The 115,343-nt window shown below is 46.9% G+C and carries 107 protein-coding genes (2 of these 107 only partly in view); 55 read left to right on the top strand and 52 right to left on the bottom strand.

The features are described 5' to 3' along the window. The 6 genes from HB364_RS05630 to HB364_RS05605 form a co-directional block, all read left to right on the top strand. A protein-coding gene (locus HB364_RS05630; protein WP_167286893.1) for a DUF3300 domain-containing protein crosses the window boundary here: on the top strand, positions 1-1,423 show its 3' portion. It extends 1,130 nt beyond the left edge of the window; 1,423 of the gene's 2,553 nt are visible here — the last part of the coding sequence; its start codon lies off the left edge, out of view; the stop codon is at positions 1,421-1,423. Between the two features lie 199 nt (positions 1,424-1,622). Then, positions 1,623-1,814 carry a YtxH domain-containing protein gene (locus tag HB364_RS05625; protein WP_167286892.1) on the top strand — a complete coding sequence of 64 codons (192 nt, stop codon included), beginning with the start codon at positions 1,623-1,625 and terminating at the stop codon, positions 1,812-1,814. A 328-nt stretch (positions 1,815-2,142) separates the two neighbouring features. Next, the gene (locus tag HB364_RS05620) at positions 2,143-2,796 is read left to right on the top strand and encodes a DsbA family protein (RefSeq protein ID WP_167286891.1); all 654 of its coding nucleotides are present in this window, start codon (positions 2,143-2,145) and stop codon (positions 2,794-2,796) included. Positions 2,797-2,807: 11 nt separating this feature from the next. Continuing rightward, positions 2,808-3,746 carry a 1-phosphofructokinase family hexose kinase gene (locus HB364_RS05615; protein WP_167286890.1) on the top strand — a complete coding sequence of 313 codons (939 nt, stop codon included), beginning with the start codon at positions 2,808-2,810 and terminating at the stop codon, positions 3,744-3,746. Positions 3,747-3,867: 121 nt separating this feature from the next. Then, on the top strand, positions 3,868-4,959 hold the full coding sequence (locus tag HB364_RS05610; RefSeq protein WP_167286889.1) for an amidohydrolase family protein: 1,092 nt from the start codon (positions 3,868-3,870) through the stop codon (positions 4,957-4,959). Between the two features lie 149 nt (positions 4,960-5,108). Next, complete coding sequence (locus HB364_RS05605; RefSeq protein WP_167286888.1) at positions 5,109-5,774, top strand: DUF1579 domain-containing protein; 666 nt, start codon at positions 5,109-5,111, stop codon at positions 5,772-5,774. A 104-nt stretch (positions 5,775-5,878) separates the two neighbouring features. Here the strand turns inward: HB364_RS05605 and HB364_RS05600 are convergent, their stop codons facing one another. Further along, positions 5,879-6,301 carry a DUF1761 domain-containing protein gene (locus tag HB364_RS05600; RefSeq protein ID WP_246228331.1) on the bottom strand — a complete coding sequence of 141 codons (423 nt, stop codon included), beginning with the start codon at positions 6,299-6,301 and terminating at the stop codon, positions 5,879-5,881. A 123-nt stretch (positions 6,302-6,424) separates the two neighbouring features. On the opposite strand from HB364_RS05600, the gene HB364_RS05595 reads away from it, so the two are divergent. Together HB364_RS05595 and HB364_RS05590 are read left to right on the top strand one after the other, a co-directional pair. Then, a complete protein-coding gene (locus tag HB364_RS05595; protein ID WP_246228329.1) occupies positions 6,425-7,471 on the top strand; it encodes a sensor histidine kinase in 1,047 nt (348 codons plus the stop codon). A gap of 1 nt (position 7,472) precedes the next feature. Then, positions 7,473-8,228: a LytR/AlgR family response regulator transcription factor gene (locus tag HB364_RS05590; protein ID WP_167286886.1), complete on the top strand. Its 756-nt coding sequence runs from the start codon at positions 7,473-7,475 to the stop codon at positions 8,226-8,228. 83 nt (positions 8,229-8,311) lie between these two features. Here the strand turns inward: HB364_RS05590 and HB364_RS05585 are convergent, their stop codons facing one another. Then, positions 8,312-8,716 (bottom strand): hypothetical protein, encoded by a 405-nt coding sequence (locus HB364_RS05585; RefSeq protein WP_167286885.1) that lies wholly within the window; start codon positions 8,714-8,716, stop codon positions 8,312-8,314. Between the two features lie 245 nt (positions 8,717-8,961). On the opposite strand from HB364_RS05585, the gene HB364_RS05580 reads away from it, so the two are divergent. Together HB364_RS05580 and HB364_RS05575 are read left to right on the top strand one after the other, a co-directional pair. Beyond that, a complete protein-coding gene (locus HB364_RS05580; protein ID WP_167286884.1) occupies positions 8,962-9,597 on the top strand; it encodes a DUF5606 family protein in 636 nt (211 codons plus the stop codon). A gap of 86 nt (positions 9,598-9,683) precedes the next feature. Continuing rightward, positions 9,684-11,408, top strand: a complete 1,725-nt coding sequence (locus tag HB364_RS05575; protein ID WP_167286883.1) for a M3 family oligoendopeptidase — start codon at positions 9,684-9,686, stop codon at positions 11,406-11,408. A gap of 287 nt (positions 11,409-11,695) precedes the next feature. Here the strand turns inward: HB364_RS05575 and HB364_RS05570 are convergent, their stop codons facing one another. Then, the gene (locus tag HB364_RS05570) at positions 11,696-12,115 is read right to left on the bottom strand and encodes a Fur family transcriptional regulator (RefSeq protein WP_167286882.1); all 420 of its coding nucleotides are present in this window, start codon (positions 12,113-12,115) and stop codon (positions 11,696-11,698) included. A gap of 29 nt (positions 12,116-12,144) precedes the next feature. After that, positions 12,145-12,795, bottom strand: coding sequence for an SCO family protein (locus HB364_RS05565; protein WP_167286881.1), 651 nt, complete (start codon positions 12,793-12,795; stop codon positions 12,145-12,147). 80 nt (positions 12,796-12,875) lie between these two features. On the opposite strand from HB364_RS05565, the gene HB364_RS05560 reads away from it, so the two are divergent. From HB364_RS05560 to HB364_RS05535, 6 genes are all read left to right on the top strand, one after another. Next, a complete protein-coding gene (locus tag HB364_RS05560) occupies positions 12,876-13,268 on the top strand; it encodes a MerC domain-containing protein (RefSeq protein ID WP_167286880.1) in 393 nt (130 codons plus the stop codon). 59 nt (positions 13,269-13,327) lie between these two features. Continuing rightward, positions 13,328-13,924 carry a NifU family protein gene (locus HB364_RS05555; protein WP_167286879.1) on the top strand — a complete coding sequence of 199 codons (597 nt, stop codon included), beginning with the start codon at positions 13,328-13,330 and terminating at the stop codon, positions 13,922-13,924. Between the two features lie 416 nt (positions 13,925-14,340). Further along, complete coding sequence (locus tag HB364_RS05550) at positions 14,341-14,868, top strand: SRPBCC family protein (RefSeq protein WP_167286878.1); 528 nt, start codon at positions 14,341-14,343, stop codon at positions 14,866-14,868. A gap of 74 nt (positions 14,869-14,942) precedes the next feature. Further along, entirely contained in the window at positions 14,943-15,584 is a 642-nt protein-coding gene (gene pnuC / locus HB364_RS05545) for a nicotinamide riboside transporter PnuC (protein ID WP_167286877.1), read from the top strand. A gap of 29 nt (positions 15,585-15,613) precedes the next feature. Then, positions 15,614-16,156 (top strand): AAA family ATPase, encoded by a 543-nt coding sequence (locus tag HB364_RS05540; protein ID WP_246228327.1) that lies wholly within the window; start codon positions 15,614-15,616, stop codon positions 16,154-16,156. A 36-nt stretch (positions 16,157-16,192) separates the two neighbouring features. Further along, positions 16,193-17,863, top strand: coding sequence for an ArnT family glycosyltransferase (locus tag HB364_RS05535; RefSeq protein WP_167286875.1), 1,671 nt, complete (start codon positions 16,193-16,195; stop codon positions 17,861-17,863). Between the two features lie 11 nt (positions 17,864-17,874). Here the strand turns inward: HB364_RS05535 and mtgA are convergent, their stop codons facing one another. From mtgA to HB364_RS05515, 4 genes are all read right to left on the bottom strand, one after another. Continuing rightward, complete coding sequence (mtgA, locus tag HB364_RS05530; RefSeq protein WP_208419860.1) at positions 17,875-18,579, bottom strand: monofunctional biosynthetic peptidoglycan transglycosylase; 705 nt, start codon at positions 18,577-18,579, stop codon at positions 17,875-17,877. Positions 18,580-18,664: 85 nt separating this feature from the next. Beyond that, positions 18,665-19,255: a hypothetical protein gene (locus HB364_RS05525; RefSeq protein WP_167286874.1), complete on the bottom strand. Its 591-nt coding sequence runs from the start codon at positions 19,253-19,255 to the stop codon at positions 18,665-18,667. 106 nt (positions 19,256-19,361) lie between these two features. After that, positions 19,362-20,000 carry a LysE family translocator gene (locus tag HB364_RS05520; RefSeq protein ID WP_167286873.1) on the bottom strand — a complete coding sequence of 213 codons (639 nt, stop codon included), beginning with the start codon at positions 19,998-20,000 and terminating at the stop codon, positions 19,362-19,364. 127 nt (positions 20,001-20,127) lie between these two features. After that, entirely contained in the window at positions 20,128-21,654 is a 1,527-nt protein-coding gene (locus HB364_RS05515) for a GH3 family domain-containing protein (RefSeq protein ID WP_167286872.1), read from the bottom strand. Between the two features lie 715 nt (positions 21,655-22,369). Between HB364_RS05515 and HB364_RS32890 the strand changes: the two genes are divergently transcribed. After that, on the top strand, positions 22,370-22,660 hold the full coding sequence (locus HB364_RS32890; RefSeq protein WP_208419859.1) for a M23 family metallopeptidase: 291 nt from the start codon (positions 22,370-22,372) through the stop codon (positions 22,658-22,660). A 324-nt stretch (positions 22,661-22,984) separates the two neighbouring features. Further along, complete coding sequence (locus tag HB364_RS05505; protein WP_167286871.1) at positions 22,985-23,794, top strand: hypothetical protein; 810 nt, start codon at positions 22,985-22,987, stop codon at positions 23,792-23,794. A gap of 66 nt (positions 23,795-23,860) precedes the next feature. Here the strand turns inward: HB364_RS05505 and HB364_RS05500 are convergent, their stop codons facing one another. The 3 genes from HB364_RS05500 to HB364_RS05490 form a co-directional block, all read right to left on the bottom strand. After that, positions 23,861-24,307 (bottom strand): kelch repeat-containing protein, encoded by a 447-nt coding sequence (locus tag HB364_RS05500; RefSeq protein WP_167286870.1) that lies wholly within the window; start codon positions 24,305-24,307, stop codon positions 23,861-23,863. A gap of 111 nt (positions 24,308-24,418) precedes the next feature. Continuing rightward, positions 24,419-24,709 carry a kelch repeat-containing protein gene (locus tag HB364_RS05495; RefSeq protein WP_167286869.1) on the bottom strand — a complete coding sequence of 97 codons (291 nt, stop codon included), beginning with the start codon at positions 24,707-24,709 and terminating at the stop codon, positions 24,419-24,421. Between the two features lie 271 nt (positions 24,710-24,980). Continuing rightward, on the bottom strand, positions 24,981-26,144 hold the full coding sequence (locus tag HB364_RS05490; RefSeq protein WP_246228420.1) for a glycosyltransferase family 2 protein: 1,164 nt from the start codon (positions 26,142-26,144) through the stop codon (positions 24,981-24,983). A 153-nt stretch (positions 26,145-26,297) separates the two neighbouring features. Here HB364_RS05490 and dnaN point away from each other — a divergent pair, with 153 nt between their 5' ends. The 10 genes from dnaN to HB364_RS05440 all read left to right on the top strand — a co-directional run bounded on the left by dnaN (position 26,298) and on the right by HB364_RS05440 (position 36,467). Then, positions 26,298-27,413, top strand: a complete 1,116-nt coding sequence (gene dnaN, locus HB364_RS05485) for a DNA polymerase III subunit beta (RefSeq protein WP_167286867.1) — start codon at positions 26,298-26,300, stop codon at positions 27,411-27,413. 114 nt (positions 27,414-27,527) lie between these two features. Beyond that, positions 27,528-27,968 (top strand): putative signal transducing protein, encoded by a 441-nt coding sequence (locus HB364_RS05480; protein WP_167286866.1) that lies wholly within the window; start codon positions 27,528-27,530, stop codon positions 27,966-27,968. A gap of 94 nt (positions 27,969-28,062) precedes the next feature. Next, positions 28,063-28,881: a sterol desaturase family protein gene (locus tag HB364_RS05475; RefSeq protein ID WP_167286865.1), complete on the top strand. Its 819-nt coding sequence runs from the start codon at positions 28,063-28,065 to the stop codon at positions 28,879-28,881. Positions 28,882-28,929: 48 nt separating this feature from the next. Further along, positions 28,930-30,012, top strand: a complete 1,083-nt coding sequence (locus HB364_RS05470) for a serine hydrolase domain-containing protein (RefSeq protein ID WP_167286864.1) — start codon at positions 28,930-28,932, stop codon at positions 30,010-30,012. A 113-nt stretch (positions 30,013-30,125) separates the two neighbouring features. Continuing rightward, positions 30,126-30,845 (top strand): 3-deoxy-manno-octulosonate cytidylyltransferase, encoded by a 720-nt coding sequence (gene kdsB, locus HB364_RS05465; protein ID WP_246228325.1) that lies wholly within the window; start codon positions 30,126-30,128, stop codon positions 30,843-30,845. 75 nt (positions 30,846-30,920) lie between these two features. Continuing rightward, positions 30,921-31,835 (top strand): ROK family protein, encoded by a 915-nt coding sequence (locus tag HB364_RS05460; RefSeq protein ID WP_167286863.1) that lies wholly within the window; start codon positions 30,921-30,923, stop codon positions 31,833-31,835. A 579-nt stretch (positions 31,836-32,414) separates the two neighbouring features. Beyond that, on the top strand, positions 32,415-33,509 hold the full coding sequence (locus HB364_RS05455) for an iron-containing alcohol dehydrogenase family protein (protein ID WP_167286862.1): 1,095 nt from the start codon (positions 32,415-32,417) through the stop codon (positions 33,507-33,509). A gap of 127 nt (positions 33,510-33,636) precedes the next feature. Continuing rightward, complete coding sequence (locus HB364_RS05450; protein WP_167286861.1) at positions 33,637-34,200, top strand: hypothetical protein; 564 nt, start codon at positions 33,637-33,639, stop codon at positions 34,198-34,200. 103 nt (positions 34,201-34,303) lie between these two features. Further along, the gene (gene corA, locus HB364_RS05445) at positions 34,304-35,401 is read left to right on the top strand and encodes a magnesium/cobalt transporter CorA (RefSeq protein WP_167286860.1); all 1,098 of its coding nucleotides are present in this window, start codon (positions 34,304-34,306) and stop codon (positions 35,399-35,401) included. A 64-nt stretch (positions 35,402-35,465) separates the two neighbouring features. Further along, positions 35,466-36,467: a sugar phosphate isomerase/epimerase family protein gene (locus tag HB364_RS05440; protein ID WP_167286859.1), complete on the top strand. Its 1,002-nt coding sequence runs from the start codon at positions 35,466-35,468 to the stop codon at positions 36,465-36,467. On the opposite strand, the gene cydB is transcribed toward HB364_RS05440, so the two are convergent. The 4 genes from cydB to HB364_RS05420 all read right to left on the bottom strand — a co-directional run bounded on the left by cydB (position 36,464) and on the right by HB364_RS05420 (position 41,774). Next, positions 36,464-37,498, bottom strand: coding sequence for a cytochrome d ubiquinol oxidase subunit II (gene cydB, locus HB364_RS05435; RefSeq protein WP_167286858.1), 1,035 nt, complete (start codon positions 37,496-37,498; stop codon positions 36,464-36,466). The genes HB364_RS05440 and cydB overlap by 4 nt on opposite strands. Before the next feature lie 13 nt (positions 37,499-37,511). Continuing rightward, entirely contained in the window at positions 37,512-38,891 is a 1,380-nt protein-coding gene (locus HB364_RS05430; protein ID WP_167286857.1) for a cytochrome ubiquinol oxidase subunit I, read from the bottom strand. Positions 38,892-38,998: 107 nt separating this feature from the next. After that, complete coding sequence (locus tag HB364_RS05425; protein ID WP_167286856.1) at positions 38,999-39,505, bottom strand: DUF2480 family protein; 507 nt, start codon at positions 39,503-39,505, stop codon at positions 38,999-39,001. Between the two features lie 139 nt (positions 39,506-39,644). Then, positions 39,645-41,774 (bottom strand): peptidylprolyl isomerase, encoded by a 2,130-nt coding sequence (locus HB364_RS05420; RefSeq protein ID WP_167286855.1) that lies wholly within the window; start codon positions 41,772-41,774, stop codon positions 39,645-39,647. 694 nt (positions 41,775-42,468) lie between these two features. On the opposite strand from HB364_RS05420, the gene nadA reads away from it, so the two are divergent. Together nadA and HB364_RS05410 are read left to right on the top strand one after the other, a co-directional pair. Further along, positions 42,469-43,479 (top strand): quinolinate synthase NadA, encoded by a 1,011-nt coding sequence (nadA, locus tag HB364_RS05415; RefSeq protein WP_167286854.1) that lies wholly within the window; start codon positions 42,469-42,471, stop codon positions 43,477-43,479. Between the two features lie 95 nt (positions 43,480-43,574). Next, complete coding sequence (locus tag HB364_RS05410; RefSeq protein ID WP_167286853.1) at positions 43,575-44,048, top strand: GAF domain-containing protein; 474 nt, start codon at positions 43,575-43,577, stop codon at positions 44,046-44,048. A 93-nt stretch (positions 44,049-44,141) separates the two neighbouring features. On the opposite strand, the gene mnmG is transcribed toward HB364_RS05410, so the two are convergent. After that, positions 44,142-46,004, bottom strand: coding sequence for a tRNA uridine-5-carboxymethylaminomethyl(34) synthesis enzyme MnmG (mnmG, locus tag HB364_RS05405; RefSeq protein WP_167286852.1), 1,863 nt, complete (start codon positions 46,002-46,004; stop codon positions 44,142-44,144). Positions 46,005-46,366: 362 nt separating this feature from the next. Then, positions 46,367-46,804: an rRNA maturation RNase YbeY gene (gene ybeY / locus HB364_RS05400; RefSeq protein WP_167286851.1), complete on the bottom strand. Its 438-nt coding sequence runs from the start codon at positions 46,802-46,804 to the stop codon at positions 46,367-46,369. A 136-nt stretch (positions 46,805-46,940) separates the two neighbouring features. Between ybeY and HB364_RS05395 the strand changes: the two genes are divergently transcribed. The 4 genes from HB364_RS05395 (at position 46,941) to HB364_RS05380 (ending at position 50,065) form a co-directional block, all read left to right on the top strand. Next, positions 46,941-47,168: a FeoA family protein gene (locus tag HB364_RS05395; RefSeq protein WP_167286850.1), complete on the top strand. Its 228-nt coding sequence runs from the start codon at positions 46,941-46,943 to the stop codon at positions 47,166-47,168. 31 nt (positions 47,169-47,199) lie between these two features. Then, positions 47,200-47,775, top strand: a complete 576-nt coding sequence (nadD, locus tag HB364_RS05390; RefSeq protein ID WP_167286849.1) for a nicotinate (nicotinamide) nucleotide adenylyltransferase — start codon at positions 47,200-47,202, stop codon at positions 47,773-47,775. Between the two features lie 64 nt (positions 47,776-47,839). Beyond that, the gene (locus HB364_RS05385; protein ID WP_167286848.1) at positions 47,840-48,745 is read left to right on the top strand and encodes a serine hydrolase; all 906 of its coding nucleotides are present in this window, start codon (positions 47,840-47,842) and stop codon (positions 48,743-48,745) included. 48 nt (positions 48,746-48,793) lie between these two features. Further along, positions 48,794-50,065 carry a chromate transporter gene (locus tag HB364_RS05380; RefSeq protein ID WP_167286847.1) on the top strand — a complete coding sequence of 424 codons (1,272 nt, stop codon included), beginning with the start codon at positions 48,794-48,796 and terminating at the stop codon, positions 50,063-50,065. A 59-nt stretch (positions 50,066-50,124) separates the two neighbouring features. Here HB364_RS05380 and HB364_RS05375 read toward each other — a convergent pair whose 3' ends face one another. The 3 genes from HB364_RS05375 to HB364_RS05365 form a co-directional block, all read right to left on the bottom strand. Next, positions 50,125-50,271, bottom strand: a complete 147-nt coding sequence (locus HB364_RS05375) for a hypothetical protein (protein WP_167286846.1) — start codon at positions 50,269-50,271, stop codon at positions 50,125-50,127. A gap of 218 nt (positions 50,272-50,489) precedes the next feature. Further along, entirely contained in the window at positions 50,490-51,122 is a 633-nt protein-coding gene (locus HB364_RS05370; RefSeq protein WP_167286845.1) for a response regulator, read from the bottom strand. Positions 51,123-51,182: 60 nt separating this feature from the next. Beyond that, the gene (locus HB364_RS05365) at positions 51,183-54,263 is read right to left on the bottom strand and encodes a ligand-binding sensor domain-containing protein (RefSeq protein ID WP_167286844.1); all 3,081 of its coding nucleotides are present in this window, start codon (positions 54,261-54,263) and stop codon (positions 51,183-51,185) included. A gap of 691 nt (positions 54,264-54,954) precedes the next feature. On the opposite strand from HB364_RS05365, the gene HB364_RS05360 reads away from it, so the two are divergent. The 3 genes from HB364_RS05360 to nagA are packed head-to-tail and all read left to right on the top strand — an operon-like array spanning position 54,955 to position 59,564. Then, positions 54,955-57,627: an MGH1-like glycoside hydrolase domain-containing protein gene (locus HB364_RS05360; protein ID WP_167286843.1), complete on the top strand. Its 2,673-nt coding sequence runs from the start codon at positions 54,955-54,957 to the stop codon at positions 57,625-57,627. 20 nt (positions 57,628-57,647) lie between these two features. Next, positions 57,648-58,457: an amidohydrolase gene (locus HB364_RS05355; RefSeq protein ID WP_167286842.1), complete on the top strand. Its 810-nt coding sequence runs from the start codon at positions 57,648-57,650 to the stop codon at positions 58,455-58,457. 9 nt (positions 58,458-58,466) lie between these two features. Beyond that, positions 58,467-59,564 carry an N-acetylglucosamine-6-phosphate deacetylase gene (gene nagA, locus HB364_RS05350; RefSeq protein WP_167286841.1) on the top strand — a complete coding sequence of 366 codons (1,098 nt, stop codon included), beginning with the start codon at positions 58,467-58,469 and terminating at the stop codon, positions 59,562-59,564. 1 nt (position 59,565) lies between these two features. Here nagA and HB364_RS05345 read toward each other — a convergent pair whose 3' ends face one another. The 3 genes from HB364_RS05345 to HB364_RS05335 are packed head-to-tail and all read right to left on the bottom strand — an operon-like array spanning position 59,566 to position 62,956. Then, complete coding sequence (locus tag HB364_RS05345) at positions 59,566-61,086, bottom strand: S41 family peptidase (protein WP_167286840.1); 1,521 nt, start codon at positions 61,084-61,086, stop codon at positions 59,566-59,568. A 16-nt stretch (positions 61,087-61,102) separates the two neighbouring features. Further along, the gene (thiL, locus tag HB364_RS05340; RefSeq protein ID WP_167286839.1) at positions 61,103-62,137 is read right to left on the bottom strand and encodes a thiamine-phosphate kinase; all 1,035 of its coding nucleotides are present in this window, start codon (positions 62,135-62,137) and stop codon (positions 61,103-61,105) included. Between the two features lie 42 nt (positions 62,138-62,179). After that, a complete protein-coding gene (locus HB364_RS05335) occupies positions 62,180-62,956 on the bottom strand; it encodes an inositol monophosphatase family protein (protein ID WP_167286838.1) in 777 nt (258 codons plus the stop codon). Positions 62,957-63,110: 154 nt separating this feature from the next. Here HB364_RS05335 and HB364_RS05330 point away from each other — a divergent pair, with 154 nt between their 5' ends. The 5 genes from HB364_RS05330 (at position 63,111) to HB364_RS05310 (ending at position 66,800) form a co-directional block, all read left to right on the top strand. Continuing rightward, a complete protein-coding gene (locus tag HB364_RS05330) occupies positions 63,111-64,418 on the top strand; it encodes a YbjN domain-containing protein (RefSeq protein ID WP_167286837.1) in 1,308 nt (435 codons plus the stop codon). A gap of 17 nt (positions 64,419-64,435) precedes the next feature. Continuing rightward, positions 64,436-65,539: a trypsin-like peptidase domain-containing protein gene (locus HB364_RS05325; RefSeq protein ID WP_167286836.1), complete on the top strand. Its 1,104-nt coding sequence runs from the start codon at positions 64,436-64,438 to the stop codon at positions 65,537-65,539. Between the two features lie 24 nt (positions 65,540-65,563). Then, on the top strand, positions 65,564-66,052 hold the full coding sequence (locus HB364_RS05320) for a regulatory protein RecX (RefSeq protein WP_167286835.1): 489 nt from the start codon (positions 65,564-65,566) through the stop codon (positions 66,050-66,052). Between the two features lie 120 nt (positions 66,053-66,172). Then, positions 66,173-66,460, top strand: coding sequence for a hypothetical protein (locus HB364_RS05315; protein WP_167286834.1), 288 nt, complete (start codon positions 66,173-66,175; stop codon positions 66,458-66,460). A 76-nt stretch (positions 66,461-66,536) separates the two neighbouring features. Next, a complete protein-coding gene (locus HB364_RS05310) occupies positions 66,537-66,800 on the top strand; it encodes a hypothetical protein (RefSeq protein ID WP_167286833.1) in 264 nt (87 codons plus the stop codon). Between the two features lie 88 nt (positions 66,801-66,888). Here the strand turns inward: HB364_RS05310 and HB364_RS05305 are convergent, their stop codons facing one another. Further along, positions 66,889-68,532: a M28 family peptidase gene (locus HB364_RS05305; RefSeq protein ID WP_167286832.1), complete on the bottom strand. Its 1,644-nt coding sequence runs from the start codon at positions 68,530-68,532 to the stop codon at positions 66,889-66,891. Positions 68,533-68,776: 244 nt separating this feature from the next. On the opposite strand from HB364_RS05305, the gene HB364_RS05300 reads away from it, so the two are divergent. Next, the gene (locus HB364_RS05300) at positions 68,777-69,031 is read left to right on the top strand and encodes a hypothetical protein (protein ID WP_167286831.1); all 255 of its coding nucleotides are present in this window, start codon (positions 68,777-68,779) and stop codon (positions 69,029-69,031) included. A 76-nt stretch (positions 69,032-69,107) separates the two neighbouring features. Here the strand turns inward: HB364_RS05300 and HB364_RS05295 are convergent, their stop codons facing one another. From HB364_RS05295 to HB364_RS05245, 11 genes are all read right to left on the bottom strand, one after another. Further along, positions 69,108-70,097: an AAA family ATPase gene (locus HB364_RS05295; RefSeq protein ID WP_167287744.1), complete on the bottom strand. Its 990-nt coding sequence runs from the start codon at positions 70,095-70,097 to the stop codon at positions 69,108-69,110. Positions 70,098-70,104: 7 nt separating this feature from the next. Continuing rightward, positions 70,105-72,102, bottom strand: a complete 1,998-nt coding sequence (locus tag HB364_RS05290; RefSeq protein ID WP_167286830.1) for a TonB-dependent receptor — start codon at positions 72,100-72,102, stop codon at positions 70,105-70,107. Between the two features lie 2 nt (positions 72,103-72,104). After that, entirely contained in the window at positions 72,105-73,328 is a 1,224-nt protein-coding gene (locus HB364_RS05285; RefSeq protein ID WP_167286829.1) for an SIR2 family protein, read from the bottom strand. Between the two features lie 46 nt (positions 73,329-73,374). Beyond that, on the bottom strand, positions 73,375-74,202 hold the full coding sequence (locus tag HB364_RS05280; protein ID WP_167286828.1) for a TIGR02452 family protein: 828 nt from the start codon (positions 74,200-74,202) through the stop codon (positions 73,375-73,377). A 26-nt stretch (positions 74,203-74,228) separates the two neighbouring features. Next, the gene (locus HB364_RS05275; RefSeq protein ID WP_167286827.1) at positions 74,229-74,777 is read right to left on the bottom strand and encodes an NADAR family protein; all 549 of its coding nucleotides are present in this window, start codon (positions 74,775-74,777) and stop codon (positions 74,229-74,231) included. Next, positions 74,774-75,238 (bottom strand): macro domain-containing protein, encoded by a 465-nt coding sequence (locus HB364_RS05270; protein ID WP_167286826.1) that lies wholly within the window; start codon positions 75,236-75,238, stop codon positions 74,774-74,776. The genes HB364_RS05275 and HB364_RS05270 overlap by 4 nt, the downstream gene beginning before the upstream one ends. A 10-nt stretch (positions 75,239-75,248) precedes the next feature. Beyond that, the gene (locus HB364_RS05265; protein ID WP_167286825.1) at positions 75,249-76,691 is read right to left on the bottom strand and encodes a nicotinate phosphoribosyltransferase; all 1,443 of its coding nucleotides are present in this window, start codon (positions 76,689-76,691) and stop codon (positions 75,249-75,251) included. 39 nt (positions 76,692-76,730) lie between these two features. Then, complete coding sequence (locus HB364_RS05260) at positions 76,731-77,648, bottom strand: NUDIX domain-containing protein (protein WP_167286824.1); 918 nt, start codon at positions 77,646-77,648, stop codon at positions 76,731-76,733. A 159-nt stretch (positions 77,649-77,807) separates the two neighbouring features. Further along, on the bottom strand, positions 77,808-78,497 hold the full coding sequence (locus tag HB364_RS05255) for an NUDIX hydrolase (RefSeq protein ID WP_167286823.1): 690 nt from the start codon (positions 78,495-78,497) through the stop codon (positions 77,808-77,810). Between the two features lie 36 nt (positions 78,498-78,533). Then, positions 78,534-79,604, bottom strand: coding sequence for a winged helix DNA-binding domain-containing protein (locus tag HB364_RS05250; RefSeq protein ID WP_167286822.1), 1,071 nt, complete (start codon positions 79,602-79,604; stop codon positions 78,534-78,536). A 10-nt stretch (positions 79,605-79,614) separates the two neighbouring features. Further along, complete coding sequence (locus tag HB364_RS05245) at positions 79,615-80,241, bottom strand: DinB family protein (protein ID WP_167286821.1); 627 nt, start codon at positions 80,239-80,241, stop codon at positions 79,615-79,617. Between the two features lie 291 nt (positions 80,242-80,532). Here HB364_RS05245 and HB364_RS05240 point away from each other — a divergent pair, with 291 nt between their 5' ends. The 5 genes from HB364_RS05240 (at position 80,533) to HB364_RS05220 (ending at position 84,205) form a co-directional block, all read left to right on the top strand. Then, complete coding sequence (locus tag HB364_RS05240) at positions 80,533-81,639, top strand: sensor histidine kinase (protein ID WP_167286820.1); 1,107 nt, start codon at positions 80,533-80,535, stop codon at positions 81,637-81,639. Between the two features lie 198 nt (positions 81,640-81,837). Next, positions 81,838-83,100, top strand: a complete 1,263-nt coding sequence (locus tag HB364_RS05235) for a hypothetical protein (protein ID WP_167286819.1) — start codon at positions 81,838-81,840, stop codon at positions 83,098-83,100. Positions 83,101-83,133: 33 nt separating this feature from the next. Next, positions 83,134-83,358 carry a CDGSH iron-sulfur domain-containing protein gene (locus HB364_RS05230; protein WP_167286818.1) on the top strand — a complete coding sequence of 75 codons (225 nt, stop codon included), beginning with the start codon at positions 83,134-83,136 and terminating at the stop codon, positions 83,356-83,358. Between the two features lie 56 nt (positions 83,359-83,414). Continuing rightward, positions 83,415-83,882: a hypothetical protein gene (locus HB364_RS05225; RefSeq protein ID WP_167286817.1), complete on the top strand. Its 468-nt coding sequence runs from the start codon at positions 83,415-83,417 to the stop codon at positions 83,880-83,882. 32 nt (positions 83,883-83,914) lie between these two features. Next, positions 83,915-84,205 (top strand): hypothetical protein, encoded by a 291-nt coding sequence (locus HB364_RS05220; protein WP_167286816.1) that lies wholly within the window; start codon positions 83,915-83,917, stop codon positions 84,203-84,205. Here HB364_RS05220 and HB364_RS05215 read toward each other — a convergent pair whose 3' ends face one another. Then, the gene (locus tag HB364_RS05215) at positions 84,206-85,819 is read right to left on the bottom strand and encodes a serine hydrolase domain-containing protein (RefSeq protein ID WP_167286815.1); all 1,614 of its coding nucleotides are present in this window, start codon (positions 85,817-85,819) and stop codon (positions 84,206-84,208) included. Between the two features lie 107 nt (positions 85,820-85,926). Between HB364_RS05215 and HB364_RS05210 the strand changes: the two genes are divergently transcribed. Continuing rightward, positions 85,927-87,684: an ABC transporter ATP-binding protein gene (locus HB364_RS05210; protein WP_167286814.1), complete on the top strand. Its 1,758-nt coding sequence runs from the start codon at positions 85,927-85,929 to the stop codon at positions 87,682-87,684. A gap of 54 nt (positions 87,685-87,738) precedes the next feature. Here the strand turns inward: HB364_RS05210 and HB364_RS05205 are convergent, their stop codons facing one another. From HB364_RS05205 to HB364_RS05190, 4 genes are all read right to left on the bottom strand, one after another. Beyond that, on the bottom strand, positions 87,739-89,100 hold the full coding sequence (locus HB364_RS05205; protein ID WP_246228322.1) for a DEAD/DEAH box helicase: 1,362 nt from the start codon (positions 89,098-89,100) through the stop codon (positions 87,739-87,741). A gap of 36 nt (positions 89,101-89,136) precedes the next feature. Then, positions 89,137-89,565 (bottom strand): hypothetical protein, encoded by a 429-nt coding sequence (locus HB364_RS05200; RefSeq protein ID WP_208419857.1) that lies wholly within the window; start codon positions 89,563-89,565, stop codon positions 89,137-89,139. A gap of 40 nt (positions 89,566-89,605) precedes the next feature. Then, positions 89,606-89,884, bottom strand: coding sequence for a hypothetical protein (locus tag HB364_RS05195; RefSeq protein WP_167286813.1), 279 nt, complete (start codon positions 89,882-89,884; stop codon positions 89,606-89,608). A 96-nt stretch (positions 89,885-89,980) separates the two neighbouring features. Beyond that, positions 89,981-90,481, bottom strand: coding sequence for an asparaginase domain-containing protein (locus HB364_RS05190; protein WP_208419856.1), 501 nt, complete (start codon positions 90,479-90,481; stop codon positions 89,981-89,983). A gap of 192 nt (positions 90,482-90,673) precedes the next feature. Between HB364_RS05190 and HB364_RS05185 the strand changes: the two genes are divergently transcribed. Next, positions 90,674-93,091 carry a mechanosensitive ion channel family protein gene (locus HB364_RS05185; RefSeq protein ID WP_167286812.1) on the top strand — a complete coding sequence of 806 codons (2,418 nt, stop codon included), beginning with the start codon at positions 90,674-90,676 and terminating at the stop codon, positions 93,089-93,091. Positions 93,092-93,352: 261 nt separating this feature from the next. Next, the gene (locus tag HB364_RS05180) at positions 93,353-93,754 is read left to right on the top strand and encodes a hypothetical protein (RefSeq protein ID WP_167286811.1); all 402 of its coding nucleotides are present in this window, start codon (positions 93,353-93,355) and stop codon (positions 93,752-93,754) included. Between the two features lie 68 nt (positions 93,755-93,822). Here HB364_RS05180 and polA read toward each other — a convergent pair whose 3' ends face one another. The 3 genes from polA to HB364_RS05165 form a co-directional block, all read right to left on the bottom strand. Beyond that, the gene (gene polA, locus HB364_RS05175; RefSeq protein ID WP_167286810.1) at positions 93,823-96,690 is read right to left on the bottom strand and encodes a DNA polymerase I; all 2,868 of its coding nucleotides are present in this window, start codon (positions 96,688-96,690) and stop codon (positions 93,823-93,825) included. A gap of 81 nt (positions 96,691-96,771) precedes the next feature. Next, positions 96,772-98,820, bottom strand: coding sequence for an excinuclease ABC subunit UvrB (gene uvrB / locus HB364_RS05170; RefSeq protein WP_167286809.1), 2,049 nt, complete (start codon positions 98,818-98,820; stop codon positions 96,772-96,774). Positions 98,821-98,862: 42 nt separating this feature from the next. After that, positions 98,863-99,324: a methylglyoxal synthase gene (locus HB364_RS05165; protein WP_167286808.1), complete on the bottom strand. Its 462-nt coding sequence runs from the start codon at positions 99,322-99,324 to the stop codon at positions 98,863-98,865. A gap of 168 nt (positions 99,325-99,492) precedes the next feature. On the opposite strand from HB364_RS05165, the gene HB364_RS05160 reads away from it, so the two are divergent. Further along, positions 99,493-100,119 carry a T9SS type A sorting domain-containing protein gene (locus tag HB364_RS05160; protein ID WP_167286807.1) on the top strand — a complete coding sequence of 209 codons (627 nt, stop codon included), beginning with the start codon at positions 99,493-99,495 and terminating at the stop codon, positions 100,117-100,119. Positions 100,120-100,618: 499 nt separating this feature from the next. On the opposite strand, the gene recA is transcribed toward HB364_RS05160, so the two are convergent. Both recA and HB364_RS05150 read right to left on the bottom strand, forming a co-directional pair. Then, positions 100,619-101,635 (bottom strand): recombinase RecA, encoded by a 1,017-nt coding sequence (recA, locus tag HB364_RS05155; RefSeq protein WP_167286806.1) that lies wholly within the window; start codon positions 101,633-101,635, stop codon positions 100,619-100,621. A 398-nt stretch (positions 101,636-102,033) separates the two neighbouring features. Next, positions 102,034-103,620 carry a M1 family metallopeptidase gene (locus HB364_RS05150; protein ID WP_167286805.1) on the bottom strand — a complete coding sequence of 529 codons (1,587 nt, stop codon included), beginning with the start codon at positions 103,618-103,620 and terminating at the stop codon, positions 102,034-102,036. Positions 103,621-103,897: 277 nt separating this feature from the next. Between HB364_RS05150 and HB364_RS05145 the strand changes: the two genes are divergently transcribed. Then, positions 103,898-104,761 carry an OmpA family protein gene (locus HB364_RS05145; protein ID WP_167286804.1) on the top strand — a complete coding sequence of 288 codons (864 nt, stop codon included), beginning with the start codon at positions 103,898-103,900 and terminating at the stop codon, positions 104,759-104,761. Between the two features lie 75 nt (positions 104,762-104,836). On the opposite strand, the gene HB364_RS05140 is transcribed toward HB364_RS05145, so the two are convergent. From HB364_RS05140 to HB364_RS05120, 5 genes are all read right to left on the bottom strand, one after another. Continuing rightward, the gene (locus tag HB364_RS05140) at positions 104,837-105,532 is read right to left on the bottom strand and encodes an alpha/beta fold hydrolase (RefSeq protein WP_167286803.1); all 696 of its coding nucleotides are present in this window, start codon (positions 105,530-105,532) and stop codon (positions 104,837-104,839) included. A gap of 322 nt (positions 105,533-105,854) precedes the next feature. Next, on the bottom strand, positions 105,855-106,004 hold the full coding sequence (locus HB364_RS05135; RefSeq protein ID WP_167286802.1) for a hypothetical protein: 150 nt from the start codon (positions 106,002-106,004) through the stop codon (positions 105,855-105,857). Between the two features lie 29 nt (positions 106,005-106,033). Continuing rightward, positions 106,034-106,903 carry a helix-turn-helix transcriptional regulator gene (locus tag HB364_RS05130; protein WP_167286801.1) on the bottom strand — a complete coding sequence of 290 codons (870 nt, stop codon included), beginning with the start codon at positions 106,901-106,903 and terminating at the stop codon, positions 106,034-106,036. Between the two features lie 89 nt (positions 106,904-106,992). Beyond that, a complete protein-coding gene (locus tag HB364_RS05125) occupies positions 106,993-107,448 on the bottom strand; it encodes a hypothetical protein (protein ID WP_167286800.1) in 456 nt (151 codons plus the stop codon). A 64-nt stretch (positions 107,449-107,512) separates the two neighbouring features. Further along, positions 107,513-109,105, bottom strand: a complete 1,593-nt coding sequence (locus tag HB364_RS05120) for a Na+/H+ antiporter (protein ID WP_167286799.1) — start codon at positions 109,103-109,105, stop codon at positions 107,513-107,515. Between the two features lie 250 nt (positions 109,106-109,355). Between HB364_RS05120 and HB364_RS05115 the strand changes: the two genes are divergently transcribed. After that, complete coding sequence (locus tag HB364_RS05115) at positions 109,356-109,823, top strand: META domain-containing protein (RefSeq protein ID WP_167286798.1); 468 nt, start codon at positions 109,356-109,358, stop codon at positions 109,821-109,823. 11 nt (positions 109,824-109,834) lie between these two features. On the opposite strand, the gene HB364_RS05110 is transcribed toward HB364_RS05115, so the two are convergent. Then, positions 109,835-112,075, bottom strand: a complete 2,241-nt coding sequence (locus HB364_RS05110) for a helix-turn-helix domain-containing protein (RefSeq protein WP_167286797.1) — start codon at positions 112,073-112,075, stop codon at positions 109,835-109,837. 293 nt (positions 112,076-112,368) lie between these two features. Between HB364_RS05110 and HB364_RS05105 the strand changes: the two genes are divergently transcribed. Continuing rightward, positions 112,369-114,777: an ATP-dependent helicase gene (locus HB364_RS05105; protein WP_167286796.1), complete on the top strand. Its 2,409-nt coding sequence runs from the start codon at positions 112,369-112,371 to the stop codon at positions 114,775-114,777. A gap of 16 nt (positions 114,778-114,793) precedes the next feature. Here HB364_RS05105 and HB364_RS05100 read toward each other — a convergent pair whose 3' ends face one another. Next, positions 114,794-115,343, bottom strand: partial view of a LytR/AlgR family response regulator transcription factor gene (locus HB364_RS05100; RefSeq protein WP_167286795.1) — the 3' portion only. Its footprint extends 185 nt past the window's final position; 550 of the gene's 735 nt are visible here — the last part of the coding sequence; its start codon lies off the right edge, out of view; the stop codon is at positions 114,794-114,796.

The raw sequence follows: 115,343 nt of genomic DNA, 5'->3' as shown, positions 1-115,343 counted from the left end.
AATATATGATGGTGACCCGCAGTTTGAAGATATTGATGGTACTGATATGGATTATGCGGTGAATACGTCTGCTTCTGTGATCCGCTGGAGAGGCCGCTATTATTCTGTAGACAACGGTATCTGGTTTGAATCCTATAGCGCTTCAGGCCCTTGGATGGTAGCTATTGTAAGACCTGCTATGGTGGCCCTGATTCCTCCCCGTTATCCTGTATACAACATGAAATATGTGTACATCTATGATGTAACACCCGATTATGTGTGGATGGGTTATACTCCCGGATACCTGAATACCTATATCTATGGACCTACTATTGTATATGGTACCGGTTATTATTACAGGCCCTGGTATGGACATTATTATTTCCCCCGTCCTTATACCTGGGGTTTCAACATACGTTACAACCCGTGGTTTGGCTGGGGCTTCGGTTTTAATTACAGCGCCGGCTGGTTCCATGCCAGCGTAGGTTTTGACAGGCCCTGGGGTTATGGCTATGGCGGCTGGTGGGGTCCACAGATTTATCGCCCCTCCTACTGTTATTCACCTTATCGCACCCACGGTGGTTATTATGGCGGTGGATACTACAGCAACGGGTACCGTAGCCGCACACAGGTAAACATTGTGCAGATCAACCGTACCAATAATATTTATAATTATCGTGGCGGCCGTGGTGTAGTAACAAGGGATAATCAGCGTATGGTGGTACCCAATAACAGGGGGGGACGTGAATTTAACAGGCAGGGTTATGCCAACAGGAATTACAACAACAGCAATGGCAACCGTAGCGGTCGCTTTGACAATAACAACGGCCGTCAGGGCAACGACATCCGCCCAGGTGCAGGCAATAATGGCAGCAGGATATACAGGCGCCCCGAAAACAGCAACCGCGATAACAACAATCGTTTTGGCAATAATAACAACAGCAACAGGCCGCGCCCCGCTGATAATAATGGCACACAGCGCCCCAACCGTGAGTATAGACCAATAGATAATAACCGCGGCGGTGATGGCAACAGAACTCCCGGCGCCATTACACAACCCCGCACCCGGGAGCGTGTAATACGGGATAATAATGGAGGTTCACGGGATGATAACCGCTGGAACAACCGGAATAATAATCCAGCACCAGTTAACCGCGAACCACGGGTAATTCAGCCGCGCAATAATAACGATAACCGTCAGTGGCAAAACAGGCCTGGAGGTGCTGAACGCCCTGGCCGTGTAATACAGCCTCAACAACCTCAACAGCGACAGGTAATGCCTGCTCCTCAACAAAGACCACCATCTCAACCGGGAAGCTTTGAACGCCGGGATAATGGTGGTGGCAACCGCGGAGGCGGCAATCCCGGAGGTAGTTCCAGGCCTTCAAGAGGTGGAAACGGTGAACATAACGGTGGTGGAGAAAGGCCTGGCAGAAGAGGATAACATAAATTTTCTTACTTCACTATATATACAGTAATCCCCGCCTGACAGGTGGGGATTATTGATTACAGGCCATATCACTAATGCGATTGGCATTAACAATTAATTTTCGATGTAGACCTGGTGAGCCATTTTGGTTTGGCACAGTGTTGGTAATTACAAAGATGAGTCATTTATTGTTAATGCTTAAAACTATACGACTATGAAAGCAAAACATATTATTGCCGGGATGATTGCCGCCGCCGCTGTAGGCGCCCTCGTGGGCACATTATTTGCACCAGATAAAGGGTCAGAGACCAGGAGAAAGATTAAAGATTCTGCTGATGATCTTGTGAATAAAGTAAAGAAGGGCCTGCGTAAAAACAGCGCCACCGGCGAAATGGAAGTAGGTTAATCAAGAGTACAATTACTCAACATATATCAGTCTTATTTATCGTACAGAGACTGTCTTATAAGTCGATAAGAGAGTTCCGGAATAGTATTTCGGACAGAGAAGAGGATTGGCCAGCGAATGCTGCCCTTCCAACCTGAAGAGACTTTTAAGACAGTTTCTTTTTTGTGCCTTGTTGTAGCAGGTATTCCACAATTAAACCCCGAAACGACCCCCCAATAAATTCTATCAGGCAATACTGTTTTTTTTAAAATTGAGTAATGCGTAAAATAAGTCAAAAGCCAGTTCTTGCCTTTAGGATGTAATTTTACCCCCTTTATTGTATAGCCAAATGATCACAATCTATTATTGTTACGATGCCTATTGCGGATGGTGTTATGGTTTCAGCCCTGTTATTAAACGTATCGCCCAGGAATATCAGGACAGGATCTTTTTTGAAGTGCTTTCCGGTGGGATGATCATCACTGATCAGCCCCGGCCTATTGGCGCTATGGCAGGTTATATACGCCAGGCTTATAAAGTGGTAGAAGAACGCACAGGCCTCCTGTTTGGGTCCGACTTTCTCTGGCATATCAACAATCCCGATGATAGCGACTGGTTTCCCAGTTCCGAAAAGCCGGCTATCGCCTTATGCGTTTTCAAAGAATACTACCCGGAAAAGCAGGTAGCCTTTGCCGCCGATCTTCAATATGCCCTGAATTATGAGGGCCGGGACCTTTGTGATGATGAAGCCTACCGGCACCTGCTCGAAAAATACCAAATCCCGGCACAGGATTTTTATGTTTCCCTGCACAGTGAACTCTATAAAGAGAAGGCCTATTATGAGTTTGCGTTGTGCAAGCAACTACAGGTAACCGGGTTTCCGGCTGTATTGCTGCAGGCATCAGAATCCAAATTCTATCTGCTGGCAAGGGGCTTTACAGACTACGAGGCCTTAAAAGCACGAATAGGCACTGTATTACAGGAGATTACACAAACTTCCTAAAATGAGTACAGATGATTGTTACGATCACGATGAACCCGGCGATTGACAAAAGCACTTCGGTAGAGAAGCTGGTACCAGAGAAAAAGCTGCGCTGCACAGCCATGATGGCGGAAGCAGGCGGAGGAGGGATCAACATCAGTAAAGCCATTAAAGAACTGGGCGGAGAATCGCTGGCCATTTTTCCCAGCGGCGGCATAAACGGAAAACTGATTGAAGATTATTTGACCGGTAAGCAGGTCGCCTATAAAACGATCCCTATTGGCCATGAAACACGCGAAAATATAATGGTACGCGAAAGCAGTACTAATGCGCAGTACCGGTTTGTGATGCCTGGGGCAGAACTTTCGCAGCGGGAAGTCAATGCCTGCTTCCATTTATTGCAGCAATTACCGGATAAGCCAACGATTATCGTCGCCAGCGGAAGCTTACCACCCGGCATACCGGAGGATTTCTTTGCTCAACTGGCGGCAACAGCCAAAAAACTGGGCGCCCGCTTTATTGCTGATACTTCGGGAAAGCCCTTATTGCTGGCGGCACAGGAAGGCGTATTTCTCTTAAAGCCCAATATGAGTGAATTGTGTAGCCTGGTAGGAAAGGACTTCCTGGAGCTGGAGGAAGTGGATGATGCAGCACGGCAAGTGATTAATAAGGGAGAATGTGAAGCGATGGTGGTTTCCATGGGGCCTGCCGGGGCCATGTGGATAACTAAGGATGGGCAGGGACAAGTTCCGGCGCCAGTGGTGAAAAAACAAAGCACGGTGGGCGCCGGTGATAGTATGGTGGCGGGAATCACCTGGATGCTGCAGCAGGGCAAGTCTTTGCAGGAGGCCGTATATTTTGGTGTTGCCTGTGGTACGGCAGCCACCATGAATGCAGGTACCCAACTGTTTAAGAAAACGGATGTGCTGCGCCTGTACGAATGGATTAAAAAACAAGTGGCCCATAAATAGCGATTAGTAAGTGGCCTGAGGTATTTGCGGAATAGAGGCAGAAATTCGTTAAAGTTTGATGACTGGTTTTCCGGTTTATATTTGTTCGCATAGATTGCCTGCCCAACTCAAAACCTTCCGCATGCAAAAATTATCCTTTTTCCTGTCTTTTATAACCATGAGTGCTGTTGCCTGTGCCCAATCGGGCCGGGGAATGGATTTTGAACAATACAATCCCATTTCTACGTTGGTGGTGCCCGAACACCCGCTTACCCGGGCCAAATTCCCTTTTATTGATGTACATAATCACCAGAACAGCCTGCGGGAGAATGATATTAACCGCCTGCTGCAGGATATGGACAAACTGAATATGAAAGTGATGGTAAACCTGAGTGGTGGTACCGGCGACCGCCTGCAGGATATGACAGGATCTGTCCGCGCTGCCGCACCCAAACGGTTTATCGTATTTGCCAATATTAACTTCTCCGGTATTGGTGAGGCGGGCTGGACAGAGAAAGCTGTAAAGCAGTTGGAGGAAGACGTACAGCATGGCGCCAATGGCCTCAAAATTTTCAAATCGCTCGGCTTTTCTGTAAAAGACAAGGAGGGAAAGCGGGTAACTGTTGATGATTCGCGGCTGGACGCCATCTGGGCGAAATGCGGTGAATTGAAAATACCTGTACTTATTCATACAGCCGATCCCAAACCTTTTTGGGATGAACAGGATGAAAAAAATGAACGCTGGCTGGAACTGGCTACCCACCCCGGCCGCAAGCGGAGTGATACCAACCCTATTTCCTGGGAAACCCTGATCGGCGAACAACACCACATGTTTAAAAAACACCCTAAAACCACTTTCATTGCTGCCCACTTCGGCTGGTACCCCAACGACCTGAACAAGCTGGGTAAGCTGATGAATGAAATGCCGAATGTGGTAGTAGAATTTGGGGCGGTCATTGCCGAACTGGGCCGTCAGCCCAAAGCTGCCCGTAAATTCTTTGAGCAATACCAGGACCGCATTTTATTTGGAAAAGATAGTTGGGTACCGGAAGAGTATGCCACTTATTTCCGGGTATTGGAAACGGAGGACGAATATTTTCCTTATCACAAAAAATACCATGCTTTCTGGCGCATGTATGGAATAGGATTACCGGATGCCATACTGAAAAAAGTGTACTATAAAAATGCCTTGCGGATCATTCCCCATATAGACAAAACACAATTCCCCGAATAATGGTCAACCATTGACCAGCCACTAAAAAATCTTTTTCCGGACCAGTAGCCGAAAGTTCATCCTGAAAATTTCCGGGATCATCGTTTTTACGTTAAACAGATGATAACGCGGGCAGGGAATTTGTTTACCTTTCTGAAAACACATTTATTATGAAACGGCTAACCGTCACTTTCTGTTCTTTGCTTGCACTGGCCATTGCCGGTTGTAATGATGCTGCTACTACCGATAGCGCTGCCAAAGGAGATTCCACTGCTGTTGCTAAAACAGATACAACAGCCTCAACGGCTGATGCGCCTACACCACCCATGGACTCAGCGGCTATGATGAAAGCCTGGAATGAATATATGACGCCGGGCGAACCGCATAAGTTATTAGCGGCCCAGAATGGAAAATGGGAAGGAAAAATAACCATGTGGATGACCCCTGATGCACCACCTACAGAAAGCAAAGGCACTGTTGTAAACCGGATGATACTGGGTGGCCGCTACCAGGAAGGAAAATTTACCGGTACTTTCAATAACATGCCCTTTGAGGGAGAGAGCATCGTCGGCTATGACAATGCCAAAAAAGTTTTTATAAGCACCTGGATCGATAACATGGGCACAGGCATCATGACAGTGGAAGGTCCCTGGGATCCAGTAACCAAAAGCATTACTTTCACTGGTGAAATGCTTGATCCTATGACTGGCAAAAAATGTAAGCTCCGTGAGATCATGACCTTTATTGATGATAAAACCCAGAAAATGGAAATGTATAATACCATGCCGGGAACAAAAGAATATAAAAGCATGGAAATCCTGTATACCAAGAAATAGTGGATAATTTTCCCGATTGAATACCGGATAAAACTGCCCGCCATGGGTTCGTTGTTCACGCAACCCATGGCGGGCAGTTGTTTTTTTTATGGCTATAAATAAACTCAGCGCCAGGCGCCAATAATTGCACCCATTAGTACAAGGGCTATTACGCAATAACCTCCATTGATAAATATGTACCGCGCCGTTTTGTGTTCAAACAATCCAACGATGGCAATGCTGCAAAAGACCCAAATGCCGGCCAGGAAGCCGGCGGTGGCGCCCCAGCTAATATTCACCACAGGAGCGCCTGGGCAGGGTTCTTTGGGTTCTGCCAGGAACATAGCAAGATTTGCTGCCATAATGAGCGAAAGAATAAAGGCCCAGCCGAATATTTTGGCTTTATTGCCACTTTGTACTTCTTCCATCGTTATTTTATTTTCTTTCATCCAGGCTTTTCCGAATAAAGCGGGAGAATACCATACCCCGCCTAACACAAAGGCGGAGATACCAGCCACCAGTACGGCCAGCCAGTTGATTGAGCTCATGTCCATTTGCTTATACTTTAAGGGTTCTAAAATTGATTATTTTTATCGAATCTATTTCACTAATTTTTCCGTGCCAACGAAAAGCGAACCGGCATGGAAAATGGGGTGACGAAACCAAACAGCATGGCGACGAAAGTTCCGGTTGCCAGCCAGGTGAATGATATCGGCTTCCGGCTGATATTAATCCCCTTCTTTGGTATTGTCATTCCCCTGATCACCGGTATGGTAGACCATAGCGCGCTCTCCAACTGGCATGTCAAGGCCAGCTATGCCTATACCATCGGCCTGTCATTTCTTATCTGGGAAGGTAATCGTTACCTGTTGTTCACCCTGCGCAGTTACTTCAACTGGTTCAACCACCCGATACGAAAACTGGCAGTGCTTATCATTGCCGTTTCTTTTTATACTATCCCGGTTAGCGTACTGCTCTTAATAGGATGGTACCACATTTTCAAAGGCGGTATGGTCAACTGGAATGTGGTTACAGAATCAAGCCTTATCATCATGGTCTGCGTGGTTTTCATTGTGCATGTATATGAAACATTCTTCCTTGTAAAAGAGTCGGAGAATGAAATGCTAAAAAATGCGCAACTGGCCAGGGCAAAAGTGGAAGCAGAACTGGAAGCCCTGAAGAACCAGATTGACCCGCATTTTATCTTTAATTCTCTCAATACCTTATCGCACCTCATAGAAGAGAAGCCGCAAAAAGCCAGGCAGTTCAATGATAACCTAGCCGATGTATACCGGTATATTTTGCAGAATAAAAGGCGGGAACTGGTACTGTTACGGGAAGAAATCCAGTTTTTGAATGATTACTTTTCCCTGCTCGTCATCCGGTTTGAAAGTGCTGTACAGTTAAACCTTTCCCTGCCGGATAACTTGATAGACCAGTTTCTTATCCCTCCTATTTCATTGCAGGTATTGGTAGAAAATGCCATCAAGCACAATGAATTTTCAGACAGTGATCCACTGATGATAGACGTCCATTTACAAAACGATGTACTGATCGTCCATAACCGGGTACACAAAAAAATGTTGCGTAAGCCTTCTTCCCGTATCGGATTGAATAACCTCGATGAACGTTATAAACTTACTACAGGTAAAGAGGTAGTGGTAAAGGCAACCGATGAAGACTTTACCGTTTCTTTGCCTGTTTTAAAAATTGCCTGATATGCACGTTTTAATCATTGAAGACGAAAAGCCCGCCGCAGAAAAACTACGAAAAGCCCTACTGGCCTGCGATCCCGCTATCCAGGTGCTGAATATATTGGGCAGTATACAACAGGCTGCCGCCTGGCTGAAAGAGCATCCTGCCCCTGCCCTCATTTTCATGGATATTGAGTTGAGTGATGGATTGTCATTCAGGATCTTTGAAAAAGTGACGGTCAATTGCCCGGTTGTTTTCACCACTGCTTATGATGAATATTGGCAGGAGGCTTTTGAACATAACAGTATTGATTATTTGTTAAAACCTATCAAACAGGTGAAGCTGGAAGCAGCCCTGAAAAAATATGAGAAGCTCAAACTGTATTTTTCAACGAACTATCAAAACCTGGTAAACTGGCAGGAAAAACCAGCGGAGACCAACCACAAAAAACGATTCCTGGTTAAGCGGGGGGCTGATTACATCAGTATCAAAACAGAAGACATTGCTTACTTCTATGCCGCCCATAAACTGGTTTGCATGGTGGATAACAAAGGGCAGAAGTTTATTCTCGATCAGTCACTGAGCGATATTGAAATGCAACTGGATACTACCCTCTTTTACCGGGTGAATCGCAAATACCTCATCAATATGAGTGCTATCAAGCGGATCAAAACTTATCCGAAAAGTAAATTATTGCTGGAGGTAGAGCCCTCTTTACAGGAAGAAATCGTGATCAGCCAGGAAAATGTCACTGCCTTCAAACAGTGGATGGGGCAATAAGGTCCCGGATCTGGCATACACGAAAAAACCCTGGCGCTAATGACACCAGGGTTATACTGTTAACAAGGAGCATCAGAACAAAATTAGTTGTTCCCGCCACCACCGCCTTGCCGGCGCTGAGGACGTAAAGAAGGCTCAATTTCGTCTTTCCATTTTTTGAACTGGGCCTCATCAAATATCTTTTTCAGCTCATCATCTCTGTCGGCCATCATTTTTTGATTCTTTTCACGCATGGCATCACGATCCATCTGGCCACCACCGGCACGCATCTCTTCAAATGCCTTGTCACGAGTCCTGAAATATTTCATGAAAGCGCTATCTGCTTTGGTAGTTTGTTCGGGCGTAAGCTTAAGGTCAACCAGCTTTTCCTTTACTGCCTTAAGTTGTTCTTCGGGGGTACGACGCTGAAAACCGCCGCCGCCTTGTGCATTGGCAGTATAAATGCCGGCAATTGCTACAGTTATTAACAGAAAGATTGCTTTTTTCATTGCAATAATTGTTTATGTGATTTAATAATTGACTGCTCTTAATTGGAAGGCAATGGGGGGTAAAAACCTGCGGCGCCGGCCAACAAAATTTATGACGGTTAACAATTGGTTCACCAGGACGGGGGTATGAGACCGGGACCCGGAATAAATGGCAAAATGGGGTTTAAATAAGCGAGGTGTAATTTTTGGAACAGGGTTTGCCGAATTCCGTTTATCTTGCATATCCTTTAAAATTTCAGCCAGATATGGAATATGGAAAAATCATAGCGGTAACAGGGTTACCGGGATTGTACGAGTTAGTAAGCAGTAAAAGCGATGGTGCTATTGTCCGTTCACTGGATGATAAATCCACCCGGTTTGTGTCCAGCCGGGTACATAATTTCTCCCATTTGGAAAGCATTGAGATATATACCGTACGCGATAATGTGAACCTGGCAGATATTTTCCAGGCTATGCAGGGCAGCTCAGAGAAATTGCCCGACGGTAAGGATAATAATGCCCTGAAAAAGTATTTTGAGAAAGTATACCCCGACCTGGATTTTGAGCGGGTGTACGCCAGTGATATGAAGAAAATGGTGAAATGGTTGGGCATTCTGGACGCTAACAACGTGGAAATCAAGCTTCGTGAGCTTACTGAAGAGCCCGCCGAAGAAGCAGTAGCCGAGGCCCAAAAGCCCGAACCAGTAGCAGAAGAGCCGGCTAAAGCGCCGGCTAAGAAAGCGGCTACCAAGGCAGCCGCTAAAAAAGAAAAGCCAGCAGAGGAAAAAGCAGAGGCAGCAGAAAAACCCAAGAAAAAAGCAGCCCCTAAGGCTAAAAAAGAGGAAGCAGACGAAGAGCCTGCCAAAAAGAAGGCTGCGCCGGCGAAAAAGGCTAAAAAATAGTTTTTATACGTATTATTATAAGCTACAACCTGCCGGTAATTGCTTTTGCAACCGGGGTTGTAGCTTTACTATTTAAACAATGAACCATGAGCTACAGTGCAGATATTAAGAAACTACCCCGGCATTTTTTACCGGCAGATTATACAGTAACAGACTGGAAAAACCTGGAACCTTATTTTAAAGAACTCCTGGAGCGTCCCATTGGCAATTACGGGGAACTGGAAAAATGGCTGCTGGACATGAGCGAGCTGGAAGCGGTGGTGAGTGAAGATGCCTGCTGGCGGCAAATAAAGATGACCTGCGATACAGAAAATAAGTCCCTCGAAGAGGCATTCGTATTTTTTGTCACCGAATTACAACCGCAGATACAGGTATATGCCGATAAGCTGAACCGGAAACTGGTGGAAAACCCTTATACAGCCCAACTGGACAAGCAAAAGTATTTCACCTACCTGCGCGGTGTGCGGAAAAGCATTGAGCTGTTCCGTGAAAAGAACATTCCCCTGCAATCGGAATTAAGCGTGCTGCAACAACAATATGGTGTGATCTCGGGTAAGATGACGGTAGAGGTGAATGGACAGGAGTATACTTTACAACAAGCCGCCAAATTACTGGAAAGTCCCGACCGCACCTTGCGTGAAACAGTGTACAGGAAAGTAAATGAAAGAAGGATACAGGATAAGGACGCTTTAAATGAATTGTACAGCAAGCTCATTGAAAAACGACACCAGGTAGCAAATAATGCCGGATTTGATAATTACCGGGATTATAAGTTCAAGGAACTGGGGCGTTTTGATTATACAAAAGAAGATTGTTACCAGTTTCATGAAGCCGTTAAACAGCATGTACTTCCGCTGGTCAATACTATTTACAAAAGGAAAAAAGAGAAACTCGGCCTTGATACCCTGAAGCCCTGGGACCTGGAAGCCCAGCCCGACGGTATTAAGCCATTAACGCCGTTCAAAACAGGAGATGAATTGCTGGAAAAAAGCATCCTTTGTTTTGAGCAAGTGCGCCCATTTTTTGCAGATTGCCTGCGAAAAATGAATGAAATGAAACGGTTCGACCTGGATAGCCGGAAGGGCAAAGCACCAGGCGGTTACAATTGCCCGCTAGCCGAAACAGGCGCTCCTTTTATATTCATGAATGCGGCAGGCCAAATGAGCGATGTTACAACAATGGTTCATGAAGGCGGGCATGCTGTCCATTCATTCCTGGCACATCCGCTGGAACTAAGTGCTTTCAAGGAATACCCGATGGAGATAGCCGAAGTGGCCAGTATGGCTATGGAATTGTTCAGCATGGATGCATGGGAAGTCTTTTTTGACAATAAGGAAGACCTATTACGGGCCAAAGAACATCAACTGGAACGTGTAATTACGATATTTCCCTGGATTGCTACGATAGATAAATTCCAACATTGGGTATATGAACATCCTGGACACACGGAAGCGGAAAGGGCTACGCGTTGGATGGAGATCCTGAACGAGTTCTCTTCGGATGTAATCGATTTCAATGGACTGGATAATTACCGCACCTATAGCTGGCAGCGGCAGTTACATTTATTTGAAGTTCCGCTGTATTATATCGAATACGGCATTGCTCAATTGGGCGCCATTGGATTATGGATGCAATTCAGAAAAAATAAAGATGCAGCGTTAGACAACTATATACGGTCTTTAAGCCTGGGCGGTACCAAAACACTCCCGGAGTTGTATAGAGCAGCGGGGCTCGAGTTTAATTTTTCGCCGGAGCGTATTAAAATTCTGATGAAGTTTGTGCAGGATGAAATGGAGGCGATAAAACGTTGACCAATAGGTGGGAGGAAAAAAATACCCAGTTAGTGGTATATGGTTTAATCGTTCTAACAATTATCTTTGTAAGGAATAGTTGTCTACGATAGTAAGATGAGCAATCATCTGAACATCATAAAAGAGCTACTAATCAGAGCCTTAACCAAAAGTCCCGGTGTTTCTACATCGGGGCTTTCTTTTTTATACCCGTATCCGGTCACTTTGATAGAGGTCAAACAATGGATCGTATTTTCTGCTAAAACAGCGCCATACAGGGAATTCACGGTACAAAAATTGATCTGTATCTATTGGCAGTCCTTACACACACCCGTTACCACCATCTGCCATTGCTCCGGCTGAAATCCCTTAGGTAATTTTACTTCAGGAACCATTACATCGTCCAGGCAGGTAGTATTTCCGCAAACGCTGCATACAAAATGTACGTGATTGTCATGGTGATGTCCGCCGGCGCAAGTGTCTTTACACATGGCATAACGCACAGAATTGTCCGCGGTCGGAATACTGTGAATGATCCCTTTTTCAAGGAACGTTTGCAGGGTACGGTACACCGTTACACGGTCAAATTTTTCACCGGTCCTTTTTTCAATATCACCATGAGCAAGCGCACCACCGTTTGTTGCCAAAAATAACTCCAGTATCTTTTTGCGGCTACCGGTGACGCTTAGCTGACTACGCTTTAAGATATGATCAATCTGTGAATCCATGGTATGTTGTTTTAGTTTTCCAGTAAAGCTTAATTTCCAAAAAGGTTATTACTAAATCGTTTTTGAGCAACCGGTTCATCCAACAATCCCCTGATATCCTTTTCCAGTTCTTTAAGCTCGTCTTTCTTTAATCCGTCATAAATTTTCCGCACCTGGCCACTTTTATCAATAAGGGCAAAGAACTGGGTATGCAGGAATTGGTCCTCTATGCTTTGCAGGTTATTCTTCGGGTCATCAAGCAAATAACTGTTACGGGCAGTGCTGTATAAGCTGTCTTTCCGGCCTGTCAAAAACCACCATTGCCGGGTATCGGCTTTGATGGAATCGGCATACACCTTAAGGCGGGCGCTGCTGTCCGTTTCGGGATCACAGGTATGGGAAACGATCACAAAACGGGGCTCATTACGGAAGGCCTCATGGATGGGTTTGAGGTTGGTATTCATAATGGGGCAGATGCTCTTACAGGTAGTAAAAAAGTACTCTGCCACATACACCTTCCCCTCCAGATCACGTTCGGAAACAGTTTTGCCATCCTGGTTAACAAATTGAAAAGGAAGCACATAACTCAAAACGGGGAGCTTTACCTTGCCATAGCCGGGAATTACGCGGGTAAGCACTACATAAAAACCAACAACGAGTAAAACGAAAAAGCCGATATAAAACAACAATTTCCTGTTCATAGCTGCAAAGTTAGGAAACTGTAAAAACATTTCGTTTGCAACTGAGTTGCATATGAAATAATTTCCCTTATCTTCGCGCCATGAATTTCAGGTTTAACTGGGATGCCTTTGGAATTGCTACTTCGGTGGCCTGCGCCATTCATTGTGCCATTCTCCCCCTTTTATTAACGAGCCTGCCGGTATTTGGCATCAATATCATTGAGAATGTGACCCTGGAATATGGAATGATTCTGTTGGCCTTTGTGATTGGTATGTACTCCTTTTGGCACGGGTACCGGAAACATCACCATAGTTTTATACCGGCCATTGTGTTTTCTATCGGCATCATTTTACTGATTGCCAAGCAAATATGGCACGACTACCAGTTCTGGCTGCTTCCTTTTGCCGTACTTTTCATTGTATCGGCCCACGTGATCAACTATCGCGCCTGCCGGGTACATGACCATGCCCATGCAGATGATTGCGATCACTAAAAAAAAGAACAATTCCTTGCTGGTGTTTGTTATTTTTGTACTATAAAATACTGGGAATTATGATTAAAACAGGCAGTCCGGTCATCAGTATCTATACAGAAATGACACCCAATCCGGAAACTATGAAGTTTGTGGCCAACAAACTATTGTATCCGGGCAAAAGCATTGATTTTCCGGACGTGGAGAGCGCGAAACCTTCACCCCTGGCTACAGAGTTGTTCGGTTTTCCTTTCATCAGGGCCGTATTCATCGCAAGCAATTTTGTGACGCTGACCAAAACAGCCGAAACAGAATGGACGGACGTAATCCCTACCATCCGCCAGTTCCTGAAAGAATACCTCGAAGAAAGCAAGGTGGTGATCAATGAGGAAGAAGTGGCCGTTATCGTACCACAGAGCAGCAATACTGTATCGGCCGACGATGACGATGTGGTAAAACGCATCAAGGAATTACTGGAAAATTACGTGAAACCAGCGGTAGAAATGGATGGCGGCGCTATCCAGTTCAAAAGCTATGATGCCGGCGTGGTAAACCTTATGTTGCAGGGTTCCTGCAGCGGCTGCCCATCATCCATGATCACGCTGAAAGCGGGCATTGAAGGGATGATGAAGCGCATGATACCCGAGGTGAAAGAAGTGGTGGCAGAAGCAGAATAAGACCGGATAAACTATTGATATCAAAACCTTCCCCTCCCAAAGGGAAGGTTTTGTGCTTTCAGGAGGTTTCTTGGGGCTGGCGGCCCTCCGGCACAATCCAACCGTTGGTTTTATCCGTATATAGCCATAGTGTCAGTTATTGATCAGGTACTGTATATACAAGCAACGGTCTGTTTTTTTCCGTGCACTATCGCCGGCCTCTCCCCGTATTAAGCGGAGGGAGGCTTTTTAATGAAGTCTCCGCCCCCTATTTCTCCTTCATTTCGTTTATTACAGGTAGTTATATATTCGCTGGTTTAGCGCACTTTTTCCACTTTCTTTCCTTTCCACTATAACTATTCCGGACAGCAACTATTTATGCCTGCGGCTTGACTTTATTGCCGGGTTGCAGTAAATTACAGGTAAACTGCTTGCTTATGCTGGCATTGTACATCATTTATTGCATCATTGGCATCATCGTAGCCTTACTGGTGATAGCGCTTTTCCTGCCTGCCAAATACAATATTGAGAAATCAATAGTCATTTTAAAACCGGTGCGTGAGGTGATGAGCAGGGTGGCAGACCTTAATTATTATGCCCGCTGGAATCCCTGGCAAATGACGGAACCCGGCAGTAAAATGGAGATCAAAGGCACGCCACATACACCGGGCCATGAGTACTGGTGGAATGGTAAAAAAATCGGTGAAGGGCGCCTTGTACTACGCGCTATTGATCACAAGCATGTTCACTTCGACCTGGAATTTATACGCCCCTGGAAAAGCTTTGCCAATGATAACTGGATGTTTGAAGAATGGGGCAATGGAGAAACAAAGGTAACCTGGCAAAATAATGGCGACCTGCCCTACCCGATGGTCAGGCTCATGGGGCCGGTTTTAAATAAAACCCTCAACAAACAGTTTGAAGAAGGGCTCCGCAACCTCAAAAAGCTGTGTGAAGGTGCCTGATTTCCCCTGGCATACATGATGGCAGTACACTGCTGCATGCATGCGCACAATGGGCTATCTTGCAGCCCGTCGCCATGAGTTTATCCGAAATCTATCAGCAGTTTCTGTATGGTATGCGCCACACCACTGTCCTTGAATACATTGCCGTATTCACAGGCATTGCAAGCGTGTGGTTTTCCCGCATTGAGCATATTTTGGTATATCCCATAGGATTGATCAGCACCATCATCTATACCTACCTGAGCCTGATGGGCCATTTACCGGGTGAGGCCAGCGTAAATGTTTACTATACGATAATGAGCATTTATGGCTGGATTCTCTGGACCAAAAAAGATGCTGCACAGCACCATGTGGTGGTTATACAACATGCCATCCGAAAAGAATGGGGCCAGCATTTCCTGTTCTTCGGGGTATGCTATATAGGTATTTTCAGTGCACTGACCTGGCTGAAGAGCATTTTCTCGCCGGAGATCATTCCCTGGGCAGATGCTTTTGCCTCTGCCACGGCCTATACAGGTATGTGGCTGATGGCAAAGAAAAAAGTAGAGAGCTGGTACTGGTGGATCGCTACCAACATTGCTTCCATTCCCCTGTATTTTATAAAAGGGTATGTATTTACCAGTGTTTTTTATTTTATCCTGCTCCTGATGGCAGGTTTTGGATGGGCCGAATGGAACAAACGGGCCCGGCAGGCAAAGCATATCCCTGCTCCGTGATTCCGCTGTATATTTGAATCCTGATGTCCATGATAAAGAAAGTGGTAGTGATAGGGCCTGAATCAACAGGCAAAAGCACCCTGTGTGAGCAACTGGCCGGTTATTATTCCACGGCCTGGGTGCCGGAGTATGCACGGGAATACCTGCTGAAAAATGGTACTAACTATACCTATGACGACCTCCTGATTATTGCACAGGGACAGGTAACATTAGAAGAAAAGCATATCTCATCTTTTGATCCGGGTCATGAAAAACATGCTGCACTGTTCGTGGATACAGACCTGTATGTAATGAAAGTATGGAGTGAGTATGTTTTTGGCAAATGCCATCCCTGGATACTGGACCAGATCGCGGAAAGACAATACCACCTGTATTTATTGTGTGATACCGACCTCCCATGGGTGAAAGACGAACTCCGTGAATATCCCGATCTCGAAAGTCGGCGGGAACTGTATTATATTTACAAAGATATACTGGTGAACCAATCCGTGCCATGGGCAAATATTTCAGGCAATTACGAACAACGACTTCAAAAGGCTGTTAAAGCTGTGGATGAAATGCTGAAACAGTGATCACTTGCTGTAGCTTTGCGCCTTCGCTTATTGGATATGCTTAGTTTTATCAGGAGAAATCATAAACTGCTATTTTATCTTGCCTGGTGCCTGTTGAACCTGATACAGGCAGCTTACACAGAGTTATTTGATGATGAAGCATACTATTGGATCTATTCCCGTTTTCCCGACTGGGGTTATTTTGATCATCCTCCCCTGGTGGCGCTGCTGATCAAAGCCGGTTATGCGCTCTTCCCCAATGAATTAGGTGTCCGTCTCTTTATTGTGCTGCTGAATACAGCTACCATTTTCATAACACAGCAACTGCTGGCTAAAAAAGATGATTACCTTTTTTATGCAATCGCCTGCTCTATTGCCGTTGTACAGATAGGCGGCATCATTGCTGTTCCCGATATTCCGCTCCTATTCTTTGTGGCCTTGTTTTTCTGGCTCTACCGGCGTTTCACAGAGCGGGTGACGATCCTGAATTCCGTATGGCTGGGCCTGAGCATTGCTTTCATGATGTACAGCAAGTACCATGGGGTACTGATCGTATTATGCACATTGGTATCAAACCCTAAATTATTTGCCCGGTATCAGACTTATATTGTAACAGCGGTGGCCTTACTCGTATTTGCGCCTCATCTTTACTGGCAGTATACACATGGGTTTCCTTCTGTTCAGTTCCATTTGTTTGAGCGAAGCGCTTCTTATTATGATACCAAGTATACCATTGAGTACCTTGTTGGTCAACTGGCATTGGCCGGGCCACTGATAGGATGGTTATTGCTGAAAGCCGCCTTTATTCATAAACCTGCCTCAGACCTTGAACGGGCATTAAAGTATACACTCATTGGGATATATGGCTTTTTTCTGATCAGTACTTTCAAAGGACGCGTGGAAGCCAACTGGACCGTTCCGGCTTTCATCGGATTAATAGTGTTGAGCCATCAAAGTGTATTGCAACAGCCCTCCTGGCGCAAATGGTTGTACAAAAGCCTTCCCGTTACCCTGGTGCTCATCCTGCTGGTGCGCATTTACATGTTCCCGGTGATCCCACGGGTAAGCTGGATCCGCAAAGATGAGTTCCATCAAAATAAAATATGGGTGGGCGAGATAAAGGAACGTGCGCAGGGCATTCCGGCAGTATTCATTGGCTCCTATCAGAAAGCTTCCAAGTATTGGTTCTATTCACAAACGCCCTCCCTGTCCATGAATGCGATTACCTACCGGAGAAACAATTTTAACTTCTGGCCACTGGAAGATTCACTTATCGGAAAACGGGTAATGGTGGTGGGTTCTTATGACAGTGTAACCAGGAATAACAGGTTTACTCAATTGATCAATTATGCCAGCCATATTTATGAGCCTTATTTTTCTTTTTCTAAAGTAGATATCCGTTGTGAAGGCAAACCCTTACTGAAAAATAAACAATTCACTGTACAGGGCATCATCAAATCGCCCGCTTTCTATCTTTCTTTTTTTCAGCAAAAGCCGTATGATACTACAGGCATACAACTGGCTTTTAAAGAGGAGAATGGAAAAGTTACCCTCATTCCTACAGGCTTCACGGTGGGGCAGATCCAACAGGCCAGCCAGCCATTCTACCTCCAGGTGCCAGTTAATCTTCCTGCCGGTAATTATACATTCCGTTTTGCCGTCAACAATTGCATACCGGGCATCCCTTCCATGAACAGTACGGGAAGCAAAGTTAAGGTGAGTGAGTAGTGGGTTGTTAGTTACTGTATCAGTCCTTGAATATCCTCATCGTCCTGCAGGTTATTCATTTGCCGCAATACCCAGGGATATTTTCCGGCTACATAACGTGAAACGGGTTTTACTGTATATTCTTTGGGATTGGGCAGGGAGGCGGCGACCATGGCAGCTTCCTGGCGAGTGAGTTTTTGGGCGGGCTTCTTAAAATAAGCCTGTGCTGCTGCTTCTATTCCAAAAACTCCTTTCCCCATTTCAGACACATTGAGATACATTTCCAGGATGCGTTTTTTACCCCATATCAGTTCAATCATGAAAGTAAAATAGACTTCGAGCCCTTTGCGAAACCAACTGCGGCCCTGCCACAAGAAAACATTTTTGGCCACCTGCTGACTGATAGTGGAAGCACCTTTAATACGGTTAGGCCGCTTTTCATTATTCTTCATTGCCTTTTCGATATGCTTCCAGTCAAACCCGTTGTGATCCGGAAACAACTGATCTTCAGAGCATATAACGGCCAGGCGTGCATAGGGCGACATGTTTTTGATAGACACATAATCCCGTTTAAGACCATTCCCACTGATGAGGCTGCCCAGTTGTGTAAGCGTAACCGGCGGATTCACCCACTTGAGCAGGAGAATATAAAACAATTGGAAAATAAAGAGGAAGATGAAGACTCGTTTCAGGATTCGCCATATACGAAGACCCAATCCCCTGGTTTTGATGGCCATGCCGGGTTAAATTGCTTGGGTGCAAGATAATAGAAAGTCGGGGAAGTCGGGAATATCAGATGAGGGAAGCCTGCCGGAACTGTTATCAGAACGCTTTCTTCAGTTCATTGACTTTAACGTATACTACTTTAAACCGCCCGCCGGCTTTGTTCCTGTTCTCTTGCATGTGTTCCCATAAATAACCGGCCACTGCTACACCCGCTGCTATACCCAGGGTTGCCAGCTTACCATCATCATTAAAAGATTCTTTACGGTATATGGTATTAACGGTTTCCAGTATAATAAATCCAACGCCTCCGATCATCATTAATTTGGGCAATGCTACCTGCACAAACCCTCTTTTACCGCCCCATTTGTATTTTTTGGTATAATTGAACCGGCTGATTTCCCGGTAATCTATTCCAATGGTGTAAACAAGCGTGTCCAGTTCAACGCCAAATTCAGTACCCATAAGCTGCCTTTCCTCCTGCCGGATATATATGGAATCATTACGGATAGCGGTAATAAACCCATTAATGTTAAATCCTCTATGGGTTTGGCCTGATATAAAAGCGCCGGGATAAAAGGTTTTAATGGTACGGTTGTTCCATTTTTTGAGTACAATAAAATCCGATTGCTGGGAAAAAGTAAGCAGTGAACAGAACAAAACCGTTATAAGGAGTATAGTTTTTTTCATGTAAGGACCAAGTTACAGCGGTAAGTGAATTAAATGAACTAAGGTTTTGTTAAGACTAACGTTAGGCGTCATTCCGGAACGTAGTTCTATACCATCAACCCCAGCCTTACATTTCCTTCGCCAAAAAAACAGTGCCATACAGGAGCGCCATGCCAAAACCAACGAGTATTACGCCCGATACTTTATTGATAACAGAAATATTGTGCAGGGTAAGCCGCTTGCGCAATTTGCCTGCCAGCAGCACCTTAAAAATATCGGCAGCAATGTTCAATGCCACGCAAACAGAGAAGATGATGACCCTTTGCTGAAAACTGAATTTGGTAGCAAGGGCTGTAGCCGTGCCCAGCCAGAAAATGAATACGCTGGGATTAAGGGTATTGATCAGGAAGCCGCTGGAAAATATTTTGATCATGTCCCTTTTACGGAAGCGCACTATTTTCCCCTCAGCATCCGTACGCAAGGTTACCTTTTTAAAAAAAAGATAAAAGATGCCCATGATCACCAGGAAAGCGCTGCCAATATAGCCGATGATAGCTTTGTACTCCAGCAGCTCACTTACCAGCGCAGAAAAGGCATTGCTGATCACCACCAGTACAATATCGCTCATCCACACCCCTGCCACGAAACTGAACCCACCGGTATGTCCGTTGTTAAGGCTTTGCTTGATCACCGTAAAAATTACCGGCCCCACTGACAAAGCAAGGATACACCCCAGCATTAATCCATTGATGATGGCTTGCCACATGCGTTAAAAGAAAGTAATGAAAATTTAAAGCGACAATTTACAAAAATCATACGTGTGAAAAAGAACAAGTTACATACTTGTGCTTTTGCCTATAAGTGTAGTGGGTGTTGACTATTTGGCCGGTTTTTTAAACAGCGCCTGTTTCCAGGAACCTGATCCAGTCCTCATACATCTTTCCCTTCATCACGCGGGGAAATTTATGTTGCCCGCCTATCTTTCCTTTCAGGCGCATAAATTCCATGAAACTGGATTCCGGGAGTATTTTGAGGTATACATCCTTGAGGGCGCTGCCCCGCTCCACGGCATAATCATCATTCAGCTCTTTGAGCTTTTCATCTATTTTCTGGCGTACTGCTTCAACATCTGCCTTATCATCACAGGCCACCCACCATTGATGGGCGAAGAAAAGGCCGTGCGGAACACCGGCTACTGTAAATTCAGGAATACAGATGTTCATTTCATCAGCCACCAGTTGTACCGCCTTATTCATATTGTCCACACTAAGGTGTTCTCCCACCAGGCTGAGGAAGTGCTTGGTGCGGCCGGTGATGATAATTTCGCAGCGTTCTTTATCCACAAAACGGACTGTATCGCCAATCAGGTAGCGCCAGGCGCCGGCAGTGGTGCTCAGCAGGATGGCATAATCCTTCCCCTCTTCCACTTCATGGATCATCAGCGCTTCGGGATCTTCCACGATATTTCCTTCACTGTCGAAGTTCTTATCATTGAAAGGCACAAACTCAAAGAAAATATGATCATTCAGGGATAAGTGCATACCCTTGGCATGCTGCCGGTTCTGGTAGGCCATAAAACCTTCAGAAGCCAGGTAGGTTTCAATATAGGTCAGTGGCCGGGCCACCAGCTTTTCAAATCCTTTTTTATAGGGCTCAAAAGATACCCCGCCATGTACAAAGAAGGCCAGGTTGGGCCACATGTCGTGGATCGTTTTGAGGTTGTACCGCTCAACGATCTTTTCCATGCACATCTGGATCCAGGCGGGAACGCCTACCACGAAGCCGATATCCCAATTGGGGGCTTCTTCCACAATAGCCTCGATTTTACTGTTCCAGTCTTTGGTGCGGGCAATCTTTTTACCTGGTTTATAGAAGGGTGAGAACCAGAAAGGTACTTTTTTGGCGGTGATACCGCTGAGGTCGCCGGCATAATAACCGGGCCCTTTCTGGAGGTCGGTACTGCCGCCCAGCATCAGCCAGCCCTTACCGATACTCTTTACAGGGATATCATGATAGGTACGGAGGGTGAGCAACTGCTTGATCATCACAATGCGGTTGCCCCGCATCAGGTCATTGGTGATGGGGATGTATTTACTGGCCGACTCGGAGGTGCCGGAGCTGAGGGCGAAGAACTTGATCTTGCCGGGCCAGCAGATGTCGGGCCTGCCTTCGAGGGTTTTATGCCACCAGGCATCGTAAATTTTATTATAGTCGTAAGTAGGTACAAGTTGCTGAAACTTTTTGCCGGCATGCTTACTGAGCAGGATCTCATCAAACCGGTAGGTTTGTCCAAATTCGGTAAAGCGGGCTTTTTTGAGCAATTTCCTCAATACCCGGATCTGTTGCCGCCGGGGAGAGCGGGCAGGCAATCGTAAAGCTTTCGCGATGGAAGGGGGTATGGAAATATCAATTAATGCCATTACATAGTAAGCCGGTTTGGTCAGGCAAATTCAAAATTAAGGGATTAGGCCGAATTGCGAGGCTAAAATGACCATTCTCAGGCCCCTGCCTGCCAAAAAGGCGGCTATACTTTAACTTTTTGTCCTATAACAAAGCAAGTTACCGGGGCGTTTAAGCCTAAAGTGTTTTGGTGAAACCCCGACTCCTGTCTTCCCTCATTTTTGTTATTTGCTTTCTCAGTCTATCATCTGCCAGGGCTCAGTTGCCTGGTCATGACAGCACCCATTTTGAATCCCTGAAGGGAATGTTAGCGCTGCCAGTAGACAGGTATACCCATCTGGTAAATTCCGATCAGGTGTTAACCGGGACCAAAAGAATGGAAATATGCATTTGTTGTGGCAGCACCCCAACCCTCACCATACAGTCGGACAGCATAATGACCGTTAAAAATGTGGTTGTTGGCGAAGTAGTTTCAATTTTTGAAATAGACAGTACCCTCGCTGTATTCACAAAACATGGAAACTATTTTTTAATCTACAATAACCTCAATGCCGTCTTTGTAAAGAAAGGAGACATTGTTAATCCCGGCCAATCTATTGGAAAAATTCTTAAGCCGTCGTATAATGGTTTGTTTGAATTGGAACTACTGATGTCTGATAATAAAGCTCGGTTAATAGATCCGTATCCCTGGTTTATCAACAGTAAATTTCTCTAATACCCGAAATAACCCCCTTTATGAAATTCAAGAGAATTATCAAATATATCTTCTTGTCTTTATTGATCATTCTGATCATCGGCTATTGCTTGCCACAGCATTTTATTAACACCTCCTCTTTTCATTTCGTAAAAGCCGGAACGGAAATTGGCACCGTGGGAACTACGGGCAATGCCGCTAGCAAACCACCTCATTTGCACTATACGGTGTCTTCCATGCTACCCCTGCCCTGGCGCATTGACGGGTCAAAACAGGGCTGGAAGAAAATGTTCTACCTGAACCCAATCACCTACCTGATAGAAACAGAATAACATTTCTCCGCTTTCCTTTCTGGCTTTAGCCGTTTCCTGGACTTTTACCTGTTTTAACCGCCTGCCGGTTAACAGAAAGCCCCTTTTTGGCTATTTCATGGTTATACCCGCTGCTGTATTAATTGTTTTCTGAAAATCTAAAGAAGGAGATACTCTGTAGATATCCCGTAGATGTCACGTTCATTATAAGGTACGGGATATCTCCGGGGCATCTAAAAGGTATGCATGGGTAGCTTAGTTTATATAAAGTGAAGGTCTTTTCTGCTGGTTAGTCGCATCCATTTGACAAACATTTTATTACTTAACCTTTGAAACCATATTATTATGGCAAAAATGATTGCTGGCCTTGGTCTGGGGATTCAAGGCTCCATTGATGACCTATCTATTTACAAAATGCGTGGGGTTGACAAGCCCATCGTACGCCGCAAGGGCGGGCCCTCCAAAGAAAAAATTATGACAGACCCGGAAATGCGACAAGTACGTAATTCCATTTCGGAGTTTGGCGGCCGCGCCAAAGCAGGGAAATACATCATGCAGGCATTGACCTTTCAAAAGCCCCTGGCCGATCACAATATTGCCGGCCCGCTGAATGCCCTGATGGTACCTGTTCAAAATATGGATCCTGTAGAAGAATGGGGAAAGCGGGATGTACGGCTGTCGGCCTATCCCCATATCTTAAACGGCTTCTCCTTAAACCGCCAAAATACTTTTGATTCAACAGTGCGATTCCCGGTGGAACATGCTCTTAGCCGGGAAACGTTGACGGCCGCGGTGCAGCTTCCCGAGCTGATGCCGGACATCAGCTTTTTTGCGCCGGAGAAATATCCCTGGTTCAGTATTATCGTAACGCTGGGTATTGTTCCCGATATCATTTTTACCGGCAGCTTGCATAAATATGAACCTACTCACCACGGTTATTTCAACTTACAACCGGGCCAGGCTGTTACAGACTGGCACCCGGTAGCACAGGGCGCTCCTGCTACCCCGTTGGAAGTAAAGCATAGTAGCCTTCCTCCGGATGAGCATTTTACCCTGGTGCTGGCCATCGGCGTGCGGTATGGAACACAGTATAATACGCATACAATCCAACAGGCAAAGTATGCAGGATGTGCGAAAGTGCTGGCGGTGGTGTGAATGAAATAAAACAGGCGATGTCTTGAGAACATCGCCTGTCTTATTGTTTATAATATTTCCCGATTATCAACGTGGTGAAAATTCCCATATCTGTGTAGGATAGACAGTCCACGTGGTAGTTCCAAGGCCGATGTAGGCTATATTATTAACTACAACGCCCATGGCTCCCTCTCTGTGCCCGCCTTCAAAATGGGTATACATCTTCCATGCGTCTGAAGCCGGATTATATTCCCAAATTTGATTTCCACCTCCCCAACCTACTCCTACATATCCTTTATTCTTAATTGCAAAACCAACAGACCCAGAGGTAGCAACAGGCATATTTTTCCGTTCAGTCCATTTATCTGTAACCGGATCGTATTCCCATAAAGCCTTGCTGGTTCCGAAGACCTGATTACCACCGGCTACATACCCCTTGCCATTAATAACAAAGCTGGTAGCAACATCAACAGGCGTTCCAGGATAATCAGCTTTTTTAGTCCATATATCTTTTACAGGATTATATTGCCACAAGTCTTTTAGGAGTTGACCATCCTTTATACCGGTGGCTAAATAACCTTTTCCATTAATAGCGAAAGGTGCTGTATAATAAATTTCTTGAACAGGGAAATCGGACTTCTGCGTCTAGGTATCTGTGGTAGGATCGTATTCCCACACGTCCTTACAATTGCAAAGTCCGGTAGCCACATATACTTTATTTCCAATCACAAAACTTCCGGAAGCCGCTCTTGGCGTGCCGGGAAAATCGGCTTTTTTAGTCCATGTTTTATTGGCAGGGTTAAATTCCCAAAGATCAGTATAAATAATATTTCCATCTCCATTCCCCAAGCCCACATAGGCTTTTGAACCAATAGAAAACCTGGTAGCATTTTGACGGCCTGTTCCGGGAAATTCGGTTGATGCTGAAGAATCCATTAGCGTTTCATTTGCTTTTTGGCAGGCAAAAAAGATGGGGAGCAGCATCATTAATAAATAAAGTAGATTTTGGGCATACGCATTGAGTTATGATTTAACTATATTTACGAATAGGGATTTCAGTTACTGAAAGACTGTATAAAAATATAGTTTTACCCCAAAAAGAAACGTTAATTCAATAAGCAAGCTGTTGGGGTTTATCAGCGTGTTGTTTAGTAAATAAGTATATGAAGGGGCTTTTTGAAGAGAGCGTATGTAGATAAATGGATTGTTAATTATCCAATATTATTATTTCGCCCAGGATGTTTTTAGAGTCGCTTCCTACTATGCTATTACTACCGGCAGCATGAATACGTATTTTTTTTTGAGCAGGATTATTTTGCATGGCGGCAATAATATCTTTAAAAGAATATTGCAGGCCTTCTGCATATATTAGTTCATCTGCGGAGTCGGGCCCGCCTTCAATGATACGTTTATTGCCAATTTTTTTTATTATATGTACAACGTTTTCCACATTACCGGTTATATAGGATGTGGGTAAAGAAGTTGCTTTCCCCTTCATTTCTTTCCTGCTCTCTGTACCTATACTTTTCAGATAGATAAATGATCTGAGCAACGCTACATAGAACCATGCGCCCGGCCCCGTAAAATGCTTTTGCACAAACTGTATCATGGCGGTATAAAATAATCGCACATACCGTACATCCCTGCGGGTACTTTCTCCCTTAAAATGGATGATGGTGGGGGTAGGCAAGTAATAGTTATGGTATCCCGACTGCTGAATCCGGTAACTGAGGTCTATGTCTTCCGCATACATGAAGAAACGTTCATCAAAACCGCCGGTTTTATCCAGTACGGCTTTCCGCACCCACATAAATGCGCCGGAAAGCACATCTACCGGATGCGTGGCGGCCGGTGACAGGTGACCCAGGTAATAGCGCGCCAATAGTTTTGAGTGGGGAAACAGCTTTGTCAGCCCACTCATTTTACAAAATGACACCCAGGGAGCAGGAAATCCCCGTTTGGATTCCGGCAGGTACCGTCCGCTGCCGTCAATCATCCGCACCCCCAGCGCACCGGCATCAGGGTGCGCTTCCATGAAAGAAAAGCACAGCCCGAAAGCATCTTCGGGCAGGATGGTATCCGGATTGAGAAAGAGGATGTATTTCCCGCGGCATTGCTGTAAGGCCTGGTTATTGGCCCTGGCGAAACCGGTATTTTCTGTATTGGCGATAAACCGTACGAAAGGGAACCGGGATTGTAAATAGTCAATACTGCCATCAGAAGAGTGGTTATCCACCACTAACACCTCTGCCTGGGCCTGGAAATCAGGCCCGGCATGGGTGCCGCTGCTTTCCATGGCTTTTTTCACGGAACAGAGGCATTGTTCCAGAAAATACTTCACGTTGTAGTTTACAATGACGACCGATAGCATCATGGCGGGACGAAAATACGGCTGAACCACGATTTTGGCCCGTAAATGTCATTTATCCCCCTCAAATTGACGGATTTGTGATTTGACTGTTTAAAAAATCCGGGCGGGCGTATTGTTCATAATTCTATATTTGCTCAAATCTTTAACCAGCTTATGAAGTTCATCGTTTCTTCTTCGGCTTTATTGAAACAGTTACAACAAATTAACGGCGTTATCAACGCCAATACGGTGCTGCCCATTTTGGAAGATTTTTTGTTCGAAATTGACAAAAACAAGCTCACCGTGGTGGCCACTGACCTGGAAACAGTGATGAAGGTGCAGATGGAGGTGGAAGCGAAAGATACCGGACGCGTTTGTATCCCGGCCAAGATCCTGACAGACTCCCTGAAGAATATCCCGGACCAGCCGCTGACATTCAATATTGACAAGAATTACAGTGTGGAAATTACCAGCGATAATGGTAAGTATAAGGTAATGGGCGAAAATCCGGACAATTTCCCCAAAGAGCCGGTAGCCGATGACACCTCTTCTTTTACACTGAGCTCTGCCGCATTGGTAACTGCCATCAATAAAACCCTGTTTGCCGTGAGCGGAGACGACCTGCGTCCGGCCATGACGGGGGTATTTTTTGAGATGGACAAGAAAGGGCTGCAATTTGTGGCTACCGATGCCCACCGCCTGGTACGCTACAAACGCAAGGATGTAAGCTGCCCCAAGAACGATTCCCTGATCGTTCCCAAGAAGCCGCTCAACCTGCTGAAAGCCGCTTTACCGGTGAATGATGATGAGCTGACAGTGAGCTACAACAGCAATCACCTGTTTGTAAAACATGGCACCACACAGATGAGCTGCCGGTTGATAGACGCCCGTTTCCCGGACTATAAAGTGGTAATTCCTGCCGACAATCCTTATAAGCTGACTATCAATAAAGCTGATTTCCAGAGCGCCTTACGCCGGGTGAGCGTGTTCAGTAACAAGAGCACAAACCAGGTGGTACTGAATATCAGCGGCAGTGAGCTGCAACTGGCGGCACAGGATGTGGATTTCTCCTTTGAGGGTAATGAGCGCATGAAATGTCAGTATGACGGGGAAGACCTGGCCATTGCTTTCAACGCCAAGTTCCTGATCGAGATGCTGAATGCTGCAGAAAGCGATGATGTGGTAGTGGAATTGTCTACCCCTACCAAGGCTGGTATTATCAAGCCCACTGAGCAGGAGGAGAATGAAGAGATGCTGATGCTGGTAATGCCCCTGATGCTGAACAGCTAATAATAGGATGGATAGACCGGGCAGTTTTGCCGGTCCCGAACAATACAAAGCCGGATGAATTATCCGGCTTTTTCTTTTACCTTTCCGTCAGTTCATCACTCAAAACGACTCATTTTGTTTATTGTACTCCGTACATACGACAATTATATTCCTGCCAATATGATGCTGCAGCGCCTGGAAGAAGAGCATATCCGCGCCTACCTGCAGGATGAGCATACCGTAACGATTGATCCCATCCTTGCCAATGCTATCGGCGGAATTAAGCTGATGGTGCACCAGGAGCAGTTGGCCAGGGCACTGGAACTGGTCAACGGATTTGAAAATGTATACAAGCAAGCCGTTGCCTGTCCAAAGTGCGGCTCCCATAATGTGCATTTTGTAACCCAGAGCAGCAATCCCATGAACTGGCTCTCCGCCATTTTTTCCTGGTTATTTGGCAACTATGCGATGTCGGTGAAGAATATCTACCACTGTTTTGACTGCGAGTTTGAATTTGAGGAAATCCCGGAGAGCAGAAAGGAAAACCCACAACCTATTGCCGGCAACCAGGAGTAAGATGGGTGAGTGGGGTTTGGCGCTCCGGCCGGCCTGGCAAACGTTCTGCTTTCTCGATTTTTAGCGTAAATTAGGTGAAACGATGTTTTTGTCTATGGAGTCATTCATGCATTTCTGGGAAAATATTGAGAGCTGGCAAAGAATGGCGATCCTGCTGGGAGGTATGGTCTTCTTCTGGGTGCTGGAAGGTTATTATCCGCTCTTCTCTTTTTCCTTTAAACGCTATAAACATGCCGGCGTTAACCTGCTATTCCTGCTCACCACCGTTATCCTGAATTTATTACTGGGCAGTATTACTGTTGCCGTATGCGACTGGGTAACACAAAAAGATATCGGGTTACTCAACTGGCTGTCGCTGCCTTTATGGGCCAATATCCTGCTGGGACTTTTCTTTATGGATTTCTTCGGACAGTACGCCCCGCATTATGCCATGCACAAGATAAAATGGATGTGGAAGTTTCACATGATCCACCACAGCGATACGAAAGTGGATGTAACCACCGGCACCCGCCACCATCCCGGCGAATGGCTGTTCCGGGAAAGCTCTACCATCATCGGTGCCCTGGTGATTGGTCTGCCCATTGGCATGTATTTCCTGTACCGCAGCGTAGCTGCCATTTTCACGCATTTTAATCATGCCAATATCCGCGTACCCCTCTGGTTTGATAAACCCATTAGCTGGATACTGGTATCGCCCAACATGCATAAGGTACACCACCATTATAAGCGGCCTTACACAGATACTAATTATGCCAATATTTTTTCTCTCTGGGATCGTATCTTTGGCACCTTCGCCTACGAAGACCCCAGGAACCTGCAGTACGGACTGGATGTACTGGACAGCAGCACGGACGAAAACGTGCCCTATCAACTCCGACTTCCTTTTGACAATACCATCAAGACAGATTACTGATATCCTGTTATCCATTGCCAGACCCCTGTTCCCATTGAACCCGTTAACATGAAAAAACTGTGTTGTCTTGTTTTATTGGTGGTTTGTTGTCTCCCGGTTTTATCGCAGACTTTTTCCCTGATGGCCGATAGCATCCGCAAGTACCGCGGTGTGCCGGGATTGGTATATGCCGTATTTGACGCCGATAAGGTAATAGATATCGGCGCCACGGGTGTGCGTGAATTCCGGAAGAAAGACAGCATCCGCATTACCGACCGCTTTTATATAGGCACCAACTCCACGGCATTTACTACTTACCTGGCTGCCAGGCTTGCAGAACAGGGCAAAATAGTGTGGAGCGCTCCCATCGTAAAAGTCCTGCCAGAAGTAAATGGCAAAACGATGAAGCTGTACCATACAGTAACTTTCCGTCAGCTACTCTCCCAAAGGGCCGGCATCAGGCCCTATACAGAACAGCATGACCTTAAAAGTTTGCCCCTGTTTACCGGCAGCAGAACAGAGCAGCGCAAGGCTTTTGCCATACAGGTGATGAAACAGCCTCCCTTACTAATTGTAGACAGCAGCCAGACTGTTTATTCTGTAGGCGGCACGGTGACCGCCGCCGCCATGATGGAAAAAGTAACCGCCAGGGCCTGGGAAGACCTGGTAACCCAATATATCGGCAAGCCCCTGAATATTGCTATTAAATTCGGACTTCCCCGGCTGACAGACAGCCTGCAACCATCCGGTCACCTGGATGTCAATGGTATGCTACAACCAGAGCGGGTAAGCCCAACGATGGCAGCTATTGTACCCGCCATTGATATTAATATTTCCCTGAAGGATTATGTGATTTTTATGCAGGATATGCTGAAAGCATTGCAGCATAAGAAATCCAATGTAAGTACTGGCGGCGCCACTCAATTGTTATCCTCCTTTCCCGGACAAAGCATGGGCTGGGAAAATGAAGTATGGAAGAACCTGCACATGCTGCATTCCCTCGGTAAAAGTGCCTCCTTCAGCAGTTATACCATGATCATTAAAGAAAAGAATATCGGCATTATTGTATTGTGCAATAGTGGTACGGTAAGCGGCAAATCGGCCGTGCTGAATTTCGGCAGGATGTTGCGCGACTATTATTGCCAACCGTGAATCGGCAATCGGCAGTTTGAGTACGTATTTTTTTTACCTCCTTCACTGGCAGCCAGGGAACTAAAGTTGTTATTTAGCTGCAACTATTATCTTTATGCTTTGAAAAGATTATTATGGCAAAAGTGATAGCAATGATACCTGCACGGTATGCGGCCACGAGGTTCCCGGCCAAGCTGATGCAGTTGCTGAAGGGTAAAACGGTTATCCGGCATACCTATGATAATACAGTAGCGACCGGTTTATTTGATGAAGTATGGGTAGTTACAGACAGTGAGGTGATTTACCAGGAGATTGTGTCGCACGGAGGAAAAGCCACCATGAGTGTGAAGGAACATGAAAGCGGCAGCGACCGGATAGCAGAGGCAGTAGCCAATATGGAGGTAGATATTGTACTAAATGTGCAGGGAGATACCCCTTTTATCAGGCAGGAACCCCTGCAACAGTTGTTACAATGTTTTAAAGACCCTTCCGTACAGGTAGCTTCTATGATGCAGGTGCTGCATGAACAGGAGCAGATTGATGATCCCAATTATGTAAAGGTGGCGGTAGACAGGCATATGAACTCCCTGATGTTCAGCCGCAGCGTAATTCCCTATCCCCGCAATAAAGAAGTACCCATTACTTATTATGAACATATCGGCGTGTACGCTTTCCGTAAACAGGCCCTGCTGAATTTTACCAACTGGCCCATAACACCGCTCGAAGCAGCCGAAAAGGTGGAATGCCTGCGTTACCTGGAATATGGTATTCCGTTGCGCATGATCGTGGTGGATTATATGGGCGTGGAAATTGATACGCCGGACGACCTGCAACGCGCTGAAAAGCTGCTCTGATTACGGTTTCGACAGGCTCAGCCCCGCTGAGTGGGGTAAACGCTGACATAAGAACACTAAAAATTTGCTTTGCCTATGAGTAGTCCTTTATGGGGTATTGACCTGGGAGGCACTAAGATAGAAGGCGTTATTTTGCCATCGCCTCATGATGCACGCCCCCTGTTGCGGAAACGCATTGATACAGAAGCCGGGAAAGGTTACCCGCATATTATCGGGCAGATCAAACGGCTGATTGATATGATGCAGCAGGAATCTGCACTTACGGCAACCCGTATAGGATTTGGAACGCCGGGCGAGCTGGACCCGCGTCTGCAAACGATGAAGAACTGCAACAGCACAGCATTGAATGGGATGCCCCTGAAGAAAGACCTGGAAGAAGCTCTGCAGGCGCCGGTTACACTGGCCAATGACGCCAATTGCTTTGCACTGGCCGAAACCCACTGGGGCGTGGTAAAACAACAGGCTCCGGAAGCACGCGTAGTATTTGGCATTATCATGGGCACCGGTGTTGGCGGTGGTATTGTGATTGATGGGCAGGTATGGAATGGCCGGCATGGCATTGCCGGAGAGTGGGGGCATAATTTCCTGGATGAAAGTGGTGGCCCCTGTTATTGCGGCAAGACAGGCTGCGTGGAAAAGGTATTATCCGGCCCCGGCCTGCAGGCCTGGTATACTCATCTTACCGGTCAATCCCTTACCCTGAAAGAGATTGTTACAGCCTATAAAGCAGGCACGGATCCTGCTGCTGCGCAAACAATGGAAAGGCTCTCGCATTTCTTTGGCAAAGCTGTTTCGGTAGTGACCAACCTGCTCGACCCGGATGTTATCGTGGTTGGCGGCGGCGTAGGCAATATTGATGTGATCTATTCGACGGGCGTTGAATCATTGAAAAAACACATATTTAATAATGGTGTTGATGTGCCGGTATTGCGGCCTGCATTGGGTGATAGTGCCGGTGTTTTTGGAGCCGCGGCACTGGTGGCCGGTTAATTATTAGTATAAAAAAATATAGATTTTTACATCCATATATTTCTATTGCGGCTTTTTGCGGCGAAAAGGATAGTATAGCGTAATATTTAAGCCTTAAAGCCGCAGTTTGCGGCTATTTTTGAGGTTATTTTGCATTTTTCTCGAAAAATTCACGCTCCTTTTTGATTACATGCAATAAAAATAATTAATTTTATTGCATCCGGTCTTCCTGCTGAAAAGCCATGCTAAATGGTTTAAGCTACCTGAGTCCTATTATGACAGATAAAACCTTATCTGCTCGTCTCAATCCAATAAAATAAGTAAATCCAAACTCAAGATATTCTTCTGGTTATAGCAACCGGAAGGGAATGCGGTTACTCTTTCACTCGAAACTCAGCATTTTGGTTTAGGCTCTCCGTAAACGCAGCAGTTTGCTGCGTTTTACTTTCTCACGGCTATTCTTTCTTCTTCTCTTTATACATTCTTATTGCTGCAGGCAGCGCGGTTTTTGTTACTTTCTTTTCTACGCTTACCTTCACGCTATCAATCCAATACGGTTGATTGATCATTTGTATCACCGAACAGCCCGAAAAAGTATATATGAAATTCAGAAATTTTAAAATGGTAGACTACGTGGTGTATGGCCGCGGTAGTTTTGATCAGCTTGATGAAATTTTAGCGCCCCGCCGCCAGGGAGAAGCCCCGATGGTCTTTTTGGTAGATCATTTTTTTGCCCAAGGGGCTCCTACCGGAGATGGTAAACCCCTGGTAAACAGGATCCCGGTACGGGGAAAGGACAAGGTGATTTTTGTAGATGTAACGTATGAACCTAAAACTACTTATGTAGATAAACTGGCTACAGACCTTCAGCACGAATTTGGTACGGTGAGCGGTATTATCGCTATTGGTGGCGGATCGGCGATGGACCTGGGCAAAGCAGTGTCTTTGATGATGAATAATCCCGGCTCTTCGGCCGATTACCAGGGCTGGGACCTGGTGAAGTTCCCTGGTGTATACAAAGCCGGTATTCCCACGCTGAGCGGCACCGGCGCAGAAGTATCCCGCACCACGGTATTAACAGGCCCTACGCGGAAACTAGGTATGAACTCAGACTTCACTCCTTTTGACCAGATCGTACTGGACCCTGCATTAACAGCCAATGCCCCGGTAAACCAACGTTTCTATACCGGCATGGATTGTTATATCCATTGTATTGAAAGCCTGGAAGGCACTTACCTGAATGAGTTCAGTAAGTCGTATGGCGAAAAGGCGCTGGAACTTTGTCAATATGTATTCCTGGAAAAAGATGGCTGGGATGCGGAGTGTGATGATAAGCTGATGATGGCCTCCTATGCGGGCGGCATGAGCATCGCCTACTCACAGGTAGGCGTGGCCCACGCAGTCAGTTATGGATTAAGCTACCTGCTGGGTACGAAACATGGTATTGGCAACTGCATTGTGATGAACCACCTGGAAGAATACTATCCTGCGGGCGTAGAAGAGTTCAAGCGCATGGTAGAGAAGAATAAGATTGACATTCCCTCTGGCATCTGCAAAGGGCTGACGGATGAACAGTTTGATACGATGATCAATGTTTCCCTGGGCATGAAACCCCTGTGGGAAAATGCGCTGGGTAAGGACTGGGAAAAGATCATGACGCGGGAAAAGCTGAGGAAGCTGTATGAGCGGTTGTAATGGCTAAACCCGTTGGTCCATCTTATGATTTTGTTATCTGATGTCAAAAAAGGGCTAAGCGGTACGATGTACGTTGGGGAGTTGTTTTGATTGCGTTACATTCGCTTATACCAACCAAACATCTATCATGAAAAAGCTACTATTTGTACTGTGTTTAATGAGTGCTGTGGGGGCTGTTGCACAGGAAAAAGTCAACCCCGTTATTAAGAAAGGTTCCAAATTCTCTTATACCTTATTTACCAGCGGGCAAACCATTCCTTTCAGTGCATTGGTAGATTCACTGAGCCCTGATTATGTAAAGATCGCCTGGAGTATTGAAGGGATGGGAACCGGCGGCTGGGTGATGAAAAAGAAATCACTGGAAAGCGCTGTTCACGGATACTGGAATCAGCCAACACCGGGTATAGATGAAGAGTTGGCAGGGGATGCCAGTGTATTGATTATATCCAAATCACAATGGGCAAGCTTACAGCAGGATAAAAAGTTTGTGTACAATGACCTGACATTTACGGTGAAAGCCGGTGAGCAAACTGGCTTTAAAGCAGGCGGTAAAACAATTGACGCCATCCTGGTGGAAGGCAATGGAGGCAATACCCGCCTGTGGATACTGAATAACCCTGCTTTCCCGGCACTGCTGAAGGTAGAAGGTAATGGTCATGGCGTGGACCTTGAACTGTCTAACATAGAGTAAACGATTTATAGTTTCTTTCATATAATGCCCCTGTAGTTGCGCTGCGGGGGCATTATTTTTTAGGTATGATTATTATGCTTAATTTTTCGGTGATAAATTATTTATGAGTCCGCAGAAATATCTCCGCTATCTTGGTTTGCCTTTATTGTTCGGTACCCACCGTACGAAGGAGTTGTTCCATATTAATCCTACAGCCCCTCCGGAACGGCAGGAAGCCGATAATATCGTAGTTACGATTTATGACTACAATGCAGATGCGGTAGTAGAAAACAAGTATGATACGGTAACACACAGTTTTGGCTGCAAAACGAATAACCGGATTAGCTGGATCAATATTGATGGCATCAGGAAGGCGGACGTGGAAGCAATCTGTAATCATTTTGAGATCCACCCCCTGCTTATTGAAGATATTCTCAGTATGCACCAGCGGCCCAAGATGGATGAGGTGGAAGGCGTCTTGTTCTGCCTGCTGAATATGCTGTATTTCAATGATGCCACGCGTACTGTTGAAACAGAGCAGATCAGTATTGTACTGGGTAAGGATTTTGTGATCTCCTTCCAGGAAGATGCCACCCGGGATGTGTTTGACCCCATCCGCAGCAAGCTTAAAATGGGCAATAGCAAGATACGGCAACGAACCGCCGATTACCTGTTGTATGCCATGCTGGATATTATTGTAGATAACTATTTCCAGGTGATGGAAAAGTTGGGCGAGCAGGTAGAGCTGGTGGAGGAAGAAGTGATCCGGCGCAGTAATACCAAATCGCTGGCGCGTATCAACCAGATCCGTAAAGAGCTGATCGTGCTGAAACGGAATATTGCGCCTGTGCGCGACCTGGTGAATGGCATTATACGCAGTGAAAGCGATTTGCTCGACGACCGTACCACCAAGTATTTCAAGGATGTGTACGACCATATCATACAGGCCTATGACCTCAGTGAGAACTACCGCGATATGATGACGAGCATGCAGGACCTTTATATTAATAATGTGAACCTGAAGCTGAATGAGGTGATGAAGGTAATGGCCATTGTAACCTGCCTGCTGGCGCCGGCCACGGTAATAGGCGGTATTTTCGGTATGAACTTCGACCATATTCCTTCCATTCACAATAAATGGGGCTTCTTTAGTGCGGTAGGCCTGATGTTGCTGGTCCCCATCTGGATGTTGTGGGTTTTCCGCAAGCGGGGATGGTTTTGAGTGATATTATTGTATATTCAGTGATTGAGATCATCAATTAATTGCTTCCTATAAAAAATGTTTTATGTCAACCAATCGTCGTCGCTTTTTGCAGCAACTGGGTGGCCTGGCTGCGGGTTTTGGAACTATAACAGCAGGCCTGGCCTCCTGCAATGATGCTGGTAATCCTGCCGAAACAGGTAAAACAGATTCCTCCGCCACGGCTACTCCTGCTGCTGCAGCCAACCTCTTTTTTGAAATATCCCTGGCGCAATGGTCTTTGAACAAACCCCTGTTTGCCAAACAACTCGACAACCTTGATTTTCCGTTGGTGGCCAAAAGAGATTATGGCATCAGTGTGGTGGAATATGTGAACCAGTTTTTTATGGACAAGGCTAAAGATGAGAAGTACCTTGCCGAGCTTTTAAAGCGGTGCAATGATAATGGTGTAAAGAATCACCTCATTATGTGTGATGGCGAAGGATCGTTGGGCGCACCCAATGATAAGGAAAGGCTGAAAGCTGTGGAAGCCCATTATAAATGGGTAGACGCTGCCAAGTATTTGGGTTGTGCTACTATCCGCGTGAATGCCCATGGAGAAGGCAGCCGGGAAGATGTGCAGAAAGCCGCTATTGATGGCCTGGGCCGGTTGGGTGAGTATGGCGCCAAAGCAGGTATTAATGTGATCGTGGAAAACCATGGGGGTTATACGTCCGACGGAGGCTGGCTGGCGGCTGTGATGAAAGGCGTGAACAAACCCAATGTAGGCACCCTGCCCGATTTTGGCAATTTCTGCATCAAGCACGAGGAAGGCATGTACGGCGGCAAGTGTGTGGAAGAATATGACCGCTATAAGGGTACACAGGAATTGATGCCCTATGCCAAAGGTGTAAGTGCAAAAACCCACGACTTTGATGCGCAGGGTAACTGCGTGGAAACCGATTATAACAGGATGCTGAAAATAGTAAAGGACGCCGGCTTTACCGGTTATATCGGTATAGAATTCGAGGGTAGCAAGGGCGACCCTGTAGAAGGCATCAAGAAAACTAAAGCTTTACTGGAAAGAGTAGGCGCTACCCTTAGTTAATAACTCATTTCATCCAGTTTTACTTTTCCTTTGAAGGTCCAGAAAACAAAGGAAGTATAAATGGCCACCAGCGGTGTACCGATCACGGCAATGGTGAGCAGGATCTTCATGGTCTTATAGGAAGAAGCTGCATTGTGTACCGTGATGCTGTTGGCCGGATTAACAGTAGAGAACAACAAATACGGGTACACTTCCATCGCCACCATGATGAGCAACAGGGCAATGGTGACCGACGAGCTGATGAAGGCATAGCGGTATTTCCCTTTTTTGATCTGCCGCGGAATGTTGGCAATGCTCAATACCATGAGGATCGGTATGATGAATGCCGCCGGATTGGTGCGGATGAAATCGCTGAGGTGAGGCACATAGAGTAGGGTGTACAGGGTAGTAATGACAAAGCTAAGTACAAAGAAAATGATGAAGTTGCGCGACAGGATACGCAGCCGGGCATACAATCGTTTTTCTGTTTTCATGGTAAGGTAGATGGAACCATGCATCATGAACAATGCCAGCGTAGTGATGGCCACCATAATGGAAAACGGATTGAAGAAAGAGAGCCAGTTGCCGGCAAACTCTTTTTGCTCGTTGAGCGGGATGCCCAATGCTACATTACCCAACATAAGCCCGAGCGAAAGGGCGATAATAGTACTGGCGCCGCAATAAACCATATCCCAGGTTTTGCGCCACCACAGCATAGGCTCCTTACTGCGAAACTCTATGGCCACCGCCCGGAAGATGATGCCAACCAGGAAGATCATAAAAGGCACATAGAACGCGGAGAAGATAGCAGCATAGGCCACCGGGAATCCGGCAAACAAGGCGCCACCGCCTATGACCAGCCATACTTCATTGCCATCCCAAACAGGACCAATAGCATTGAGGGCAATGCGGCGGCTCAGTTCTTTCCTGAGTAAGAGGTGCAGGGCGCCGGCCCCCAGATCGAACCCATCCAGAATAGCGTATCCGCTGATGACAGCTCCGAATACCAGGAACCACCATATGTTGTAATCAAGTCCGAGAAATGTTTCCATAATGATTGCCAGGTTAATGTGCTAATAAAGGGTTATCGCGTTTGCTGCCTTCTTCAATATCTTCTTTGGTGCCATAATCCACAGGCCCATGTTGTATTTTCCGGTTGAGCAGGTACAGGAATAAGATGAAGAGCAAGAGGTATACCACCATGAACATGATGAGGGAAAAGAGGACCTGGTTGGCCGTAACTGTTTTGGACAAGGCATCGGATGTTCTAAGCAATCCATATACCACCCAGGGCTGGCGGCCCATTTCCGCGGCAAACCATCCGGCCTGATTGGCAATCTGCGGCAAGAGTACTGCCCACACGAAAATCCACAGCAGCCATCGTTTATCAAAGAGCTTGTTCCTGAAATGGAGCCAGGTGGCAAAGACAGACAGCGCAATAAGCGTGACGCCAATGCCTACCATGATGTGGTAAAACTGGAAGATGGCATTGACCTGCCGGGGCCGCTCATTTTCGGGAAAGGCATTCAATCCTTTGATGGGTGTTTTAAAATCTCCATGCAGCAGGAAGGAAAGGCCACCGGGTATGCGGATGCCTGTTGTTTGTTGTGTTTTATTGTTTACATAACCCAGCAGGTACATATCGCCTGTAGCCAGTGAATCATAATGGCCTTCGAGGGCAGCCAGTTTTGCCGGTTGGTTTTTCGCTACGCCATCGGCGCTTTTGTGCCCTACAAATAACTGAAGCAGGGAGCAGATGGTAGCGGTGAAGAGTGCGATCTTAAAGGAGGGTTTGGCAATGTGCAGGTGTTTATTTTTCAGGATGTACCAGGCATTCACGCTCAATACCAGGAAAGCCCCCGCGAGGAAGGCGCCGATCCACACATGCGTTAAGCGTTCTACACTGGAAGGATTGAATACCATGGCCCAGAAATCGGTGATCTCTGCCCGGGCTTCCATGCCTTCGCCCACGATCCGGAAACCGGCCGGTGTTTGCTGCCAGGAATTGGCTACCACAATCCATACCGCTGAGAACATGGAACCGAGGAATACCATGACGGCCGAAAAGAAGTGCACTTTGGGCCCTACCCTGTTCCAGCCAAAGATGAGGATGCCCAGGAATCCCGATTCGAGGGCAAAGGCGAAGATGCCTTCTGCGGCGAGGGCGCTGCCAAAGATATCGCCCACATATTTGGAATAGGTGGCCCAGTTGGTGCCAAACTCAAATTCCATGATGATACCGGTGGCTACCCCGATACCAAAGATGAGCGCAAAGATCTTTATCCAGAAACGGGTGATCTGTTCATACCGCTTATCGCCGGTTTTCAGGTACATCCCTTCAAAGACAACGAGCAATAAACCCAGACCAATACTTAATGGCGGATAGATGTAATGAAAGGCAATGGTAAACGCAAACTGAATACGGGATAATATTTCGACATCCATGGGAAAAAGATGTTTGATTGCTGACTTATCAATACCCTTCGACAAGCTCAGGGTGACAGGCTTTTTACATAAAAAAAAGTCCCACCATATGGCAGGACGTTAGCAAATCATTTCTTTTTGAAGATGGGAACTGTACTACACGGTTCGCCATACATGATGCTTTTGGCTACAGGCCGCAATTTTTTGGTGATCTCCAGGTAGGCAAACTCACCAATGGGTATATCTCCGCATCCCTTTACCACCACCCGCTGATCTGTATAATCACTGGCCTGAATAGCGGCTATGTTCTGTATAAAAAGCTGTTTTCTGGCTGCTTCTTCATTCCCGAAGATGATGTCTTTTGTTACCGGCTGCAGGTAAGTAGCTACCAGCATATAGGCCCACATGGGTATGATGGCATCTGCTGTACAGGTCACTGCTGCTATTTTTCCCTGGTAGGGTGTCCAGTCGAATTGCTGCAGGGCAGTCCGGAAGTCTTTTTCTTTGAGGATGAGTTCCATGAACAGGTGCGGTTTCAGATCGAATACCAATATTTCCTCTTTGGGATAGTATTCCTCCAGGTCTATCGTAACCAGTGCGCTGGCCGCCACCTTATTAATGATCTCATCACTCATGGCAAATCTGTTTCAGGAATATTAACAAAGTTACATTGCAATTGGTTGCCGGGAAAGTAAAAGAGAAAGGAATATAAAAAAACATCCCGTTCATCTGAAGTGAACGGGATGCTCCTATAATAATATATGTTCTAATCGCTTAGTAGAATTTGTAGCGGTTGTCTTTAATATCGGCCGTCTTTTTCAGCGTTTCAATGACGAGATAGCTACTGCGTTGGAATTGCTGTGCTGCCATTTGTTGTTGCAGCTTGATATCCAGGGGCGCATTGGGAAGGGCAGAGATATTGTTTACTTTGATGTAGTAAACACCGCTTTCGCCTGTGATCGGATCTGATACCTTAGTCTGGTAATTCTTATTGAAAGAAGCACCAATGAGTTTAAGTTCATTACCTACTGCAGGGATATAACCCATGGCAAACTGAACGCTGTCCAGTTGCTGCACAGGCTGGTTGGTTGCTTTGGCCACTGCATCGAGTGAAGCGGGGGCATTGCCAACTTTCTGCGCTATCTGCTGTGCTTTCTTTTCGTTGCGGATTTTGTATTCTACCAGCGGACGGGCACGCTCTACAGGCATTAATCCTTTTTCATAAGCATTGACCAGTACAGGTACAACGTATTTATCACCAATAAAGAAAGGCTGCGCAGCTACATCCCCTACTTTGGCTTCATTGTACATCCAGCGTACCAGCTCACGGTTAACACCGACACCGGGAATGCTATTGGCCAGCGGCGCAATGTCGTACGCATTGAATTTGGTAAGGTTTTTCTTTTTTACGTTATCCTCAAACTGTTGCCTGTTGCGGCTTTCAGCAGCGAAAGAAGCGGCTGCCTGCTGTGCAGTATTGGTAGTAAGATCACTGGGATAAACAGGTTCAGAAAAATAGGCAATATTGTAAGCCGGTGAAGATCCTTTATGAGACAGCACCTCTACATAGTGATATCCATATTCTGTTTTCACCACGCCTTTAGATCCTACAGGATTTCCAAAGATAAAGTCATTGAAGGCTGTAGTCATACGACCTGTTACCACACCATCATATATACCGCCGGTGCTCTTGGTACCGTCATCAGAATATTTAAGGCAGAGGGTGTCAAAATTAGCGCCGCCCTTTATGGCCAGGTCCACGCTGTCTACAATCCTTTTGGCGGTTGTATCATAACGAACAGGTGTCAATTCCCCAGTACGCTGATCGCGCTGGTGGGTAGCTACCAGGATATGGCGAACTTTTACGGTATCGGGCCACTGTTTTACACTGACCATGCGCGCCAGGGTATAAGAACCACCATCCAGGTAAGGACCATATACGCCGCCCACCGGCGTTTTAACGATGGTATCAATGTTGGCGATCTTTATTTCCTTGCGGGAAATGTTGCTTTCATAATAAGGAGTCTGGCTATTCTCTCTCAGAAGGAATCCCTTGATATCAGTAGCTGTGGCAAAGGAATCCTTCAGTTTTTCCACATGCTCACGAACAGCGGCAGAGTCGGCGGCGCTGGGTGCAGCATCGAAAAGAACGTATTCAATACCCCGCACTTGTTCCTGCTCAAATGCTTTTTTACGATCCTGTATGTATTTACGTACTTCATCGTCGGTTATCTTGATGGTAGAATCGGGAATGCTGGTATAAGGTACACTTACATAAGAGATAGAAGCTACCTGGCTGTTGTTGGCGTTCCTTTTTTCAATGAGCCATTTGGGCACGTAGTAGCTTTTGCTGATCATGCCAACAAATTTCTCACGGGCGCGCTGTTTTTCCAGAGCGGGTACAAATTCACCCCAAAAGTTATTGTATTCAGGTGATTTCTTTTTCAGTCCGCGAATGGCCTGGTAAGCTGCCTGGGCATCATACACGCCGGTTTCGGGATTGGTGAATTGCTGGCGCAATTGCTGGGGCGGATTGGGACCATATAATATGTCGCCTTTCTCTTTATCACTGATCACAAAACCGAGCTTGTCCATTTCTTTGTCCAGTACGGCTTTTTCCACATATTCGTTCCAGAGGCTTTCGCGGATCTGTTGACGGAATTGTTCGTCTACCGGCTGACCAGCCTGGGCATAGTTAGCTTCGGCAGCACTGAGTCTTCTGTCAAATTCAGTAGCCTCTACTTTTGTACCATTAATTTTGCCGAGGGTGGTTGATTGTCCACTGAACAATCCTCCACTTCTTCCACTAAAGGCATCCTGTACGATAAAGGCGATCAAGGCTAAGGCAATCGCTCCAATAATGATCCACGCAGCTTTGTCGCGGATGGTCTGAATGATAGACATATAATATTATATTACTCGCGTTGTTTTAAGCGGATGGCAAAAATAGGGTAAAAAATATTATGAACAAATTGTGGAAAACAGTGCCAAATATGCACCAATACAGCGTTTTATGAGAGAATACAGGATATGGAATTCAGAAGCCAGCATGTTTATTCACAAGGTCGCTGCTTACCGGTAAAAGTCCCGATATTGTCGCTTGCGCATTGGTTTGGAAGGAATAGATTGAAGTTACCCGCAGGATTTTGTGAATTATTGTGTGGCAAACCGGGTTTTTTTGCGTGAAACGGCCTTGTGAAAACAGTGTCCCCACGATTTCGTGCATAACTGCAAAAAGCAGTGGAAAACCCCGGATCGGGCACTCTGGAAATCGTGGATAGTTGGATTATAAGTTAACCGGCGGCCGGTGGAGCAAATGGGACTGTATACAAATCCCCGGTTATTCGACCTCCGTTAACACCCCTATTGTGCTGTGAATAGTGTTTATTTATACCGGCCGTTTTTAATCCACAGAAGTGGAAAAAGCCCGGAGACACAGAACCAGCGTGAACTTATGATTGTTAATGAATTGTGGAAAACAGTGGATAAAGGCGTTGTTGTAACTTTACCAAAAATTGCGGTGAAGGTTTTATCCACGAATCCACAGCCGTAATAGTAATAGGTTCTTTATAAAATAATATAAGTAATAATAAATACTATGGAAGATATACACATAGGAGAAGCTAAAGAGAATATACTAAAAGCCGGGTTTCTGGATGTGGATGTGGACCCCACCCTGGACCTGTTTGGGGAGATCGAACGATTGAAAAAAGAAAAAAATGCGATCGTGCTGGCGCATTACTACCAGGAGCCGGATATCCAGGATGTGGCGGATTATATCGGGGATAGCCTGGGGCTGGCGCAAAGGGCGGAGAAGACGGATGCGGATATTATCGTTTTTGCCGGCGTGCATTTTATGGCTGAGACGGCCAAGATCCTGAATCCGGGCAAAAAGGTATTGCTGCCTGATCTGAAAGCAGGCTGCTCCCTGGCCGACAGTGCGCCGCCGGAGCTGTTCAGGCAATTCAAGGCCAGGCACCCGGATCATATTGTGATTTCCTATATCAATTGCACAGCGGATATCAAAGCCTTGAGCGATATTATCTGTACATCCAGCAATGCGCAGAAGATCGTGGAAAGTGTGCCGGTAGAGCAGCCGATCATTTTTGCACCGGATAAGAACCTAGGTTCTTACCTGATCAAGAAGACCGGCCGGGATATGGTATTGTGGAACGGCGCGTGCATGGTGCATGAGATCTTTAGCCTCGAGAAGATCACCAGACTCAAAATAAGGCACCCTCAGGCGAAGATAATAGCTCACCCCGAGTGTGAGGAGCCAATCCTTAGGATCGCCGATTATATAGGCTCTACGACCGGTTTGCTGAAATACACCCAGGAAGACGACGGCATGGAGTATATCGTGGCCACGGAAACGGGTATTTTACACCAGATGCAGAAGTCTTCTCCTCACAAAACGTTTATTCCTGCACCGCCGGATAATAGCTGCGCCTGCAATGATTGTCCACATATGAAGCTCAATACGCTGGAAAAGCTATATCTCTGCATGGAATATGAGCTGCCCGAGATCACGATGGATGAGCAATTAAGGATTGCCGCGAGGAAGCCGATTGACCGGATGCTGGAGATCAGTGCGAAGTATGGATTGTAGAATTGTTGTATAACTTTTTGGAACCGGGGATAAGAAAGTTATACAGTGGAAAAGAAGCAACGAGGAAAAATATAATTATAATTTATTTTAATATTATGGCTGAAGATTTAGTGGTGCTGCAGGGAACAAAGAAAGAACAGTATGTGTCTTTGATACCACAGATCAATGCGTTGATAGCAGGTGAGCCGGACCTGGTAGCGAATCTTGCGAATGTGGTGGCGGCGTTGAAAGAACAGTTCGGATGGTTTTGGGTTGGCTTTTACCTGGTGAAAGGAGATGAATTGGTATTAGGACCTTTTCAGGGACCAGTAGCGTGTACACGAATCCGTTATGGTAAGGGTGTATGTGGCAGTAGCTGGGAACAACAACAAACACTGATCGTTCCGGATGTGGAACAGTTCCCGGGGCATATTGCCTGCAGCAGTTTATCAAAGTCTGAGATCGTAGTACCGGTGATGAGAGAGGGGAAAGTAATAGGTGTATTAGATGTAGATAGTGAGCAGCTGGACCAGTTTGATGTTACCGATCAGCAGTATCTGGAAGAGATCGTGGAGGCTATTCAGTTTTGAGATAGCAAGAAAGAAAAAAACTATAAAATAACAGCGCCATCCTGTAGTGGAAGTCATTTACACAGCAGGATGGCGCTGTTTTTAATATTTATGCTAGCGACCCATATACACCATGAGAATCTGTACATCACTTGGATTAACACCGCTGATGCGGCTGGCCTGGCCAAGTGTACGGGGACGAATGCGCTTGAATTTCTGTAAGGCTTCATTGGAAAGAGCAGCTACTCTTTCATAATCGAAGTTCTCCGGGATCATAAGATCTTCCAGTTGGCTCATCCGTTTTACGATCTCCTTTTCTTTCTCTATGTATACATCATACTTGACCTGGATCTCTGCTTGCTCAATGGTTTCTGCAGAAAATCCGGACAACGCCTGCTGAATGGTGGGCAGGTGTTTTATCATATCCGCCAGAGAAATGTTAGGGCGCAGCAATACCTGGATGCTTTTTTGTTTGTGGGGTAAAGGAGCTGAGTTCCTTTCTTTCAGGAAGCCGTCTGCTTCTGTTGGGTCTAAAGAAACTTCCTTAAGAATAGACCTGATCTTTTCTGCTCCTGTTCTCTTTTCAATCACTTTATCCATTCTGTCCTGATCTGCCAATCCTAACCGGTAACTTAACTCAGTCAGCCGTAAATCGGCATTGTCCTGGCGAAGCAAGGTCCTGAACTCTGCCCGGGAAGTAAACATCCGGTAAGGTTCTTCCGTGCCTTTGCTGATGAGGTCATCAATGAGTACACCAATATAGGCATCACTCCTTTTCAGGATAACCGGTTCCAGTTCCCTTACTTTCTGGTGTGCATTGATACCTGCCATTAATCCCTGGCAGGCGGCTTCCTCATAACCGGTGGTCCCATTGATCTGGCCGGCAAAGAAGAGGTTACTGATGAGCTTTGTTTCCAGTGCATGGGTAAGCTGGGTAGGCGGGAAGTAATCGTATTCGATGGCATAGCCAGGCCTGAATACCCGTACATTTTCAAAACCGGGTACTGTTTGCAAAGCCTTGTATTGAACTTCCTCAGGCAAGGAGGTAGAGAACCCATTTACATAGATCTCTATAGTATTCCATCCCTCAGGTTCTATAAAGAGTTGATGACGGTCCCTCTCCGCAAAGCGATTGATCTTGTCTTCAATGCTGGGGCAGTACCTGGGACCTACCCCTTCAATCCGGCCGGTGTACATAGGACTCCGGTCGAAACCTGTTTTAAGGATATCATGTACCTGCTGGTTGGTATAAGTTACCCAGCAGCTTCTTTGTTCTGCGGGCAGTTGTACGTCCTTATAAGAAAATCCAACGATCTCTTCATCCCCTTTTTGTTCTTCCATTTTGGAATAATCCAGGCTTCTTCCATCTACCCGGGGAGGTGTTCCTGTTTTCAGACGATCGCTTTCAAAGCCTAACTCAACCAACTGTTCAGTTATACCGGTGGCTGCTTTCTCTGCTACCCTACCTCCACCGAACCTCTTTTCTCCGATATGGATGATCCCATTCAGGAAGGTTCCGCTGGTAACTACCACGGCTTTGGCTTTTACTTCATGTCCCAGGCCGGTTATGACCCCACAGGCCCTGTTATCCTTTACTATGATTGACCTTACCATATCCTGGTAGAAGTCGACATTCTTAGTTAATTCCAGCATCTCCCGCCAGGTAGCGGCAAATAACATCCGGTCATTCTGGGTCCGGGGACTCCACATGGCGGGTCCTTTAGACTTATTAAGCATCCTGAACTGGATCATGCTCTTATCGGATACAATACCGGAATAGCCGCCCATGGCATCTATTTCCCGTACAATCTGTCCTTTGGCAATACCCCCCATAGCGGGATTACAGCTCATTTGGGCGATGGTTTGCATGTTCATGGTCACCAGCAACACCTTTGACCCAATGTTGGCTGCTGCTGCTGCCGCTTCACATCCTGCATGACCGGCGCCTACTACTATTACATCGTATTCTGGAAACATAGGCTGCAAAGTTACATTAACGTAGGGAGGTTCGGGAATTAACCTGTTCCACGTGGAACGTAAGGAACTATTGTAGATTAATGTTATTTGAAAGTATCTCTTGCTGAAACTATGTATTCTTAGAAGGATATCCCAACAGAAGTATATCTAAACGCTGGAGATAGTGCCTCAGGGTCGGATAACCCATAGGTGATACCCGGCTGATCCCTAGGTGGTCCCAGGATGGTATTCTCGTTATGTTCTCTGAATGTTCTCGTAACATTCTCTGTATGTTCTCTGTAGCTCGTACCCCTCCCCGGACTTGTTCCACGTGGAACGAAATGGGATTGAGTTTATTATAAAGAGGAGGTTAATTAAAGTCTTTATACTTTCTTCTTATTCCATTTGGCCAGGTATTCTGCTTCTTTAGTCCGCATCAGTTTCTCTTCTTGGGCTGTCTTATCCTTGTATCCGCAAAGGTGCAGGGCTCCATGGAAGATTACCCGGTGCAGTTCTTCGGACAGGGAGGTGTTGAATTGACGGGCATTGTCCCTTACCCTGTCTATGCTGATGTATATCTCCCCTACGGTTCCCCCCTCCCCTTCAGAAAGGTCGAAGGTGATGATATCGGTATAGTAATCGTGGTTCAGGTACTGCCGGTTAATGTCCAGCAGGTAGTCGTCGGAACAAAAGATGTAGGTGAGGGAAGTAAGGGGTACTTTCTCTCTTTTAAAAATGGAGGGTATGAAAGCCTTTAGCGCCTGCCTGTTCCTAAGATTAACTGTTTGTAAGAAATGGAATTTAACCGGGGATGCACTCATAAGTTTCGAAAATCGTAAGCGTAATAATGAATACAAAGCTACATTTGTTACTGCATGAACTGAGTATTCAGGAACTTCCCTGATCGATTTTGGTTCCCGGATGTTGTACCAGGCAGGCAAACATAAATACAGTAAAATGAAAAGATTATCAGAGTTAAGGTCAGGAGGAAGAGGAAGGATAATGTCGTTTGAAGACAATGATCTTTTTCTGAAGCTGATGGAAATGGGTTGTGTGCCCGGCGAACTGGTTAAAGTAGAACAAATCGCTCCCCTTGGTGATCCGATCTCTATCAGCGTAGCTGGTTATAATTTAAGTCTCCGGCTGAACGAAGCAGATAATATCTTTATAGAAGAATTGGTATAGCTATTATTATACTCAATATTATCTGCCAGGTATGAAAGTCGGGCTGTATTTCGGTTCATTTAATCCCATCCATCATGGTCATCTTATTATTGCCCAACACATGGTGCAAAACACTGACCTTGACCAATTGTGGTTTGTGGTGTCGCCGCAAAACCCGTTGAAGCCTTCCAATGGATTATTGAATGAGTTCCACCGCCTGTATTTGATACAGTTATCCATAGAGCATTCCCATCATTTAAAAGTTACTGATATTGAGTTCCGCCTGCCCCGGCCTTCCTATACTGTTGACACACTTACTTACCTGGGCGAGAAATACCCGCAGCACTCCTTTGCTGTGATCATGGGTAGTGATAGTTTTGAGAACCTGCCCCGCTGGAAGAATTACCAGCATATATTAACACACTACCCGGTTTATGTATACAAGCGTCCCGGGCATGAGATCACCACCACTTACGATGGCGCCCAGGTGGAAATATTGAAAGCCCCCCTGCTGGAAATATCTGCTACGCACATCAGGAATACCATTAAAGAAGGAAAGTCTATCCGCTACCTGGTGCCCGATAAGGTGGCGGAGGAAATAGAGCGCAATGGATATTATAAGGCATAGAGGCGCTATTTTTCCTGTTTACCACCTTATATTTAGTGAACTGAATCAAAACAAGCTGTTCACTATGTTTTCCTGCAGGAGTTTAACCATTGCCCTTTTTTTACTGACGCTATACAGTAACCTGGCTGCACAAATACGCACCGACCGGAAATTGCAAGAAAAAATAACGGCGTTGATACAAGCCCAGGGCGTACGGGGTGTTGTGGGTGTATATGTGAAAAATCTGCGCACAGGTAAGGTAGCCGAATTCCAGGCAGATAGTTTGTTCCCTACCGCCAGTATGGTAAAGGTGCCTATCCTGGTAGGCGTGATGGATAAAATTGAAAAAGGCGAACTACCCTATAACCAGCCCCTTGAATATAAGGACTCCTTACTTTATGCCGGCGAAGATATATTGGGCTCTTTTAAAAGCGGTGAGAAGATAGAACTGAGCAAGGTGATGATGCTGATGCTTACAATGAGTGACAATACGGCGAGCCTTTGGTTGCAGAGCCTGGCTGGTACCGGCGCCCGGATCAATGAGCTGCTGGATTCATTGGGATTGCAGTTTACCCGGGTAAACTCCAGAACGCCGGGACGGGAAGAAAACAGGAAACAATATGGCTGGGGACAAACGACTCCCCGCGAGATGACGACACTTATGGAAAAGATCTACCGGGGTGAAGTGATCAGTAAAAAAGCGAGTGAGCGTATGCTGCGCGTACTGGGCAGGAATTATCATGATGTGAATGGGATTTCGCAGGTACCACCCTATGTATTTGTAGCCTCCAAAACCGGTGAAGTGAACCAATCGCGCAATGAAACCCTGCTGGTGATGGCTCCCCATGGTCCTTATGTCTATACGATCAGTACCAAAAAACTGGAAGACCAAAGCTGGAACCCTTCCAATGAAGGCTGGGTACTGTGCCGTAAGCTATCCGCCTTACTCTGGCATTATTTTGAGCCCCGCTCAAAGTGGAAAGCCGAGTAGTAACGGCTTGTATAAGTTTAGTACCTTTCGTGCTTCGCTGTCCGCCGCATGGTACTGTTACGACATATTCCCTTTTTACGGGCTGTTTTTCTGCATAGCATCACTGCATTTGGTGGTCCGCAGGGCCATTTTGGTATGGTGATGAAAACTTTTGTGCACCAGCGGCGTGATGTTACCGAGAAGGAAGTACTGGACTATACTTCCTTTTGCCAGTTATTGCCCGGCGCTTCTTCCACGCAGGTGCTCACCCTCATTGGCTATAAAAGAGGCGGTATCCCGCTGGCGGTGCTGACTTTGCTGATCTGGATCTTTCCGGCCTGTTTTCTGATGGGCGCTTTTTCTTTTGCGCTGCAATATTTTGATAGCCGTTCACACAACGGGGATATATTCAAGTTCATTCAACCAATGGCAGTGGGGTTCCTGGCCTTTGCCGCCATGAAGTCGTTCAAACTGGCCATTCATAATACGATCACCAGTGTGATACTGGCGGTAAGCGCCATCATCACTTTTTTCATGTTTAAAAGTCCGTGGGTCTTCCCCCTTCTTATAGTAGTCGGCGGATTTGTTACCAACCTGAGTGATAAACGGATTCCGCAAAAAGGCATACCCCCTAAAAAGATCAAGTGGGGTAATATCTGGCTTTTTGCTATTCTGTTCATTACAGCCGGTGTGGTGAGTGAGTTGGCGCGGACCCAGGACTGGCCCAACCGCCGTCCGTTGAACCTGTTTGAAAATACCTATCGTTTCGGCAGCCTCGTATTCGGGGGTGGACAGGTTTTAATTCCCATGATGTATGAGCAATATGTGGAAAGGCCGAAGTCGGAACAGGTTATCCGTAAGAACCTGTATAAGAAAGAAAATGTAATTAGTATTGAGCGGGATGATTTTTATACCGGCGCGGGTATTGTGCGTGCTATACCCGGACCTGTATTTTCCATTTCCTCTTTTATGGGTGGTATGGCCATGAAAGATAAAGGTCCTGCCTGGCAAGTGCTGGGTTGTGTGATCGCCTCTATCGCCATCTTCCTGCCAAGTGCCCTGCTGGTCTTGTTCTTTTTCCCGATATGGCATAACCTGCAACGGTATGCCGTGGTGTTCCGGGCACTGGAGGGGATTAACGCGGTGGTGGTGGGTATTATGGTGGCCTCCACCCTGTATATGATGAAAGATATTTCCATCACGGAATTTAAAACGGTGGATATCCTGAATATCGGTGTGATCATCGGCACCTGGCTGTTGTTGGCATTTTCCAAACTACCCTCTCCTGTTATCGTATTCATTTGCCTGCTGCTGGGCTGGCTGGCCGGCCTGTGGGTATAAAGAAAATCCCGTCCTTGTGAGACGGGAATTCGTAAACCACCCTTGAGAAAACTGCCTGATTACTGTTTGTATGAAATAGTAGATAATTTTTTCCATTCCTTTCCGCAACTTTCGTGTGGCCTTGTCTTCCCGCTTGCTGCTATCACCAGTATGGCAAAGCAACCGAGAAAAGCTGCCATCGCCACTGCCTGCATTCCTTTTTTCATGGTTAGGTTGTTTTTAAATTGTAGAACAAAACTACGCTGTGAAACAGGCCTTCACAATAGCATAAAGATGTGAAATGGGATCACCGAAACCGGGGAGTATGTAGCATGGAGATCACATGCGGGTTGCAGGAGTTAGCTTTTAGCAGTTAGGTATTAGCCTGTAATACCAGCACCGGGAGCGGATGATTTAAGCTATTAACAGTAAGGTATAAGTGAAGTTAAATGATCTTGTCCTTAAAAGCTTTGGCCACGGCTTCGCTCTTGGAGTTTACGTGTAGCTTTTCGTAGATCTTTTTAATGTGTGAGCGTACAGTATCAATGGAAATAAACATTTCGGAAGCGATCATTTTATAGCTGTAGCCATTGACCAGCCATTGCAATACCTGTTTTTCGCGATCGGAAAGATGGTAATCGCTGTTCGCATCGCTGTGCACCTGGGAAAACATTTTCAACACCTGGGTGGCGATGGAAGAGCTCATGGGCGCGCCGCCTGTATGGGCTTCCTGTATGTATTCCAGTAATTTGGCGGGCGGTGTTTTTTTGAGGAGGTAACCGTTGGCCCCGTTCCTGATGGCTTCAAAAACATTTTTGTTATCGTCAAATACGGTGAGCATGAGGATCTTCACTTCCGTATTTCCCTGGCGTATGAGCTTTAGTCCTTCAATGCCATTGGTGCCTGGCATGTCAATGTCCATCAGGATCACATCGGGTTTCAGTGCTTCTACTTCACTTACCACATTATTGCAGTTCCTGAAAGCGCCGATGACCTCAAATCCTTCAGAACCATTCAGCAACATGGACAGTCCTTCTCTTAACTGGGGATTGTCCTCATATAATATGACATTGATCATTTCAGGGGGGTATTATAGTGGCAAAGCTATGTATTAATTCGCCGGGTGGCAATCACATAATTATGTCAGGGGTACGTCCAGCAAAACTTTGGTCCCCCGGCCCGGGGCGGACTCCATGGTCAGTTGGCCGTTGAGCGACTGCGCCCTTTTTTTCATATTGAACAGGCCATTGCCGCTATCGGCCTGTTGTACATCGAACCCGATCCCATCATCCATGATCTTCATGATCAACCGTTCCTTTTGAATGGAAATGTCAATGATCGCATGCCTGCATTGGGAATACTTGGCCAGGTTATTCACTGCTTCCTTGAAGAGGAGGAAAAAGTCGCGCCGCGCTTCCATGTCCAGCTTCAGGTCCTGCACTTCTTCATCTACCCGGAAGGTGAAGTCAATATTCCTGGCTTCCAGCACCCCGGTGGCAAATTCCCGCATGCGTGCCGTGATGCGTTGCATGCTGTCGTTCATGGGATTGATGCTCCATACAATATCGTCCATCGCTTCCATCATCCGGCTGCTGTTGTCGCTGATCTTATTGAGGTATTCGCTGGTCTTGTCTGCATCTTTTTGCACTTTCATTTTGGCCATCTCACTCAGGATGTTGATGGTGCTCAGGGTAGAGCCCATATCATCGTGCAGGTCGCGGGCGATACGGGTGCGCACTTTTTCCATGCCCAGCAACCGGTTTACCCGCAGGCGGTGGATGAAATAAATGAGGCCGGCCACTGCGATGCCTACCAGCGACAGGAACCACCAGGTTCTCCAGAATGGAGGATGAATGTATATTTTGAGGGTGGTAATGTTTTTGGATTCCACACCATTGGCATTTTCACACATCACTTTGAAGGTATAATGCCCCGGCGGCAGGGAAGTGTAATTGGCAAACAGGCCTTTATCCGGGCGGACCCATTCTTTGTTGATGCCTTCCAGTTGATAGAAATACACAATTTTATCCCGTTGTAAAAAGCTCAGTGCGGCAAACTCAATAGTAATGGAGTTTTGCGTGTACGCCAGCTCTACCCGCTCCAGTTTCATAATAGAGTCTGGCGGCAGGTAGCTATTGAATAATTTGAAGTCCGTGATGGTAACATCCAGCGGTTGCGAAGCGTTATAGGCTATCCTGGGTTGAAAGAATACAAAATTGTGCGGGTTGCCAAAAAACAGCCTGCCATCGTGCAGCCGGGTGCTGGCATTGTATTCAAAGTTGCTGTATATGATACCATCTTTTTGGGTAAAGAGGGTAAACACTTTTCGCTTGTAGTTATACCGGCAGACCCCGTCGGCAAGGCCCAGCCACAAATTGCCCTCCTCATCTTTCTCCATACTCTTCACACTCATGGAAGGCAGGCCATCATCGGTGGTGATGAGTTGGATGGCCCCGGTGTTTTTGTTGAGCAGGTTAAGCGCGCCGGAACTGATGAAATACAGGCTGTCGTTATATTGTAAAATATCACCGGCCATATCGGTATACAGCGATTTGCCGGCGCCTCCCTTTGTGTTATAATGATTGGCTATTTTACCGGTAGCGGGATTGATCCTGTACACTCCTTTCCTATGGGTGCATAACCACAAGTGATCCGTACTATCGGTGATCATTTTGTAAACAATGGTATGGACGTTTTGCACCAGGCTGAATCCCTGCATGAAATCCTTGCCATATCCTGCTGCAGGGTCCCATTTGATGATATGTCCGTATTGGGTAGCCAGCCAGATATTGCCTGCTTTGTCTTCTGTGATCTGCCTGATGGTGCGTTGTTCTGTAAGGGGGAGTTTATGAAAAACAGATTTCCCGGTGGCAGGGTCGTGTACAATGAGACGGCCGTCCTGGCAGCCTACCCAGATCCTGCCTGTTCTTTTTTCTTCATGCAGGTCCCATTGCATGGTATACCCACTTTCGCCGGACGGCATGCCTTTCAGTATCGTGTTCTTATAAGCCAGAAAGTTGGTATCGAACGAAAGTGTACCCATGCCCCAGGTGCCCACCAGCAGGTCTTTGTTGTTCCTTTGTAAAACAGCATTTACCTGCATGTCTATTTTCCTGTTATCCGGTGGCGGCCCCTGCATGGCAATGGTATTGAATACCTGCCGGGAAGGATTAAAAACATAGACGCCTTCATCGGTACCTATCCAGGTATTCTGTTCCCGGTCCTCATACATACAATACACTTCGTCGTATTTGATATCATAGTCATCTGCCGATTCATTTCGTATGTATTCAAATTCATGAGTGAGGGTATCAAACTCCAACAGCATCATTTTACCATAGGCCCAGATACTACCATGTGATTGCTGGGAATAACCTACCAACTCCTTGTAAATGGAAGTGCGGACCCGCAACCCTGCTGTGTCTTTTGTCAATTTGTTGCCGGCCAGGTCATAGCAATAGAATTTCTCCGGCTCTTTGGGTGCATCCCAGGCGGTGATCCAAAGGCGGGATTGCCTATCTAAGAATAATGCTGTTACCGGTTCCCTGAATAAGGGATTATCCAGGATAGGCCTGCGTTCTGTATTGTGGGCATAATGGCTGAGTGATTGGGTGCGTGGATTGTACAGGGCCAGGCCGGAATCGGCCCCTATCCAATAGCTGCCGGTTTCCGGATCTTCCGCGATGTGGCTTGCATGCCAGCCTTTGGGCACACGGAAGCGGTTTTCATCTTTGCTGAAGGTATTGGTCTTCCGGTCATAGGCCAGCACGCCATAGCGGGTAATGATCAGGAAGATATTTCCCTTACTGTCCAGCCACAGAAAATATTCAGCCCGTGGTGGTACCTCGCCCTCCGTTTTAATGATGGCTTTCTTATACCGGAAGGTTACCGGATCGAAGATGCCAGCCTCCTGCTCCATTCTTACCCAGAAGTTGTGATGGATGTCCTGGGCTATCTGTTTGATGGGTACACCGGGCAGGTAATTTTTATCACCTGCCGGCGGGCGGAACATGACGATCTTTCGGCCATCATAACGTTGGAGGCCATTGGCGGTGGCCAGCCAGATGAACCCTTTCTGGTCCTGCAGTATACTATGCACATGATTGGAGGCAAGACCATCTTTTGCGGACAGTCTGTTGAAGACGTGTTTGCGGTGTTGGGCCAACAATGACGATGGCAGGCCAACAAGCAGGATACTATAGAGGGTTAACCTGAACAAGGGGTGGGTATATGTATTATCAAAAGTAGCTATCCCTTTTTTCTTTTTGGAAATCTTTTGGGTAAAACCACACAGATATGTGATACCACTTAGTGGTATTACTCTACTGAAACAGGGGATAAATGGAAGAAAAGACACTTAAAATGACTGCCACGTTAAGAATAGTTAAAAAGCGAACAGGTGTTTGTATCTATTCTCACATCTTCATGCTATTGTTATGCGACCTTACATATTGCACATTTGCATTGTCATCGCGCCTGAAGCGATGATAAGGGAAAAAGATAGTCACGAAAACAAAGTATACGAAAGGACAATCAGGATCAGAACGATGTATTAATGACGACCATGAAAACGAACGGAAGCAATCACCGGCAGTCAATGGGTGAAGGATCTGGTTGGTGATTGCTTTTAGAAAAGATTGACCATTGAACTTATTCTATAAAAAGAAGCTATAACACAGGCAAGCAAGGTGTGAGTTGGAATTTGTGCGTCTGTTAAGGTGTCGGTAGAGGGTGGCCGGCACCTTATTTTTTTAGGGTCTTTCCGCAAGCCGGAAAGGCTTTTTTGTTTTTTATCCCTGTCCAAAGCTGTAAATTCACTGTTATAAAGACCTTATTCCCCATTAGGAATATTTGCCATACCGGTTGCTTGCTTTATTTTCATAGTTGATTTGTGGAACGAAAACAGCATTATGACTACTGCGGAACATCAGCGACTAACCGTCAATGCAGCCAAAAAAATACCCCTGGAGCAATGGGGCCCCTACCTCAGTGAGCGTCAGTGGGGCACTGTGCGGGAAGACTATAGCATGAATAGTGATGCCTGGAATTATTTTCCTTTTGATCACGCCCATTGCCGTGCCTACCGCTGGGGAGAAGATGGCCTGGCGGGCATCTCCGACTTTTTCCAAAACCTTTGTTTTTCCCTTTCACTCTGGAATGGCAAGGATAAGATACTCAAAGAACGCCTGTTTGGACTGGGCAATTATGAAGGCAATCATGGCGAAGACGTAAAAGAGCTTTATTATCACCTGGATAACCTGCCCACCCATTATTATATGCAGTATTTGTATAAATACCCGCAGCAGGCCTTTCCTTATGATCAATTACGCGAAGAAAGCCGCAACCGTTCCCGCCAGGAACCTGAATATGAAATACTGGATACGAGTGTCTTTAACGATGATCAGTACTTTGATGTGCTGGTTACCTATGCCAAGGAAAATGCCAAAGATATTTTCATAAAGATTGATATCACCAACCGGTATAGCAAAGCGGCCGATATTACCCTGGCGCCCGTGCTCTGGTTTTATAACCGCTGGTCGTATGACGAATCGGAGAAAAAGCCACATATAACCCGGCGAGATAAAACTTCTGTGAAAGCGACTCATGGCCGCCTGGGGGCTTATTATCTCTATTATATGCCGGCAGCCGATAGCCTCATGACAGAAAATGAGACGAACCTTGAAATTGTAAGCGGCCAACCCAATACATCACCTTTTACCAAGGATGCTTTTCACCGTGCCATTTTAAAAGGGGAAAACCTGGCGGCGCTGCAGCAAAAGCGGACCGGGACCAAGTTTTCGCCGGTGTATAAGTACCATATCGGGGCGGGCGCTACCAAGACCACTTACCTGCGCCTGAGCAATAAGATTTTTGATAATCCCTTTGCTACCGGGTTCACCAGCATTTTCAATGCCCGCAAAGAGGAAGCCGATTCTTTTTATGATGCCGTATTAGGAGCTACCACCGATCCGGAATGGAAAAGGATCCAGCGACAAGCGCTTTCCGGCATTTTATGGAGCAAGCAGTATTACCACTATGACGTGGAACGCTGGCTTACTACCAGTGATGGTATTACGGATGTGAATCCCGGCAAGCTGCATGGACGCAATGCCGACTGGAAGCACCTCAAGAACCAGGATATTATTTCCATGCCCGACAAATGGGAGTACCCCTGGTATGCGGCCTGGGACCTGGCCTTCCAGTGTATTCCGCTGGCCATGGTAGACCCCACTTTCGCCAAGCACCAGCTTATCCTCATTATGCGGGAATGGTATATGAAACCCGATGGCCAGTTGCCGGCCTATGAATGGAACTTCGGCGATGTAAATCCGCCTGTACAGGCCTGGGCTGCCCTGCAGGTATACCGGATAGAAAAGAACCGCACCGGTAAAGGGGATATCGCCTTCCTCAAACGGATCTTCCAGAAGCTGATCATCAATTTTACTTGGTGGATCAACCGGAAAGACTCCAATGGCAATAATATGTTTGAAGGGGGCTTCCTTGGGCTGGATAATATCGGCGTATTCAACCGCAGCAGTGTACTGCCCGGTACGATGCAACTGGAGCAGGCCGATGGCACGAGTTGGATGGGGATGTATGCGCTGAATATGATGGACATGGCATTGGAAATAGCCATGAAGGATGAGGCATTTGAAGATACGGCGACGAAGTTCTTTGAACATTTTGTGCTGATTGCCGAAGCGCTCAATGAACAGGGCATGTGGAATGCGGAAGACAAGTTCTTTTATGATACCCTTTCAATAGCCGGGTCGGCCCCGCTGCACCTGCGGGTATATTCCATTGTAGGATTAACCTCTTTGTTTGCCGTATCGGTTATTGAGAAAAAGATACTCGATAAGCTCAGTGATTTCAAAAAACGCATTACCTGGTTTGAGAATTACCGGCTGAAGAACGGTCGTTTCTGGCCCAATGAAGAACGGGCCGGAGGCGAAGAGATCCTGTTATCGCTGGTGCCCCGGGAAAAGCTGGTGCAGTTGCTGGAGCGCCTGCTGGATGAATCGCAATTCCTGTCGGACTATGGTATCAGGGCTTTGTCCAAGTACCATGAAAAGCATCCTTATGAGGTTACCATTAATGGTGTTGATTATAAGGTGCAGTATGATCCCGGCGATTCTACGTCTGACTTCTTTGGTGGCAATTCCAACTGGCGTGGCCCTGTGTGGATGCCTATTAATTATATCATTATTCAGTCCATCCGCCGCTTTGGCGAATTTTATGGTGACGACCTGCTGGTGGAATGCCCGGTAGGTTCCGGCAACCGCATGAACCTGATGCAGGTAGCCGACGAACTCACGTTAAGACTTATCAAGTTGTTTGATAAAGATGAAAAAGGTAAACGGCCCACAAATGGTGAAGAAAGCTGGTTCTATGAGCGGCCGGGTAATGAAGATCTCATCCTGTTTTATGAATATTTTCATGGCGACTCCGGCAGTGGCCTGGGCGCCAGTCATCAAACCGGCTGGACAGCATTGGTAGCCAAGCTGGCGCATATCCTGTGCGACCGGAAGGCGGCAACCAACCACAAACCGGAGGAAGAACAGGTGCCCGATGACCGCCTTTAATCAATATTTATTCATTCGTTATGTCCACGCTCACCGTCACCACCATACAAACCATCCTGCATTGGGAAGATAAAGCCGCCAATCTGCAGATGCTGGAAGAAAAGATCGGCCAATTACCAAAAACAGAAGTGGTGGTATTGCCCGAAATGTTCAGTACCGGCTTTAGTATGAAGCCTGAAGTACTGGCAGAAACCATGGAAGGCGAAACCATCAACTGGATGAAAAGAATGGCTGCACAAAAGAAGATCATCCTTGCCGGCAGTCTTATTATTGAAGACAGCGGCCATTATTATAACCGCCTTGTGTGGATGCTGCCCAACGGACAATATGGGTATTATGATAAGCGGCATTTATTTGCCTATGCAGGTGAGCATGAACATTATACACCCGGCCATAAGCGCCTCATCGCTTCGGTTAAGGGATGGAGGATTAATTTACTGGTATGCTATGATCTCCGTTTTCCGGTATGGGCCCGGCAGGCTACGCCGCTTACGGAAGCAGAAGCTGCTAACAATGAAGCGGAATATGACTTGCTGATATACGTAGCCAATTGGCCCGAACGGCGCAACCATGCCTGGAAAACATTGCTGCAGGCGAGGGCCATCGAAAACCAGTGTTATGTGATAGGCGCCAACCGCGTGGGTAAAGATGGCAATGATATTTATCACAGCGGTGATAGTATGATCGTGGACCCCATGGGTGAAGTATTATATACCAAAGCACATGAAGAAGACATACATACGTTAACACTGCAAAAAGAAAAACTGGAAGAGATCCGCCATAAATTACCCTTCCTGGAGGATGCGGATAACTTCATCATCCAATCATAAAACCTTTCCATGTCCATTGCTTATACCAATGCCCGCCTGTTTACCGGTCATGCTATAGAAACGAATAAAGCTGTTCTCACCCAAAATAACATCATCGTTGATGTGGTACCGGCAACGGAAGTGCCATCGCATTATACCGTACATGATTTACAGGGTCATCATCTTGCGCCTGCCTTTATTGACCTGCAGATCTATGGTGGTAACGGTAAGCTGTTCTCACACGAAATAAGTGTGGCATCCCTCCAGGCTACGTATGAATATTGCCTGGCCGGTGGCTGCACCCATTTCATGATCACCATGGCCACCAATACCATTGAGAAGTTCCTGCAGGGAATGGAGGTAGTGAAGCTGTATTGGGAACAGGGCGGTAAAGGATTACTGGGCCTGCACCTGGAAGGCCCGTATATGAATCCGGTAAAGCGCGGCGCTCACCTGTTGGATTGTATTAAGCAACCTACCCTGGAAGAAGTAAAGCTATTGCTGGAACGGGGGGCGGCTATTTTTAAGATGATCACCCTGGCACCGGAACAATGTGACCCGGCTATTATTGCATTGCTCCTGCAGCATAATATCATTGTATCAGCAGGTCATAGCAATGCTACTTACCAACAGGCCATGGGCGCCTTTGACCTTGGGATACCGGCGGCTACGCATTTGTTCAATGCTATGTCGCCACTACAACACCGGGAACCCGGTATGGTGGGCGCCATCTTTAATCATCCTGCCGTGGTAAGCAGCCTTGTTTGCGATGGTATTCATGTGGATTATGCGGCGGTGAAAATTGCCAAGTCGGTCATGAAGGAGCGGTTGTTCTTTATTACCGATGCGGTGGCGGAAACAACAACCGGTGAATACCAGCACCTGTTTAAAGGAGATCGTTATACGTTGCCTGATGGAACGCTCTCCGGCAGCGCGCTTACAATGATGCAATGTGTGAAAAACGCCGTGGAGCATGTGAATATTCCTTTAGAAGAAGCTTTGCGCATGGCATCTACTTATCCTGCGCAGTTGTTGCGTGGTAAAAAAGCCGGTCTTATTGCCAAGGGTTATGAAGCCTATATGGTGGTGTTTGATGACGCGCTGAAGGTGCAGCAGGTAATACAATAGTTTATGGCTTCGGATGGGCGGCCATGCCACTTTTTTGCATAATTAACTTACGTACAGTATCTATTTTAGGGTCAACGCCCTGGCGGATAGTCTCTGCCGTAGGAGCTGCTTCAATATCGGGTATAATACCCCGGCCATCCTTTACGAGGTCTTTATTCATCACCAGCCTGAACCTCGGTAACCGGAAACGGACACCGGTATTGGGCAGCGTAACATCCGGGATCATCCAGGCAGAGTTGCCATAGGCGCCGCCGCCTGTTTCTTCTCCAATGATCTTCACATTGTGCTGACCTTTTAATACGCCCGCAAACAAGGTAGTGGCGGAGAAAGAATTGCCGCCGGTAATGATGTAGATATCACCATTAAAATGATTGCGCTTCTTGGGTTTGAAGTAATGCCGTTCAAAATAACCAAAATGGTACAGTCCGTCCTTTTTCTTGTGGGTAATGGCCTGCATCATGAGCCAGTACACCGGCTGCCATTGAATGTATTTGGTATAATGGCTGGTTCTGCGGGGGGTGTAGAGGGAGTCGGCCAGCTTAAATTTTTTATTGGCCAGGTAGCGGGTGAGTTTCGTGGAAATGCCGGCATCACCGCCTCCGTTTGAACGCACATCTACCACGAGGTGCTGTATGTTCCGCTTTTTCAGTTCCCTGAATGAGCGCCGGAAGAAAGGCCGCAGTTTATTACCCTTGGCAAAGGTATTCACCGTCATATAGGCCGAGGAAAGCGAGGTATCAATCTGCACACTGCGCACACCATTGAGCATTGGGGCACGGGGCGCCTGCCTGGGCGGCCTTCCTGTGGGCCTGCTGCCTGTGCTGCCGCGGTTGGCCGTATCTGCACGGGGATCATAAATGGGTATCACGGTTTCTCTTTCCGTGTCATCATTGTCGCGGTAGGTGACCGTGAACTGGTCGGTTAATCCCAATATATTCCGGTACAGGTTGCCGAAGCTGCCACGGTTGCTCAGTATCTGGTATTTGCCGGTTTGTGTATAGCCGTCGCCGGAAACATAATTAAAAAAAGTATCTGCCAGTTGTGCCGTGCGCCAGCCATTGATGCCAGTGATCACTGTACCCCGTTTCAATATAGAATCTTTCCGGTTCAGGTTGGTAATGACCATCATAGAATCCGGCCATACTTTCAGGTGAAGCGGGAATACCGGTAACCTTACTGTATCGAGGTAGCTGCTGTAGGGTTTAGAGAAGCGAACAGCGGTATGTCCACAGCGGATCTTGCTGGTTACCCAGGCCAGTAAGTTCCTGAATTGCGGCTCACTCATGGAGTCGTTAATACTGTTGTAACCAGTATTGAAAAAATAATCCATGCTGTCTTTAGGGGTAAACCAGTAGAGGCTGGGATGTGATTCTTCCAGTATGTTGCGGAAATAATGGTAGTCCTGCTGAAGCTGTGCAGCAGCATATTTCTTATTGGGATCAAATGACTTCCGGGAAGAAGCGCATCCTATGGAAAACATCGCCAACACGATCACTACAAAACAGGGTAACCACTGCCTCATGCAAAACCATTTAAACTCAGGTATTCTTAAATGCATTCCAGCCCTGCGCCGTTATATTGTGCGTACCGCCGCCTTTCGTTAAAATCTTTGTCCCCTCTTCCGCATCTGTCATATAACCGATCACGCTGATCTGCTCATTAAGAACGAGTTTTTCGTAATCAGATTGTGGCAGGGTGAACAGCAATTCATAATCCTCTCCGCCGCTCAACGCACAGGCTGTAGGGTCAATCTCAAATTTAAAGGCTGCCCGCCGCATTTCCTCCGCAATCGGGATTTTTTCTTCGTATAGACGGCAGCCCAGGTTACTGTCCTGACAAATGTGTAAAATGTCAGAACTCAACCCGTCACTGATATCCATCATTGCCGTAGGCTTGATACTGCTTTGCGCAAAAAACTCAATGATATCCTTCCTTGCTTCGGGTTTCAGCAGCCGGCCTATTACATAGGATTCGCCTTCCAGGTCGGGCTGTATTTTAGGGTTTTCGAGGTAGATCTGCTTCTCCCGTTCCAGGAACAGCAGCCCTACATAGGCGGCCCCGAGATCGCCGCTGCAGCAAAGCAGGTCACCCTTTTGGGCGGTACTTCTTTTTATAAAAGTATCCGGCGCCACTTCGCCAATGGCGGTAACGGATATAATAAACCCTTTTTGAGAAGAACAGGTATCACCCCCCACCAGGTCTACCCCATATTTTTCACAGGCGGCATACACCCCTTCATAAAACTCATCCAATGCCTCCAGGCTGAACCGGTTACTGAAAGCGAGGCTCATGGTAACTTGCGTGGGCATGGCATTCATGGCGTAGATATCGCTCAGGTTCACCACCACACTTTTATAGCCCAGGTGCTTTAAGGGGGTGTACATCAGGTCGAAATGAACGCCTTCCACCAGCATGTCCGTGGTGACCACGGTTTGTTTGCCAAAATGGTCAATGATGGCGGCATCATCTCCCACACCCAGTACAGAGGAGGCATTTTGCAGCTCAATATTCTTTGTAAGGTGGTCAATGAGCCCAAACTCGCCCAGGTCGGTTATTTCAGTTCTTTCACTCATGGTCAAATTCGCTTTTAGGTGAATGCTGTTGAAATGGAAACATTATACCTTGTCATTGATCCAGCGCAGGATATCATCGTGGATCTTCCCGTTTGTGGCCACAATATGCGGCTGGTAGGGAGAATAATAATCGCCCTTAAAATCCGTCACTTTGCCACCGGCTTCTTCAACCATCAGGAACCCCGCTGCACTGTCCCAGGCCTGTAGCTTATGTTCATAGAACCCGTCGAACCGGCCCGCAGCCACCCAGCAAAGATCAATGGCGGCAGATCCCAGGCGGCGGACCGGGATGCCCTGGCGTATAAAACGGGAGAACACTTCCAGGGGCCCATTGGGCTGATTGATATAGGTATAGGGAAAACCGGTTACCAGGCAGGCCTTCATCAGGTCGGGCTGATTGCTCACCTGTATCGACTGACCGTTCAGCGTGGCGCCCTGGCCGCGTTCTGCGAAGTAAAACTCATTCAGGAAAGGGTTGTATACTGCGCCCATGATCATCTTTCCGCTCTGCTCCAAACCAATGGAAATGCAGCAAAGGGGAATGCCATGCGCATAGTTCACCGTGCCGTCAATAGGGTCAATGATCCATTTGTACTCGCTGTCCATTACGATCTCCCCCACTTCCTCACTCACGATAAAGTGATTGGGAAAGGCTTGTTTGATGATCTCCAGGACGGCTTTTTCAGAAGCATGATCTGCTTCGGTGACCAGGTTGTTGACTCCTTCTTTATTACTGATTTGCAGGTTTTTATTGTTGAAGTAGTGTTGTATCACCTCCGCGCCTGCTTCGGTAGCGTTAATAAGCGTTTCTTTTAACATCCCGCAAAGATAAGGGGGTTCCCACAGACAAATTTCTTCCCCCGGAAACACAATAAACTAATTATCCTCAAGAGATTGTGAATATGGCACGAAATTAAATACCTTCATTCGGGCAACTTTATCCCGCTCTGCGGAGCGATACAAACTCTTATTTATGTTCGACAAACTTTTTGGCTGGGGCAAGAAGAAAACGGAAGATCCTGCCATTCCTTTTGGTCGTTATTCAGACAACAACAAAACAGTAGAAAAGGTAAACTGCTGGACGGAATCTGATAACCTGTTCAAACAACAGCAATACCCCGAAAGCGTAGAAGCCTTTTTTAATTACCTGCGCGATGAGGCTGAGCAGAATGTAGTGCTGGAACGCAATGGCGCCGAAGGGCGGTTCCACCTGTACCAGGGCTCCAAAATAGTGCGGGGCGAGTTCAACCAGGAACGGGTGATGGCAGAAGTGACCCTTGCGAAAATGGCGCAGCCCAGCGTGCCGGTGATGCGCCGCCTGCTCGAAATGAATTTCAACCTGTATTACAGCCGGTATGCCCTCGATGGCGATCGCCTCTGCATGCGGTTCGATAGTAATATCAAAGCGGCCAATCCGAATAAACTCTATTATGGTTTGAAAGAGCTGGCCATTAAAGCCGATAAGCTGGATGACCTGCTGGTGCAGGAATTCTCTGCCCTGCAAACGATAGATACGGAACACATCACTGAAGTACCCGCTGCCGAAAAAGAGATCCGGTACAAATTCCTGTCCAAATGGATCCAGGATGCCATTGACTATACCGCCAGTCTCGATGCCGATAAGTTTTCCGGCGCTATTGCTTATATGCTGCTGGCCCTTGCTTTCCGGATTGATTATATGCTTTGTCCTGAAGGCAAGCTGCAGCTTGAACTGGAAAAGATTGTAGACATTTATTTCCGCAAGGATGAAAAGCAGATTACCGAGCGCAACCAGGCCATGATAGAAGCCTACCGCAAGTTCCTGGCAAAATCGTCCGAAGAAGTATATCCTTTCTTCTTCCGTTCCAAGCATACTTTTTCCATCGTGGCCCCGCAGAACCATAAGTCGGTGAATGAGGCCATTAATGCGGCCACCCAGAATATGATCTGGTACCGCGATAACCAGTACCCGCTTATTGCCAATGCCATACTGGAATACGGGTTTTCTTTCTGCCAGTATTCTTACAGCCTGCCCCGGCCGCTTGCCGATCTGTTCCGGTTATACATGCAGATCAACCATGCGGATTATTTTGTGGCGCTCGGCTTTACCACACCCTATTATGATGCGGCCGCCAATGAATTTGAAGTGGACAATATCCGTCAGCGTATAGAAGATATAGTAGCTGTGTGGAAACACAAATACACCAAACTGGAGTTTAAGACCGGCAACCTGCGTTATGATACGCTGGTGAATTTCAATACCAGTTTTACTGCAGAAATCGCGGTGCTTAATTTTGACTAATTCAGCAATACATTGTTATGCCTACACAGGAAGTAATAGAACGGTTTCACCCTGCCATTATACAAATTGCCACCCAAACGGGTACCGGCACCGGTTTTTACCTGCGGGAATATGACCTCATCATCACCAATGACCATGTGGTGGCCGATAATCCCGAGGTGACGATTGCCGGCAAAACTTTCGACAAAGCCTTATCGAGGGTATGGTACACCGACCGTAAACATGACCTGGCCTTTCTGCAGCCACCCGGAGGTGTTGAACTGCCCGCATTACCGCTGGGACACTATGAAACCCTCAAGGACGGAGATGAAGTGATTGCCATTGGCCACCCCTTTGGACTGAATTATACCGCTACGCAGGGCGTTATTTCCAAAGTAGACCGTATACGGGATGGGTTGAAATTTATCCAGATAGATGCGGCCATCAATCCGGGCAACAGTGGTGGTCCGCTGGTGAATGAGCAGGGAGAGGTGATAGGAGTAAACTCCTTTATTATCCGCGGAGGCGATAACCTCGGCTTTGCCCTGCCGGTATATTACCTGCAAACGGCCCTCCAGTTGTATGCGCCCCATAAGGGAACGCCCTCTACCCGTTGTCCCAGTTGTGATTCATTGGTATTGCCCGATACGATAGATTCTGCCAAATATTGCCCGGCCTGTGGCACAGAAGTGAAGTTGCCCGAAATGCCGGAAAAAGAAGCGGAGCCTGTTGGCGTAGCCAAAACCATTGAAGAGATCCTGAAGGAGCTGGGCAAGGATGTAAAGCTGGCCCGGTCGGGCGCTAACCGCTGGGAGGTAAAGGAAGGCAGTGCGAAGATCAAGATCAGTTACAATCCTGATAACTATTTCATTGCAGGTGACGCCTACCTGTGTCAACTGCCGCCGGATGGCACAAAGATCAAACCGCTGTACCAGTTCCTGCTGCAGGAAAATTATCGTATGAATGGCCTGGTATTAAGCTGCGCCAGCCAGAATATCATACTGTCCTGCATTATTTATGACCTGGACATCTCCAAGGAGATTGGCGCCGGTATGTTCAGCACGCTCTTTAAACAGGCCGATCATTATGACGACCTGCTGAAAACGGAGTATGGCTGTGTAGAGCGCCTGGAAGAAGTATAAGCAGCCTATGCTATTTTTGACGCCATGCTCAACCGTAAACAGCTTACCAAGGAACAGGCACTGCAAAAAGCCCGTCACTATTGCGGCTACCAGGAGCGCAGTCACCTGGAAGTGAAGGAAAAACTATACTCCTTTGGCCTGTACAAACAACAGGTGGAAGAATTGTTGTCACAACTTATTGAAGAGAACTACCTCAATGAAGAGCGTTTTGCCATCCAGTTTGCCGGCGGGCGTTTCCGCCTCAAACAGTGGGGCCGTATCAAAATAAAATATGAGCTCAAGCAAAAGCGGGTCAGTGAATATTGTATCAAAAAAGCCCTGAAGGAAATAGAGGAGGATGATTACCTCAAAACCCTGCAGACGCTGGCGCAGAAAAAATGGGCTTCGGTCAAAGGCGAGGGGGTGAACCACTATGTAAAACTCAGCAAAACCACCGATTACCTGCTGCAAAAAGGCTATGAGCCGGAGCTCATCAGGCAGGCTATCGCCAACCTGTCCAAAAAGGAAGAATAACCCCCCTTTCTGTAGGCGCATCTTTCGTTTCTGCGCTCAAGCTTCTGGATACTGGCTTCTGAATGCTGCATTCTTGTATTCCCCTGGCATTATTCTTTTATCAGTTTTCAAAAAGAGGTTATGAAACTACTTACTTCGCTGGCCGGTGGGCTTGCCGGCGCTATAAGTGTTACTATTTTACACGAATTGGTCCGTAAAATTGACCCATCTGCTCCACGGCCCGGTCGCCTGGGAGAGCGGGATAAGCGGCGCTGGCTCACGGTGGGCTTGAATGTGGCGGGAGGGCTCATTGCAGTGGGTGTAACCAAGTGGCTTGAAAGGAGGGCATCCGAAAAACAGCGGCCCAGGCCTGCCCGCATCCTGGCGCCAAACGAAGCCTATAAGCCCGTGCTGGACATTACTGTATAACCTACTTGTAAGATACCCCGGATCCGTAGTCGTCCTGTCATTCGTACTACATTGATAACTATAAAAACGTACTACTATGGACCTCGGAGAACAAATTTTAAAGATCCTCAACAAGAAGTATGCACCTTCGTCGCTCATTGAAACGAAGTTTCAGCGCTATGACCTGGCCTTTAAGACCGACCGGGACGGACTACCGGTAGTGGCTTTCCTGGGACGGAAAGATGAAAAAGGTATTATCTGCGGCGAACGTTTTGCCCGCCGGCTAAAACAGTTACTGAATGGCAACATTATAAAAGAATATTGGGAATATAAGGGCGAGGCCCAACTGAAACCGGTATAAGGCTTACAGGTCTTTTTGCTAGCAGGCAATAAAAAAAACCGGCGCAGATAGGTAGCCGGGCTTTTATATTTAAAGTTGTTGGAACCAATCATCGTTTCGCCTTGAACTCCGATCCTTCCTTCCATCCGGGCACTTTATCGCCGGAAGCGATCCGCTTTCCTACCTGGAACAACAGTTTCAGGTCATCCAGTCCGCCGGCCAATGTCCACGTAGCGGCATCATATTCGTCAGAAGGGCGGTGGTAATGTTTTTCCCGGTATTCTTCATGTACCTTTTCGCCATATGCCGCGCCTTTGCCCACGATGTCAATACCCCGCTCCGTATACAAAGCAGGGATGCCTACTTTGGCAAAATTGAAATGGTCTGAACGGTAGTAGTAACCAGCTTCCGGATGGTTCTCGAAAGCTATATACCGGCCAGACTGCTCTGCTGCTTCTTTCAGGTAATCTTCCAGCTCCGATTGGCCCTGGCCTACTACGATAATATCTTTTGTTTGTTCAAAGGGGCTCAATCCATCCATATTGATATTGGCGATTGTTTTGGCAGCAGGGTATATAGGGTTCTGTGCATACCAGGCCGACCCCCAAAGCCCCTGCTCTTCGGCAGTGACCGACAGGAAAAGGATGGTGCGCTCCGGTTTCTCGGGTAAACTCTTAAAGGCGCGGGCCAGCTCAATCAGTCCTGCAGTAGCGCTGGCATTGTCAAATGCGCCATTGTAAATGGAATCACCTGTTTCATCCGGTTTGCCAATACCGAGGTGATCCCAATGGGCTGTATAAATGATGTATTCATCTGGCCGCTTGCTGCCGGTGATCTTGCCGATTACATTGTGCGATTTATTGTAAACAGACTTCACCTGCATGGTGGTGGAAAGTTTTACATTCAAAGGCGTTCCTTTAAAACCACGTATATCGGCTTTGGCCAGTGCACTGCTGTTCAGGCTGGCGGCCGCCAGTAATTTATTGGCGGTGGGACCCGATACCCAGCCGATCACATCGCAAAGCTGTTCGCTCTTACCGCGATTGTCCAGGCGCAGGCGTGATCCGTTCCAATTATTTTGTACTACTGCAAAGGGATAGCTGGCCGCCTGTGTATTGTGTACGATCAAACAGCCTTTTGCGCCCTGGCGGGCCGCTTCTTCAAATTTATAGGTCCAGCGGCCATAATAGGTCATCGTTTTTCCTTTGAATAAAGTGCTGTCGCCACTGTTATAGCCAGGATCATTCACCAGTACCAGTACTACCTTCCCTTTTACATCGAGCCCTGCATAATCATTCCAGTTATATTCAGGCGCTACTACACCATAACCCGCGAAAACAAGTTCATTTTTATCCAATGTGATCAAAGAATCTGTTTTATCTGTCCAGATCACGTAGTCATCAAAACCTTTCAGGGAGAAATTGCTTTTGGCGCCCTGCACCTGCATGGCAGGTGCTGCTGTGGTGGTGATATTCACCATGGGCACTTCCTGGAAATAGCTGTCGCCATTACCCGGCTCCAGTCCGGCCAGGGCAAACTGTTCTTTCAGGTAGTTGATCGTTTTGGTCTCTCCTTCTGTAAAAGGTTTGCGGCCCAGAAACTCATCGGCCGCCAGTACGGCAATATGTTTGGCCAGGCTGTCGGCGCTCATCACCGATGCACCCTCTTCACTATGTGCTGTTGGTTTGTTGTCATTACAGGCCACTGCCAGTGTAGTAACAGCCAGGGAAAGCTGTACAAAATAGGAACGCATAATTTGGTTGTAGTTTTTATGAAGGGTAAAAGGTAAGATAAAACGGGAAATTTATTTAACAAACTGTTGAGTATATGCCATTCTGGCTCACCTTATACAGCTATTTGCCAAAGCGTTTGTAAGTAATCATCCATTCACTATTAAATACCCATTAAAACCGCTGCTGTAGAAGAGAATTTTGGCATATAGGGGCACGGTTATTGGAATAGTGTGTCCATATTCAATAATAAAAAATGGAGGTGTTATGAAAACCAGGACAGAGATCTTCGAGTTATCAATAGACGGTAAACCGGTTGTAGTAAGAGCTACTCCTTATCAAACGCTTTCCACTGAAACCCGTTTCAGGGTAAGTATCGATGATAGTCCCATCTATATTTTTGGCTGGGATAAAGACCTGAACCGTCTCACAACTATTGAAAGCAGCAGTGCTGCGGGTAATGTACCTGCTACCATAGAGGAAGCGATCAGTCACCAGCTTTACCAGCGCATGGCCGCTTAAAAATATATATCCAATTTCAGAAAAACTAAACGCAGGGTTATGGCCCTGCGTTTTTGTTAAGTTGATTGTCTTTTATTTATATAACCATCTTGAAAAATGTTTCCTGTATCACCGCCTTTGCCCGCTCAAACCGCTGCTCCCAGTTGCCGCGGATAGTAACATAGGCAATACCGCTTTCCTGTAATTGCCGTTCGTGGTAACCACTCAGTACATTTCTTTCCGTTTCGGAAAGCCGGGTGCCATCCTGTACATACGAGCAATCGGTAGCTAAAAACAAATGCAGGTCAAACCGGTTTTCCGCATCAATCCACCCCGGCACCACCAGTTCCCTTTTAAACAAGTAACGTGAATAGGATTTTGTAATGTTTACATCTGTATCACACAGCAGGATTTTATTGGCCTGCTTTACCCGCTCATTGATCGTTGTGGCATGCAGGGTGGCAATTTTCAGCAGGTCGTCATATACTACTTCTTCAGTTGTTTCAATCACTTCACGGGCCATTTCTGGTACAAAGGCGGTATTGAAGTGACGGGCCAGCCGCTCCGTCAGGGTAGACTTACCGGTAGATTCTGATCCGCTGAGGCAGACCTTCTTTACAAAATATGGGCGGGCAGCTTCCGCAATAAATGACCATTGTTGAAACGGGTCCTGTAAAATAGCAGAGGCCGAAATTGGCGTCCGCTTTCTTTCGGGGTCAAAACACCGGTGTTCAATATTCAGGTATTCCGCCACATAATCACCATAAGGCTCTGAAGAAACAAAAATACCAATACCGGGAAAATGATCACGGATATAAGCTGCCCATAGGGCAGAGATCTCCCTGGAAGCAACAGAACTGTTGGGCAGCACCGCGTCATCATATTCCACCAGGGCAATCTGCACCCGGTGATCATTCCGGAAAGTTTCATCCATCCAACTTTTCCGTACAGTGCCGCTGATTGGTTCTTTGTCCGATGCGCAGAGCATCACTACTAACTCATCACAATGCTGCAAGGCAAAATGGATCAACGCAACATGTCCTGCATGAAGCGGCATAAACTTCCCCAACACCAATCCTTTCTTCATAATACTGTTACTTGAAGTTCACCCTTACCCCCACATAAAAATTCACCGGTGCCTGAATAAAGTAACCCGGAACACCCGATGCCGTAATCAATCCATTCGTATAATACACCTGGTCCGTAATATTATTCACTACGCCATACCATGTCAGCGCCCGCCACTGCCAGCTCATATCGGCATTCAGGATAAAGTAATCGGGCAACTTCGTTGTGTTCGCATAATCAATATACGATTCACCCTGGTAACGAAGACCAATACCTCCCTGCCAACGCTTCTTCACCAGCCTTATTTCCTGGTTGCTGATAACAGCAGGAGTTAATACAGGCTGCAGATGCACGCCTTCTTCTTTAATCCGGTTCACCGAAGTGGCGCTCTGGTTCCTTAACTCAATCCCATTGCCCAGCCGCCACCAGGCATCCAGTTCTATACCGCTCCGGTAGCTGCGGGCGGCACTGCTGTGCAGGGGAACACCGGTAGGTCCTACCTGTCCATTCAACGTGATCTCATGGCGGAAGCGCATATAATACAGGTTGGCGCTTACCAAAACATTCCGTGCGAAATACTTAACACCCAATTCCTGGTCAATAGCCTGCTCCGCCTTTACAGGGTTGAACAACAACTCGCCATTGCTGTCTCTGGTCAGGTCGTCATTGCCCATAAACAGGTCATTACGTGTGGGCTCCCGGTGTGTTTGCCCGATGGAATAGTATAACCGGATGCCATTAGGCAGGCGATAGCTTACACCCAGTGTACTGTTCAGGAAATTCCAGTATTGTCCCGGCATCACTTCATTGCCAGTGTAGGTAAAGTTGCTGTAACGATACTGAAGATCGCCCAACATACTCCAGTTCCCGATATCTATAATGGCTTTGCTAAACAGGCTGGCTTCATTCCTGTAGCCGGTATTCGTGTACAATTCTCCGATTGTCTTTTCACTGCCCCGATGCCTGCGCTGGTACCATTGGGTTTGTATGCCATTGTACCACTTTAGGTGCCTGGATGTATAAGTATGGTAAGAAAACACACCAGTAAAGTTGGACCGGAAAGCATAGTTGTACAGCTCATCCGTGGAAGGCATGCCGATAAAATGATTATAGTCAAAATCATAATTGCCGTCGAGGTAATTGTAAAAAACACCGCTGTGCAACTGGTTGCGGCTGTTGAGTTGCCATTCATGATGTACCTGCACATGCGCCTGCAGAAAGCGGTCGTACTCCTGGTTGCCGTTGGCATTGTACCGTTTATTTTTTTGCAGACTGTCCATTGGCGCCCCGATCCAGGCTAGCTCATTCTTTTGTTCTCCTAAAAAGGATACTACATACACTTTGTGCTTTTCACCCCAATAGCCAGGATTAATAAAAACCGAGCTGGATGTATTGGCGCTATGATCACGGTAGCCATCCGAATGCAAATGGGAGCCCCTTGCATATAATCCCATCTTATTGTTCAACCCGGTATTTATACTTCCATTCAGCCGGTAATAATTGAAAGAACCATACCCTGCTGAAACCTGACCACCGGCACTGTCCCTGAAACGTACCGATTCAAAATACAGGCTGCCGCCATAGGCTGCTACTCCCTGTTTGGAAAAACCGGCACCGCGTTGTACCTGTACACCGGATACCGATTCCAGAAAATCCGGGTAATTGGAAAAATAAACACCCTGGTCTTCCGGCTCATTCAGTGGCACGCCATTCAGGCTCATGTTTATCCTCGTTTGATCAATACCCCGTATACGGAAATAAGAATACCCGGAACTGCTGCCGGCATCTGTATAAAAAGTGACGGAAGGAGTTTGTGATAACAATACAGACGGCTCTTGCCCGTAATTCCTGCGTTCCAGCTCCTTCCGGGAAATATGGCTCATCGTTACCGGTGATGATGCGGGCGGCGTAAAAGGAGAGGTAACTACCACTTCTTCCAATACTGTACTGGTATCTTTTTTCTCCTGACCAACTAAGAATTGGAAAACAAATATTGATCCTATAAACAGGTATGCCTTTTTCATGTTTATGATACCGTTGCTTTGAGTTCACACAGAGATGTCCATTCTTTATAAGTGAGTTCTGTAATTCTCTTTCTTATATATGTTATATCGTACTCTTTTTGAAAAGCATCTTCTTTCGGATATGGATCTACAACAATCATTCTTTTACCTTTGGATAAGTAGTTTTTTTCTATCATTTCATTAATTTTTTCATCCTTAAACCCGTATCCAATGACGAATAAGTAATCTGAACTTTGAAGGTTATGACAGAAATGATCAAATAATGGTTTATAGAATTCATTATCATAGTAGAGAATCTTCGCTGTTGTTCCACTTAAAAAGTCCGGGTAGTTATATTGGTAGCCTGATACATATTGGAGTTCTCCAGTCTCTTTATTAGTTTCTTCTTTATATAGGTCTCCCACTCTCCAATTCCTTTTAACTCTTGTGAGGTCGGGGGTTGGTGAAGCCAAGTTAAATATATACGTATCTACACTACCATGCAGCTTAGAAAAGCATAACTTGTTATTGTATTTGCCATTAAAAAACTTAATTCTTACTTTATGTGTTTTAATTATACCCTGATCAGTAAAAGAAACATCACCGTAGTAAGGAGAGCCTAAATCTGTAAAACCATCGCAATAATATCCAGCAATTTCCTCATGATGCGAACCAAGAAATTCAAAGAACATATCATGGTTTAATGAATGAACTTTAATATCATGGTCAGAAATACAGTATTTAAGAAACCTTATAAACGGATCATATTTGGGATAGTTTAGCAAGGAAACATCCTGGTAATACTTTGATTGATTTAGTAGTGATGCAATAAGTTGAGAAAAAGTATTATGAAATCGGCCAATTAAATTAATATTATCATCTATGTGTCTATGTGTAGCCTGAATTTTATTTCTGTAGTTATCCAGAAAATTTTTTAACTCTTTTGGAAAGTTATTATCACGATAAGGGAAAAAATAATAATCAAAGAAATCCTCATAGTTAAATTTACTTTTATCCTTTATTACTTCGTGTATGTAAAACTGTATAAACTCTTCAACAAACATTCGATCTTTAAGGCTAAACCGACCATTTGGATCTTCCTGATCTTTTTCTAAAAATGAAGCAGAAAGATCACTACTTATACGAATATGTTTGGCCTGTAAGTTTACCAGCCGATCGTTTATTTCTTTTACACCAGGGATTCCTTCTTCAAAAGAAAAACCTGACCCCAATAGAAATGAAATCATATATAAACAGTTTAATTTGTTCAGCTTGTTATACCCAGAGCTTAGGCTAGTTTATGAATCTTTGCCTGAACGGCTCTATAATACTCTCCTTATTCGTTTTTACCGCAAAAACGATCTTCCTGAACTGCCGGTTAAAAGGTCCTTGTAAAGTCTCTTGGAATAAGGTGGCTATATCCTCCGGGTTATTCCGGAAAACGCCACAACCCCAGGCGCCCAATACCAGCGTATCATGGCCATAATGTGCACAAAGCGCCAGCAGCTTCTCAATCCTTACACGCATCACAGGAGTGATCTGGTTCCGGTTGGAAGGTTCGCGTTCCATTACTACCCCGGCATTTACAGCAGGCGATGTGATAATGGAGGGACATACCAATGCGTCGAGCAGGTTGCCTGCTTCATCTTTCATCACCGGGACACCGGGAGAATAAATCATATGATCAGAATACAAACAGGTGGATTGTTTCCGGTGGTAGGAATAATAACCGGGAGCCGTCAACAGACAGGGATACAATCCAGAAGCCCGCGCGATACATTCTTCTTGCGCTATGGCTCCTCCTAAAAATCCACCACCGGGATTTTTGGCCGAAGCAAAGTTCAAACAGAGTACCTTGCTGAAACCTGCTGTGGACAACCGCCTAACAGCATCCAGTGTTGTTTCATTCGTTACCTCACAGTTAGTGTCAAAGCTTTGACTATTCTTAAAATCATCCCGGATATCAGCTAACGCTTCCGGTGTAAACAGCCGGGTGTTATCAATGGCTTGTTGTAAAACCGGTTTTGTTTCCACCCGGTCGCCATTTGTATTAATATAAAACCCTTGTTCAATTAATTGCAGCGTATCTTCTGCGATAGCCACACGCTCACGTTGGTTCATACATCTCTTTTTAAATAGTAATGTCTTTAAGTTAATAACCGGTCCCTTGCTTCCATCAGCGCAAACCCCAGCAGGTTGGTTCCTTTCCATTTGAAAGGGTTCATAGCATCCTGAGAATTCTGAGATAGCCCGATACCCCAGATGCGATCCATTGGACTAGCCTCTACAATAACCTTTTTTCCTGTTCTCAATAAAAACTCCTTTAACAGTGGGTTTTGGGAAAACTTATGATAGGAGCCTTCTGTTACAAAGCCATAACCCTCTTTTTGCCATACAACAGCCTCGAAATTCTTTACCTTTCTGCCAATGGCTTTGGCTGCACCGGCCTTATTCGTTGCCAGTACTTGTTCGTAAGCTGCCTGATCATCGAAGAGCAAAGCTTTCCTGGCCATCATCCAGTGCTCAGCCGTGGGATAGGTAATGCCGTCCACTGTGAATGCGGCAGGAAACCACTGGCTTAGACAGGATTTATCAACAACCCCTCCCTGTTTTTGCGTATGCCCCCAGAAGAATAAGTATTCTACAGGCTGTTCTGCTTCAATATGTTTCTTTAGTATGTCTAATGAGTATTTCATAAATCATATACAGTTACAGGAACGCCTTGCTTACTTACTGCTTCGATCACAGGTTCCATTTTGTCCCAGGTGCCTCCGGCAAGGCCGCAGCCTATGCGGGGCATATGTACACTTGCATTCTTTTCTTTGGCAAACAATGCCACTTTCTCAAGAGCGATCTTTATGGCATCATACCTTACAGGTGGATTGCCGGCTTTATCGTTTTTGATATCATGCTGGCCGATCATATTAGCCACCCACGTGTCAGCACTTACAGGAACAAACTGCACTTCACCCAATGCGAAATTTTCTTTTGACTGAAACCACTTCTTGTATGATTGCTTCGGTTCTTTCCATTTGGCACTTAATGCCATCACAAAACCCCTGCCCCAACTTCCAATGTCATTACACACGTGCACTATAATTTTATTGCCACTTACGACAGGCGCTGTGGCATCTCCTTTAATATATTGAATGGCCATAGCTGCTAAATTAATCTACCGTTACTTCCTTCTTTTCCTTACAGGCCCGCTCCCGTACTCCTTCAAAGTTTACTTCATAGGTCAGCGCGCCATTCTCAAATACGGTTACCAGTTCATCTTTGAATGCAGGTCCCTGCTCTTTGCGTATGGTGCGATAGCCTTCTTCTGTTTGGATCAGTTTCAACTGACCCGCCTTTGACCGCTTGAATGATTCCACCAGCCTGCCGTGTGAGTCAATCTCGATAGGATGTTTCTGTACATCAGTAGCCTCGCCATTTACTTCTGCATAAGAACATTTAAAGGCAAATTGCTGGGTGTCCCTGTCCACCTTCTGCAACAAAGCGCCCCCCATGCCCAGTACCAGGTTCTCAGCACTGATGCCATTAATCTTCAGGGCGCTGTATATGTGGCGGATCGTGTCTACTGTAACGCCATCACCCTGCAGCACACGCACCTGTGGAGGCAATACTTTATATCCTTTTTCATTGAAGGTGTAACCAAACTTATCCATCAATATGTCAAATACCCTCAACAGTGTGAATACAGGATCACCACTATCCGGGCGGATTACTAGTACGCCATCCCGGCTCAACACCAGTTCCTTCAATTCTGTACCCCAGTATTCACTGCAGGCCCTGAAAATATCAAAAGAGTCAGAAACACAGGCTACCGTACCACTGGGGAAAGTTCTCAGTACATGCTTAAACACTTCCAGTTCTCCTTCCTCACCCAGCAAGGTGCAGATAGAGTGCTCCGTAGCGGGAACTGATAATCCAATTACCCTGTTGGCGCCATAATACCGTTGCGCCAGCACACTGGCCATAATATTATCACTGCCATTGAAGTTCAGCAGGTGCGCCGCACCACCCAGGCCCGCACTTTCTACAGAGCTCACACCACGGAAGCCAAAATCATTCAACACAAAATCAATAGCAGCCATAGCGCTTTCAGAAGCTGTTTCCTGGAAATATTCAGTGGCGATTGTCCGGACAGCACTGGATAGGGTAGCCACCGTACATGGATACCATACCTGCATCAGCAAAGTCTCCAGGAAATTCGTAAGCCAGAAACATTCCGGGTCAGTATTCTCGATCGTAACCAATACATTATTTACCGGTACGTGGGTGCCTTCGGGTACAGCTTTGATTCGCACGGGCAACCTGCCGCCATGCTTTTGAACGATGTAATCAAATTTGCTGCGGTCAAATACATCCTGGCGGCCAAATACCTGTTCCAGGAAGCCTGCTGCTGCATCAATCTTTTCCGTTGTGATCACTTCCCCTTCGAGGTAATACTTCAGGAAATATTGCAATCCGAAGAATACTGTTTCGTCAAACTGGCCGCCGCGGCTTTCGAGGTAAGAATAGATCTTGGTGGTGCCGGGGTAATATAACTTGTGGTGTGAGTATTTATAGGCGTCGGCAAGCAGTAAGATATTTTCCTGGGTTTTCATCGTGTTCATTTTTAGCGTAAAAAAGTATAAGGGTTAAGTTTATTGTTCAATAGTCTGGGCAGACAAGCGCACATTTTTTACCAGCATATTTACCAGCACATGGTGCTCGGCTGCAATCGTGTTCTCTTCTATCATGTGCTGCAGGGAAGCAACCGGAAACCAGGCGACTTCACCCAGATCATCATTGGCCTTCGCCTCACCGCCCACAAAATCAGTCTTGAAAAACAAGGTCATGATCTTATCGGCTTCGCTGCGGTACCGCCAGTCATCAATCCGGGCAGAACCTACATATTGCATGGGTCCGGTGATGAGTTCACCACATTCTTCCTGCAGCTCACGGGCGGCAGCATCCTCATAGCAGGCATCAGCAGGATTGGCAAAGCCACCGGGAAACCGCCATTGGGCCACGCCATGCTTTTTGCCCAGTAATACTTCTGTTTCGTTATTCCTCAATACAGCAATATCTACTGTGGGGTAAACTTTTTCATACATATTGTGATAGGCATAATTGATGCCCATCCTGAAATCAACAGAGTCAAGCACTTTATCTGCATTGGCATCACGGATGGCGGTGGCAGAGTGATCGCCCAGCTCGGGCAGCGCTACCACCGGCAAATGACCACTATAATAAGGAATAAAACAGTCGCGACTTCCATATAACACAAAGGACTCCTGGGGGAAACTGCCGGTCAGCAACCCGTCCAGGTGTTCACTCCACATGGCATCATCCGGATGGTCGCTCAGGGGCAGTACCAGCAGCTCGGGCGCGAAGTGCTTCAGTAATTTTTCGCGGGTATAATAATCAAAAGGATTGCGGCGGCTACCTTTTACCGGCGATACACCCAATATGATGATCACCTTATTGTGTTTGGCCCTGATCTCATTCACCAGGTATTGATGCCCCTCATGCAGGTAAGGGGTCTGGAAGCGGGCGATGATAACTCCTGTTGTCTTCATTTTGCGTCATTTCTACGCAAACATAGAGAGCCTTTCTGAATGCGCCAAATATTTTGCGTGAAAAAGACGCAAAATTAACATAAGGCTGGTGATAAGAAATAATACAAAGCGTGGAGTTTTGTGGAAAATGTTGTTTATGTGTGGATTAGGTCTATTTTCTCAGATCTCAAAATTCATCCCCTCTTTTTCCAGTTGTTGGTACCGCTGCTCATTAAACCGGTACATTTTACTGGGCCTGCCTTTGCCTTCTGCCCTGGCTACCTCATTGGTTTCATCCAGTATGCCCAGCGCCATCATCTTCCGGGAAAAATTGCGGCGGTCAATATCCCTGTCCAGCAGGGTCATATACAAATGCTCCAGGTCGGCAAAAGAAAATACCTTGTCCAACAGCTCAAACCCTATTGGCTGGTACCTGATCTTGACCCTGATCCTTTCAATGGCGGTCTGCAAAATAGCTTCATGGTCAAAAGCCAGCGGGGGTAGCTCCTTGATGCCAAACCATTGTGCATGTTCTGCATCTGTACTCGCCTTCAATTGCTGGAATTGAGCCGATTTCACCAGGGCGAAATAAGTAATGGATATAATACGCTGCCGCGGGTCACGCCCAGGATCGCCAAACGTATACAATTGCTCCAGGTAGTTGACGGCAATGCCTGTTTCTTCCTGTAATTCCCGGCGCACGGCCGCTTCCAGCGACTCTTCTTCCAATACAAAACCACCTGGTATAGCCCAACTATTTTGAAAAGGAGGATACTTACGTTGTATGAGCAGTACCGACACGCCTTCCTGCCTGGAGTAACCAAACACGACCGCGTCTACCGCTACTTTAATATGTTGATCAGAAGACATTCAGCCTGCAAGATAAAAACTGGCTGCTTATCTCTGCTATAAATCAGCTTTCAGCCCGAGAAACTTCGCATACCGCCGTGCCGCTACAGCTACCGCCTGCTGTACAGACTTACCGGCAGCATCGAAATAAGTAGTAGTTATGTCAACATTTTTTGTGTCCATCGTTCTTTTCCAGATACCATCTACCCGCCCGCCCACTACGATCGTGGAACTGAATTGACCATTGGCTGTCATGGCCAGCTTTTTGGCATGTTTATCTTCCACGACTACACTGCGGTCGGTATAGCCCAGTAAATATTCATCAAATCCCGGCAACAGGTGAACAGTAACTTTCTTCTTCAAAGCCGGCCTATCCGACGACATCAGGTAAGTGATGCCTTCCACCTCCACCCTTTCCAGTTTGTCCTGCATGGGTTCAATGCCTTTACGTGCTTCTGCCAGGGTAAGTCCTGCCCACCACATAAAATCCTTCACCGTAGCAGGGCCGTGACTGGTAAAATAACGTAGCGCCAGCTCGGCCAACGGGTCAGCCGGCTCAAATCTTTTATCTTTTGGTATCCAGTCTTCCAGTAATACATGGGTAAACTGTTTCCCCCGCCGGGGACCCATACAGATCAACTGTTCCTGTGAGGCATGCAACAACAAATGCCCTATCCCGTAATTGGATGCCTTGATACCGTTTTTGCTCAGTATGCCAGTCAGTTCTTCCCGTGTCAACGCCTGGCCATCCTGCAATGCTTTCACCAGCACTTTATTGCTTTTCTTCACTTTGGCCGCATCCAGTGATTCCTGCTTCAGGTAGGGTGCATACTTCTGCTGGATTTTGGGCGACACCAGGCGCAACATCCAATGCACATCTGCCGGCGCCATCCAGTGCCAGGTGCCCCGCAGTCCCCAGGTGCGTATAATTTTCCTGTCTGCAATCGCCTGTTCAATGTCCTCATCTGTAGAACCGGGCAGGCGCAGGCCAATACTCCATTTAGCGCCCAGGTAATCCTGCGCCTGCATGGAGCCCATCCAATGCACCAGCTCTCCAGGCTGTTTAAGTGAAGGTTGCGAAAGCTGCTGATTGTACAACCGGTATTGAACAATGGCTGCTGTGGTCATCGTATTTGGGTTATTTACTGAAAAAATTCACTGCCAGGAAACTGTTACGCACAGCGGGTTGGCGTTTTCCTTCCCGTCTTTCCATCTTCTCCCCAGGGAGCCCTTTGGACCCGGCAAAGGCCTTCACCCGCAGCACATAAAACATATAATCCGTCATCGGCGCATCCTTTAGTCCTACCTGGTGGCCAATTGTTACCACCTGCCCCCGATGGTAAGTACTATGGTTCAGGCAGTGCTGGATAATTTCAAACCGGGGCCGGCAAATCTCGCCCACGAACAACACATTACAATAGCAATCCTCCTGTAATTCTTCCTCCGTCAGCGACTGTACATAATCATTAAAAGCACCCGCATGCTCCACCAGGCTGTCCAGCACGGCTTCCAGGCTGCCATCCGGCTCCTGCCGTATGCCTGCCGGCGCCTGCTGCAGGTGGCCCAGCCATCCCTGTTCTACTTCCAGGATATGCTGCAGTGTGGCCTTGATACCCGGGAAGCTGGAAGCGGCTGCCGTTTCCAGTAATGTGTCTGGTTTGGACTGAAGCCAGCCGGTAAGCCGGGTAATGGCCCACAGGTTGTAAGCGGCCATATCTTGTAATTGAGTGAGCAGGCTGGTCTGATTAATGGTAGTGTAAAACATAGGTTTGCTATTATGATACAAAGCAACAACCACCTGGTGACAGCAGTATGTCAGTAGCAAAACCGGTCTTTAAAAATTATTTTCCCAGCCTGTTTTTCAATCAGTTAGACTTAGCCGACCAACAGCCCGCGGTAGCAACCCCCCAACGCTGAACCCCAAACCCGGAATCCACGTCCCAACAGTTCATTCGCCTAAAATCTCAATTCATACACAAATTTTCGGTGCTGCGGCCCGGGTAATTTTTCTTTGCATGGGTTAACCCCGCCTTCCGGCAATAAAATCCATGGTGTATTGATAAAGGTCCGTGATAAATGGTTCCGCATTCTCATTGTTGTGCTTCCTTTCTTATTGGTCATTTATGCCAATAAGATATATCTGCGTGCCGATACGGCAAAGATCCTGCGCACCCTTATATCTCTGGCCTGCATCCTGTTGATTACAGAAGGTAACCGTTTTATCATCTATCGCAGTCGCGCACAAACCTGGCTTAAGCCTCCTTTCCGCATCTGGGCAGTCATTGTTGCCGGCCTGGCATACTCCACCGTGGTCCTGGCGCTCAGTACTTTCATCCAGGTTAATTTCCTGTCGGACCAAGTAGATGTTACTGTACATATAAAATCGGGGGTAACGATCAACAATAATCAGATTGCAGTTGGTTTATGGGGCTACGCTTTCTTCAATGCTTTCTTTGCCTTCTTTTTTCTGCTGGTAGGTTTTGAAACGCTTTACCATTACGCCAAACTACGGTACACAGAAAAAGAAAATGAACAACTGGAAAAAGACAAGCTCAGGGCTGAGCTGAACCAATTAAAAGGTATTGTCAATCCACACTTCCTCTTCAATAACCTCAATTCACTTTCCTCGCTCATTGGCGAAAACCCCGTGCGGGCAGAAGCTTTTCTCGATGAGCTTACCAAGGTATTCCGTTACCTGCTCAGGAACAACCAGACCGAACTGACCATCCTCGGGCAGGAGCTTCAGTTCATACAATCTTATTATCACCTGTTGCAAACCCGTTATGGCAACGGTATCGACCTGAAAATTCAGGTAGATAAAAAATATGAAGAATGGCTGCTACCTCCGCTTACCCTCCAGTTGCTGGTGGAGAATGCGGTAAAGCACAACCGGCTTCAAAAAGAACATCCGTTAAATATTGAAATAATAGCTGCTACCGGAAACACACTCATTGTACGCAATACTATTTTCAAAAGGGAGGGCCTGGTAGAATCCACCGGCTTCGGACTGCAAAACATCAATGCGCGCTACAAGATGCTTAACCTGCCGGGCGTAAGCATTGAAAAAGATCACTGGCATTTCACCGTTACTATACCGCTCATAGAACCCCGGGCCGATGGCCAGCAGGTAACAGAGCCCGGATTGATGCCCGTCTCTTCCTAGTATTTCCTTGTTTTTTCCTGCACTTCTACTCTAAGCGCTGTTTTTTGCGGGTTAAACAGTAGAATTAATTGGAGCAATAAAAATTAATCATCTGTCTATAAGGGTTTTACCTTAATCGTAGATCTACGAAGTATTGCGATAGTCTGAATGTGTTACTACTTTTAGACCAGATCGTAAAACAACAATTACACCCTTACTATGAAATCCTTTACCCAAACCGCCAAAAACGTATGTATATATACGGTACTTCTCCTCAGTGTTTTCCGCTCTTATAGTCAACCAGTCGCAGACTATGTATTTGTAAGTCCTACCCTCGTTTCGGGAACCGACCTGACGGTGGGCGCCGTTTACCGGTTTTCCCTCGTAAAGCCTGGTGTAGATGCCCTGGTAACCATAACCGGTGCTGCGAATGCCACACTTACTATACTGGACCAAACAGGGACAGGCTATAACAATGCCTTTCAGCCCAATGTAAGGGTAAATTCTATGACAACAGGGTATATTGATTTCAGAATTGATTTTGTAGTAACAGGAACTTCAACGCTTTCCACGCAAACGGAGGTGCCCATAACAGCCCTTGATATTGATGGATATAACAGTGCTCCCAATCAGCGATTAAACGAATTTGAAGAATTTGATCTTGGCCCCGGGGCCTTTGCAGAATTTGATTTTACCGGTAGTGATATCAACGTTGCTTTTATATCCGCTACGACCATTCGGGCAACCAATGTGGCCGGTGTTGAGTATGGATCTATCAACCTTTCTCCCAACGTACGGTTTACTGCTGTCAATGGATCCATCACTACTATATTCGTTCGTAGCGGTGCCATTAATAATGACGTGTTTAATAATGTTAACCGTCAACGCAGCTTTTATTTTGCCCGGTTTAGTTATCCCAATTCAGGCATACTGGCTGCAGCAGGCCTCAAATCCTTTACTGGCAGCATGGCGCAACAACAGGCAACCTTGCATTGGGAGCTGGAAAAAGGACATGCGATCAAAAAACTGGAGATTGAACGGATGGAAGGAAAAGGATCATTCAATTCCATTGCCACGATTGAACAGCCTGTTGCAGACCATTCATCTTTTACCGATTATGAAGTGCCTGCAGGAACTCACTATTACCGTCTTAAGCTGCAGGATGCCAGTGGTGCAGTTCATTATAGCAAAATAATCATGTTGGAAGCCCTGTTGCCGGCGCAAAATAACAGGCGCCTGTTGCCAACTGTCTGCACCCATAAAACTACCCTGCAATGGTACGCCTTACAAAGATCGCCGGCGCACCTACAGGTGGTTGACTATAGCGGCCGGGTGGTCCTGACCAGGCAAGTAACTGTTAATAAGGGAGCCAATTTTATTGAAATACCGCTTGCGCAGCAATGGCCTGCTGGTAACTATGCGGTATACCTACTAACAGGCCAGGAAAGGTGGGCCGGAAAGCTGATAAAAGTTGACCGTTAAAAAACATTACTTTCGCCCCTTAATTCAACCCGCATGGCTACCACAAAGATTACAGTTAACAGCAATGGCTCCCTTAAAGTAGAAGGAGATTTCGAGATCGTTGACAAGAATGGCAATAAATATGACCTTGGCGGACGGGAAGTCATTTCCTTCTGCCGTTGTGGCCGATCTCAGAACAAACCTTTCTGTGATGGCGCCCATAAAGGACATTTTGAGCATGAAGCCATCGCCTTCAGCCTGCCGCCTAAAAAGCAATAACAGCAGTTGCGGCCCGGGAAAAGCTCACTGCACTGCTCTGAGCTGTAAATTGCACCATGACCCGGGCAGAAAAAATAAGCTATAAGCACCTGCTTAAACAGGCAGGACTGGCCATTATTGAGCAACGCATGGCCGCCGCCAGGCAGCAGATAGAAGAGGCGCAACAGGCGGCCAACCAGGAAGAGAAAAGTTCTGCCGGCGACAAATATGAAACGGCCCGCGCCATGGGTCATCTGCAGAAGGATATGCACGCCCGCCAGTTGGCCGAACAGGCGAAAGAGCTGGCAGCACTCCATGCCATAAACGTAGATGTCCTGTATGAAGAAGCCATTGCCGGCGCCCTTATAGAATGTGGAAAAATGACCTTCTTCCTGGCGGCCGGCCTCGGCAAACAAATCATTGACAACAAAACCATCTTCTTCCTGTCGCCACAAGCCCCGCTGGCGCAACAACTGCAACACAAAAAAGCAGGGGACCATTTTGTTTTTAATGCAGTAGGTACTATTATTGTTGACTTGTATTGAGCGCTTGCCCCAACCCAATCAATTATTTTATTATGTTACTGGCAATAAGGATCATTACCATCATTGTTTCTGTCGCATGTGCTGCCGTGGGCATTCTTTTCATTGTGCTTGGCTTGCTGGAAGCGCCTGCTGACCGGGACGCTGTATGGATAGGGGCTATCATTGCCCTTTTCTATTTCGCCAACCTGTACCTGCTCTACCGCGGTTACAAGAAAAAGCATGGCCCTGTTCACTGGACGGCCCTGATATTAAGTATCCTGCCACCTTTGGTGATCTACATTCTGACCTTGCTGGCGATTAATATAGGTGATGTAAATATGTGATCAGCGTTTCTTAAACGATACATTCCTGGCCCTTGATACAGAGATCTTAAATTCCACCACGTCCCTTTTCGGGTCGCGGATAAAATAAAGCGGGCCGAAAGGGGAATCAAATCCATCTTTGTAGGTAGGATTCAGGATGAATACGGTAGTTGGTTTTTGTTTCAACAATAACTTTCCGGCATTCAGTTCAATCTGATAAGTAGCTTCAGCCTCGCTGGAATAATATTCTCCCACATAACTTTTCAAGACCTTATCATTGATGACTGCTGAGTCCACCTGGTCATAATACAGGCTGTCCAGTCCCGCCGTCACAAGCAACTTACTGGCATTATTTAACTCCAGGCGATTATTACCCAGCATAAAAACTTTATCTGAAATAGCTGTCAGGTTAGCCGTGGGATACAGGCTGCTTAGTTTACCTTCTTTCACATACAGTTTCAAACCAGCGCCTGTGCGCGGGTTACGGTACCAGCCGACATAGGCTGTCAGCTTTTCGGCCGCTACGGGAACGGCTATATGTCTGCGTACTACCGTACTGCGGTCGCGCAGGAAGAGCTTGCGGACAGCGTTGCTCAGGTTTAAAGTGTCACTGTCGAAAGCCGAGGTATTGCTGAGCCAGGCGATGGACAAACCTGCTTCGGGAAAATATTCGAGGTAGGCCCGGTAACCCGCTGTAGCGCCGGTATGGGAAATGGCCTGCCAGCGATTGATAGAGTCTGTTTCCAGTCCCGCCGCATAACTATTAGGCCGGCCATTATTGAGCGGGCGGGTAGCGGTTTGCGCCGGCAGGAGGGATGGATTGCCAAACATTCCGCCCAGGTAAAAATGATTCCAGGCCAGCAGGTCTTCTGCGGTAGTGAGTAATCCGCCGTTACCGTAGGCGCTTTCATTGGGCATATTGGTGATATACTGCTGCCCGTTCTTTGAGTAGGCGATGGCCCTGTTGGGTAATACTTTTCTATAGTTGGACCTCCATTCCGTATGCTTCATACCGGCCGGTTCGAAAATATACCGCTGGGTGAATGCTGCGAGCGACAGGCCGCTTACCCGCTGTACAATGATGGCCTGCAGGTTGTAGTTGGAATTGCTGTAAATATATTCGTCACCAGGCGCATTGTTCAGTGTTGGCTGTAATGTCATTACATACAAAGCGTATTCATTGGTATAGTTCCGTGTACCCCTCGGCCAGCCGGCTATGTCCATTACGCTGCCCCAATCCTTCAGGCCGCTGGTATGCTGCATGGCATGGCGCAGGGTGATCACTTTGCCATAATCGGGCAGTTCAGGAACATACTTGCGTACGTCATCATTCAGCGAGAGTTTGCCCTGCTGTTCCAGCAACAGGATGGCAGCGGCCGTAAACTGTTTGGATACCGAACCTGCTTCTGTGGGAGAAGTGGTGGTCAGCGGTACATTGTGCTCCAGGTCGGCCATGCCCCAGGCTTTTGAGAAGATCACCTGCCCGTTCCGGCTGATGGCCAGTTCTGCGCCGGGCGTAGTATTTGTATAACGACTGAACAGCTTCTCAATAGCCGCCACCGTATCAGGCCAGCTTTGTGCAGCAGCGACAAAACAATTACCAATCATTAAAAGAAGCAGCGGGAGCTTTTTCATATCGAAGGGGTTAAAGAAGAAAAATAACAAAAAGAAATGTATCGGGATCATATTTAACACATGGCTCTTTTTTTGAACCCATTGGCTATTTAATCGTATATTATTACATGCACATCCTTTGGAAATATCTGCGTCCCCAGCGCTGGCTCGTCCTGTTCGCCTTATTACTGGCTGCTGTTGCCCAGGTATTATCATTAATTGATCCCGTCATCTTCGGTAAGATCATAGATGATTATGCTTCGCAGATCAACCTGCGGCCGCGGGAGGAGCTCATAAAAGGCGTTCTCTGGTGGCTGGGGGTGGCCATTGCCGTAGCGATGCTGGCCAGGGTGGCCAGGGCCTTCCAGGAATATACCACCCGGCTGGCCGTGCAGCAATTCGGGATGCAGATCTTCAATGACGGTCTCCGGCAAACCCTGCGCTTATCTTTCAATGAATTTGAAGAGCAGCGCAGCGGCGAAACCATGGCCATCCTGCAGAAGGTGCGTACCGATACCGAAAAGTTCATCAATGCCTTTATCAACATCTTATTCTCCTCCCTCGTAGGTATGGGCTTCCTGATCTGGTATGCGATCACCAAACACTGGGCCCTCATTCCTGTTTTTATCGTGGGGGTATTGGTACTGGGGTCGCTCACCGGGCTGCTGAGCCGTAAAATAAAAACCCTGCAGCGCTCCATCAACCGCGAAACCAACCGCATGGCCGACATCATCACCGAATCCCTGCGCAATATCGAGCTGGTACGCAGCCTCGGGCTCACCTTTCCCGAGATCAGGCGGCTGAGGGAATACACTTTTCGCATCTTTCAACTGGAGATGGAAAAAACAAAGAAAGTGCGCACCCTCAGCTTTCTGCAGGGTACCGTACTCAACGTGCTCAAACAATCCATCTTATTCATCCTGCTCTGGCTCATCTTCGGCCATGTGCTCAGCACCGGCGAGCTCATCAGTATGCAGTTCATCTCCAATGCTATCTTTGGCCCCTTGCAGGACGTGGGCAGTATCATTCTCAACTACCGCGAAGCGGAAGCTTCCCTGCAAACTTTTGACGCCCTGATGAACAAACCTATTGAACAGCGGCCTCCTGAACCTGTGGCCTTGAATGAGCTCAACGACCTGCGCTTTGATAACGTCGTATTCCGGCACAATACAGCCTCCCAGAATGCCATGGATGGCATTTCCTTTTCCGTGCAAACGGGCGACACCATCGCTTTTGTGGGGCCTTCAGGATCCGGGAAATCTACCCTGGTAAAATTGTTGGTGGGATTGTATAAGCCACAGGAAGGAATGATCAGCTTCAATGATATTCCGGCTTCTCTTATTCGTTATAATGAGCTGCGGCGGCAGATCGGGTTTGTAACGCAGGACACACAACTCTTTGCAGGCACCATCCGGGAAAACCTGCTGTTTGTACAGCCCAACGCCACTGATGCAGATATGCTGGAAGCCATGAAAAAGGCTTCTGCCACTAACCTGGTAACGCGAACAGGAAAAGGACTGGACACGATCCTGGGAGAAGGCGGGCTCAAACTGTCTGGTGGTGAAAAGCAACGCCTGTCCATAGCCCGCGCCCTATTGCGTCATCCGCGCCTGCTCATCTTCGATGAAGCTACTTCTGCCCTCGATTCACTCACAGAAGAAGCCATCACTGAAACCATCCGGGCCATCTCTTCAGAACGGCAGCAGATAACCATCCTCATTGCGCATCGCCTCAGCACCATTATGCATGCCGACACGATTTATGTATTGGAAAAAGGCCGTATTACCGAATCTGGTACACACGACGAGCTGCTCACCCGCAAAGGACTCTACTATGCCATGTGGCGCCAGCAGATCGGCGAAAGACGTATGGAAATTCCCGGTTAGGGTGGGTCACCCTGTGTAATGCTTTGTGTGTAGCAGGGTGGCTCACCCTCGCAGCTATTTCGCCACTTCAATCTTCACCTTCTTATTCTTGATCTTTTCTGTTTTGATCTGTTGCAGCGTATGACTTGCTTTGGATTTACGGATGGCCACAAAAGAGAAAAAGTCCTTCACCTCGATCAACCCTACATCTTCCTTCTTTAACTGGCCCTTGTTGGTGAGGAAACCCAAAATATCCACTTTATTTACTTTGTCCTTCTTGCCCGCTGCAATAAACAAAGTAGTCCATACCGGTTTCTGTGGTAATTCCGCGGTAGCCGGCAGATCAATGGCAGCCGGTTCGGGTGTAATATATTCCGGTACTCTTTCATGTGGCGCCAGGATCAGGATAGCGGTACCGCTCTTGTCCATCCGGGCAGTGCGCCCGTTCCGGTGCACATAAGACTCTTCAGTGTTGGGAAGCTGGTAGTGTATGATATAGCGGATATTGGGAATATCCAGTCCGCGGGCGGCGAGGTCGGTAGTCACCAGTACATTGGCGCTGCCATTGCGAAACTTACACAGGGCACTGTCGCGCTCCTGCTGCTCCATGGCGCCATGATAAAACACATTCACAATGCCTTTATCTTTCAGGTAAGCGCTGAGGTCATTTACAAACTCGCGTTGGTTACAGAATACGATCGTGGAGCGGTTGCCCAGTGCGCAGATCAGCCGGAATAAGGTGTCGGATTTGTCTTTATCATCACTCCGTACCTGCTGAACAGCCAGACCCGGCGACTTTTCACCGGTCAGAAAATTAAGCTGTACAGGGTCTTTCAGGTTCAGGAAAGCTGGTATTTCCACGGCTTCGGTAGCAGAAGTCAATATTCTTTTCTTCAGGGCCGGGAGGGCGCCTACAATAAATGACATCTCTTCTTCAAACCCTTCTTCCAGCGACTTATCAAATTCATCCAGTACCAGGGTCTCAATATGGCCGGTGGTAATATTTCCGCGACGGATATGATCGGCCAGCCTGCCCGGCGTGCCCACAATAAGTGCAGGGGCCTGCATCAGGTTGTTTTCCTCTGTTTCCCGGAGATGGCCACCATAGCAGCAGGTGATCTTGAAACCGGTACCCATTCTTTTGAATACCTGTTCAATCTGTAAAGCCAGTTCCCGCGAGGGTGCAATGATCAATGCCTGCGTAACAGTAGTGTTCTTATTCAGTAATTGCAGTATGGGAAGCAGGAAAGCCAGTGTTTTACCGGAGCCGGTATCAGACAGCAGGATCACAGCATCGGAAGTCTTATTGGCTTCCAGCGATGCCTCCTGCATCTCATTCAATGCCTCGATCTGTAAATTGGTAAGCGACTGTTCAATAGAAAAGGATGTCTGCATCCGGCAAAAGTACGTCAATTCTTCGCCATAGCCCTTCGCCATGGTTTGTGGACATGGTTTGTGTCCTCACAAACCATCTTACTTCAGCATCCGGTGAAACTTCTCCAGTTCCGTGATCTCCGGCGGGGTAAGCGGCTCATTATTATGGTACTTTACCTGGAAGAACAGGACCCGTTTGTGTTGCGGGTATTTGGCAAGGATAGCGTCAATCATTTTACCAACCTGCTCATCTTTACTGTAGAGTGGCTTGGGTGGCGGCGGGGCCGATTTATACCTGGTAGGCTTTTTCAGGATAACGGCTTCCAGCGTAGCCAGTTTGCCATCGGGAATAGAAGGCACTTTCTGCGCTTTCTGGTACAACCCTTCCAGTTGCTTTTTACTCAGTCCGCCCCGCTCCTCATATTGATGGGCCAGGCTTTTAATAAAAGTAGAGTCAGGTCTGGCGGCCAGCATAGCTTCCAGTACATCCCTGATAACATCTACATCCACTTTCTTTTTTTGGATCATACTTTATAGGCCGAAAGTAAGAAAAAAGCAGTAGCCGGGATTAAAACAACCAACAACCCGCCAGCAGGGCCAGGCCCATGCCGAAGATGCCGCCAATGGCAGAGGCTACAGCATCCATGAAATCATATATCCCCATGCCAGTAACAAGGGAGAAGAGTTCAAACCCATAACTGATAATAATCACGAGGCCCAGCACGATCACTACCGATAAGGCAATATCGCCGGGCATCAGCCACCAGCCCAGCCCCTGGAGTACGGCGCCCATCAGGATGCCTGCATAAAAATGTCGTTTCTTGTCGGGGGCTATATTGTTGAACAATGATAATTGAGTTTAGGATTATACCGGGCAAAGCAGGAGTAAAGATCGTTGCTGCTTATCTGTAAGGTAAGTTAAAAAAATCCTATAAATCCCGGTTCAGACATCAATTTCCTCAAACATACCTGTCTGTTTATTCTTCCGCACATTATCCCAGTTAAAATAACGGCCATTCATGGCTACATATACGCCGGGAGGCAGGGATTGCGCAAAAGCCATGGCGCTGCCCAGGTTAAACAGCCCGTCCGAGCTACCGAATTTAATGGGGATCATGGCGCCGGTAAGAACGATCGTTTTATTCTTAATGCTTTGCGCCAGCACCTTGGCGGTTATTGCCATCGTATCTGTACCATGGGTAATAATAATCTTGTCTTCCTCGCACTGGATACACTGATGAACGATCAGCTCACGGTCCTGCGCAGTCATGTCCAGGCTATCAATCATCATCAGGGTCCTGATCACCACCGGCACCCTGTTGCGACCCATTTCGAGCAGGTCATGCATCTGTGTATCTTTAAAGTATAGCTGACCGTTCAATTCGTTATACTCCTTATCAAAAGTACCGCCGGTAATAAAAATGCGAATGGGCTTCGTAAGCATAATCAGGCATTTAAACGGGTGAAATTAAAACAATAAAAGTTGGACAAGGGCAGATTTAGAAAATCTCAAGGCTCTCTCCGGATTGCTTGTTGATCATTTAAGGGTAAGGCAAATATGTTGAATGTTTGCAAGCTGCAAATCTTGAAATACAGGCTTTCTTTTTATAGCTTAGCGTCAGCAAAAATCAACAGTATGAAAAACCGCTGGCGCCACCAGGTGGCAGGTATTATCCTTTTTTTACTAACCCTGGCAGCAACCGCCCAGGACACTACACGTTCCAGACAAGACAATTTCCGGGGCCGCTCCGATACAGCCAGACAGGCATCCGATACCACCCGCAGAAGAGGCGGCGGCATGGCTTCCCTCTTTGCCGACTCGGCCAAGCTCACCTCCAGTGACTACCAGCTCCAGATCGAAAAAGCCTATGTCATACTGGATAACATTGACAACAAAAGCGACCTTGGCCTTGCTGTTCAGAATATACAAGACAAACAGGCCGACAACGATTCGGTCCTGATGGTGCTAAAAGACAATGTACTCAACAACAGCAGCGCCCTTAATCTCCGCAACCTGCAGGTATTCAGGAGTCTGCTCCTGAATATGCAGCGGGAACAGAAAGACAACCGCGAAATACTCGATAGTACAGAAAACAGGTTATCGTCCCTGCGCAGTTCCATAAAAGCATTAATAGGCGATACGGTATTAAGACAGGTAATGCGCGATTCTGTCCTGCGCCTGGAGTTTAGCGCGCAGTTAAAAGACATGCGGGGTAACTGGCGAAGCAGTACCCGCCACCTGCGGGAAAGTCTGGCTGCTATCAATCTCCTGCAAACGAAAAACTCGTCGCATGCTATCACTACGGCACAACTGCTTGAAAAAATAAATACCCTGCTCAATACCTCTGCCGCCCGCATTTTTGGCAAGGAATACAATTACTTCTGGGAAAAAGACACCACCCACCTGACTGAAAAGGCCAGGTCTTCCTTTGCCAGGGCCTACCAGGGAGAGCGGAAAGCCCTGCGGTATTATTTTAAAGACAGCAGCAATAAACGTTTATTTCTCCTGCTCATAGGTTTCCTGTTCTTTGCCTGGATCTACCGCAACATACGCATCCTGAAAAGCCGGGAAGGTATGCCGTTCGTAAAAGGGCTGGGATTTGAATACCTTCCCTCGGGTTATATAGTGGCCGCCTTTGTGATGATGCTCTCTATTGCACCACTCTTCGATCTGCATGCTCCTTCGGCCTACATTGAGTCCATGCACTTCCTCCTGCTGATTATCCTCACCATCATCTGCTGGAAAAAGTGGCCGCGCAACTTATTCTGGTATTGGGTAGCCATGGTCATTCTGTACATCTGTTTTTCTTTCATGCACCATGTGGTGGATCCCGGTTTCTGGCAACGTTGCTGGCTCATCCTGCTAAACGTACTCTCCGTTATATTCGGTCTGCTCTTCCTTTCCAAAATGAAAGAGCACCTTCACCTCAAAGGGTTTTTGCGGTTCGTGATCATTCTGCACAATGTGATGAATGTGCTGTCCATTCTCTGCAACCTATGGGGCCGCTTTTCACTGGCGCAGATACTGGGCAATGCAGCTATCTTTTCTTTTACACAGGCCATTGGTCTGGCAGTATTCAGCAAAATAGTCATGGAAGCCATCCTCCTGCAGATCGTGACCAGCCGGATCAAGCGGGGTGTGCAAACCCCGTTCGAATACCAGCATGTGCTCAATGGGTTCCGCCGCCCGCTATTGTTCCTGGTGGTGGTTTTATGGCTCATCGTTTTTACCACCAACCTCAATATTTATACCTCAGTACTGAACGGGCTTATAGACTTCCTCACCTCGCCCCGTCACATCGGCAATGCCTTCTTTACCATTGGCGGCGTACTGCTCTTCTTCATGATCATCTGGATAGCGCACCTGCTGCAGAAATATGTAGGTTATTTCTTTGGGGATACGGGTACCGATGACGAAGTCCACAACAAAGGGCAACGTTCCAGGCTGCTCATCGCCAGGCTCATCCTGCTTTGCCTCGGTTATCTCCTGGCGGTAGCTGCCTCGGGTGTGCCGGTAGATAAGATTACCATTGTGCTGGGCGCCCTCGGCGTAGGTATCGGTCTCGGGTTACAGAATATCGTCAACAACTTCGTATCCGGTATCATCCTCATCTTCGACAGGCCGCTGCAAATAGGCGATTCCGTGGAAGTGGGCGATAAGGCGGGCCGGGTGCGGGAAATAGGCCTGCGCTCCAGTACCCTGCTTACACAGGATGGGGCAGAAGTCATCATTCCCAATGGAGACATCCTGTCGCAACAGATCGTCAACTGGACCCATACCAATAACCAGATACGCCTGGAGATGGACCTTTCTATAAACGGCAGCCGCGATATGGAAGTCGTATCTTCTGCTATCAAAAAGGCCATTCTTTCTTCGCGCTTCATCTTTGAAAGCCGTGAACCACAGGTGCTTTTTACCAAAGTGAATGAAGATGGTTTTGATCTCAAAGCATTCTTCTGGTGTGCCGACGTATTTAAATCGGCAGAAGCAAAGAGCGATGTACTCATACTGCTGCATGAGCAACTGAATGCTGCTAAGCTGCAGGTCAATTAAATCAAACCCTGGCACAACAGCCGGGAATAAATTAACAATACACAAAAGCGGTTACATCTTCACCAGGGTGTAACCGCTTTTGCGGTTATTAAGTTATCCAGGTTGTAGTTGTTTTTCTACACCTGCGTCAAAGTAGTTGTGTTTTGCTGCTTCCCGCCCAAAAAGTCTTGCCAATCATGGTCCAGACAGGAAAAAAATCGTAGCTTTTCTATCTGTGCTGTATTCATTCATCCTTCTGATTGCTAACCGATGGAACCAATTGTGATCATTATACTTGTGGCGATAGTTATTGGCTATTTTATTTTCTACAGGCCAGCCTTTATTGTAAAACCTGCGAAAAAGAGAGCGGAGCTCATTGCAAAATTTGAAGCCGTTACCAACCTCAACGGGCAGCTTATAGCCGATCTGCACCAGTATGCCCGCAAAAATGACCTGCTTGATAAGCCTTTCATGGGAGAGGAAACTTTCCGGAAGAAGATCACCGAACTGGAAGCTGCCCGCGATCAGTTATTCAGCGAAGAAAATTATACAGGCTTGCGGGCCCTCAATCCCAAGAACCTCGACCTGGAGCTCATGAGCAAAACCCTCGATGACCAGGTTATTTATCACCAGCGTATCCAAAATGCTCTCAGTCAGTACATGACCACCACCACTGCCGTTTAATAAAAAGGGCTGACCCGGATTGGATCAGCCCTAAAGCGTTAAAATACAATATGAATGCCGGGGAGTTTTTAGTGTGCTTCCAGCCAGTTTTCTCCGCCTCCGATCTCTGCTTCTACCGGTACCTCATTGGGTAAAGGCAGGGCATTGCGCATACATTCTATGATGATCGGCTTGATGGTCTCTACCTCATCGCGGGTAGCATCAAAGATCAACTCGTCATGTACCTGCAGGATCATTTTCGACTTAAACTGATGTTTCTTAAAGGTTTCGTGAATTTTGGTCATCGCCAGCTTGATCATGTCTGCGGCAGTACCCTGGATGGGAGAGTTAATGGCGTTGCGCTCTGCAAATCCCCGTACGGTGAAATTGGAAGAGTTAATATCCCGCAGCCAGCGCTTGCGGCCTACCAACGTTTGCACATAGCCATTTTCACGGGCAAAATTGATCGTATCATCCATGTACTTCTGGATATTGGCAAATTGCTTCTTGTAATTATCAATGATCTCCTTGGCTTCTGTACGGCTGATGCCCAGGTTATCGGCCAGCCCGAAAGCACCTTGTCCGTAGATAATGCCGAAGTTCACGCTCTTGGCCTTATAACGCATCTCTTTCGTCACATCCTTTTCATCAATACCATATACTTTGGCGGCTGTAGCTGTGTGAATGTCCTTGGCATGCTTAAAGGCATCGCACATGGCCGGGTCGCCGCTGATAGCGGCTACAATACGCAGCTCTATCTGTGAGTAGTCTGCCGATAACAGGATATGATCACTGTCCCTTGGAATAAAAGCTTTCCGTATCTCTTTGCCCCTTTCTGTTCTTACAGGAATATTCTGCAGGTTGGGGTTATTGCTGGAAAGGCGTCCGGTAACGGCTACCGCCTGGGCATAGGAAGTATGTACCCGTCCCGTTTTCCGGTTGATCATCAGGGGAAGCGCATCTACATAGGTAGATTTCAGCTTGGTGAGCTCCCGGAAGGCGAGGATATCTTCCACAATCTTATTTTGATTGGCCAGTTTTAACAACACATCTTCGCCGGTGGCGTACTGGCCGGTCTTTGTTTTCTTCGCTTTGGGATCAAGCTGCAGTTTTTCAAACAATACCTCACCGAGTTGTTTGGGAGAGGCCAGGTTGAACTTTACACCTGCCTGCTGGTATACATTTTCTTCGGCCTGCTTCGCGTCCTTATCCAGTTGAAGGGAATACTCCTTTAAAAAGTCCACATCAATCTTTACGCCTTCAAACTCCATATCTGTGAGCACTTTCACCAGTGGATTTTCCACCTCATTAAAAACACGCTCTACCTCCTTTTTCTTCAGTAGTGGCGCAAAGATCTGCTTCAGTTGCAGGGTAATATCGGCATCTTCTGCTGCATAGTCGGTGATCTTTTCCAGCGCCACATCGCGCATATTGCCCTGGTTCTTTCCTTTCTTGCCGATCAGCTCATCAATATGCACCGGTTCATAGCCTAAATACTGGGCACTCATTACATCCATGCTGCGTTTGCCGTCCGGCTCAATCACATAATGCGCCAGCATGGTATCGAAGATATTTCCTTTCAATTCATAGCCATACCACTTCAGCACCAGCATATCATACTTCAGGTTCTGGCCTACCCAGGTAATATCTTTTTTATTGAACAGCTTCTCGAATTGTTTCAGGATCGTTTTGGTGGCTTCCTGGTCGGCTGGTGTGGGTACATAATACGCTTCGCCGGGTGTATAGGAAAAGCTCATGCCCACCATCTCTACATCATTGGCGTCAATGCCGGTCGTTTCAGTATCAAAACATACTTCGGGTTGCTCCATTAGTTCCTTCACCAGTGTTTTGATCGCGTCATCCCCTACAATCGAAATGTATTTGTGTGGTGTATTATGAATGGTCTTTCCAGCCACCATCGCTTCACTGCTTTCCACTCTTTCTTCATCTGCCACTCCTGCTTCCTCTCCCTCTGGTTTCTGGCTCCTGACCTCAGACTTCTTGCCTTTTGCCTCCACTACATTTCCAAACAGGTCTGTTTGCACACCTTCCGGTGCGGGGGCCTTACCGGCCACTACAGCAATCTCTTCACCCAATACCCGTTTGGCTACCGTCTTAAACTCCAGGTCAGTAAACACTTCGCGCAGCAGGTCCCTGTTCATTTCTTTAATGCGGAAATCTTCTGCATGGAAAGCTACCGGCACATCCGTAATAATCGTGGCCAGCTTTTTGGAAAGGATGGCCGCATTTTTGCCATTACGTACTTTCTCGCCGAGGGCGCCCTTGATCTTATCAGCGTTGGCCAACACGTTTTCAAGCGTGCCATATTCTGCCAGCAGTTTGGCCGCTGTTTTTTCACCTACCCCTGCAATGCCCGGAATATTATCCACGGCATCACCCATCAGTCCGAGTATATCAATTACCTGGTGCACTTCTTTGATGTTCCATTTTTCACATACCTCTTTCGCGCCTAATATCTCCGCATCGCCACCCTGATAACCGGGTTTATAGATCTTGATGTTTCCATCTACCAGTTGACCGTAATCTTTATCAGGTGTAACCATGTATACTTCAAAACCCTCTTTAGCGGCCTGCTTGCTCAGGGTGCCGATCACATCATCTGCTTCATAGCCGTCTAATTCTACAATGGGGATGTTGAAACCGCGTATAATGCGCTTGATATCGGGGATTGAGGCGGTGAGGTCTTCCGGTGCTTCCTGGCGGTTGGCCTTATAATCGGCAAATTCCGTATGCCGTTCTGTAGGAGCATGGGTATCAAAAGCTACCGCCATGTGGGAAGGCTTTTGATTGTTAATGAGGTCGAGCAACGTATTGGTAAAACCGAATTGTGCATTCGTGTTCTTTCCTTTGGAAGTAATACGTGGATTGCGTATCAGTGCATAATAAGCACGGAATACCAGTGCATAAGCGTCGAGAAGAAATACTTTTTGACTCATGCTGCTAAGTTAACAACAATGGCCACATCTGTGCCTGAAAAATTGTTGCTTTCTGCGGGTGTTTTGCGACAAAAAACAGGCTTATTTCGCGCTCTTTAACTCTTCCAGTTTCTTTTGCATGCCAAACATTTCATCCCTTAGCCGGGCTGCTTCCATGAAGTCGAGATCGCGGGCAGCCTTCTCCATCTCCTTCTTTGTTTTGCCGATGGCCTTCTCCAGTTGGGGGATGGTTTGATAAACAGCTTGCTCTTCGGCGGCCGCATGGATCACCAGGTCTTCGTCCGGCGCCACCGCATAGGGGTTTTTCGGATCATACCCTTTAATGTCCAGTACGGATGTTTGGGCAAACACCTGTTCTTTGGATTTTATAACGGTGCGTGGTGTGATATTATGTTCTATGTTGAAGGCGACCTGCTTTTCGCGGCGGCGTGTGGTTTCATCAATCGTGCGCTGCATGCTTTCCGTCATTGTATCGGCATAAAAAATAACCAGCCCATCTACGTTACGCGCGGCGCGGCCTGCCGTTTGGGTGAGCGATTTTTCATTGCGCAGGAAACCTTCTTTGTCTGCATCGAGGATGGCCACCAATGATACTTCCGGAAGGTCCAGGCCTTCCCGCAGGAGGTTTACCCCTACCAATACATCTATCTCTCCCAGCCGTAACTGACGCAGGATCTCTACCCGTTCCAGGGTGTCCACCTCACTGTGAATGTATTTCGATTTAATATTGATCCTGTGCAGGTACTTGTCCATCTCTTCGGCCATCCGCTTGGTCAGGGTGGTGACCAGAACGCGGTCGCCTTTCGTTACACGTTTGTCAATTTCATCCAGCAGATCATCTATCTGGTTTACGCTGGGCCTTACTTCAATAGGAGGGTCTAATAAGCCGGTAGGTCGAACCACCTGTTCTACTACGATACCGCCGCTCTTGTCCAGTTCATAATCACCCGGCGTAGCGGATACATAAATCGTCTGGTCCACCAGCCGTTCAAACTCATGGAAATTCAGGGGGCGGTTATCCAACGCAGAAGGAAGGCGGAACCCGAAATCCACCAGTATCAGCTTACGGCTCCTGTCGCCGCCATACATACCGCTGATCTGTGGGATCGTCTGGTGGCTCTCATCAATCACACAGAGGAAATCCTTGGGGAAATAATCAAGCAGGCAGAAGGGCCTGGTGCCCGGCATACGCCGGTCGAAGAAGCGGGAGTAGTTTTCCACCCCGTTACAGTAGCCCAGCTCGCGGATCATTTCCACATCATAGTTCACCCGTTCGCTCAGGCGCTGCGCTTCAATGTATTTACCATTCTGTTTAAAATAGTCCACCTGGGCGCCGCATTCATCCTGTATCTCGTGCAGGATCTCCTGGATCATGTCTTTGGGGGCCAGGTACAGGTTGGCCGGGAAGATGGCGGCATTATCCACCGTACCGATCCGTTTACCGCTGGATATTTCCAGTGTTTCAATGCTTTCAATCTCGTCTCCAAAGAAAGTTACGCGGTAGCCCCAATCCATATAAGGCAGGTTAATATCTACCGTATCGCCTTTTACCCGGAAAGTGCCACGGGTAAAATCGGTCTGACTTCTCATGTACAGGGCGTTCACCAGGCCGTGCAGGAATCCCTGCCGGGACATCACCTGTCCCTGGTGTATACGGATGATACCATTTTCAAACTCGGCCGGGTTACCAATACCATAAATGCAGCTTACACTGGCCACTACAATAATATCGCGACGGCCGCTCAGTAATTCTGTAGTGGCATGCAGGCGCAGCTTGTCCAGCTCCTCATTAATGCTCAGGTCTTTTTCAATATAAGTATCACTCACCGGCAAGTAGGCTTCCGGCTGGTAGTAATCGTAATAGCTCACAAAATAACCTACGGCATTTTCCGGGAAGAACTGCTTGAACTCACCATAGAGCTGGGCCACCAGTGTTTTGTTGTGGGTGAGTACCAGTGTGGGTCGCTGTACCTGCTGGATTACATTGGCAATGGTAAATGTTTTACCGCTACCCGTCACCCCCAATAAAGTCTGGTGCTTTTCGTCGTTCAATAGGCCTTCCGTCAGTTGCCGGATGGCTTCCGGCTGATCTCCGGCCGGAGGAAAAGGTGCATGTAATTTAAACGGCATATATTGTTATTCTATAACAATTATCGTGCGTATATGTTGAGCCTATTTATTCTCGATCCGCCGCTTCAGGTAACCTGTATAATCCGGCAGGGCGGCCGCATAATCTGACTGCATCAGGGGGGAGGTCAGTACGAAATCGGCGGTGGACCTGTCGCAGGCTACCACACAGTTCCAGGCAATGGCCACCCGCAGCAGGGCTTTCACATCGCTATCATGGGGCTGGGCTTCCATCGGGTCCCAGAAAAAGATCATCACATCAATTTCTCCCACGGCTATCAGGGCGCCTATCTGTTGGTCGCCACCCAGCGGGCCGCTCAATAGTTTCTTTACGGGACGGTCCAGCTTTTCTTCCAGCAGCTTGCCGGTGGTACCTGTTGCGATCAGTTCATGTTTTGCCAAAACAACCTTGTTGAACTCTGCCCAGTCTATGAGGTCCTTCTTCTTATTATCATGTGCTACCAGCGCAATCCGCTTGCGGGCGTCTATTCGCCTTGATGTCAACATAGTTATTGTATTAAAGGTTTTTGGGCTGAAAAGGTAACTGGATTTTGAAGAAACTTTAACGGAAAGTAAATAATTTTCAAAGCGATACCGCGTTTTCCACATTCGGGCACAGAAATTGTTAATAACTGTTTTCCATTTTACATCCCGTTAAATTCAATGTACAAAGGTTTGCTGATATGTCTGGTAAGCCTGAGCAGCTACTTGTGTGTTGCCCAGGAATCTTCGGCCGGGATTCCGCCGGAGGAAGCGGCTGGTACCGTTGCCGTGCCGGATTCAGCATTGTACCTCACCGATCTCGTTTCAGCTATTAAAGACAACGCAAAGGTTATTCTCAATTGGCGCATGGTGAACAGCACTGCAGCAGAGTTTGTAGCCGTAGAGCGTAGCTGTAACGGGCGCGATTTCGAGACTGTGGCTGTGCTGAAGCAATCAGCTACCGGCATCTGGTATGAATGGATAGATGATGCGCCTGCCAAAGGACGTAACCTGTACCGCATTCGCTTCGCCGGTAAACAGGGAGCTACACAATATTCAAAAACAGTTCCGGCTATTCTTGCCGGCGATATCTCCTTTCGTTTTTATCCCAATCCTGTAGATAATATCCTTATCATCCGTTCTGAATTTCCATTCGACATACAGATTATGGATGGGAATGGTAAAGTGCGCATTACCCAAAATAAGTTGCAGGGATTGCAAACCCTGCATGTAGCGTCACTGGAGAAAGGCATGTACCTCCTGCGTATTAATAACCTCACCACCGGTATTGTGAGCCTGGAACGGCTGCTTAAAAACTAACAACTGGTAGCAAGCTGTTTATCCGGAGAAGTATTTCCACTGGTATTATGCAAAAAACATAGAAAGTGTTGACTCCATTTGGGGTGCAATTTCCCCTTTTATCACAGATACTACCTTTTTTACATAGTATTTTTACTATAACCACAAAATGGTATTGCACATGTCAAAATTCACCCTTATTTTTACCACGGTTTTTCATAGGATATTGGATTTTAAAGCGGGGTTGAATGTCTATTCAGACCCCTTTTTTATTGCCTTTATTTTCCCCTCTATAGCAAGTCAGTGTGCATTCCTTCCACTCATTTCATTTACAAGCATGATATACGCGTCAACAACATTTAATGTGCATATCAGTGTAGCAATTTCAATGTTATTCAGTCAGTTGTTGGCAATCATCACTTATTGCCGGCAGCGTCGCAACTGTATAAAATAAAAAGGTCCTGAAGAATCAGGACCTTTCATTTACTAACCCCTTAGTATTCACTTACTATAACATAGTTTAAGAAGCTGCAGGTGTATTCTGCATCTCTTTTATTTTTTCGCGGATCTTTCCTTCAATCTCATTGGAGAGTTCCGGATTATCCTGTAATAATTTTTTCACCGCATCACGTCCCTGTCCCAGCTTATCGCCATTATAGCTGAACCAGCTACCACTTTTCTGCACCACACTCAGCTCAACACCCATATCCAGTATCTCACCTGTTTTGGAGATGCCTTCCCCAAACACAATGTCAAATTCTGCTGCGCGGAAAGGAGGAGCTACTTTATTTTTTACCACTTTTACTTTTACGCGGTTACCGATCGCTTCATCACCATCCTTTATCTGGGCCATACGGCGGATATCAAGACGGATAGATGCATAGAATTTAAGCGCATTACCCCCGGTAGTGGTTTCAGGATTGCCAAACATCACCCCGATCTTCTCCCGAAGCTGGTTGATGAAAATACAGATGGTATTTGTTTTATTGATGGTAGCGGTCAGCTTACGCAGGGCCTGTGACATCAGGCGGGCCTGTAAACCCATTTTGCTGTCGCCCATCTCTCCTTCCAGTTCGCCTTTCGGTACCAGGGCGGCCACCGAGTCAATGACCACTACATCCAGTGCGCCGGACAAGATGAGGCGGTCGGCTATTTCCAGGGCCTGCTCACCATAATCAGGCTGGGAGATCAGCAGGTTGTCTACATCCACGCCCAGTTTTTGCGCATAAGAGCTGTCAAAAGCATGTTCTGCGTCAATAATGGCGCACATTCCGCCTTTTTTCTGCGCTTCTGCAATAGCATGTATTGCGATGGTGGTTTTACCGGAAGATTCCGGTCCATAGATCTCTACAATACGGCCTTTGGGAAAGCCGCCTACTCCCAGCGCCGAATCCAATCCAATAGAACCTGTTGATACTACTTCCATCGGATCAGTTGACTTTTCATTCATCATCATCACACTTCCCTTGCCGAAGTCTTTTTCAATCTTGTCGATCGTCAGCTTCAGCGCTTTGAGTTTTTCGTTATTTGCAGACATAATGGGTTTGTTTTTGTTGTATTCAAAATTACCGAATGTCAAATGTAGGGGAAATTATGTTATTCACACTAATTTTATTAGCATTTTTTAGCTAACTATTTTGGTGGCGCTAAAAACCAGGGGTTTAATGGCTAACCGTTGAGTTTGGCGACCTTGCCTGGCTGGGTGAGTCCCCCTGCAAAGCAGGGCAAGTGCCGGAGGGCGGCCTACCCGACCGGGCTAAAAACAAAACCCCGCTACCAATTGCTCGTAGCGGGGAAACCCATAGCAGAAAACTACCATAGGGATAGAAACTAATTCAGGAAAAGGCGATGGCTGAAAACCATTGCTCAAAGGGACTACAAAAACAGATTCCCGGCAATACCACTTTGTGGTAATTCTATAATAAGGGTTTGCCCCTACTCAAAAATTACCCGCTTCAGATAAAAAGTCTTTGCATCAATGACCGGCGGGGTTTGGCTGTTTACGGTAATTCCTTTCTTATCCACTGTCATTCGTTTTGTGCCATTATTGGTACCAATATCAAGCGGCAGGGCGCCGTCATAATTTACCAATTGCACCAGGTAGCTGGTATCTTTTGTTTGCTTCACCCTGATGTCCAGCTTTTGGGTCGTGCGCAGGTAGAAATCAAACAATGGTTTCAGGTTGGTACCTGATTCCCGGCTGAAGAACTGCTCCACATCATCGGTGGTTACCAGGTTATCGTACGTATAGCGCGCGTCGGTAGCAAACTTTTTGATGGCCGGGAAAAACAGGTCATCACCTGTTATGTACCGTAACGTATGCATAAAGAAAGCGCCCTTGCTGTAAATGTCCCCGTGATAGGCATCATCTGAATTAATATTGGTGCCTAATACCACCGGTTTCTGATTTTGTATGTACAGGCTCATTTGCTGCATTCTTTTAATATAGGCTTCCTCGCCTTCCGCCTCCCGGATAAACAGCACATCGCCAAAACTGCAGATGCCTTCCTGCACCCACATATCGCCCCAGTCTTTACCGGTTACTTTATTGCCCCACCATTCATGACCAAATTCATGGTGCACCAGCCAGTCAAAATCCTGCCCTCCCACTTTCATATATTTAAACTTATTTCCATACGCATTCATAGACTGGTGCTCCATGCCCAGGTGCGGCGTTTCGGCAATGGCGATCTTTTCTTTTATCCATGGATACTCGCCAAAATACTTTTCCTGCATTTTGATGCTGCGTTCAAATACCTCCAGGTGGTGCGCTGCCTTATCGGCATGTTCTTCCAGTACATAAAATTCAACAGGCACTTTATTGCCACTGACCGTGGTGTACGGGCGGCTTACCACTTTGTATTTTCCCACATTGAAAAGGATACTGTAATTATTGATGGTATAGCTTGTTTTCCAGTGATACGTGGAGCTGGTTTTTTTATGCGTTGTTTTTTGTAAAACACCCGGCCCGGCCACTACCAGTCCTTTGGGAACGGTAATCAGGAGATCTGCTCCTTCATTGGGCTCATCAGAGGGATGGTCTTTACAGGGGAAATAGATCTTGGCTCCCTCATTCTGGCAACTGATCGCAATCCAGTCATTGCCGGTGGAGTCTTTGGCCCATTGAAATCCGCCGTCCCAGGGAGGTCTTACTGCCACACGCGGCTTGCCGGCATATTGAATTTTTATAGCTGCTTTGCCAGCTATTGCCGCAGGCAGCGTAATATGGACCAGGTCTTTTTCATGGGTGAAAACCTGTTCTTTATTATTCACCCAAACCTTATTCACTTTAAAGGTATTCAACAAGTCAAACAATAAAGCAGTCGTTGGCTGTTCCAATACAACGTCTATCACCGTATATCCGTCAATGGATTGTTCGCGGGGGTTAACGGTTAATGCTACTGTATAATGCCGCACATCCATATTGGCCTGTTCTGGTTTCAACAGGCCACCGGAAAAAATGGTTTGAGCAACCGCAGGGAGCGTAATAAATAGTAACAGCGTATAAATAAGGCCACGCATAGAAAGGTTTTTGTATGTAAGGTAATGCTTTTACTAACCGCCCCCGGTAGGGGTTTATGTGGATGGAGGCATATTATGATTAGAAATGCGTACCCGATTATTAAAAAAAACTTAAAATGACCGTAAAATAAAAGCCTGCCATAATCCTTTACCTGTTTATTATCGTGATACAATACCTTTGAACCCCTTTATAGGCACATATCTTGCATAGAACAATTTATGAAGCACTGTTCTTATGCATGAATGACTGCTAATTAATCAATTAAAACAAATTTATATGTACCTCAGACAAGCTTTGTTAGTTGCATTAGCCCCTGTAGTGCTGTTTTCCTGCGTCAGCACCAAAAAATTTAAAGCAGAACAGGCCAAATACACAACGTTAAACGATTCTTACGCCAAATTGCAAAATGATCTTAAAGCCTGTGAAGATCAGAAAGCAGAAGAAGCCCGTAAGAAGGCGGCCCTGCAAACTGAAATTGACAACCTCAACAAGCAAATCGCTTTCCTGAAAGAAAACAATACACAGGCCTTAAAACAATTGCAGGACCTGTCTGTAATATCCAGCGCACAGGCTGAAAGCATTAAGAAATCAATGGAAAACATCGGCGCCAAAGATTCTTATATCCAGACTTTACAGCAACAAATGGCCCGGAAAGATTCACTGAACATGGCATTGGTGATGAACCTGAAAGGCGCCATCGGCAACCTGGATGACAAAGACATCAACATCAAGGTTGACAAAGGTGTAGTATACATTGATATTTCTGATAAACTCTTATTCAAAACCGGTAAGTACGATGTAACGGAAGAAGCCAAAGTGGTGCTGGGTAAAGTAGCTACTGTATTGAAAAATCAACCCGATATCGAATTCATGGTAGAAGGTCATACCGACAATGTACCCTTTGCCCGTGGCGTATTGCTCGACAACTGGGACCTGAGCGTTAAGCGTGCTACTTCTGTAGTAAGGATCCTCCAGAATCAGTATGGTCTGGATCCCGCGAAAATGTCTGCAGCCGGTCGTGGCGAATACTCTCCGCTGATGCCTAATGATTCTCCTGAAAGCAAAGCGGCCAACCGTCGTACAAGGATCGTTATCCTGCCCCAGTTGGATCAGTTCTTCAAACTGCTCGAAAGGAAATAGTATTCTTCTTCTTATAAAACAAAAAGGGTGGGTCGCTTCAACAGGCGGCCCACCCTTTTTACTTTACAGGCGTTTCTATGCCTGTATAAATTTCTTTATCAGAAAACTTACATATTGTGGATTGGCTTGCTCAATGGCATGACCTGTTGCCGGCAATACGCCCAACTGCCCTGCCGGCAACTGCTTATACACCTGCACGGTTTCTTCCAGCGGCACCATCTTGTCGCGGTCGCCCAGCAGCAGCAAACAGGGATTGGTGATGGCGGGGTAGTCATCCGGCTTCAAAGGATTGTCCTTTCCCATCGCCAATAGCATGGCCGCTGTGTGCTCCAGCACCAGCTTCCAGTCCTGCGGAGCATGCCGCCGGGCCAGTTGTTCGGCAAATGCCGGCACTTTTTTAGTGATCGTTTCCCCATTCAGTAGCTGTACTTCCTTTGCCGCTCCTGCTTCATCCCAGTGGAATTTTGTGGCCAGCGTAACTGTCTTTGCCAGTCTGCCCGGGTAATGCCGGTTAATATACATGCCCACATAACCACCCATGCTATAACCAAATACATGCACCGGCTCTCCTGCCGGTACCTGCGCATCGAGCCAGGCTACTACCTCCTGCGCAAATAATGCGATTGACCAGCCCTTACCGGGCATGGCTTCTCCGCCGTGTCCGCTGAAATTCAGAAGATGAACCATAAAGTCATGGGAGAGGCTTTTGGCCAATGGCAATAATTGATCTTTGGCGCCTGCGGCCCCATGCAGTAATAGTAAATGTTGCATGTAATAAAGATAACAAGGAGATCAGATGTAAAAAAACGACAACTCATTTCCCTCCCTGCTCCACTTAACGTATTCCTGCAGCAACCCGTGTAGAACCTCTACGAAGACACTCGTTTTTTATAAATATTTGTCTCCTGATTTCAGCTCTATACTTGCGTATAGTCATAGAAAACAAAAATATCACTGTGGTGATCAGACCCAGTGAAACGGAGCCAAAGTAACGGTGCAGATACCGGTAAACCTTATAATTTATAATGGACTTACCGTGGCTGCACCGTTTCGTTTTATCAGATTTGGAAGAGGGAAGACACAGAGCGGGGAATTAATGCCTTTTAAAGTATTGGATCTCCTGCTCATGCTTTTTAGCGGCAGCCAGTGAATCAAAGGTGCCCAGGTTGCGGCGCTTATTGGTCTTTGGGTCTTTCTTCCGGGAATATATCCGGTATTCACCCGATTTTAATTTGCGTATCATGTTTGCCTGTTTAGCATAGCCGGCACAATTCACATGCCATTGGCACGCGGCTTTTTGTGCAGGGCCTGCAACAGTTGTAGATGCGGCCGCAGGTTTTGCAAGGTGCTTTTTTGGAGGAACTGTTTCAGGTGTTTATAGAAATGACTGTGATCATAATAGCCATAAATCGAATAATGAAAGGTATCGGGAGAACTGGCGATATGGGCAGCCGCTTTGCGGATGCGCATGATCTGCAGGGCATTTTTACTGCTGATGCTGGTGGCCCGTTCAAAATAGCGCTGTAAAGTACGGGTGGAGATGTTGTATTGTGCCGCCAGCGCCTCAATGGTAGTCTTAAAATCATTGTCTTTAAAGCACCGGTCAAGGATCTCAGTAACAATATGTACTTCCTGCAGGGTACCTGCATGTGCCCTGATGATAGGCTGGTAATAGTTGCTGATGATCCTTACCCTTTCATCAAAGGAGGTGGCGGTCTTAATAGCGTCGATCAGTGATTGATCAACCAGGTAGCTGAGTGGAAAGATATATTCCCGGTATTCGGCAAAGTTTACCTTCTTGAGGAATAACACCGGAGATATTTTAAACTTGATACCAAATAACTGGTTGCCCGGCCGGTGATAGCATTCAATGCTCCGGTGGCGGGGTAAAAAGCCATCGGATCGCATATCGAAAAACTGATCGGCCACCTGCATCACAAAGGGCGTACCCAGGTTTACCAGGTAGGTATAACCAATATTGGGAAATAAAGCGTCAGAGAAGCCTTCCGGATAAGCCTGCCATAAATGCCCGAAATCCGTTTCCCAGATAAAATCAATGAAATGGCTCAAAGCCGCCGGCGGAGGCGTACGGTGGTAGTTATGCTCAAAATGGTCTCTATGGAAAAATTCTACGTGCTGCACAAAAACATCTATGGCATAAAACTATCCTATCCATGCCATACCTCTTCGCCCGAAAACGATGACCCGCAATAGAGCTGTATAGCCGGTTCTTATTTGAAAGTGATTTCGGGGTTGTTCAATTCCCGGCGGAAGATCGTCTTGTTGGGATACATGATCAGTAAGATCACGAGGTCGAAAATGGCAAAAATGAGAAAGATCCTTCTTGCTGTAAGTGCATAACAAACGCTGGCAGCCACACCTATTAATGCAGTCGTTAGCAGCCGCTGATCATACAGCTTTTGATACTGCGCCACCTGCTCATCGAAGCTGGGCAGGGATTGAATTATTTTGAGCCTTGCTTTCTGCCGCCCGGAGAGGAGAAAGGACACACCAAAGGTGACGCCCAGGAACAGCCATTTGATGGTATCATTGAGCGCCGGGCTGATGTTCATGCTGTACCCTTTGTTGGCCAATACATAGGAAATCACCATCGGTATAAAAGAAATGGCAACATAGGTGATGTGTTGTTTTTTAAAAGGCGCTGTATCTATTATATAAGGGTTCATATAGAGGGTAGCAAATAATTTTAGTGAACAGGAAAAACCACGCATGAAGATACTGATTACCCGTCTATTTTCTCAAACGCGCCTCTTCAAGATCTAATTCCGCCTCTCTTTTCCGCAGCAGTTCATCGGGGAATTCCTTATGCCGGGTCATCTTTTGCAATTCGGCCCTCCGCACTTCCACCGCTTCCAGTAACATTTTCCGGTATTGGGGAATAAAAGAACCGCTCAGTTGCGCTTTCTCATCCTGTTGCAGCCTGCTGTTGGCAATTTCGGCCATCCGTGTATACCGTTCTTTCAGCCGTACGAAGGCTTCAATAGTAGAAGATTCTTCCCGGTAGGATTTCTCCAGCATGTCCAGTACAGCATTGGCCATCCGCAAACGGATCGCATGTTCATGATGCGCTTCTGATTCCGGCGCTTCAATTTTCAATACCCTGATCAGCCAGGGAAGGCTTAACCCCTGTATTACGAGGGTAAACAGGATCACTACAAAGGTGATAAACAAAATAAGGTTGCGGTACGGAAATGCCTGGTCTTTGGCCAAAGTAATGGGTACTGCCAGCGCAGAAGCCAGTGAAACCACGCCACGCATACCACTCCATCCTGTGATGAATACTGATTTCCAGTTGGGCCTTGTCTCGTTTTCCCTGATCCTTTTGCTCAATACCCGGGGTAAATAGGCGCCGGGAAATACCCAGATGATCCGGATGACAATGGTGGCCAGGCTAATGATCACCGCATGCCAGATGGCGCTTAGCAGGGAGTTGTCTTCCAGCTCATTGATGATATAAGGCAATTCCAGGCCGATCATAATAAACACTACGCCATTCAGCAGGAAGACCAGGGTTTCCCAAACACTCACCGCCTGTATCCGGGTATTATAGGAAAAGACCTCATGGGAGCGGAAGGAAAGGAATAGTCCGCCACTCACTACTGCCAATACGCCTGAAAAATGGAAATGTTCCGCGGCTATGTACATGAGGTAGGGAGATATGAGTGTAATAGCCGTATCAATACTGGGTGTGGTGGGTAGCCACCGGTGGATCGCATACACGATATGGGCAATGGCCAGTCCAATAACAATGCCCATGACCGCTACCAGCAGAAAATCAACGCCGGCTTCCCATAATACAAAATGCCCGGTAGAAATAGCCGCCAGTGCAAAGCGGAATACAATTAAGCTGGAGGCATCGTTGATCAGGCTCTCTCCTTCAAGGATCGTAGTGATCCGTTTGGGTACTTTCAGTTGTTGTAAAACACTTGTAGCTGCAATGGCATCGGGTGGCGAAATAATGCCGCCCAGCAGGAAGCCCAGGCTCAGCGTAAACCCCGGAATGAGCGCATTGGAGATGAAAGCTATAGCCGTAGCAGTAAAAACAACCAACCCAAAGGCCAGTAACCCTATGGGGCGCCGGTGCCGCCAGAAATCATTCCAGGAAGTATTCCAGGCTGCAGCATATAATAAGGGTGGCAGGAAAATAATAAATACCAGGTCGGGTTCCAGTTTAATGGCAGGGACGCCGGGTATGAACCCGATCAGCAAACCGGCAATCACCAGTAAAATAGGATAAGAGATCCGCAGTTTATCACTCAGCATGGACAACATGGAAACAACAAACAACAGGGAAATGATAAGCAGTAGATTATTCTGAAGCATAAAAAGCCATTGGTTTATTACGGCACGCCAATTTAGAATATTTTAATAAAGTACAAGGCGCAATCAGTTCCACAACAAGACCTACCTGTAGAATAAGGACTACAATTTGTTATAAATCACGTCTATAGAAGAATTAAAGCCATGGTGGTATAGATGGCTGATAGTAAGTGGATTTTAAAGAGGGCGGCCCAATAAAAGCCGGTTCTGGCAACGTAATTGGGGACTTAATAAATGCTTAAATAGAATCAGTATGCAAAATCTGCTTTCAACGGGAGGAATTGTATGGGCGCTGCTGCTGGTTGGCAGCACAACCATCCATACAAAAAACAATACAGCCTTCTCCCGTGCTTCTATTATGGCCGACACCTCCCTGAATGGGGAATGGTTCCTGCAACCGGTACTGGCTTCCGATACAGCTGCCGGTAAGTATCCCTCTATCCGATTCAATGAAGGCAAAAGCACTTTCACCGGTCATACGGGCTGCAACCGCATGAGCGGGACGTTCAAACGTACAGATACCAGCCTTGTCTTCAATGAACGCATAGCACTTACCAAAATGGTCTGTACCGGCTACAATGAAGCGGCTTTTATAAAAGCCCTGCTCAATACCAACCGGTATAAAAGGGAAGATTCCGTATTGGTATTAATGTTTAACCAGACAGAGTTGTCGAGATGGACAAGAAAGCCCTACCGGGCGCCCATGAGTAAGGGAACATAGAAGAGAGAGTCTTATATTTTTTCCTGTTGCAGCCTGTTGCGGTATTGCATAACGGCTCTTATTTCCCCGTAGGAATAGGCGTCGCCCAATTTTTCTTTTACCGGTGTGCTGGCAGTGCCGCCGGTTTCTTCCAGCGCTTCGAGGATGGGTATAATTTTATCTTCAGGCACTATGTCTTTAATATCTATTTCACCGGTGGCTATGAAATGGGTCAGGTGACTTTCTATGGTACTCTGTGCCATGCCTCTCAGGATAGCTATCTCCGCCATGTTTTTACCTTCTTTGAAGAATTGCAGGCTGATCATTTTGGTTTCACCCTTTTTGGGTTTTGTACCGGATGACGCCGCTGTAGTTTCTTTTATTGTTGTTACTGCAGCCTTCTTCTGATCTTCCACCATTTGCAACAGTTCATCAGCCGGCACGCCATTGGCCAATGCGTTGGCTACCTGTAATGCCTGTTCCAGCAATTGTTTTTTCCGTTGGAACAGTAGTTTCAACTCCTGCAATTCCTGCACATATTTTTTTACCCGTGGCTTCACCCGTACTTCATCAATGTGTTGCTGCAGGGTACCGGATGCTTCTTCCAGTTGCTTGACAAAATAACCGGTAGCTGCCTGCAATCGTTGCTGCAGCCCCTGGTAGCCATCTGTTTCTGTTGCCAGGATCAACTGCTCCAGCTGGCGAACGAACTTCTGCGCCACCTGCTGCTGCTCCACGATCCTGGCCAGCATGGTCCTCGCCCGGATCACAGCCGTATTTTTTTCCGGAATCTGTCTTTCTTCATAGCCTTCAAAATGGGCATCCCAGGCGGCCATTAACTTCGACCAATCAAAAGATTGCAGCAGGGAGCGACTCACGAATGCTTTTCTTTCCTGTTGTAGCTGTTGTTGCAATTCATCTGCTTCCAGTTCCGACCGGGTAAAAGTGATCACCCGTTCGTCGGTACTGATGCAATGCGGCTGAATACGGGAATAGAGGATCAGCCCTTCCATAGAGGTAAGCCGGCTCAGGGCTACGTATACCTGCCCTGGTGCGAAGGATTCTCCGGCATCTATGATGGCTTTTTGAAAAGTGAGCCCCTGGCTTTTGTGGATGGTGATGGCCCAGGCGAGCCGGATGGGGTATTGTTTAAAAGTGCCCAGCTCTTCCTCGTCAATACTATCCTTTTCTTTATTGTAATTATACCGGATATTCTTCCAGGTCTCCTTTTCCAATTCCAGCTCCAGGTCCTCACCCGGGAACGATACGGTGATCTTATCCTTCGCAATCGCCTGGATAGTGGCCAGCTTGCCATTAAAGTACCGCCTGAACTCCCCCTTATCATTTTTAATGAACATTACCTGCGCGCCTACTTTCAGTTGCAGGATCATTTCAGCCGGCAATGCCTTCTCATTGAAATCGCCTTTGATCTCGCCTTTGAACTCATATACCTCTCCCAGCAGTCTGGCCAATTGGTATTGGTTAATCTTATCTGCCTTATAATTGTGTGAGGTGAGGGTGATGTAATGGTCATCCTCGTCCGGCACAAATCCGGGATAATAGTGTCTGTGTAATTCTTCCAGGTCGTCTGCACCGGCAACATTATTACGCAGGTTATTCAGGATGCTGATAAAAGCCGCTTCATTTTGCCGGTAGATCTTTTTCAGTTCCAGGTATACCGGTGGCGCCTCTTTAATTACGTGTGCATCAAAGAAAAAAGGACTGGCATAATGGTGCCGTAATATATTGTCCCATTCGTCATTACCCACTACAGGGGGCAACTGGAAGAGGTCGCCAATGTACAATACCTGTACACCACCAAAAGGAAGCAGGGGCTGGCGGCGGAAATGGCGTAAGATGGTATCTATGGCATCCAGCATATCGGCACGTACCATACTCACCTCATCAATGACCAGCAGCTCCAGTTCGCGCAATAGTTCCCGTTTGGCATTATTGAAGCGGATATTTTTAAATAAACTGTGTTGGTCGGTTACTTCTGTGGCCGGGTTATTCCATCCGCCCTGTTTGATAGGAATGAAGGGACCAAAAGGCAATTGAAAAAAGGAGTGCATGGTAACGCCGCCGGCATTGATGGCAGCTACGCCGGTAGGGGCCACCACAGCCATTTTCTTAAAGCTGTTCTGCTGAATATAGCGCAGAAAAGTTGTTTTACCTGTTCCCGCTTTACCTGTCAGAAAGAGGTGGCGACTGGTTTGGTTCACAAACCGTGCAGCAAGTTGAAATTGCTCATTCGAAGTATCTGTACCTGACATACCCGCGCAATTTAAGTAATATGACCCATGCCGCGTTTTTTATCCATAAAACGGTTAAAAACCACCAGCGTAAGTGCTGGAAACTTTAAGATCACAATTTGTGATCTTAGAAATCAACCGAGTAACCTGAGGTGCAATTTTGGCACTTCAAACTGGCAGTAACTGGTCACAATTTGTGACCAGTTGACGTAACACTCAAACTTTCAATAAGTTTTCAACGTTTCCCGGTAATCGGCCGGTATAATGTAAATTGCAGGCTTGACTCATCCGTTCCGGGTGACTATTTATCTATTATGCAAGACTATTTAAAAGAGTTGAACGAGCGGCAGCGCGAAGCTGTCCTGCATATCAAGGGGCCCCTGATGATCGTGGCCGGCGCCGGCAGTGGTAAAACCAAGGTACTCACCACTCGCATTGCCCACCTCATGAACTCGGGGGTAGATGCTTTTAATATCCTGGCGCTCACCTTTACCAATAAGGCCGCCAAGGAAATGAAAGAGCGGATCGAGAAGATCCTCGGCAACTCCGAAGCCCGTAACCTGTACGTAGGTACTTTCCACAGCGTATTCGCCCGCATCCTGCGCAGCGAAGCGCACCACCTGGGCTATCCCAATAATTTTACTATTTACGATACAGACGATGCCAAGAGCGTAGTGAAGACGGTGGTCAATGAAATGAACCTGGACGACAAGCATTATAAACCTTCTACTGTTTATAACCGTATTTCCAGCGCCAAGAATGCACTGGTAGGTCCGGTAGAATACGCCAACGACTATGCCATCCAGCAGGAAGACCTGCGGGGTAACCGTCCGGCCATCGCCCAGATCTATGACGCCTATGTAAAGCGCTGCTTTAAGAATGGCGCCATGGACTTTGATGACCTGTTGATGAAGTTTTATGAGCTGCTCAAACACTTCCCCGAATCACTCAGCAAGTACCAGCGGAAGTTCAAATACATTCTCATTGATGAGTACCAGGATACCAACCCGGCCCAGTATGAGATCATCAAGCTGCTGGGCGCTATGAATGAGAATGTGTGCGTGGTAGGAGATGATGCGCAAAGTATCTATAGCTTCCGGGGCGCCACGATTCAGAATATTCTCCAGTTCCAGAAGGATTATGATGATGCCCATGTAGTAATGCTGGAGCAAAATTACCGCAGCTCAAAAAGCATCCTCAACGTAGCCAACGAGGTCATTAAAAATAACAAGGGACAAATTCCCAAAGCCCTGTGGACAGAGAACACTGAAGGGGAGAAGATCAGGCTGGTGCGTACGATGACCGATAATGACGAAGGGAAATATGTGGCTGATACCATCCAGGAACAAAAGCTGCGCAATCATTACAATAACCGCGACTTTGCCATCCTGTACCGTACCAACGCACAAAGCCGTGCTTTTGAAGAAGCACTGCGCCGGATGAATATTGCTTATACCATCTTCGGAGGTATGAGCTTCTACCAGCGCAAGGAAATTAAAGACTTTGTGGCTTACCTGCGGATCATCATCAATTCCAAAGATGAAGAAGCACTGAAACGTATTATCAATTTCCCGGCGAGGGGAATTGGTAAAACAACGGTGGATAAAGCTGTACTGGCTGCCAACCAACAGAATATTTCCATGTGGGAAGTGTTGGAGCGGGCACGTGAATTTGGTTTCAAGGCCGGTACACTGGAAGCTATTGAGAACTTCGTCACCATGATCCAGAGCTTTGCCAGTATGTTGAAGAATAAAAACGCTTATGAGGTGGCGGTGCATGTAGGCAAGCAAACCAATATTGTAAAAGAACTGTTCAACGATAAGAGCACCGAAGGTGTAGCGCGCTACGAAAACATCCAGGAGCTATTGAACTCCATCAAGGAATGGGTAGATACGCAACAAACACTGGCGCAGATAGATGAAGAAGGTACCATGCTCGAAACATCGGAGAATGAAGCGGCCGGTAGCGGTGAAATTACCCTGGGCGCTTACCTGCAGCAGATCACCTTGCTGACAGATGCCGATGATAAAGATCCCAATGCGGATACAGTGAAGCTCATGACCATCCACGCTGCCAAAGGCCTGGAGTTCGGTTGTGTATTTGCCGCCGGCCTGGAAGAAATGCTTTTCCCCAACGGCCTTGCCGTGAATACCCGGGAAGAACTGGAAGAAGAACGCCGGTTATTTTATGTGGTGATCACACGGGCCAAGCAGAAGCTCTGGATCACTTACGCCAATACCCGCTATCGCTTTGGATCGCTGGTGCAGAATGAGCCCAGCCGTTTCATAGATGAACTGCCCGAACAATACCTCGACCGCAGTTATGCCGGCAGCGGCTTCAAAAACCAGGGATTTGCCGGCCGTAATAATACCAGTGCTTTTGATCGTATGAATGGCGGAGGATGGGGCGCCGGTGGCAGGCAGTCTGCTGCCGATGCGGAAAAGAGATACGGCCCCGCGCCCACCAAGAAACCTGCTGTTCCTTCTTATGTAACACCCAAGCCGCAAAATAAAGCAGTAGACCATGTGCCCAGTCCCGACTTTGTGGCCAGCGATACTTCCAACTTACAGGAAGGTCAGCGGGTAGAGCACCAGAAGTTTGGCTTTGGTGTAGTTACCAAAATGGAAGGCTCTGCGCACAACCCGGTGGCTACCGTGAAGTTTGACATGAACGGTGAAAAGAAGATCATGCTCAATTACGCCAAGCTGCGTATTATTCAATAAGATAACAGTTCAATAATCAGGAGAGCATTTTCATCACCCCATTCCGGTACAGCTTGCCGATGGGGATCTCTGCTTTGTCTATTTCAATAAGCTCATTGGTGTAAGAACGGATCTTATCAATGGCTACAATGAAAGAGCGGTGGGTGCGTACGAATAACTTATCCGATAACATTGCTTCCACGGAAGTAATAGATTGCTTGGTAATGATCACGCCTGCCGTGGTAACTATTTTTACATAGTCCTTCATGCTTTCAATGTACAGGATCTCATGCAGCATTACTTTTTGCATCTTACGGTCGGCCCGGAAATAAACAAAAGATTCATTCTTCTTTTCCTCCTGACCAACAGCAGGAGCCGTAAAGTTGACTGCATCGGTCTGTTGACTTCCCAAAGGAAATGCTTTATTGACTGCTTTTAAAAACCGGTCAAACCGTACTGGCTTCAGCAGGTAATCCACCACGTCCAGTTCATATCCTTCCAGCGCATATTCGGGGTAAGCTGTAGTAAAAATAACCCGCGGAGGATTCTTCAGCGTCTTCAGGAAAGTAGTGCCATCCAGTTGGGGC

The sequence above is a fragment of the Paraflavitalea devenefica genome (assembly GCF_011759375.1).
GTDB lineage: Bacteria > Bacteroidota > Bacteroidia > Chitinophagales > Chitinophagaceae > Paraflavitalea > Paraflavitalea devenefica.
Note: the sequence above shows the minus strand (reverse complement) of the source record. Positions and strands in the feature narration are given on the sequence as shown.

What these genes read in the sequence shown, in the direction of transcription:
- HB364_RS05115 (WP_167286798.1), top strand. Translation starts at nt 109,356, where the DNA reads ATGCAAAATCTGCTTTCAACGGGAGGAATTGTATGGGCGCTGCTGCTG.
- HB364_RS05110 (WP_167286797.1), bottom strand. Translation starts at nt 112,075, where the DNA reads ATGTCAGGTACAGATACTTCGAATGAGCAATTTCAACTTGCTGCACGG.
- HB364_RS05595 (WP_246228329.1), top strand. Translation starts at nt 6,425, where the DNA reads ATGGCGACGAAAGTTCCGGTTGCCAGCCAGGTGAATGATATCGGCTTC.
- HB364_RS05620 (WP_167286891.1), top strand. Translation starts at nt 2,143, where the DNA reads ATGATCACAATCTATTATTGTTACGATGCCTATTGCGGATGGTGTTAT.
- HB364_RS05265 (WP_167286825.1), bottom strand. Translation starts at nt 76,691, where the DNA reads ATGAAAACCCAGGAAAATATCTTACTGCTTGCCGACGCCTATAAATAC.
- HB364_RS05310 (WP_167286833.1), top strand. Translation starts at nt 66,537, where the DNA reads ATGGACCTCGGAGAACAAATTTTAAAGATCCTCAACAAGAAGTATGCA.
- HB364_RS05190 (WP_208419856.1), bottom strand. Translation starts at nt 90,481, where the DNA reads ATGCTTACGAAGCCCATTCGCATTTTTATTACCGGCGGTACTTTTGAT.
- mtgA (WP_208419860.1), bottom strand. Translation starts at nt 18,579, where the DNA reads ATGGCCATCAAAACCAGGGGATTGGGTCTTCGTATATGGCGAATCCTG.
- HB364_RS05335 (WP_167286838.1), bottom strand. Translation starts at nt 62,956, where the DNA reads ATGTTAAAAGAAACGCTTATTAACGCTACCGAAGCAGGCGCGGAGGTG.
- nagA (WP_167286841.1), top strand. Translation starts at nt 58,467, where the DNA reads ATGTCCATTGCTTATACCAATGCCCGCCTGTTTACCGGTCATGCTATA.
- HB364_RS05295 (WP_167287744.1), bottom strand. Translation starts at nt 70,097, where the DNA reads ATGAAGAAAGGATTGGTGTTGGGGAAGTTTATGCCGCTTCATGCAGGA.
- HB364_RS05430 (WP_167286857.1), bottom strand. Translation starts at nt 38,891, where the DNA reads ATGGATGTCGAAATATTATCCCGTATTCAGTTTGCGTTTACCATTGCC.
- HB364_RS05565 (WP_167286881.1), bottom strand. Translation starts at nt 12,795, where the DNA reads ATGAACAGGAAATTGTTGTTTTATATCGGCTTTTTCGTTTTACTCGTT.
- HB364_RS05550 (WP_167286878.1), top strand. Translation starts at nt 14,341, where the DNA reads ATGCTGGCATTGTACATCATTTATTGCATCATTGGCATCATCGTAGCC.
- HB364_RS05475 (WP_167286865.1), top strand. Translation starts at nt 28,063, where the DNA reads ATGGAGTCATTCATGCATTTCTGGGAAAATATTGAGAGCTGGCAAAGA.
- HB364_RS05515 (WP_167286872.1), bottom strand. Translation starts at nt 21,654, where the DNA reads ATGGCATTAATTGATATTTCCATACCCCCTTCCATCGCGAAAGCTTTA.
- HB364_RS05125 (WP_167286800.1), bottom strand. Translation starts at nt 107,448, where the DNA reads ATGAACCCTTATATAATAGATACAGCGCCTTTTAAAAAACAACACATC.
- HB364_RS05385 (WP_167286848.1), top strand. Translation starts at nt 47,840, where the DNA reads ATGTTTTCCTGCAGGAGTTTAACCATTGCCCTTTTTTTACTGACGCTA.
- HB364_RS05200 (WP_208419857.1), bottom strand. Translation starts at nt 89,565, where the DNA reads ATGATCCAAAAAAAGAAAGTGGATGTAGATGTTATCAGGGATGTACTG.
- HB364_RS05230 (WP_167286818.1), top strand. Translation starts at nt 83,134, where the DNA reads ATGGCTACCACAAAGATTACAGTTAACAGCAATGGCTCCCTTAAAGTA.
- HB364_RS05600 (WP_246228331.1), bottom strand. Translation starts at nt 6,301, where the DNA reads ATGAGCTCAATCAACTGGCTGGCCGTACTGGTGGCTGGTATCTCCGCC.
- HB364_RS05440 (WP_167286859.1), top strand. Translation starts at nt 35,466, where the DNA reads ATGTCAACCAATCGTCGTCGCTTTTTGCAGCAACTGGGTGGCCTGGCT.
- HB364_RS05535 (WP_167286875.1), top strand. Translation starts at nt 16,193, where the DNA reads ATGCTTAGTTTTATCAGGAGAAATCATAAACTGCTATTTTATCTTGCC.
- HB364_RS05140 (WP_167286803.1), bottom strand. Translation starts at nt 105,532, where the DNA reads ATGCAACATTTACTATTACTGCATGGGGCCGCAGGCGCCAAAGATCAA.
- HB364_RS05260 (WP_167286824.1), bottom strand. Translation starts at nt 77,648, where the DNA reads ATGAAGACAACAGGAGTTATCATCGCCCGCTTCCAGACCCCTTACCTG.
- HB364_RS05315 (WP_167286834.1), top strand. Translation starts at nt 66,173, where the DNA reads ATGAAACTACTTACTTCGCTGGCCGGTGGGCTTGCCGGCGCTATAAGT.
- HB364_RS05360 (WP_167286843.1), top strand. Translation starts at nt 54,955, where the DNA reads ATGACTACTGCGGAACATCAGCGACTAACCGTCAATGCAGCCAAAAAA.
- HB364_RS05585 (WP_167286885.1), bottom strand. Translation starts at nt 8,716, where the DNA reads ATGAAAAAAGCAATCTTTCTGTTAATAACTGTAGCAATTGCCGGCATT.
- HB364_RS05525 (WP_167286874.1), bottom strand. Translation starts at nt 19,255, where the DNA reads ATGAAAAAAACTATACTCCTTATAACGGTTTTGTTCTGTTCACTGCTT.
- HB364_RS05380 (WP_167286847.1), top strand. Translation starts at nt 48,794, where the DNA reads ATGGTACTGTTACGACATATTCCCTTTTTACGGGCTGTTTTTCTGCAT.
- nadD (WP_167286849.1), top strand. Translation starts at nt 47,200, where the DNA reads ATGAAAGTCGGGCTGTATTTCGGTTCATTTAATCCCATCCATCATGGT.
- HB364_RS05580 (WP_167286884.1), top strand. Translation starts at nt 8,962, where the DNA reads ATGGAATATGGAAAAATCATAGCGGTAACAGGGTTACCGGGATTGTAC.
- HB364_RS05375 (WP_167286846.1), bottom strand. Translation starts at nt 50,271, where the DNA reads ATGAAAAAAGGAATGCAGGCAGTGGCGATGGCAGCTTTTCTCGGTTGC.
- HB364_RS05555 (WP_167286879.1), top strand. Translation starts at nt 13,328, where the DNA reads ATGATTAAAACAGGCAGTCCGGTCATCAGTATCTATACAGAAATGACA.
- HB364_RS05185 (WP_167286812.1), top strand. Translation starts at nt 90,674, where the DNA reads ATGAAAAACCGCTGGCGCCACCAGGTGGCAGGTATTATCCTTTTTTTA.
- HB364_RS05255 (WP_167286823.1), bottom strand. Translation starts at nt 78,497, where the DNA reads ATGTCTTCTGATCAACATATTAAAGTAGCGGTAGACGCGGTCGTGTTT.
- recA (WP_167286806.1), bottom strand. Translation starts at nt 101,635, where the DNA reads ATGTCTGCAAATAACGAAAAACTCAAAGCGCTGAAGCTGACGATCGAC.
- HB364_RS05540 (WP_246228327.1), top strand. Translation starts at nt 15,614, where the DNA reads ATGATAAAGAAAGTGGTAGTGATAGGGCCTGAATCAACAGGCAAAAGC.
- HB364_RS05490 (WP_246228420.1), bottom strand. Translation starts at nt 26,144, where the DNA reads ATGCTATCGGTCGTCATTGTAAACTACAACGTGAAGTATTTTCTGGAA.
- HB364_RS05495 (WP_167286869.1), bottom strand. Translation starts at nt 24,709, where the DNA reads ATGGATTCTTCAGCATCAACCGAATTTCCCGGAACAGGCCGTCAAAAT.
- mnmG (WP_167286852.1), bottom strand. Translation starts at nt 46,004, where the DNA reads ATGTTTCCAGAATACGATGTAATAGTAGTAGGCGCCGGTCATGCAGGA.
- HB364_RS05145 (WP_167286804.1), top strand. Translation starts at nt 103,898, where the DNA reads ATGTACCTCAGACAAGCTTTGTTAGTTGCATTAGCCCCTGTAGTGCTG.
- HB364_RS05225 (WP_167286817.1), top strand. Translation starts at nt 83,415, where the DNA reads ATGACCCGGGCAGAAAAAATAAGCTATAAGCACCTGCTTAAACAGGCA.
- HB364_RS05450 (WP_167286861.1), top strand. Translation starts at nt 33,637, where the DNA reads ATGAAAAAGCTACTATTTGTACTGTGTTTAATGAGTGCTGTGGGGGCT.
- HB364_RS05150 (WP_167286805.1), bottom strand. Translation starts at nt 103,620, where the DNA reads ATGCGTGGCCTTATTTATACGCTGTTACTATTTATTACGCTCCCTGCG.
- pnuC (WP_167286877.1), top strand. Translation starts at nt 14,943, where the DNA reads ATGAGTTTATCCGAAATCTATCAGCAGTTTCTGTATGGTATGCGCCAC.
- HB364_RS05120 (WP_167286799.1), bottom strand. Translation starts at nt 109,105, where the DNA reads ATGCTTCAGAATAATCTACTGCTTATCATTTCCCTGTTGTTTGTTGTT.
- HB364_RS05210 (WP_167286814.1), top strand. Translation starts at nt 85,927, where the DNA reads ATGCACATCCTTTGGAAATATCTGCGTCCCCAGCGCTGGCTCGTCCTG.
- dnaN (WP_167286867.1), top strand. Translation starts at nt 26,298, where the DNA reads ATGAAGTTCATCGTTTCTTCTTCGGCTTTATTGAAACAGTTACAACAA.
- HB364_RS05250 (WP_167286822.1), bottom strand. Translation starts at nt 79,604, where the DNA reads ATGACCACAGCAGCCATTGTTCAATACCGGTTGTACAATCAGCAGCTT.
- HB364_RS05460 (WP_167286863.1), top strand. Translation starts at nt 30,921, where the DNA reads ATGAGTAGTCCTTTATGGGGTATTGACCTGGGAGGCACTAAGATAGAA.
- HB364_RS05105 (WP_167286796.1), top strand. Translation starts at nt 112,369, where the DNA reads ATGCAAGACTATTTAAAAGAGTTGAACGAGCGGCAGCGCGAAGCTGTC.
- HB364_RS05215 (WP_167286815.1), bottom strand. Translation starts at nt 85,819, where the DNA reads ATGAAAAAGCTCCCGCTGCTTCTTTTAATGATTGGTAATTGTTTTGTC.
- HB364_RS05285 (WP_167286829.1), bottom strand. Translation starts at nt 73,328, where the DNA reads ATGATTTCATTTCTATTGGGGTCAGGTTTTTCTTTTGAAGAAGGAATC.
- HB364_RS05320 (WP_167286835.1), top strand. Translation starts at nt 65,564, where the DNA reads ATGCTCAACCGTAAACAGCTTACCAAGGAACAGGCACTGCAAAAAGCC.
- HB364_RS05325 (WP_167286836.1), top strand. Translation starts at nt 64,436, where the DNA reads ATGCCTACACAGGAAGTAATAGAACGGTTTCACCCTGCCATTATACAA.
- HB364_RS05235 (WP_167286819.1), top strand. Translation starts at nt 81,838, where the DNA reads ATGAAATCCTTTACCCAAACCGCCAAAAACGTATGTATATATACGGTA.
- HB364_RS05610 (WP_167286889.1), top strand. Translation starts at nt 3,868, where the DNA reads ATGCAAAAATTATCCTTTTTCCTGTCTTTTATAACCATGAGTGCTGTT.
- HB364_RS05625 (WP_167286892.1), top strand. Translation starts at nt 1,623, where the DNA reads ATGAAAGCAAAACATATTATTGCCGGGATGATTGCCGCCGCCGCTGTA.
- HB364_RS05355 (WP_167286842.1), top strand. Translation starts at nt 57,648, where the DNA reads ATGTCCACGCTCACCGTCACCACCATACAAACCATCCTGCATTGGGAA.
- HB364_RS05290 (WP_167286830.1), bottom strand. Translation starts at nt 72,102, where the DNA reads ATGAAAAAGGCATACCTGTTTATAGGATCAATATTTGTTTTCCAATTC.
- thiL (WP_167286839.1), bottom strand. Translation starts at nt 62,137, where the DNA reads ATGAGTGAAAGAACTGAAATAACCGACCTGGGCGAGTTTGGGCTCATT.
- polA (WP_167286810.1), bottom strand. Translation starts at nt 96,690, where the DNA reads ATGAGTCAAAAAGTATTTCTTCTCGACGCTTATGCACTGGTATTCCGT.
- uvrB (WP_167286809.1), bottom strand. Translation starts at nt 98,820, where the DNA reads ATGCCGTTTAAATTACATGCACCTTTTCCTCCGGCCGGAGATCAGCCG.
- HB364_RS05270 (WP_167286826.1), bottom strand. Translation starts at nt 75,238, where the DNA reads ATGGCCATTCAATATATTAAAGGAGATGCCACAGCGCCTGTCGTAAGT.
- HB364_RS05410 (WP_167286853.1), top strand. Translation starts at nt 43,575, where the DNA reads ATGGCTGAAGATTTAGTGGTGCTGCAGGGAACAAAGAAAGAACAGTAT.
- nadA (WP_167286854.1), top strand. Translation starts at nt 42,469, where the DNA reads ATGGAAGATATACACATAGGAGAAGCTAAAGAGAATATACTAAAAGCC.
- HB364_RS05505 (WP_167286871.1), top strand. Translation starts at nt 22,985, where the DNA reads ATGGCAAAAATGATTGCTGGCCTTGGTCTGGGGATTCAAGGCTCCATT.
- HB364_RS05425 (WP_167286856.1), bottom strand. Translation starts at nt 39,505, where the DNA reads ATGAGTGATGAGATCATTAATAAGGTGGCGGCCAGCGCACTGGTTACG.
- HB364_RS05275 (WP_167286827.1), bottom strand. Translation starts at nt 74,777, where the DNA reads ATGAAATACTCATTAGACATACTAAAGAAACATATTGAAGCAGAACAG.
- HB364_RS05245 (WP_167286821.1), bottom strand. Translation starts at nt 80,241, where the DNA reads ATGTTTTACACTACCATTAATCAGACCAGCCTGCTCACTCAATTACAA.
- cydB (WP_167286858.1), bottom strand. Translation starts at nt 37,498, where the DNA reads ATGGAAACATTTCTCGGACTTGATTACAACATATGGTGGTTCCTGGTA.
- HB364_RS05470 (WP_167286864.1), top strand. Translation starts at nt 28,930, where the DNA reads ATGAAAAAACTGTGTTGTCTTGTTTTATTGGTGGTTTGTTGTCTCCCG.
- HB364_RS05205 (WP_246228322.1), bottom strand. Translation starts at nt 89,100, where the DNA reads ATGGCGAAGGGCTATGGCGAAGAATTGACGTACTTTTGCCGGATGCAG.
- HB364_RS05305 (WP_167286832.1), bottom strand. Translation starts at nt 68,532, where the DNA reads ATGCGTTCCTATTTTGTACAGCTTTCCCTGGCTGTTACTACACTGGCA.
- HB364_RS05560 (WP_167286880.1), top strand. Translation starts at nt 12,876, where the DNA reads ATGAATTTCAGGTTTAACTGGGATGCCTTTGGAATTGCTACTTCGGTG.
- HB364_RS05165 (WP_167286808.1), bottom strand. Translation starts at nt 99,324, where the DNA reads ATGTTGACATCAAGGCGAATAGACGCCCGCAAGCGGATTGCGCTGGTA.
- HB364_RS05370 (WP_167286845.1), bottom strand. Translation starts at nt 51,122, where the DNA reads ATGATCAATGTCATATTATATGAGGACAATCCCCAGTTAAGAGAAGGA.
- HB364_RS05570 (WP_167286882.1), bottom strand. Translation starts at nt 12,115, where the DNA reads ATGGATTCACAGATTGATCATATCTTAAAGCGTAGTCAGCTAAGCGTC.
- corA (WP_167286860.1), top strand. Translation starts at nt 34,304, where the DNA reads ATGAGTCCGCAGAAATATCTCCGCTATCTTGGTTTGCCTTTATTGTTC.
- HB364_RS05575 (WP_167286883.1), top strand. Translation starts at nt 9,684, where the DNA reads ATGAGCTACAGTGCAGATATTAAGAAACTACCCCGGCATTTTTTACCG.
- HB364_RS05220 (WP_167286816.1), top strand. Translation starts at nt 83,915, where the DNA reads ATGTTACTGGCAATAAGGATCATTACCATCATTGTTTCTGTCGCATGT.
- HB364_RS05135 (WP_167286802.1), bottom strand. Translation starts at nt 106,004, where the DNA reads ATGATACGCAAATTAAAATCGGGTGAATACCGGATATATTCCCGGAAG.
- ybeY (WP_167286851.1), bottom strand. Translation starts at nt 46,804, where the DNA reads ATGAGTGCATCCCCGGTTAAATTCCATTTCTTACAAACAGTTAATCTT.
- HB364_RS05345 (WP_167286840.1), bottom strand. Translation starts at nt 61,086, where the DNA reads ATGAGGCAGTGGTTACCCTGTTTTGTAGTGATCGTGTTGGCGATGTTT.
- kdsB (WP_246228325.1), top strand. Translation starts at nt 30,126, where the DNA reads ATGGCAAAAGTGATAGCAATGATACCTGCACGGTATGCGGCCACGAGG.
- HB364_RS05615 (WP_167286890.1), top strand. Translation starts at nt 2,808, where the DNA reads ATGATTGTTACGATCACGATGAACCCGGCGATTGACAAAAGCACTTCG.
- HB364_RS05520 (WP_167286873.1), bottom strand. Translation starts at nt 20,000, where the DNA reads ATGTGGCAAGCCATCATCAATGGATTAATGCTGGGGTGTATCCTTGCT.
- HB364_RS05455 (WP_167286862.1), top strand. Translation starts at nt 32,415, where the DNA reads ATGAAATTCAGAAATTTTAAAATGGTAGACTACGTGGTGTATGGCCGC.
- HB364_RS05300 (WP_167286831.1), top strand. Translation starts at nt 68,777, where the DNA reads ATGAAAACCAGGACAGAGATCTTCGAGTTATCAATAGACGGTAAACCG.
- HB364_RS05330 (WP_167286837.1), top strand. Translation starts at nt 63,111, where the DNA reads ATGTTCGACAAACTTTTTGGCTGGGGCAAGAAGAAAACGGAAGATCCT.
- HB364_RS05395 (WP_167286850.1), top strand. Translation starts at nt 46,941, where the DNA reads ATGAAAAGATTATCAGAGTTAAGGTCAGGAGGAAGAGGAAGGATAATG.
- HB364_RS05590 (WP_167286886.1), top strand. Translation starts at nt 7,473, where the DNA reads ATGCACGTTTTAATCATTGAAGACGAAAAGCCCGCCGCAGAAAAACTA.
- HB364_RS32890 (WP_208419859.1), top strand. Translation starts at nt 22,370, where the DNA reads ATGAAATTCAAGAGAATTATCAAATATATCTTCTTGTCTTTATTGATC.
- HB364_RS05605 (WP_167286888.1), top strand. Translation starts at nt 5,109, where the DNA reads ATGAAACGGCTAACCGTCACTTTCTGTTCTTTGCTTGCACTGGCCATT.
- HB364_RS05280 (WP_167286828.1), bottom strand. Translation starts at nt 74,202, where the DNA reads ATGAACCAACGTGAGCGTGTGGCTATCGCAGAAGATACGCTGCAATTA.
- HB364_RS05420 (WP_167286855.1), bottom strand. Translation starts at nt 41,774, where the DNA reads ATGTCTATCATTCAGACCATCCGCGACAAAGCTGCGTGGATCATTATT.